Below are 113,434 nucleotides of genomic sequence, written 5' to 3' on the forward strand. Positions count from 1 at the left end.
AAGAACAAGCTAAATTGGCAGAACGCCGCGCCGCTGCTGCGAAAGCGATCATCGCATGAGGGTTATATACGCAGGAACGCCCGAATTTGCTGTACCCGCTTTACAAGCACTGCTAACAGCGGGGCATGAGGTGGTTGCCGTGTATTGCCAACCCGATCGTCCGGCGGGGCGGGGGCGCAAATTGACATTTGGCCCGGTGAAACAGCTTGCGGTAGCGGCTGGCATCCCTGTTGAACAGCCACTTTCCCTAAAAGCAGTCGAAGAGCAGGATAAACTGCGGGCCTATGCGCCTGACGTGATGATTGTAGCCGCGTATGGGCTGATTCTGCCGCAAGTAGTATTGGATATTCCCCGCTACGGTTGCCTCAATATTCACGGTTCACTGCTGCCACGTTGGCGGGGCGCTGCCCCGATTCAGCGGGCAATTCAGGCCGGGGATCAGGAAACGGGCGTCACCATCATGCAAATGGCAGCCGGGCTAGACACGGGTGATATGCTGTATAAAGTGGTTTGCCCGATTACCCCTCAGGATGGCGGGCAAAGCATTCACGATAATCTGGCAAAACAGGGCGCAACCGCATTGCTGCACACCTTGGATTTGCTGGAAGCAGGCAAACTGCAACCAGAAGTGCAAGACGATACTCTTGCCAATTACGCCCACAAACTCACCAAGGCAGAAGCCCAAATTGACTGGACACAACCCGCAACCGTGATTGATCGCACTATCCGTGCGTTTGATGCGTATCCGGTGGCATTTACGGTGTACGAAGGGCAGCCGTTGCGCTTGTTTGCGTCCCGTTCCCTGAGCGAAGCCGAAGGGAATGCTTCCCCCGGCACGGTCATTGCCGAAAGCAAATCCGGTATCGACATTGCCACTGGTGACGGTGTAGTACGTATCCTCAGCCTGCAACTCCCCGGCGGTAAACGCCTCACCGCCGAGCAATTCCTCAATGGACGCTCTTTGTTAGGAGTGCAACTGTGAGCGCTCGTGCCACAGCAGCGCTGTGCTTGCAACGGGTGATTTACGAGGGTGAATCCCTCACCGAAGTGCTGCAAGACCGCACGATTGCTACCCTGAACCCACAAGATCAAGCTTTGCTGCGCGACATGTGTTTTGGCACATTGCGTTGGCACGAGCGTTTAAGCGCGATCCTCAAAAAGCTGGTGAAGAAAGCTTTAAAACCGGCAGATAAGGATGTGGAATGCTTATTGCGCATCGGTCTGTACCAGCTTATCTACCAGCGCAAACCCGATCATGCCGCCGTCAACGAAACCGTTAAAGCCACCAAAAAGCTCAAAAAAGAGTGGGCAGGCAAATTGGTGAATGGCGTATTGCGCACCTTCATCCGCCAGCAAGCCGAGCTATTGGTACAAGCGGATAGCACCGTCACGGCACGTTATGCCTTCCCCGACTGGTTGCTTGAACGCATTCAAACCGCATGGCCGGACGCTTGGGCGGACATTCTCAGCGCTAGCAATACCCACGCGCCCATGACATTGCGGGTGAATCAACGCGTGCAAACCACAGTGGCGTATCAAGCCATGCTGCAAGAAGCTGGGATTGCAGCGGAGCTTGTCCCCCTAGTGGATAGCGCCCTGAGTTTGCAAACCCCTGTTGGTGTTGAACAACTTCCCGGCTTTTTCAGTGGTGCGGTTTCGGTGCAAGATGCTGCTGCACAACTCGCGGCAGGATTGCTGACGTGTCAACCGGGGATGCGGGTATTGGATGCTTGTGCGGCTCCCGGTGGTAAAACCAGCCACTTGTTGGAATGCACCGAAGGTTTGCACTTGATTGCGCTGGATTCCAGCGAATCACGCCTCAAACGCGTCACCGAAAACCTGACTCGCCTGCACCTGCAAGCCCCACTGGTGGCTGCTGATGCGGGTGAGGTGGCAAGCTGGTGGGATGGTCAGCTATTTGACCGCATTTTGCTGGATGCGCCATGTTCGGCGACTGGTGTGATTCGACGGCATCCTGACATTAAGGTATTGCGGCGTTCGGGTGATATTACAGAGCTACAGCAAGAACAAGCACGTTTATTGCGTGCTTTATGGCATACTTTGCGCCCCGGTGGTCAGCTATTGTATGCAACGTGCTCGATTTTGCCGGACGAAAACAGCCATCAAGTTGAGGCTTTTTTGACAGAACATCCAGATGCTTACCGGTTGCCACTTGAGGCTGCTTGGGGTCATGCCCAAGTCGCTGGGCGGCAAATTTTGCCGGGTGAACAGGGCATGGATGGTTTTTATTACGCGCTACTGGGCAAAGCCGCCGTGCAGGAAATAATACTGTGATCACCAACCTATCCATCATGCAGCGCTGTTTACTAACAGGGTTACTGCTGTGCGCTTTGTGGGGGCAAGCGCTGGCGGCTGAAAGTCATCTCCAGTTTCGGGAGTTTTCTATCCGCATTCAGCCTCCCAAGCAGTTGCTGACCAATTTCAAACTCGATGTGGAGTTGAGCGATTACCTGCGGGAAGGCTTACTGAATGGCTTGACGCTGCAACAGGAAACCCGTTTCACCTTGGAATGGCACAATACTTGGTGGTGGAATACCCAAAAGCCCTTGGTGGTGGTGAAAACTGAACTAAAATACCACCCGTTAAGTAAGCAATATCAGGTGGTGCGCCCTGACACTAAGGAAAATTGGAACTTTCCCAATTTATCAGCAGCGATAGAACAGATGGGAACGCTGAGTGATTACCGTCTGCCTGCGTTACCTGAGGATGCATGGGGTGATAATGCCGCAATTTTTGTAACGGCTACCTTGACCCAACAGTCGTTGGAATTACCCCTGAAATTGAAATCGCTGTTTTCTGACCGCTATTCACTGGAAAGTGACGGAGTGTTGTGGCCGATCCCCTAAAAAGCCGCTGGTGGCAATGGTTGCCGTTAGCCTTGGTATTTCTCTTACTGCTGGTGTCGCTGATTTTGTTGAATTTGGCCACGCTCAGCCCCACCAACCTCGAACGCTACGGGGATTGGCATCTTTACCTCAGTATTTTTACCCTCGTGTTGCTGAGTGTGATTATCCTGGGAAATCTGGTTAGGGTCTTTAATCAATGGCGCACGCGGCAAGCCGGTTCGCGTTTTACTTTGCGCTTGATGACGGGTTTTTTGATTCTTACCTTGCTGCCGGTGCTGTTTGTTTCCTTGTTTGCGATTAATATGATTGGTACACGGATTGATCGCTGGTTTTCGGTATCCGTGGAGCGGGCGCTGGATGATTCACTGGATTTAAGCCAATTGGCTTTGGAAACCCGTCATCGCGAGTATTTGGGGGCATTGGAACGTTTCAAACGCACGCTGCAAGGCAAAGAATTGCATGAAATTCCTTTGTTACTGGAAACATTCCTTAATATTGGTGCGAGTGAGATTTTACTGCTGGATAATTCTCAGCAACTCTTAGCGTTGGCAGTGGAGGATACCGAAACCCTGATTCCGCAAATGCCAAGCCGCAGTTTGTTTAGTGCTATGCAAATGCGCAATTACTACTATGCACTGGAACCTGAGGGCACAGATAAGTTATTTTCACGGGTTGCGGTCAGTATCGTCTATGGGCACGATAATGAACGCCGCGCTATCCTAACCGCCCGCTTTCCTGTGGCAGATCGGGAACGCGATTTGGCAGAAAGTGTGTTATCTGCCCGTAATGAATACAAAAGTTTGGTTTATCAACGCGATATTATCAAAAATATGTTTCGCCTAATGATCGTGGTGATCATGGTGTTGACCACCCTGTTTTCACTCTGGGCAGCTTTTGTGTTTTCACGTCGCCTAACGCGCCCCGTGCGTACTTTGGTGGAAGGTACTTTGGCGGTTGCCGCCGGGGATTTGGAGAAGAAACTGCCGGTTTCTGAACGTGATGATTTCAGCATGTTGGCGCGTTCCTTCAATACCATGACCAAGCGTCTCTCCGATGCTCGTGGGGAACGTGAACAAGCTCGCCGCCAGTTGCAACAAGAACACGATTACCTGCATGTGGTGCTGGAACACTTATCGTCCGGTGTCATTACCTTGGATGAAACTGGCATCATTCGCCGGGTCAATTCTGCTGCCAGCAGTATTTTACGCCAATCCTTACTGGATCAAGTGGGTAAAACGCTGAGTGAATTGGGTGAGAATTTGCCGTTACTGCAACCCTTCATCGACATTGTGCAAACCCACCGGCAAGACATGGCTGCCGGTCAGGAATGGCAAGCCGAAATTACCCTGAATACGGAAGAAGGACATGTGATTTTGGTGTGTCGTGGCGCTTCATTGCCGCAAGGTGTATCGGGGCAGCAAGGTTCGGTGCTGGTATTTGATGACGTGACGGATCTGATTCAGTCTGAACACGATGCGGCATGGGGGGAGGTGGCGCGGCGTCTTGCCCATGAAATCAAAAATCCGCTAACCCCCATCCAGCTTTCTGCCGAGCGTTTGAGCCGTAAATTGTCAGGTGAACTCAGTGCGGAATCTGCCAGTTTCCTGCAACGCATGACCAATACCATTGTGCAGCAAGTCGACAACCTCAAGTCGATGGTGAATGCGTTTAGTGATTATGCCCGCGCCCCCAGTTTGCGCCTCCAAATGGTTGATTTGAATGCACTGGTACAAGAAGTTGCTGAGTTGTACCGTCTGAATGAAGGTCAGGTGCAAATTCATTTGCAATTGGCTCCCACCTTACCTTTGCTGTCACTGGATATTCACCGCATTCGTCAGCTTTTGGTCAACCTGACCAAAAATGCACTGGAAGCCTTGGAGGAGCATCACGTCAGCCCAGCCAGCGTGACTATCAGCACACAGTATCAAGCGGATACTAAGCAGGCTATTCTCAGTGTCCGCGATAATGGGGTTGGCATTCCGCCCGAATTACTGCCGCGCCTGTTCGAGCCTTATGTCACTAGCAAACACAAAGGGACGGGGTTAGGCTTGGCAATCGTTAAAAAAATCGTCGAAGAACACAGCGGATACCTCACCGCCCGCAATCATGACGGTGGAGGCGCTATAATCAGCGTGAAGTTTCCGGTGAACGAGGCATAGGGAGTAGGGATATGACAGCACAATACATTATGGTGGTAGACGATGAGCCGGATATTCGCCAGCTTGTCAGTGAAATTCTGGAAGATGAAGGCTATCGGGTCGTCACTGCCGAAAACGCGGCGAAAGCCAAAGAGCTACACCGCAGCCGCAAGCCCGATTTGGTGTTGCTCGATATTTGGATGCCGGGGCAAGATGGTATTTCTTTGCTCAAGGAATGGCGTGAAAACGAGACACTGTGTTGCCCCGTGATCATGATGTCAGGGCATGGCACGATTGAAACGGCGGTAGAAGCGACCAAACTGGGCGCACACGATTTCATCGAAAAACCCCTGTCGATGGCTAAAATGTTGCTGACGATCAGCAATGCCTTGCGTGCCAGTCAATTGGAAAAGGAAAACCGGGGCTTGCGCAAACAAATGGTGAGTTCTTTGGAACCTGTCGGCGGCAGTCAGACCATGCAACGCTTGCGTGAACAGGCAAAACGCATTGCCCAGCATGATAGCCGGGTGTTGTTGTATGGTGAGCCGGGTACGGGTAAGGAAACGTTTGCCCGCTATATTCATGCCTTGAGTAGCCGCAAAAACCGCCCGTTTGTACGGGCTGCACTGGCTGCCAGTAAAGAGGCGGGTAGCATGAGCCAGTTACTGTTTGGGCGTGAAGACCAGGACAAAATTCAATACGGTTTGTTAGATGAAGCCAATGGTGGCGTGCTGTTTCTCGCTGAAATTTATGAGTTGGATCAGGATACCCAAACCCGCTTGCTCCATGCCCTGAAGGAAAACCGTTTTATGCGTGTGGGGAGTAATGAGTGGGTGGATATGGATATTACCCTGATGGTGTCCTCCTCCCATGATTTGCTGGATGATGTTCGCGGGGGCAAGTTCAATGAAGAGCTGTACTATTTGCTCAATATTGTGCCGATCATGATCCCGCCGTTGCATGAGCATCCTGAAGATGTGCCGGAATTGCTCAACCATTATGTCGACATTCTCACCGCACAAGAGGGTTTGCCGTACCGGCATATTTCGCTGGCGGCACAGAATTTCCTGCGCAACCATACCTGGCCCGGCAATATCCGCGAATTACGCAATCTGGTGCAACGTTTGCTGATTCTTGGCACCGAAACGGAAGTCTCGCTGGATGAGGCGGAAGAGTCTGTTGGCACGCGTATTCCCGTGTTTTCACAGGAAATAGGACAAATTCCCGAAAGCTTGTTTGATATGCCTTTGCGGGAAGCCCGCGAACAGTTTGAGCACGATTATTTGATTTACCAGCTAAAACAAGCGGATGGCAATGTCAGCAAATTGGCGGATCAGGTGAAAATGGAGCGTACCCATTTGTATCGCAAAATGCGTTCCCTCAACGTTGACCCGAAAAAATACGGACGCTAAGCGTACTCTATGAAAATCCTGATTCTCGGTGCGGGGCAAGTGGGTCATTCCGTTGCTGCATCATTAGTGCACGAAGATAACGATGTCACCATTGTGGATACCAATGCGACGGCATTGCGTGATTTACGCGAAAAACTGGATGTGCGCGTCGAAGTCGGGCAAGCGTCTTACCCACGGGTGTTGGAACGGGCGGGGATCGAAGATGCCGATATGTTGGTTGCGGTGACTAATAGTGATGAAATCAATATGATGGCCTGCCAGATTGCCCATACGCTGTACCATACTCCAACCAAGATTGCGCGTATTCGCTCTTCCCATTATTTGGATAGACCGGAACTATTCAATGATACGGCGGTTCCCATTGATGTACTGATTAGCCCCGAACAATTGGTCACAGAACATATTTTTAACTTGATTTCCCACCCCGGTTCTTTGCAAGTCATTAGCTTTGCGAACGGTAAGGTGCAAATGGTTGGGGTCAAAGCTTTGCACGATGGCCCGCTGATTGGTTCCCCCTTGAAGGCGATGCGTGAACATATGCCAGGTGTTGAAGCGCGGGTAGCGGCTATTTTCCGGAAAGGTAAGCCCATTGTCCCCAAAGAAGAGACGGTGGTAGAGGTTAACGATGAGATTTTTTTCATCGCCAGTCCCAAGCATATTCGTGCCATTATTAGCGAATTACGTAAACTCGATAAGCCCTATAAGCGCATTATGCTGGCGGGCGGGGGTAATATTGGCAATCGCCTCGCCCGTTTGCTGGAAGAATCCCGCTATCACGTCAAAATCATTGAGAAGAATAATGACCGTGCTGCCAAACTCGCTGAACGCCTCGATAAGACCATTGTGTTGGAAGGAGATGCTGCTGATGAAAGCCTGCTTGCAGAGGAAAACATTGATAATACTGATGTGTTTGTGGCGATTACCAACGACGATGAGGCGAATATTCTTTCTTCCATGCTGGCAAAGCGCTTAGGTGCACGCCGAGTAATGTGCCTCATTAATCGCCCTAGTTATATCGATTTGGTGGAAAGCAGCATCGACTTGGCGATTTCTCCCCAGCAAGTCACGATAGGCGCATTACTCACGCATATCCGCCGGGGCGATATTGTGGCAGTACATGCCTTACGGCGTGGCTCAGCAGAGGCTATTGAAGTCGTGGTGCATGGCAATTACAAAACCTCACGGGTGGTGGGTAGACGTTTGGATGAAATCAAGTTACCGCCTAGTACCACGATCGGTGCATTGGTTCGGCAAGAGACTATTTTGATGGCTGCCGCTGATCTTCTTGTGCAAGAAAACGATCATATTATCATGCTCGTGACCGACAAACGTTACGTGCCAGCCGTAGAAAAACTGTTCCAAGTCGGTATCCATTTCTTCTAAGTCTATGCAATATAAAGTCATACAACGGGTATTGGGGTTGCTACTGATGGTGTTCAGTTTGACGATGTTGCCCCCTATTGTTATCGGTTGGACTATGGATGACCCTGACATTCTGCCATTTGGGAAAAGTTTTGCTTTGCTGCTGATCGGTGGGCTATTGCTTTGGTTGCCAGTGTATCGGGAACGTGCAGAACTGCGCTCGCGGGATGGTTTTTTGATTGTGGTGTTGTTTTGGGTGGTATTGGGGCTGTCGGGTTCGCTACCGTTGATCTTATCCGAAGCGGTGGACTTGTCCGTGACCGATGCGGTATTTGAATCCATGTCTGGGTTAACCACTACGGGGGCTACCGTCATTATCGGTTTGGATAGTTTGCCGCGTTCCATACTGTTTTACCGCCAAGAGCTGCAATGGTTGGGGGGGATGGGCATTATTGTGCTAGCGGTTGCTATTTTGCCTATTCTGGGTGTTGGGGGAATGCAACTTTACCGTGCCGAAACGCCAGGCCCAATGAAGGATGCTAAGCTTACGCCACGGATTACTGAAACCGCTAAGTTGTTGTGGTATATTTATTTGGTGTTGACTATTTTATGTGCAATGGCTTATCGCGTCGCGGGCATGGAATGGTTTGATGCGGTTTCCCATAGTTTTAGCACGGTGGCTATTGGCGGGTTTTCAACCCACGATTCCAGCCTTGGGCATTTCGATAATAGTGCGATTGAAGCCGTTGCGGTGGTTTTTATGCTGCTGTCAGGGGTGCATTTTGGTTTACACTTTATTGCTTGGCGTAGTGCTAGTGTGATGGGGTATGTGCGTGATTCGGAGTTCCGTGCGTATGTTGGCCTGATGGCTGGGTTAGCGGTGGTGAGTACCGTTTATTTGTATTACAACACCACGTATGACAGTTTTTTGCAGTCATTGCGGCATTCCTTGTTTCACGTGGTATCCATTGGTACGACAGCCGGTTTTACTACCACAGGTTACAGTGAGTGGCCGGGTTTTTTGCCGGTGTTGCTGCTATTTGCCAGTTTTATTGGGGGATGTGCGGCTTCTACTGCCGGGGGCATGAAGGTCATTCGTTTCTTGTTGCTGGTGAAACAGGGGATTCGTGAGGTCAATCGTTTGATTCACCCCAATGCACGCATCAGCATCAAAATCAACCGTAACCCCTTGCCTGAAAATGTGATGCAGGCGGTGTGGGGGTTTTTCTCGGTGTACATTGCGGTATTTGTGGTGTTCATGCTGCCATTAATGGCTCAGGGGCATGACCAGATCACCGCATTTTCTGCGGTAGCCGCTACCTTGAATAACTTGGGGCCGGGGCTTGGGGAAGTTGCCGGTACGTTCAAGAGCCTCGATGATTTCTCTAAATGGTGGCTGTGTCTGGCTATGTTGATGGGGCGCTTGGAATTATTCACCATGTTGGTCATTTTAACCCCCGCATTTTGGCGCAAGTAACGCGGTTAATCTGCTGCGGATAGCCGTTCATCCCACAGCCACCGCTGATGAATGGCTGATTTGGTATACTGCTTGCCACAAGGAAGTACGTGCATGGCATGGACGCCTTTTCTTCCCTGAATCCCAACAATAAAACACAGCTAAGGGAATGCCTCATGAACAAACACTCACAGCGCGGTTTGACGCTCATCGAACTCATCGTCACTGTCACCATCGTGGCAATATTGGCAGCCGTGGCTACGCCGTCATTGCGTGAAATGCTGGAAAATAACCGCCTGACTGCCCTGAACAACCAACTGGTTTCCACCCTAAACTACGTGCGTGCCGAAGCCGTCAAACGCAATTACGATGTCACCATGTGCGTGCGTGCTGATGATGGTGAGGATGCAGACTCAGAACCGGAGTGTGCTACTTCCGGCGGCTTTGAAAATGGCTGGCTGGTGTTTGTGGACTGTGACGGTGACGACACTGTTGACACAGCAGGCTGCAACTACGGCTCCGGCAATACCAATGTGGCGGAAGAAATCTTGCTAGATACCACGCCAGACTTTCACGGCATCAATATTACGGGTACATCATCCACCGCTCCCACTGTCCGCTACAAGCCGAATGGCGGCATTGCCGGTGTCAGTGGCAGCCTAACCCTAGCGACAGGTGCAACAGAACATGAGCAAACATTGAATGTCGGCTCCACTCCTCGTTACAAAATCAAAATACAATCAGCAACCGGGCGGATAGCCTCTTGTAGGATAGGCACAAGCGGGTGTTCATGAAAAACACCTAAGCATGGATAAAATTTCATTGCGTGTTCATCGGGTTTCGCGGAAAATCTTGTAAGATTTACAACAATAAACATGCGCCAGATCAATGCGGCGTAGCAGTTTTCCGGCATATAATTTGCGTAAATAAGATCTGCCGGTCACGCGAACAAGGAGAGATCATGCATAAACCGCCGCTTCACCACGCAGTGAGTGATGCCCTGCAAGCGCATTACCAAAGCCTCCGTCACGTCCACATGCGCGAATTATTCGCGGCTGACCCGGCACGTTTCGAGCAATTTTCCCTGCATGTCGGGGACATCCTGCTGGACTATTCCAAAAACCGTATCACCGCCGAAACCCTGTCATTACTGACGCAACTGGCAGACGTGGCAGATGTAGCAGGTTGGCGCGAACGGATGTTTCAAGGCGACAAGATCAATAACACCGAAGGGCGTGCCGTGCTGCACACAGCCTTGCGTAACCAGCGCAATACGCCAGTGATAGTGGATGGCGAAGACGTGATGCCTGCTGTCAATGCCGTCATTGACCAGATGAGCGCATTCGCCGAACGGGTACGTAGCGGTACCTGGACAGGTTACACCGGCAAGCCGATTGTGGATGTGGTGAATGTCGGTATCGGTGGTTCTGATCTCGGCCCCCACATGGTGTATCAAGCCCTGAAAGCCTATCGCCACCCGCGTTTGCAGATGCATTACGTGTCCAACGTTGACGGTGCGCACATTGTCGAAAAGCTCGAAAGCCTTGACCCTGAAACCACACTGTTCATCGTCGCCTCCAAAACCTTCACCACGCAAGAAACCATGACCAATGCGCATCACGCACGGCACTGGTTTTTGCAACACGCCGAAGATGACACGCACATTGCCAAGCATTTCGTGGCAGTTTCCACCAACCGGGAGGCGGTCATTGGATTTGGAATTGACCCTGACAATATGTTCGGCTTCTGGGATTGGGTCGGCGGGCGCTATTCCCTATGGTCAGCGATTGGGCTTTCCATCGTGTTGGCCGTGGGTGCGGATCATTTCAATGACTTGCTTGGTGGTGCACATGCGATGGATCAGCATTTCAGAGAAGCACCGTTTGAGCGCAATATGCCGGTGATTCTCGCGCTATTGGGCGTGTGGTACAGCAATTTCTTTGGGGCAGAATCACAAGCGGTATTGCCTTATGACCATTACTTGCGCAGCCTGCCGCTGTACTTGCAACAGGCTGATATGGAAAGCAATGGTAAGTCAGTTGACCGTAACGGGTGCAATGTTGATTATGCCACCGGCCCGATTATCTGGGGTACGAGCGGCATCAATGGGCAACATGCGTTCTACCAACTGATTCACCAAGGAACCCGCTTGATTCCGGCAGATTTTATTATCTCCGTGACCCCCCCCACCGGCTTGCATGAGCAGCATGACATTCTCATGGCAAACTTCTTGGCACAAACTGAAGCTTTGATGCGTGGGCGTACCTTGGAGGAAACCCGTGACAGCGGTGTTGCCCCACCTCACGCACCTAAAGTATTTGCTGGCAATCACCCTAGTAATGCTTTATTGCTGAAGGCGCTCACCCCGCATAGTTTAGGCATGTTGATTGCGTTATACGAACACAAGATCTTTGTGCAAGGCATCATCTGGAACTTGAATTCCTATGACCAGTGGGGTGTTGAGTTAGGCAAGCAATTGGCGAAATGCATTCAACCCGAATTGAATGCAGCGGAAACGGTTACTACCCATGATGCTTCCACCAATGGCTTGATTAACTATTACCGTCAGCAACGTGCTCAACAGGAGCAAACACAGGGATAAGCGCTAGTAAGCTTAACTATCTTGATATGCAGCAGAGTATCTACTATTCAGGGCTGCTAATATTAGGGCATAACAAGCCATAACCCAAAAACGGACACATAACCACAGGGTCATTGATGAATATAATTGCGGGTGATATTGGTGGTACTAAAAGTTGGTTGGCATGGGTACAAGTTGACGCGCAGGCTTTAAGCGTGTGTTTTGAGCATGTATATGTCAGCAGTGACTTTGCCAGTGCTGAGGCATTGTTAGCACAATTCCTCACGGATGCGCAGCAAAGCGTAGTGCCGGATAGTGTGTGCTTGGCTTTACCGGGGCCGGTGCAAGCTGATCAGCCGATTCGTCTTACCAATTTGGACTGGACGTTGGAACAATCAGCTCTGCAAACCTTGTTAAATACGCCGCAGCTTCTGTTTATCAATGATTTCCAAGCGGCTGCTGCGGGTGTTGCTAAGTTAACGGTTGATGACTATGTGGTACTGAATGCGGGAGCAGCAACTCGGCAAGCATCTGGGGTGCGTGTTATCACTGGTGCGGGTACAGGTTTAGGCTTGGCATGGATGCAAGCTGATGCGTGGGGTCATTACCAGAGTTTCGCGACTGAGGGTGGACATACGGATTTTGCCCCGGCGAATGCTCAGCAAGAACGTTTGCTGACCTTTATGCGGCAACGATTCAGTCATGTTTCGTGGGAACGGGTACTTTCCGGGCCTGGGGTGAATCAGGTGTACCAGTTCTGTTTACAAGACATGACAGGAACATTGCCGGATGCGTTGCGTGAACGTGGTGGTGCGGCAGTCAATAGTGCTGCACAGGCGGGTGACCCGATTGCCATCGCCGCAATGGAGTTGTTTACGGATATTTATGCTAACTGGGTAGGCAATGTGGCGCTGCTCTACCAACCACGTGGTGGTTTATACCTTGGTGGAGGCATTTCCGCCCGAATCCAACCGTGGTTAACCAGTCAACGTTTTTTGGATGCTTGTTTTGACAAAGGCAGAATGGCTGGCTTGGTTCAGCAAATGCCTATTTACTTGATTACTAATACGCGGCTCGGCTTGCAAGGGGCACTGGCGGTCGCACTGCACCATAGGAAAACATCATGACACTGGATAAAAATCAACAGGCGAAGTTGTACCGGTATTACACCGAGCCGAAGATGGTCACGGAACTGACCCGTAAAACCTTAGCGTTGGTGTTGGCGGGCGGCGAAGGGTCGCGCTTGAAAGACCTGACCATGTGGCGGGCGAAACCGGCTGTACCTTTTGGTGGTAAATACCGCATTATCGACTTTGCACTGTCTAACTGCGTGAATTCTGGGATTCGTCGGGTCGGGGTACTGACGCAATACAAATCGCATTCCATGATCCGCCACCTGCAACGCGCATGGGGTTTCATGCGGGCAGAAATTGGCGAATTCGTGGAAATTCTCCCGGCACAGCAACGTACCAGCAAAAAGGAATGGTATCAGGGGACGGCGGATGCGCTGTTCCAGAATATCGACATTGTGCAACGCCACGACCCTGATTACGTGTTGGTACTGGGTGGTGACCATATTTATACGATGGATTATTCCAAAATGCTGGTGCACCACGTCAATTCTGGGGCAGATTTCACGGTGGGTTGTATTGAAGTACCGGTGGAAGAAGCGAAAGGTTTTGGGGTGATGTCGGTCGATGAGGGCTTGCGGATCACTAAATTCACTGAGAAGCCTGCGCACCCTGAAGAAATTGCTGGCAAGCCGGGTATGGCGTTAGCATCGATGGGGATCTATATTTTTTCACGCGATTTCCTCTACAAGGTGCTGTATGAAGACGCCGCAAAAACGCAGTCTTCGCGTGATTTCGGTAAGGACATTATCCCATCCAACATTCATAAGTCAGTGGCAATGGCTTACCCGTTCCGCAAGGATAATGGCGAACCGGGCTACTGGCGTGATGTGGGGACGGTACATTCTTACTGGCAGGCCAATATGGAATTGTGCGCGGTGGAGCCAGAGTTAAACCTGTATGACCGCGATTGGGCGATTTGGACATATCAGCCACAATACCCACCCGCCAAATTCGTGTTCGATGATGACGGTCGTCGGGGTGAGGCGATTGATTCGCTGATTTCCGCAGGCTGCATTTTGTCAGGTGCACGGGTGAAGCGTTCAATGGTGTTCTTTGCTACTACCATTGAAAGTTACAGTTCAGTCAAAGACAGCGTGATCTTACCCAAGGTCAGCATCGGTAAAAATTGCCGGATCACCAAAGCCATTATCGACAAAGGTACGGTGATCCCCGACGGTACGATTATCGGAGAAGACCTTGAACTCGACCGCAAACGTTTCCACGTCACCCCCGAAGGTATTGTGCTGGTCACAGCCGAAATGATGGGGCAAAAATTACGTACAGGCGATAGGGATATGTTATGGCGAATGGCCAGTTAAATGTTGTTTTATGCTGGCACATGCACCAGCCGTGGTATCGCAATGGGCTGGATGGTGAGTACCGTCTGCCGTGGGTTTACTTGCATGGTATCAAAGATTACAGCGACATGGCGGCACATCTGGAAAAACAGAGCCGGATGCGTTGTGTGGTTAACTTTGCCCCAGTCTTGCTGGAGCAAATTGACGATTACGCCCAGCAATTAAGTGCTTTTCTGCAAGAGGGTACACCCATGCAGGATCGCTTGCTCAATTTGCTGGCAGGTGTCGACGATGTGCCGCTGGATAAAGTCGCGCGGGCTGAATTGATTGCGGAGTGCCAGCGTTGCCATGCACCGACTATGATTCATCCGCACCCAGCGTTCCAACGTCTGTTTAAGATGATTGGGGCAACCGATGAATCGGGTGTGGGCAGTAAACATTTTCGCTGTTCATTGGCCTATTTGAGCCGTCAGTATTTTCTGGATTTATTGACGTGGTATCACTTGGCATGGATGGGGCAGTCATTACAAGACTTGCCGATTATCCAGCGTTTGATGCAGCAAGGCAGTGAGTTCAGTGCGGCAGACCGGCACGATTTGTTAAGTGTTATGCGGGATTGCTTGAGTGGGCTGATTCCGCGTTACCGCAAATTGGCAGAACGTGGGCAGGTGGAACTTTCCATGACACCCTACATGCACCCGATTGTGCCGTTATTGAATGATTTCCAGAATTTGCGTTGTTCTTTGCCGGATGCGCCTGTGCCTGAAGCCAGTAGTTACCCTGATGGGGAGGCGCGTTCCCGCTGGCATTTACAACAGGGTATTGATGTATTCCAACGTTATTTTGGGCTTAAACCACAGGGTGTTTGGTTGTCGGAAGGCGGCATCAGTAGCGATGCCGTGCAATTGCTGGATGAGTTAGGGATTCGCTGGACTGCTTCCGGGGAAGGTGTATGGCGCAACAGTTGCCGCCTTTCGGGGTATGACGGCGAAGACGAACACAGTAAACGCAGCCTGTTCATGCCGTACCAGCAGCCGGATAGTAAGGTACGTTTGTTTTTCCGTGATGATGGTTTATCGGATTTGATCGGCTTTAAGTACAGTGATTGGCACGCCCGTGATGCGGTGGCGGATTTTGTGCAACACCTAGAAAATATTGCGATATTTCTCAATCACAATGTATCTAATCAGGTCGTGTCGATCATTTTGGATGGCGAAAATGCGTGGGAGTATTACCCGAAAAACGGTGTGTATTTCCTCGATGCGCTCTACGCTGCCCTCAGCCATTCTGATCAAATTAAGATGGTAACGTTTGCACAAGCCAGTCAGTTGCCGACGCGCCCGTTACCCGCGATTTGTGCGGGTAGTTGGGTCTATGGTTCATTCTCAACGTGGATAGGTTCAACCGACAAAAATCGGGGGTGGGATTATCTTGCCGCTGCGAAAGTTGCTTTTGATGAGGTCATGGCGGCAGGTACATTGGATAAGCAGCAACAAGAATTGACTAGTCGTCAGTTAGGGATTTGCGAAGGCTCAGACTGGTTCTGGTGGTTCGGCGATTACAATCCGGCGGATAGCGTGCGCGATTTCGAGCGCTTGTTCCGTCAGCAATTGCACAAGCTGTACGAAATGTTGGGTGTGGATGCGCCCGCGTATTTGGATAAACCAATGTCACAAGGTGGTGCAGCCGCTGAAAATGCAGGCACGATGCGTAGGAATACTTAATGGGTATACAAACGATTGGGCGTGCTGCGGGCGTGTTGTTGCACCCCACTTCTTTGCCAAGCGGCAAATTGGATGCAGATGCGTACCGCTGGGTGGATTGGCTGGCGGAAGCGGGCTTTAAGGTCTGGCAAATGTTGCCGCTGGGAGTGCCGCTGGCGGGGCTGTCGCCGTATCAGTGTGCATCAGCGTTTGCGGTGAATCCGGCGTTGTTTGGCGATGGGGAGGCAACGAGCATTGATGCAGATCAGTCTTTTGACGTTTGGTACGCTAACCAAAAGCACTGGGTGGAGGACTACGCACTGTTTATGGTGCTGAAGCAGCGGTTTCAGGGACAGGAATGGAGCGAATGGCCAGAACCCCTGCGCTTGCGTGACCCGAAGGCCATGTTTATTGTACGTGGTGAACAGGCCGAAGCTCTTGCCGCTATGATCCACGAGCAATACGCTTGCTGGTTGCAGTGGCAAGCCTTACGCACCTATGCGGCTGAACGTGGGGTGTACCTATTCGGGGATATGCCAATTTTTGTGGCCTACGACAGCGCGGATGTGTGGGCAAACCCGCAGCGCTTCCTGCTGGATGATACCGGCACGCCAACCTTAGTCACCGGTGTGCCGCCCGATTATTTCTCCGAAACAGGGCAGCGTTGGGGCAATCCGCACTATCATTGGGAAAATATGCAGGCGGAAAACTTCGTGTGGTGGCAACAACGCTTGCTGTATCACTTTGAATTTTTCGATTTAGTGCGGCTGGATCACTTCCGTGGTTTAGCAGCAAGCTGGATGATTCCGGCAACTGAGCCGACCGCCATCAATGGCTATTGGCAGGAGGTTCCCGGTGACGCCATGCTTGCCAGCTTGCAAGCGGCCTTGGGGAATATCCCGTTAGTCGCTGAAGATTTAGGTGTCATTACGCCCGATGTGACGGAATTGCGTGATAAATACGAGTTGCCGGGCATGAGCGTGCTGCAATTTGGCTTCGACCACTTTGAGGATAATCCACACAAACCCCACAATGTACGCGCTAACACGGTGTATTATACGGGGACACACGATAACGATACCTTGCAGGGTTGGTTTACCAGCTTAAGTGAGGAATCCCAACAATACGTCATGCAGGTGTTAGGTATTGAAGACACCTCACAGGTAACAGACACCATGCTGGACACGATTTTCGCCAGCAGCGCGTTGTTAGCCATGATTCCATTACAAGATTTGCTGCATTTAGGTAGCGCTGCCCGCATGAATACCCCCGGTACGGTGGAGGGGAATTGGGCATGGCGCTTCGACTGGTCAGACATACCGGATACTCTGGCATCGCAATTGCATGAAAAACTACAGGGACACCAGCGAGATGAACGAGAACTTGATTCGGATACAACAAGGCACACATCACGATCCGTTTGATTGGCTGGGATGGCATCCGCTACCGGATGGCAACCGGGTGCTGCGTACTTTCATGCCCGCCGCTGAAGCGGTTGAAGTCGTCGGGCATGGATTGATGACACGCCTGGAAGGTACTGATTGTTTTGAAGCGAAGCTACCCTCTCCGACTGACGCTGCTCCTTCGCATCCCGCCCTACGCTGGCAGGACAAACAAGCAGGCAACTGGCACGATGCCGTCTGTCCTTATACGTTTCCTCCACAGGTGGGCGACCTTGATTTGCATCTCCTTGGTCAAGGTCGCCATCACCACGCTTGGAAAGTCCTCGGTTCCCATGCGATCCGCATTGATGGTATCGCAGGCACACGGTTTGCGGTGTGGGCACCAGCAGTCAAGCGCGTCAGCGTCATCGGCGATTTCAATGCGTGGGACGGGCGGCGTCACCCGATGCGCGTGCGCGGTGATTCCGGCGTGTGGGAAATTTTCATCCCCGGCATTGCGGTTGGTACGTCATACAAATACGAAATTCTCAATCAGCATGATGCTATCGTGGTCAAAACCGACCCGTATGCGCAGCAGATGTTCATGCGCCCTGAAACCACCTCCCGTGTTCCCAATGATATGCCGCACCCTTGGCAAGATAATGCGTGGATTGCTGCCCGCGAACAATTTGATTGGCAACACCAGCCGATGAGCGTGTATGAATTGCACCCCGGTTCATGGCGCAAACACCCCGACGGGCGTTTTTATTCGTGGGCGGAACTCATCGAAACCCTGATTCCTTATGTCACCGACTTAAATTACACCCACATTGAATTAATGCCGGTCGCGGAACACCCGCTGGATGAATCGTGGGGTTATCAGGTATCGGGTTATTACGCCCCCACTGCGCGTTACGGCACGCCGGATGACTTCCGCGCCTTTGTGGATGCCTGCCACGTCGCAGGGATTGGCGTATTGCTCGACTGGGTTCCGGCACATTTCCCCAAAGACGATTTTGCGCTGGCAAAATTCACCGGCGAACCGCTTTACGAACACGCTGACCCGCGTCGTGGCGAACATCAGGATTGGGGTACACTGATTTTCGATTTCGGGCGCAATGAGGTGAAGAACTTTCTGATTTCCAATGCGCTGTACTGGATTGATGAATTCCACATTGACGGCTTACGGGTGGATGCGGTCGCCTCCATGCTGTATTTGGACTATTCGCGCAAAGCCGGTGAATGGTTGCCGAATCAATACGGCGGGCGTGAAAACATTGAAGCGATTGCATTTTTGCGCGAAATGAATACCGTGGTGCATGGCTATTTCCCCGGCGTGCTGACGATTGCGGAAGAATCCACTTCGTGGCCTGCGGTCTCGCGCCCCGTGGAAATCGGCGGCTTGGGTTTCAGCATGAAATGGAATATGGGTTGGATGAACGACAACCTCAAGTACATTGAGCAAAACCCCGTGCATCGTAAATACCACCATAACTTACTGACGTTTAGCCAGATTTATGCGTATTCGGAAAACTTTGTGCTGCCGCTGTCACACGACGAAGTGGTGCATTTGAAGCACAGCATGTTGGATAAAATGCCCGGCGATTACTGGCAAGCCTTTGCGAATTTACGGCTGTTTTATGCCTGGCATTACGCGCACCCCGGTAAAAAGCTGCTGTTTATGGGCAGTGAATTCGGGCAATGGGCAGAGTGGAACGTGAAAAAGGAACTGGATTGGGCGTTGGTGAGTTTTCCTGCTCATGACAGCCTGCGCCACGTTTTGCGGGACTTGAACCGCTTGTACCGCGATTTGCCAGCCCTGCACCACTACGATTTTGATGGGCGCGGCTTTCAGTGGATTGATTGCCATGATTCCGACCAGTCAGTACTTAGCTTGATTCGTCACGGCGAAAACCCCGACGATAAGTTGATTATATTGCTAAACTTTACTCCTGTACCCCGTTACGCTTACCGTATTGGGGTTCCCGCTGCTGCGAACTACCGCGAAGTGCTGAATACTGATTCGGAATACTACGGCGGGAGCAATTGCGGCAATGCGGGCATGATTCCGGTGCAACCTCATGCATGGATGGGGTTTGAGCATTCGGTCGAAGTAACCTTGCCGCCATTGGCGGCGTTATTTTTACAAGCGTGCTGATGAAATTATTGTTTGTTGCGAGTGAAGCCTACCCCTTGGTAAAAACAGGTGGGTTGGGGGATGTTGCGTACAGTTTGCCGGTGGCCTTGCACAAAGCCGAGGTGGATGTGCGGCTGTTGTTACCCGGCTACCGCGATTTATTGCGCAAATTGCCTAGTGTGCGGATTCTGGGCTGGCTGGAATTGCAAGGTGCGGGGCAAATGCATACGGCACGGATTCTGGAAAGTCAGCATCCCGATTACCCGTTTCCGCTGTGGATTGTGGATTGCCCCGCGCTATTTGATCGCCCCGGCAACCCGTATTTGCAACCGAATGGCTACGACTGGGCGGATAATGCCGAACGTTACACCGTGTTTGCACGCGCAGCGGCGGAACTGGCACGGGATGCGCTGCAACTCGACTGGACGCCGGATGTGGTGCACGCACACGACTGGCAAACGGGGCTAGTGCCTGCGTTTCTGGACATGTTGCCACAGCGCCCGCAGCGGGTGTTTACCATCCACAATCTGGCTTACGGCGGGCACTTTTCGCAAGCGGATTTCACCAGCTTACACTTGCCAAGCTATTGGTGGTCAGCGGAAGGGGTGGAATTCTACGGCGGTTTTTCGATGCTCAAAGCGGGAATTGTCTACTCCGACGCAGTAACGACGGTCAGCCCGACCTATGCGCGGGAAATCTGCACCCCAGCGTTTGGTTATGGCATGGATGGCTTGCTGTTATCACGGTATTATAAGTTGCACGGCATCCTCAATGGTATTGACCCGGATGTGTGGAACCCTGCAACTGACCCTTACTTGCCAGCACATTACAGTGTCGAGCAGATTCAGCCGGGTAAGAGCCTCAATAAGGCTGCACTGCTGCAACGTTTTGGGGCGCATAATCCCGCTGAACACTTGGCTTTCCCATTGTTTGGCATGGTGAGCCGCTTGGTGGAGCAGAAAGGGGTGGATCTGGTCATTAATGCCATTCCTAGTTTGTTAGCCAGCACGGAGGCGCGTTTTGTGCTGATCGGTGCAGGGCATGGCTATTTTGAGCAACGTCTGCTGGATTTGGCGGCACAGCACCCTGAACGTGTATTCGTGTTCATTGGTTATGATGAGCAATTGGCGCATTTGCTGGAAGCCGGTGCGGATATTTTCCTGATGCCGTCACGTTTTGAACCGTGTGGCTTAAATCAGATGTACAGTTTGCGTTATGGAACGCCACCGATTGTGTTGCATACCGGCGGTTTAGCCGATACGGTGGTGGACAGTTCGCCTAACCATATCGCGCAGGGTGTTGCGAATGGCTTTGTATTCCATGACCCGATTACCAGTGCGTTGAAAGGGACGATTTTGCGGGCAATGGATTATTTCTATCAGCCCGCCGTCTGGCATCAATTACAAATAACCGGCATGAAACATGCATTCGGATGGGATAACAGCGCGGCAGAGTATCTGACGCTATACAACAAAGGAGCAACAGCATGACAGAGCATTTTTCCGACCATATCCCTTACGTCGCGATACCACTAGACCCGTTAGCCAATGATGCAGAAACCCTCGGTGATGATTTTCAGCGTTACCTTTCTTACCACTTAGGGCGGTTTCAGGGGTGTAGACCCGTTTACTTGTATCAAGCCTTAGCTTACACCTTGCGTGACCGCTTGATGGTGGATTGGCGTGGGACATGGGGTGAATATTTGCAACCCGGTAAGCGGCGTGCTTACTACATGTCGCTGGAGTTCCTGATTGGGCGTTCTCTCGGCAATAATTTGCTGAACCTCGATATTTGCGAACCGACAAAAACAGCTTTGTTGAATTACTGCACTGATTTAGAAGAGGTTGCCTCACAAGAACCTGATGCGGGGTTGGGGAATGGTGGCTTGGGTCGACTCGCTGCGTGTTTCATGGACAGTTGTGCAACCTTGCGTTTGCCAGTGCTGGGCTACGGTATTCGTTACGAATACGGCATGTTCCGCCAACACATTGAAAACGGCTATCAAATCGAAAATCCTGATCATTGGTTACGCGATCCGAACCCGTGGGAGGTGGAACGCGCCGAGTACAGCCAACGGGTACAGTTTGGTGGACATACCGAACATTTCCTGGATCATAGAGGCAGGCAGCGCGTGCGGTGGGTTGGCACCAATGATGTGTTGGCAGTACCGTTTGATATGCCCATTTCCGGCTACAAGAATGATACCGTGAATACCTTACGCTTGTGGAAAGCGACTGCGACGGATGAGTTCAATCTTGACGAATTTAATGCAGGCAGTTACACCGAAGCGGTCGAAGCAAAAAACCACGCCGAACACATTTCGATGGTGCTGTACCCCAATGACAGCAGCGAAAACGGCAAGGAATTGCGCTTGCGCCAGCAATATTTCCTGGCTTCTGCCAGCTTGAAAGATGCGATCCGCTTGTGGGAGCGTCAAGGCAATCACGATTACAGCAAGTTTGCGGCGGAACATGTGTTCCAGATGAACGATACGCACCCGACCATTGCAGTGGCGGAATTGATGCGACTCTTGATGGATGAAAAGGGTCTAGGTTGGGAAGAGGCATGGGCGATCACCTCCAACTGCATGGCTTACACCAACCACACCCTGCTGCCGGAAGCGTTGGAACGTTGGGCAGTGCACCTGTTTGCCAAATTGTTGCCACGCTTGCTGGAAATTATTTACGAAATTAATGCGCGTTTCTTGCGTGAAGTGTCGATGAAGTGGCCGGGTGATACGGAGCGTTTGCGGCGTATGTCCATTATTGAGGAAGGCTCAAGACAGCAAGTGCGCATGGCTTGGTTAGCAATTGTCGGTAGCTTCTCGGTCAATGGGGTCGCAGCGTTGCATTCGCAGTTGCTGGTGGACGGTTTGTTCCACGATTTCTATGAACTCTGGCCAGAAAAATTCAACAATAAAACCAATGGGGTAACGCCGCGCCGCTGGGTAGCGCACGCTAACCCCGGCATGACGGCGCTGATCAGTGAGCATATTGGCGACAGTTGGGTGCGTGATTTGAGCCAGTTGGCGAAACTCAAGCCATTGGCTGAGCCTGAACATTCTGCCTTCCATGCGCGTTGGCGCGAGGTGAAATATGCGAATAAACAACGCTTAGCGGCGTTGGTGAAAAAGGAATGCGGCGTCGATTTCAACCCCCATGCCTTGTTCGATGTGCAGGTGAAACGCATCCACGAGTACAAGCGTCAATTGCTCAATCTGTTGCACGTTGTGCATCTCTACCGGCGCATCAAACTGGGTAAGCTGGCTCACTGGGCTGACCGTTGCGTACTGATCGGGGGCAAGGCAGCGCCCGGTTACGCGATGGCAAAGCGCATTATCAAGCTGATCAACAGCGTAGCCGAAGTGGTGAATACTGACCCGGATGTGGACGGCAGGCTGAAGGTGGCCTTCATCCCCAATTACCGAGTTTCCAGTATGGAAGTGATCGCCCCTGCTGCAAACTTATCGGAGCAGATTTCGACGGCGGGTAAGGAAGCCTCTGGTACTGGCAATATGAAGTTCATGATGAACGGTGCGTTGACCATTGGCACGTATGACGGGGCGAACATTGAAATCCTGGAAGCGGTGGGTGAGTCTAACTTCTTCTTATTTGGTTTACGTGCTGATGACGTTGATGAGTTACGCCATTGCTACCGCCCTTGGCATTACGTCGAACACGATGAGGATTTGCGCGGTGTGATTGAGCTGATTCGTTGCGGTCATTTCAATATGACGGAGCCGGGTATTTTCGACATGGTGCTGGATGCCATCCTCAGCCCGCACGACCCGTGGATGACCTTGGCGGATTTCCGCAGCTACGTGAATGCACAGGAACAAGTGTCAATCGCATGGCAGGATCAGGAACACTGGACGCGCATGAGTATCCTCAATACGGCGAGCAGCGGATTTTTCTCCACTGACCGCACGATGGAAGAGTATAACCGCGATATTTGGAAACTAACGCCGGAGAATCGCAACGGGGATTAGTGGCACTCCACTATCCGCGTATACGCTTTTGGGTGGTGGCGAAAGCTTCGTTACCACCCAAAGAGCTGCACCTGTACCACATCCCCCGGCTGCACGTTTCCCCTTTCTTCCGGCAAGATAATGAAGCCATTGCCCCGACTCATGGAACTCAGTGCGCCTGAGCCTTGATAACCTGTTTTATCCACCACGAGTCTGCCACCTTCCTGTCGCACAAAACCGTGTTGGAATTCGGTGCGCCCCGGCTGTTTTTTCAGACTGCTTAAACACACAGCATCGAGCAACAACGGTTCGTTCGCGGTTGCGCCTGCCATTTTCAGCAATGCGGGTTGGACAAATTGTAAAAATGTCACCATCACGGCGACGGGATTGCCCGGCAAGCCAAAAAATTGCGCCTTGCCCACAGTGCCAAATGCCAGTGGTCGCCCCGGTTTGATGGCAATTTTCCAGAAATGGATTTGCCCCAGTTTTGCCAATATGCCTTTGATATGATCCGCTTCCCCAACCGATACGCCACCGGAGGTTAGCACCACGTCAGCGATGTCAGAGGCTTGCAGCAAGGTCGCCTCCAGCGTGGCGGGGTCATCGCGTACTACGCCCATGTCGAAAATGTCGACGTTAAGTTGCTTCAACAGGCCGTACAGGGTGTAACGGTTGCTGTCGTAAACTTGCCCTGCTTCTAAGGTTTCGCCGAGCGAACGCAATTCATTGCCGGTGGAAAAGAAGGCGACGCGTAACGGGCGTGTCACGCTGACTTCGTTGATGCCTAGTGATGCCAATACGCCCAAATCGGCAGGCGTTATGCGTCGGCCTGCGGGCAACACGCTGCTGCCGTGGGCAATGTCTTCACCGGCAAGGCGCACGTTTTGCCTCGCCTGCTGCCCGGTGGCAATTCGCACGTAACCGTCTGCACCCGCTGTGACTTGCTCTTGCATCACCACCGTATCTGTGCCAGCAGGCATTGCCGCACCCGTCATAATGCGCACGCATTCGCCAGCGCCACATTCCCCCGCAAACGCGCCCCCTGCAAAGGCTTTGCCGATGACGCGGTATTCACGGGGGGACTCGGTGGGTAAATCCACGCCGCGCAAGGCATAGCCATCCATGGCGGAATTGGTGTAATTCGGGACGTTGTGCGGGGAAATGACGGCTTCGGCTAACACTTGCCCTAGCGCATCGCGTAAGGGGCGTTTGAGGGCGGCAGTCAATGGTTGCACACGGTTGAGAATGCGGGTGCGGGCTTCGGTCATGGATAGGTGTTTGGGGAGGTGGGTTGCTGCTGGCGTTTTTTTCTGTTGCAACCACCCTACAATAAACGCCGCCAATGCTTGCGGTTGGTTCAGGTCAAACTTGGCAATGTGTGCGGGTACAGCCAACGACGGCTCGTCGGTTGCCAGCGCAATCACCGTTGGGTCGTCAGGGAACAGTAAGGGCTTGCCAAGGCTGGGGCGATGCACTTCAATTTTGGGGATAGCCGTATGCTTAAAACCTTCCACCAGCACCAAATCAGCGCAATCGGGGTTGATGAAACGTAGCACATCCGCCAGTTCCGGTTCACGCTGGGTTTTGCATTCCTGCATCATTGCCATGCGCTTGCGTGAAGCCAGCAATACCTGATCCGCACCGGCTTCACGGAAGCGGTAGGTGTCTTTGCCGGGGGTATCTAACTCAATGTGATGATGCCCGTGCTTAATCACCGTCAGGCGTAGCCCCGCCTGTTTCAAGAGTGGAATCAGGGCAGCAAGCAAGGTGGTTTTGCCCGAACCGCTCCAAGCACTCACGCCGAGTACCCGCAATGGCAGGGGTGGTAAGGTTTGAGCTAACGCTTGTTGTTGTTCCGGTGTATTGATATTGCGGAACATCTCGCGGCAATCACTAAAGTCGGCCTGTGCGACACGGTGCTGGCTGTACCACAAATCCGTTTTGCGGTCGCCGCCTGCTAAGAAAGCTTGCAGGCTCGGCAATAAGGTCACTGGGATCAGGGCGTGGATGGGTTGCAAGCGTTCGCCATCGTGTGCCACAGCGAGTTCTGCACCATCACGTTGCAGGGCTTGCCACAAGCGTGCCGCCATGTCGGGTGCAATGTGTGGTGCATCACACGGTACGGTGAGAATATACGGTGTGGTGGCGGCTTGCAGGGCGGCGGCAATGCCTGCTAAGGGGCCTAAGTATGCATTGCCAGTGGTATTTTGCGCATCGCTGATTACGGGGTAGCCATAGGTTTGATAACGGGCGTGGTTGCGATTGGCGTTGATCAGCAATGCATCCGTTTGTGGTTGCAAAGCCTCTAGCAAGTGTTCGATCAGTGGGCGACCGTTAAAGACTAATAAGCCTTTGTCTTGCCCGCCCATGCGGCTGCCTTGTCCACCCGCGAGTACCACTCCGGTGGTACTCCTTTGGTCTGGTATCCTTTGCCCCGTCATGCTTATTGCGACTCCCACGCCGAATTGGTAAAACAGTCACATGATAGCAAGCAACCCCAACTCAAACCTATTGATTGACCGCTTCGGGCGGCAAATTACTTATGTGCGCCTTTCCGTGACTGACCGTTGTGACCTGCGTTGTGTGTATTGCATGGCGGAAGACATGACCTTCGTACCGCGAGCGCAATTGCTGACATTGGAGGAAATGTTCCGACTGGGCAAAACCTTCGTCGCAATGGGCGTGGATAAACTGCGTATTACGGGTGGTGAACCGCTGGTGCGGCGCAATATCCTCAAACTGTTCCAGGATTTGGGGCAATTGGAGGGGTTGCGAGATTTGACCCTGACCACCAATGGCACGCAATTGGTGCGCTACGCCAAAGAACTGAAAGCCGCAGGCGTGACCCGCATCAATATCAGCCTTGATACCCTCGACCCTGCCCGTTTCCACGCACTCACCCGGTTGGGAGACATCAATAAAGTGCTGGAGGGGATTGATGCGGCCTTAGCGGCAGGTTTCCAACGTATCAAACTCAATGCGGTGGTGCTGAAAAACCGTAATCACGACGAAGTGGCGGATTTGGTGAATTTTGCTCACGAGCGCGGCATGGATATGACCTTCATCGAGGAAATGCCGCTGGGGGTGATTGGTGAGCATGACCGTGCTGAAGCCTTTTATTCCAGCGACGAAATCTTGCGCGATTTGCGCACCACCATGCAGTTGGAGGAAATGGCGGAGAAGACTGGTGGGCCTGCACGTTATTTTCGACGTGATGGCGGTACGGCGCGGGTGGGTTTTATTTCACCGCACAGCCACAACTTCTGCGATACCTGCAATCGGGTGCGGGTCACGGCGGAAGGGCGCTTGTTGCTGTGTTTGGGGCAAGAGCATTCATTGGATTTACGCCGTGTGTTACGTGCTAATCCTACCGATGATTCACGGGTACGGGAGGCATTGCTTCAGGCAATGGAGATTAAACCGCAAGGGCATGAATTCAATTTGCAAGCAGCACAGCCGATGATTTTTCGCCACATGAGTGCTACAGGCGGTTAATGCTGCGTTTCCTGTTCCAACTGTTGTAACCATTGTTGGGCGGAATCACGCACGTCGCTGTCGTCGCTGTGAGCTGCTTGACGATAATGCTTGGCTGCTTCCTGAAGGTTTTTTGCCACACCCCAGCCATGGTGATGCGCTTGCCCTAGCCATACTTCCGCACCTTTATCACCCGCTAGGCTTTCAGCTTGCAGAAATGCCAGACAGCTTGCCTGGCGAGGGGCATCACTGCTGCTTAAACTGTCCCGAATCGTGTCGCTGGATAACGTCACACCCGCAGACGTACAGGTCGCCGCTGGTTCAGTTGGCTTGGTAGGAGCAACTGTCGGAGCAGTCGTTGGGGTTGCCTCTGGCGTCGTTGCGATTACAACAGGTGCTGATGCTACCGTAGCGGTGTTAGTGGCAGGCTTATCGGCAAACAGGCCGAATGAAAACAGGTAACTGCCAATTAACAGCGTAAACAAGATCAGGATGATGACAATTTGTACCATCCAGAAACGGTCAAGTTTCATGGCGTCTCCTTCGCCTTGGTGTCAGGCATAATTAATACATCACCCGTTTCCAATAAGTTAGGGTTAGGAATACGATTCTTATTGAGTTCCCACAGGGTTTTCCATGCCGTCGTCGTACCCAGTTTGGCGGCGGCAATTTTACCGAGCGAATCACCCGGTTGGATGGTGTAAGTATTACTGCCATCCGGTACTTCCTTGGAAATTTTGAAGGGCAAATAGCGTTTGATCAACTCAGCATACTCACTGGATTCCTTGATCTTCGCGAGAGCCGTATTGACAGCAGTACGCATTTCATCATTGCCCTGTTTGATGCCAATGGCGTAGGTGCTTTCATTTAAGTTAAAGGCTGCAATCTGCAAGCTGCTGCTAAACGGCTTGATTTCTTCAACCGTAAAGGGGTAATCGTAAATGATCGCATCAACATCGCGTTTTTCCAGATGACGAAACCAGCCGACACCTTCGTAAGTCACTAGCGCTTTTTTGTCGGGGATGTTGTCGTTGATCCACTTGATAACAGCGGGATCCTCGTAAGCCCCAATGGTTTTACCGCGTAGCTGCTTGATGTTTTTGATGGTGCTGCCACGCGGCACAATCAGGCATTGACCGAAATCCAGATAACTATCCGTCCAATCGACACCCTCAATGGAATGATCAGGGATGTAGCCGCCCATCACCATGTCAGCCTTGCCTTCAACCGCCAGGCCAGGCAGCTTGGAATAATCATCTTCAACCGCTTTCACGGCTGGAATGCCCAGCTCTTTGGCAACCAGTAGCGCAAGGTGGTAATCGAAACCGTCTTCCTTGCCTTCTTCATTGAGCCAGTACATGGGTGGAAAATCCGGTTCCATCGCCACCCGTAACACCCCTGCTTGTTTAGCGGCAGCCAGTACATTCACCGGCTCGGCGGATTGTGTGGCTGCGGCAGACGCAGTTGGGGGTGAAGGTGGTGGCACCGCTGCTGCTAAATTGGTTGCCAGACAAAACAGGGCAACACCACAAGACCAAATAAGTTTTCGCATACCACAATTCCATGCTGTTATTGTTGATTAACACGTTGGCACAGTATAGACGCAATCAGGCGGTGCTTGGTCGTGACAAGATAAATGGTAGGTTACACAGATTAGCGGATTTGTTTGCATCGACATCATTCACGGGATGAAAATGCAAGGCTTGTCATCACGGAACACCTTTTTCATGCTCACTGATACAGAACTTCGCGCCCGCCTGCACTTCTGGCGTGCTAAAGGCATCGGCCCCGGTAGCCTGCGCCGCATCGTGGAATACTTTGGTGGTGCAGCAGAAGCGTTACAGGTGTCTGATACGGCTTTGCTAGAGGCTGGCTTGAAAAAAGAAGGGATTGCTGCCTACCGCGCCCAGCCGCGTGACGCTGCTGTTCCTGATTGGCGTTGGGTGGAAGCTTCTGATCAGCATCATATTTTAGTGCCGGAAGACAGCCGTTACCCGGCTCTGCTCAAGCGCATCCGCACGGCTCCGCCGGTATTGTTCGCATTGGGTAATGCTGGGTTACTGAATGACCCGCAGATTGGCATGGTAGGCAGCCGCAACCCAACCCAGGGCGGCAAAGAAAACGCCCGCGCGTTTGCGGCACATTTCGCTACCAATGGCCTTACCGTCACCAGCGGTCTGGCCGTTGGCATTGATGCACACAGCCACGAAGCCGCTTTGGAGGCTGGGGGCAATACCATTGCCGTGGTGGGGAATGGCCTCGATATTATCTACCCCTTACGCAACCGTAAACTAGCGGAGCGTATTGTCGCACAAGGTTGTATCGTGTCTGAATTTCCGATTGGTATTCCTGCACACCCCCAACATTTTCCGCGTCGTAACCGCATTATCAGCGGCATGAGTTTCGGGGTATTAATTGTGGAAGCCGCCTTGCAAAGTGGCACGCTCGTCACCGCCCGTCATGCGATGGAACAAGGGCGTGAAGTATTTGCCATTCCCGGCTCGATTCACAATCCCTTGGCGCGTGGTTGCCACCATTTGATCCGTCAAGGTGCAAAATTAGTCGAAACCGCCAACGATATTCTGGAGGAAATTGCGCCACAATTAAACGTTTGGTTACAACAAGATAAGGCGAATTCCACACCCCTAGGACAAGCGGCTCTAAACTTGTCTGCGCAATTACCTGACACCACTACCTTTGATCCCGAATACCTGCAAGTACTTGATGCGTTGGGCTACGAACCACTACCGATAGACCAGATTATCCTGAATACAGGCTTGACCGCTGACGCAGTTTCATCCATTCTCCTTATGCTCGAACTGCATAACCTTGTAGCAGCGTGTGGTGGTGGTCACTACATGCGATTGGGGTCAGGAACTGGAATCTGATGAAAGAAAATACGCTGGATGTTCTCTTCTACCTATTTGACAACTATCCCGACATGGGTGACAACCTGCCGGAAGACCGTGCGTCTATGCATGGCTACTTGCAGGATGCGGGTTTCCTCAACAGTGAAATTACCCGCGCTTTCGATTGGCTGGAAAGCCTCGGTGATACCGCCGAACGGGTGGAAGTGACCTATCGCTCTTGTACCACCCGCATTTTTGCCCCACAAGAACGTTACTGGCTGGATGGCGAATGCCAAGGCTATTTGATGTTCTTAGAGCACGCAGGCGTGATCAGTGCCGAAGCCCGTGAACAAATTCTCGACCGCGTGTTGGAATTACAGGACGAAGATTTTAACCTCGACCGCCTCAAATGGGTGGTGTTAATGGTGTTATTGAATCGCCCAGAAGAAGGCAACAGCTTTTTTTGGGCTGAAGGCTTAAGTGTTTCCGGCGAAGCCCCTGTGTTTCATTGAAGAGTCATTCACCCGCCTGAACGCTTGTGGCATGATAGCGCCTTTGTGTGAACAACCAACAGGCGCTGCCATGACAACCCAACCTAACTGGTTTACTGAATTATCTGATTCCGGCACGATTTTCGGCTTGGAATTGACCGAAGCGGGCAAACTCCACGAAGAACAAACCCCGTTCCAAAAGCTGGCAATCTACGACACCACAACCTTCGGCAAGCTGATGACGCTGGACGGTTGCACGATGGTCACGACCCGTGACAACTTCGTTTACCACGAAATGATGGCACATCCGGTATTATTCAGCCACCCTGCGCCTAAGCGCGTGTGCATTATCGGCGGCGGCGACTGTGGTACGTTACGTGAAGTGTTACGCCACCCGGAAGTCGAATCCGCGATTCAAATCGACATTGATGAGCGCGTGACCCGTGTGAGTGAAATGTTTTTCCCGGAACTGTGCGAGTCCAACAATGACCCGCGTGCGACCTTGGCGTTTGAAGATGGCATTGCGTGGATTAATAATGCTGAACCCGGCTCACTGGATGTGCTGATTGTGGATAGCACCGATCCAGTAGGCCCCGGCGCGGTATTGTACAGTGAAGAGTTTTTCCGGGGCTGCTGGCGGGCGCTGGGTGAGAATGGTTTGTTGGTGCAGCAAAGCGAATCACCCTTGGTTCACGCCGAAAAAATCATTAAACCGATGCACGACACCATGCGTCAAGCAGGTTTCAGCGATACCAAACTGCACCAGTTTCAACTGGTGAGCTACCCGACCGGCTGGTGGAGTTGCACAATTGCGGCGAAAGCGGGCAAGGTAGAATTTGCACGGCAAGCCGCAGCAGAGGTACTGACCTTCCCGACCCGCTATTACAATGCAGGGATTCATCAGGGAAGTGCTGCGCTACCGCAGTTTTTGAAAGAGCTGCTGGGCTAATGTTTGAGGGGGTGAGTTATCACCCCCCTTCTTTGGGTAATCACCCTTTGTCTTTTTCTGTGGTGAGTGCGTACCAATCGAAATGCCGTGTTGCCATCATCAGCAAGGCAAGTACCGCAAAGATCAATACACTGCCCATGAGTAGCGCATTTTCTTCAGCCTGTAAAATGATGTAGAGCAAGGTGTATAGCCCTGCTAACCCTGCCCCTAGCAGTAAACCCAGCTTGCGGCTATGCAAAATGGCAGCAAAATACAGCGTTAACAGACTCGTGCTGGCTAAGGCCGCTATGCCATAAGCTTGCAGAAAATCAATGTGTTCTGACAGGGAAATCAGTAGCAGGTAGAACACCAGTAAGGCAAACCCCACTAGCGTGTATTGCACCGGATGAACCCGCAGCTTTTTCAATAATTCAAACAGCATCAGCACCACAAAGGTGAGGATGATGAACAGTGCGGCGTATTTGATGCTACGTTCGGATTGCTGATACACATCCACCGGCTGGATGAGGTCAAACCCGACGGCGCGATCTAACAAGCTGCTGCATTCACCCTGACGGCATTGTTCCAAGGCTCCGCTAACATTGTAAGAAAACGATGAGGCTTGCCACACTGCATGGAAGCCGCTGTCATTAACGTCACGTGTTTCGGGGAGTAATTCACCGCTAAAGCTGGGGTGAGGCCAGTTAGCCGCCAGTTTTACCGTGCTGTTTTCAGCTAATAGGGCGAAATTCATCGAGCGCATTCCGCGCAATGCCACATCGAATTGGAAGGGAATACGCTGGCTTTGGGTCAAATCGAGGTCGGGGAGTTTGGCGTGCATCCCGGCACTGGCACTGCCGGGAAGATTGTTCCCCGGTTTGAAGGCGAGGGTTGTGCCGTTCCATTGCAAGCTGGGCGGGGTGGCAATGCCGCGTTGATCACGTACCATGACGGCAAGCTGGGGTTTTTCCCAGCGGATTTGTTTGTTTTTGGTGTCAGCAATGCGATCCAGCAAGGCTTGCGTATTGAACTCACCCGTAACGTGTAAATCACTGGTATACACCGGCACATCGTAAATGCCGCGATAGCGTAATGCGCTGTTGAGTTGGCTGGTAATGTCAAGGCGTGTCGGCATCAGGTACAGCGTGTCTTTGTCCGTGACTTCGCGCCGGATTTCACGTTCCTTGCCGTCTTTGTCTTTGACCATTTCCTTGATGTTGTAGGTCAGTTGGTAGGGAATGGTGAGCACCGGGCCTGCCAGCGTTTGCGTACCCGGCCAGCTTTGTTCGATGCTTTGATACGCTTGAGAGCGCCAACTTTCGCGTTCACCCACTAACCCTAACATAAAGGCTTGCGGGATCAGCAATAAAATAATCAGAAAAGCGATGAGTGCGAGTTTGAGGTAGTAACGCTGATTCGACATGAAAGACTCCTTATGATGACAGGGCGAGTGCTATCATAAAGAACAATAATGCAGGATTGATGGGGGCAATGTGGAAAAGCAGCGGAGTTTGGTGCAGCTTTCGTGCAGTGGCAGGCTCGCCGGATTAATCGCGCCGCAATGCCTTTGGTAACACAAACGATACGTTTTCGGTGATGCCTGAATCTTGTACGCGTACCTGTGCCCCGTGCGCTTGTAGGTGGGCAATCACGCCTTCCACCAACACTTCGGGGGCAGATGCGCCAGCGGTTACACCGACGCACTGCTTGCCTTCCAGCCATTCGACACGAATGTCTTCCGCGCCATCAATCAAGTAAGCGGGTGTGCCACGCTTTTCGGCAATTTCACGTAAGCGGTTGGAGTTAGAACTGTTGGGCGAACCGACCACCAAGATCATATCGCTTTCATCTGCGAGTTTTTTCAGCGCATCTTGACGGTTTTGGGTGGCGTAGCAAATGTCGTCTTTTTTGGGGCCAATGATGGCGGGGAAGCGGGTGCGTAAGGCATCAATCACGATGGAGGCATCATCCACTGACAAGGTGGTTTGGGTGACGAATGCCAGCTTTCCGGGGTTGTTCACCACCAGTTCCGCCACTTCTTGCGGAGAATCAACGCGGTAGACAGCACCACCAAAAGACGTATCGTATTGCCCCATTGTGCCTTCGACTTCGGGGTGATTTTTGTGACCGATGAGGATGGTTTCGCGCCCTTCGCGGCTGTAACGCATCACTTCAATATGCACTTTCGTGACCAGCGGGCAGGTGGCATCGAATACTTTCAAGCCCCGGCGTTTGGCTTCTTGCTGTACCGCGAGCGACACCCCGTGGGCGCTGAAAATGACGGTGGCATCGTCGGGCACTTCGTCGAGTTCTTGTACGAAAATCGCGCCTTTGTCACGCAAGTTGTTCACCACAAAACGGTTATGCACGACTTCGTGACGCACGTAGATGGGTGCGCCGAGGATTTCCAAGGCACGGTCAACGATTTCGATAGCGCGGTCAACACCGGCACAAAAGCCGCGTGGGTTGGCGAGAATGGCTTGCATGGAGGGATTCCGTCTTGTCTAAAAGTGGTTGTCAGGGCAACTGTAAACTAAAGGGTGGTTTCAAGGCTATTTTCCGTTATATTGCCTGTTTTTGATTACCTTTCCCCCAAGGGCTAACGAATGGCGAAGCAACCCGAACCCGCGCAAGAATCATCCCTTTACGAACACAAACAAGAGGCAATCCAACGCCCGGATGTTGGCGTACAGGAAGGTTTCCGCGACCACAAGCCGCCGCGTCAGTACCGTTATGACTCTTCACTGTCACCGGAATTGTGTTGGGATGAAACCGCCGGACGGGAATTTGCCGAATGGTTGCTGATGCGGATTACCGAAGCCGCTGAACAGGGGGAAGCGGCGGTGTTTGCCGAAGCCTTGGTTTGGCAAGGCACGGGGGAGAAATTCCGTAGTATCCGTGAGTGTGTGGCGCGGTTGCAGACCTTGACCCAACCGTTTTTGAATTGGACGGGCAAGGCGGAACGCCATCAAATCAGTGTGCCGACCATTCCGCTGTTTGTGCATGAACGCCATTCGACGCAGGGGATTTTGAACGGGCTGGATAGCTACCGTCAAGCGGGGACAAATCTGGATTTATTCGGCGATCCGCAACTGGATATTAGCGAAAAGCTCGAAGCGTATGAGCATAAAGGGCCGTGGGTGAACCGCATGGTGCTGGGGGATTCGCTGCATGTGATGAATTCGCTGCTGGAATACGAGGGCATGGGTGGTCAGGTGCAGATGATCTACATCGACCCGCCGTATGGGGTGAAATTTGGCTCGAATTTCCAGCCGTTTGTACGCAAGCGCGATGTGAAACACGGGGCGGATGATGAAATGATCCGCGAGCCGGAAATGGTGAAGGCGTACCGCGATACGTGGGAACTCGGCTTGCATTCGTACCTGACCTATTTGCGTGATCGGCTGTTGCTTGCCCGCGAACTGCTCACCGAATCCGGCTCCGTCTTCGTCCAAATCTCCGACGAAAACCTCCATCACGTCCGCGAAGTCCTCGACGAAGTTTTCGGTGCAAATAACTTTTTGAGGGTAATTTCTTTCCGAAAGAAGTCTATGCCTTTGGGTGGTGCTGTTTTAGAAGAAATGAACGACTATCTTATTTGGTATGCTAAATCTAAATCATCTGTCAAATATAACCAGTTATTTCAAGAGGTTGACCTGCAAGGACTATACTATTGGAACAAAGCCGTTCTTCCAGATGGCTCACTTATTTCTTTAAATCGTGATCAGATAGCTAACCACAGCTTAATACCAGATCAAGGAGCTGTCGCTCGTTTAGTTTCAATCAGACCTCCTTCATTTAGTGCCAATGCAGTCTTTCCAGTGAAAGTTGATGGAAAAACCTATTTCCCTACGAAGGGAGGATGTTGGATAACTAATCCTGAAGGAATGAGTCGGCTTGTTAGTCAAAGAAGGTTAACCCCATCAGGGAGTAGTTTGGCTTATATCTACAAAAAGAATGACTTTCCTTTTAGTAAAGTTACAACGCCGTGGATGGACACCGGCACTGGAAACTTTTCAGAAGAAAAAATGTATGTTGTTCAAACATCATACAAAGTGATTCAGCGGTGTATGTTGATGACGACTGATCCGGGGGATTTGGTGCTTGACCCGACGTGTGGGAGCGGTACGACGGCGTATGTGGCGGAACAATGGGGCAGACGCTGGATTACCTGCGACACCTCCCGCGTCCCGCTGGCATTGGCACGGCAACGCCTGCTAACCGCTACTTTTCCGTGGTACGAACTCGACCAACCCAGCCGTGGCCCCATTGGTGGCTTCGTTTACACCCGCAAACAAAACCGCAAAGGCGAAGAAATCGGCGGCAAAGTCCCGCGTATTACCCTCAAATCCATCGCCAACAACGAAGACCCCGAAATGGTCACGCTGGTGGATAAACCTGAAATCAACAACAAAATCACCCGCGTGTGTGGTGCATTCACCGTAGAAGCCACCATCCAAGCCGCCAATTCCCTGCTGCACGAACAACACGCCGTCGATAAAAGCGTCGCCGTGCAAGGCAATGCCGGGGCATACCTTGACCGGATGCTGGAAGTCCTACGCAAATCCGAACGCTTGCAACTCCCCGGCAATAAACAACTGTTACTCGACCATGTGCGGGCATTATCCGCCGAAGACTACGAACACCTGCACGCCGAAGCCACCGAAAAGAGCGATGCAGACAAACGCATTGCGATTGTGTTTGGCGCGGAAAGTGGCGCAATCAGCAGCGAACTGGTATTCAACGCCGCCAGTGAAGCCGTGTTCATGCGCTTTGACGCGCTGTATTTCTTCGGTTTCGCCATCCAAGCCAAAGCCCGCGAACTGCTAGAAGACCGTAAGAAAATGCGTATTCCCTGCACTTACGTGGCCGTGACCCCCGATGTGGTCATGTCGGATTTGCTCAAAACCAGCAAATCATCCGAAATCTTTTCCATCACCGGCTTACCCGACATCGCGTTCTACAAAACCAGTGAAAAAACCCCCGCCAAAGAACCGCTGTATCAGGTCAAATTGTTAGGGCTGGACATTTTCACCCCGCACAATTGCGCCACCGAATCCATCGAAGCCAATAACCTGCCGTGCTGGATGCTCGACACCGACTACAACGGCATGAGTTTTATTGCACGGCAAGTGTTTTTCCCCAAAACCGCCGCGTGGGACAACCTGCAAAAATCCCTCAAAGGGCGCTTTGCTGATAGCGTGTGGGATCATCTGGCAGGCACAGAAAGCGAAGCCTTCCGCTTAGGCACACGCAACCGCATTGCCGTCAAAGTGATTGATGAGCGCGGCAATGAATTGATGGTGGTCAGGGATGCAGCCGATGCACGGTAGTTTTGTACGACAAATAGCCGTGTTAAAGTTTACAAAATATACTAAAAGTATGAGAATTGTAAACCGTGTTGCTGGAGGCTGCCATGTACCCTGAACGTCTAAAACGCGCCCGCGAAGCAGCGGGTTTATCGCTACGTGCGCTCGCGGAACAAGTGGGCGTTTCCCAAACTGCGATCAAAAAATACGAAGACGGTGTTAATACCCCTGACTCTAGCCAATTGATTAAATTGGCAAAAGCCCTGAACGTGCGTGGGGAATATTTCTTCCGCCCGTTTACTATCCAGCTTGATAAAACTGTCGAATACCGCAAACGTGCTAACACGCCAGAAAAGTTGCTCAAGCAAATTCGTGCCGATGTGGAGGAACAAGCCGAACGCTGGCACGAATTAGCCAATCTTTACCCACAGTTCCCCGTTAAGCCTTTTGCTGTACCCGCAGATTTGCCTGCTACGGTGCAAACACTCGATGAGGTGGAACAGGTAGCCGCTAAGGTACGTGAATGCTGGAAACTCGGCGAAGACCCCATTACGGATTTGGTAGATGTACTGGAAGAACACGGTATTCTGGTAATTTTTACTGGACTGAATGCTGAGAGTAAATTCGATGGTTTAGCCGCAACAATTGAAACGCAACCTGTCATCGTAGTGGCGAAACATTGGGCAGGAGATCGGCAGCGTTTCACCTTGGCACATGAGTTAGGACATTTAATGCTGCACGGGCGGTTAGCTGAAGAAATTGGTGAGGAAAAAGCTTGTAACCGCTTTGCTGGGGCATTCCTATTGCCTGCAACCGCTATCCAGCGGCAATTAGGGCAACAACGCCGCACGTTGGAATGGCAGGAACTTTACATGCTCAAACATGAGTTTGGTTTGAGTATGGCGGCTTGCCTGTACCGTTCTTCAGATACCGCTATCACGTCCCCTGACGTGACGAAAAGCCTGTACCAACAATTTGCAATACGTGGGTGGCGCAAACAAGAACCTAAAGCCCCTTACCCACAAGAACAAACCTTGTTGTTTAAACAACTGGTTTATCGTGCCTTGGCAGAAGGCTGGATAGGCGAATCCAAAGCGGCTGAATTATTGGGTATCCCGCTCTCCCGTTTCCATCACGAACGCAAACTGGAAGGTGCGGATGCAGTTACTGATCAGTGATGCCAACATCCTCATCGACATGGAGGAAGGGCAGTTATTGAAACTGATGTTCAAACTTCCTTTTGATTTTCGTGTGCCGGATTTGCTGTTTTTTGATGAACTGGAAGAGCAACATGCCCACTGGCTGGATCATGGTTTGCAATTAGGCACACTGAGTGGCGAAAGCGTCAGGCGTGTCTCACAACTCACCCTAAAATACCCAAAACCCAGCCGCAACGATTGCATGGCATTGGTGTTAGCACAGCAGGAAAAATGCCCTCTGCTCACAGGTGACAGAGATTTACGACAAGCCGCTGAACGTGAGGGCATCATGGTTCAAGGCAGTATCTGGCTAGTAGAGCAACTGGTGACGCACGGTATTATCAGCCTTGATGCCTCCCGACAGAGCTACCAACACATGGAACGTAACGGACGGCGATTACCTTGGAAGTTAGCCTACCAACGTTTGGATGCTTTACAGGATGAACTAATATGACCACCGATACCGCCGTCGAAAATCCTATCATCAACTCCCCCTTTGTTGAGCCGCAATGCTATTGGGACATCAAAAAAGGCGAACAACCCAAAACGCTAACGGGCAGACGTGAAGCCTATTACTACTACCGTGTGCCGGACAGTGCCAAACGCGGACGTAAAAGCAATCAATTGAGCTTTGACGGTGACTTGGGCGTAGGTCAAAAAGAAGAACTGCACATCGCCAATTGGCTGCGTAAACGGGTCAAAGAATGGCGTAGCGGGTCACTGACAGGCATTCCGTATGATGGCGCATCCGACATTACCAAAGAACTCCTGCGCTTGTGGAAAGCCGAAGAAGGGCGTTTCCAGCGTTTATTCTTCGCCCAAGTGGAAGCCGCTGAAACCATCATTTTCCTGACCGAAGCCAACCCGCTTTACCATAAAAGTATGCCGCTGATTCCGGTGGATCAACCGGGAGAAAAAACCAAAGCGGCTGGCTTCAAGTCATTCACGCGCTACGCCTGCAAAATGGCAACGGGTACAGGTAAAACCACCGTCATGGGGATGCTGTCGGCATGGACAATCCTTAATCGTGTGGCTTTCCCGACGGACAACCGCTTTACCGATACCATCCTGATTGTTTGCCCCAACGTGACTATCCGCGAACGCCTCAAAGAGCTTGACCCAGCATTAGGCGACCAAAGCATTTACCGCACCCGCCAACTCGTACCACCGCACCGCATGGAAGAACTGCGCCGGGGTGAAGTCATGGTAACGAACTGGCACAAACTGGCGAAGAAAGAAACCAACACTGTCAATGGTGATTCTGCCAAGGTGGTAAAAACAGGCGAAGCGGTCGAAATCACCAAAAACGCGGGCAAAAAGAACGAATCGGTCGAGGTAAAATACCAAGAATCCGATCAGGCTTGGTTCAAACGTATCAAACAAGAATTAGGGTCTGGCAAAGGTCGTTGCCCATATTGGCTGGTATTCAATGATGAAGCCCACCATGCCTACCGCCGTGGTGATACCAGTGATGATGAGGATGAAGCCATTACACTGGATGAAACCGCCAGTGAAGACCGTTCAACTTTGGCGAAAAAGAATGACAAAGAAGCCACCATCTGGATTGAGGGCTTAGACCGCATCAATCGCATGGCAGGCAAAAATAAACAGGCAGGCGCAAGAGGTGACAGGGGAATTAACCTCTGTGTGGATTTATCAGCTACGCCGTTTTACATCCAAGGTTCAGGCAACGAAGTCGGCAAGCCGTTCCCGTGGGTAGTGTCAGATTTCGGCTTGTTGGATGCGATTGAATCCGGTTTGGTGAAAATCCCGCAATTACCCAGCCGTGACATTTCCGGCAATGAAGAAGCCAACTATTTCAATATCTGGCGTTGGATGGAAGAACAGGCTTTTAAAGACGGCATAGCCAAATCCGCCAAAGATTTAACGCCTGAAGTGGTGTTGCGCTATGCATCCACTCCGATTCTGATACAAGCCAGCGATTGGCATCAGCGTTTCCAACAATGGATGGAAACCGAAAAAACCGAACTGCACCCCGTTCCGCCCGTCTTCATTATCGTCTGCCGGGATACCAAATTAGCAGCAGAAGTGTACGAATGGCTTGCCAACGACAAAGGCAACTATGGCACATCCCCCGACTATTTCCGCAACCATCCGGGTGAAGAAAAAACCGTGCGCATAGATTCCAAAGTCATGGAAGATATGGAAGAAGGCACGGGTACAGATGAAGTTAAACGCCTGCGCTTCATCCTCGATACCGTTGGCAAAAAGACATGGGCAGGCGGCAAAGTACCCGAAGAATACGCCGACATCGTGCGCAAGAATAACGAAAAAGCCGCCAGTGATGACAATGACGGTTCGACTGTATTCATGGACGACAAAGTACCGCCGGGGCGTGATATTCGCTGCATCATTTCCGTGGCGATGCTGGCAGAAGGTTGGGATGCCAATACCGTTACCCATATCGTCGGCTTGCGCCCCTTCGGTTCACAATTATTGTGTGAACAGGTGGTCGGTCGTGCCTTGCGCCGCCGTTATTACACACTGGAAGAAGGCACAGACCGCTTCGGGGAAGAATCCGCCCGTGTGTTTGGCGTACCGTTTGAATTGATTCCGCTGAAAGTCTCCAAACCGGGGACAAGCCCGCCGAAACCTGACCCTACCCATATATTCAGCGTACCGGAAAAGCAACGCTATCAAATCACTTTCCCGATGGTGTCCGGTTACTTCATGCAGGAAGAATCAGCGGTTAGTGTGGATTACACCCGTATCCAACAAGTTACCCTTGACCCGACAGAAATCAATGACAGTGTGGAACTCACTTCCATGACTGTGCCAGAAGGTCATTTAGCGGTGTATGGGCCAGGTGAAAAACCGGTACTGACCTTGGCGGATTGGCGCAAACAGTTTGGGCGTGACCAGATGGTAGCGTTCAAAATTGCCAGCAAGGTTTGCCAACACTGGCAAAAGGAGCGGGTACAATCGGTCAATGATGCTGCCGCGCAAGCCACGCTCCAAGATTTATTCCCACAAGTGCTACTAGCCACCAAACGCTTGCTGCAAGACCGGGAAAAGCTCATTTGCAAAGGCACAACCCAACCTTGTGATGTGTTACTGGCAGGCAAATATCAAATGTCAGTAGTGGATGCTTTGTATCAAGCCATTGCCTTTGGCGATGCCAGCAACCACGAACTGCCACGCATTCCCAAAGGTGAAGCGGGCAGAGGTTCTACCGAACACGTTGATTTTCACACCTACAAGCCGACCTATGCCGCCAACAAATGCCATATCAATTTGCTGGTAGCCGATACCAAAAAATGGGAACAAAGCACCGGGTTTGCGCTCGATACCCATGCAGGTGTGGTGAAATGGGTCAAGAATGAACACCTGAATTTTGTCATTCCCTACCGCAAAGAAGGCATACCAGCGCGTTACATTCCCGATTTCATCGCGGTACTGGATAACGGTCTGAACCTGATTCTCGAAACCAAAGGGCGTTATCTGGATGATGCCGACCGCAAAGCCAAAGCAGCACAAAGGTGGGTGGATGCGGTGAACCGAACACAACAATACGGGCAATGGGCTTATATCGTGGTGCGTGATCCGACTGAGCTGCCGAAGTTGTTGGATCGTTTGGCAGATACATCCACCAACCTGCCTTTCATGACATCCGCGTGAAAAATATGAAAGGTGACGGTTCGCTTTACCCACGCAACCTTGTAAGATACCCGCACCTTTAGTGTTCAAAATAAAAGCGAGTGCATCCATGCTCCACGCTCACCTTTCCCCAGGGCCGCTACCGTCGCGTATGCAATTGACCAAAGACGGCAAGTTGAAACACTTTCTGACTATCGAAGGTTTGCCGCCGCTATTGTTGGAAGAGATCCTTGATCGCGCCGAACAATTCGTCACGTTGCCGAATAAACAGCAGAAAAAAGCCCCCCTGCTGCGCGGCAAAACAGTCATGAACTTGTTTTTCGAGAACTCCACCCGTACCCGTGTGACGTTTGAAATCGCCGCGCAACGCCTCGGCGCAGATGTCACCAACCTCGACATCCGCACCTCATCCGCCTCCAAGGGCGAAACCTTGCTGGATACGGTGCGCAATCTGGAAGCGATGAACGCCGATATGTTTGTGGTGCGCCATGAACACGCGGGCGCGGCGCATTTCATTGCCCGCTACTGCGCCCCGCACATCAGCGTGTTGAACGCGGGGGATGGGCGGCATTCGCACCCCACCCAAGCGATGTTGGATATGTTCACCATCCGCCAAAAGAAGGGCAGTTTCCAGCCGTTGAAAGTGGCGATTGTCGGCGATGTGTTGCATTCGCGGGTGGCACGTTCGCAAATCCACGCCCTGACCACGCTGGCAGCCGGGGAAGTGCGCGTGGTTGCGCCGAAAACGCTCGTACCTGCGGGTATCGAGCGTATGGGGGTGAACGTGTTCCACCACATGGAACAGGGCATTGAAGACGTGGATGTGGTGATTATGCTGCGCCTGCAACGCGAACGGATGCAGACCGCTTTGCTGCCTTCCGAACGCGAATTTTTTAAGCTCTACGGCTTGACCGAAGAACGCCTGCAACTGGCTAAACCCGATGCGATCGTGATGCATCCCGGCCCGATCAATCGCGGGGTGGAAATTGATTCCCGCGTTGCCGATGGTTTGCAATCGGTCATTCTTGAGCAAGTTACCAACGGCATTGCGGTGCGCATGGCGGTCATGTCGATGATCATGGGTTCACAAGGAGGTGCAGCATGAGCCTATTGATACGCAATGCACGGGTTATTGATCCCGCCAGTGGGCTGGATGGGCAACGCACTGTCCTGATCGACGGTGGGCGGATTACCGCGTTGGCAGAAACCTCCGCCGCATTTGCCGCCGATGAAACCATCGACGCGCAAGGCTTGTGGGTATTCCCCGGTGCAGTGGATTTGGCCGCGTGTTTGCGCGAGCCGGGGTTAGACCATAAAGCCACCCTCGCCAGCGAAACCTTTGCTGCTGCCAGTAGTGGCATTACCACGTTGTGCTACCAGCCTGAACCGGGTGCCAATTTCGACAATGCAGCGCAGGTCAAACTGATATACGACCTCAACCGGCGGGCGCACTACGCCAATGTTGAAGTGTTGGGTAATTTGACTCAAGGCTTAAAAGGTCAGCAACTCAGCAATATGGCAAGCCTGAAACGCGCCGGTTGCGTGGGCATGAGCAATGGGCGGCAGCCATTCCATAGCCTGCAAACCTTGCGCCGTGCAATGGAATACGCTGCCACTCATGACTTGACCGTGTTCATTTACCCCGTGGAACACGCATTGGCTGCGGGTGGCTTTATGCACGAAGGTGAGGTATCGGCTCGCTTGGGCTTGCCTGCGATTCCATCTGCTGCGGAAACGGTGGCGGTGGCGCAAACCTTGGCACTGGCAAGCCATACCGGGGCAAAAGTGCATTTCTGTCGGTTGTCTGCGAAACTGAGTGTGCGCCTGATCCGGCAGGGCAAGGATAGTGGTCTCGACATTACGGCGGATGTGGCTGCTCACCAACTGTTCCTGACGGATATGGATGTGAGTGATTTCAACCCGCTGTGCCACGTGATGCCGCCGTTGCGCTCAGCACGTGATTTGGATGCATTACGTGAAGGGTTGGCGGATGGCACGATTGATGCGATTTGTTCCGACCATCAGCCGCACGAAGTCGATGCTAAACTGGCACCTTTCCAGCAAACTGAACCGGGCATTTCGGCACTGGAAACCTTGTTACCGCTGACCTTACGCTTGGTGGAAGACGGGGTGTTGAGCTTGCCAGAAGCTTTGCGTAAGATCACCGCAGGTCCCGCGACTATCATTGACAGCGAGGCAGGGCAGATCAATGTAGGTGCTCCGGCTGATTTGGTGCTGTTTGATCCAGCGGCCTTGTGGGAGCTGGATCTGAATACGATGCACAGCAACGGGCGCAATTCGCCGTTTGGTGGCTGGAATTTTAACGGTGCGGTGAAACGTACTTTATTGGCAGGGAAGACTGTGTTTAGCCGTTAACTGCCCCACAAACTTGACAATGGCACTGCCATGAGCTTTTCGCCCAATGGCAGTGCCTCCGTCCCATCGTACAGAATCACCCCTAGTTTCATGGCATCGCCTGCCAAACCCGCCAGCCGTTTCAGCCCGCGCAGGTCTTTTTCGGTGAGCGTGGCGGAGGCTTTAACTTCCACGCCGATCAGTTCGCCCGCCCTGTTTTCCACCACAAAATCGACCTCATACTGGTCAGTATCACGGTAATAGAGGATTTGGTAATCTGCTTGTGCCCAGGTACTGTGCTTGAGCAATTCGGCATACACAAAAGTTTCCAGCAATGCGCCGAACAAAGTGCGATCACGTTTGAGGCTATCCACCGTCAACCCCCGCACAGAAGCCAGCAAACCGGAATCTATAAATTGCAGTTTGGGGGATTTGAGGACGCGCTTGAGACGGTTATTCGCCCACACCGGAATACGTTTCAGCACATACATCTGCTCGAAAATACCCATGTATTTGTTGGCTGTTTTGGCATCCATCCCCATTTGCGCCCCTAACTGGCTGTAATTGCAGAGTTGCCCTGCCATTTCTGCCAATGCGTGTAGGAAAAGGGGGAGTTGCCCCAACTTGTCGATAGTGGCAATGTCCTGCACGTCGCGTTGGATGAGTGCATCAAGATACTGGCGATGCCATGCCTGACGGCGACGTGGATTCGGGCGGGTTAAGGCTTCAGGGTAGCCACCGCGCAAAACGGCTTCTATCAGGTCATCACCCAGCAGGGGTTGAGTGGTCACAGGGATGTTTCCTGCAAAGATGGCATCTAGCCAACAGCTTGTTTGGTAATGGGTTTCTACCTGAGCAAACGGGTACAAGGGAAGGGTTTCCATGCGTCCTGCCAATGAATCCGCTACTAAGGGCAACGTCATTAAGTTGGCAGAACCCGTTAGCAGGAAACGCCCCGGTCGGCGGTCTTCATCCACGGTCTTTTTGATCGCCAGCAACAGTTGCGGCGCACGCTGGATTTCGTCAATCACTGCCCGATCAAGAGTACGGATAAAACCGACCGGATCTTGTTGCGCCGCCAACAGGGTAAGGTTATCGTCCAGTGTCAGGTAGCGCATCCCAGTGCCTGCTAATTGGCGTACCAACGTGGTTTTTCCTGCTTGACGTGGGCCAGTAATCAATACTACGGGTGTATCAGCTAATGCTTCTTGTACGTGTGTTAGCAGTAGTCTGGGGTATAATGAGGCGTTATTCATGCGGTACCTACGTCGTAATATTAGGATTAGTATAGCGTGAAATCAGGATTATGTTGCCCTACGATCAGGAATGAAATGGATGTTTTTTGATGTTTGATATTGCGCTTTACCAACCCGAAATTCCGCCGAATACTGGCAATATCATGCGCTTGTGCGCCAACACTGGCTGCCGTTTGCACCTAATCCACCCGCTAGGCTTTTCGCTGGATGAGAAGCAAGTCAAGCGGGCGGGAATGGATTACCGCGATCTAGCGGTGGTACAGGAACACGACAACTTTGCCGTGTTTAACCTAGCGATGCAGGGCAAGCGCGTGTTTGCACTGAGTACCAAGGTGAGTACGCGCTACAGCGATGCGGATTTTCAGCCGGGGGATGTGTTGTTGTTTGGCCCTGAAACGCGGGGTTTGCCAGAAGCCTTGTTGTTGAGCCTGCCGGATGAGCTGAAGTTGCGTGTACCGATGCTGCCGGATAGTCGCAGTTTGAATTTGTCGAATACTGTAGCGGTCGTGGTGTATGAGGCATTACGTCAACAACATTTTGTGGGATTAGGCTAGACTCGACACATGAAACTAATTCGCCGCATTTTCCCCGCTCCTGCTCATGACCCCGGTTGTGTTGCTACCATTGGCAATTTCGATGGGTTGCACAAAGGGCATCAAGCGGTTATCCAACACGTTGAATGGAAGGCACAAGCCTTAGGCTTGCCTGCAACGGTGATCAGTTTTGAACCGCTGCCGATTGAGTTCTTCCGCTCGCCGCCACCACCGCGCATTTATGCGTTGCGTGACAAATTACGCTTGCTGGAAGCGATGCAGGTTGAGCGCTTCGCTTGCCTACGTTTCAACAAGCAGCTTGCTAATATGGAAGCAGAAGACTTTGTGCAACATATCTTGCTGGATGGCTTGAAGGTGCGCTATCTGGTGGTGGGCGATGATTTCCGCTTTGGCAAAGGGCGGCGCGGCGATTACCACTTGTTGCAAGCCATGGGGGCAATAGCCGGGATGCAGGTGGTGGATACCCCGACATTTCTGCACGCCGATGAGCGGGTCAGCAGTACCCGTATCCGGCTGGCATTGAGTACGGCGGAATTGGGTTTGGCAGCGGAATTGTTGGGCAAACCTTACCGGATTTCAGGGCGCGTCCGCCACGGTGACAAACGTGGGCGCACCATTGGTTTTCCCACGTTGAACATGCGTGTGCCACAACATATTGCGTTACGACGTGGGGTGTATGCGGTGCAGGTGTATGGGTTAGGTGAGGAAGTCATCAACGGCGTGGCAAATTTAGGTACACGTCCATCGGTGCATGGGGTGGAAAACCGGCTGGAAGTCCACCTGTTCGACTTTGCCCAACAGGTGTACGGTAAGCATATTTGCGTGGAACCCGTGGCATTCATCCGTGACGAAATGAAATTTGCGTCATTGGATGAATTGCAAGCACAGATTGCGCGGGACGCGGTGCAGGCACGCCATGCCTTAGCATGACGCACACCCTGAACCCCGTTGTTTATTACTCGGCGCGAGTGGTGGTTTCGTAGATACCATCACCGTTGGCATCTAAGTCTAACCATACAATGCCGCTAACGGGGTAAATGCGTAATTTGCTGTTGCTGGCACCACTCAATAGCATTTGTCCAGTCGTTCCCGCAGCATTGATAGGTGTTGGGGTGCTGATGTTCACACACCCATCTACCCCTTCACACAATTGACCGGAGACCGTGATATTGCCTTGGTTAACCATGAGGACGAGATTATTTTCTAACAACTGTAGCCCGCCTGCTTTGCGGGTTATGTTAGAAACAGCGGTGAGTCGCCCTTTGTAATGGTCAATGGCAAATTGTTGTGTACCGGTTTCGGTGTAAGTAATGCCGTTGTATAGCGTATTGCCTGTAGCACTGACACTAAAGTCAGTAATTTTCAGTAAATTCGTGTCAAATTTGTTGATCGTTAATGTGCCAACACTGTTGATAACGACATCACCTTCTGCACACTGGTTGTGGGAAACGTTTAAAGTTCCGGTGTTGGTTTGGTCATTCAGTGTGCCGCTAATGGTGATTGAGCCACCATTGGTGCAGGGTACACTGTTATTAATCGTCCGTGCTTGATAGTTCTGGTTTGCGATGTATTCATCAATCGTCCCTGCCAAGCGTGCATAACGTTGGGATAAAAGAGCGAAACTGGTGACGCTTGGGTCGCTGGATTTTGCCGCTAACTCACTGGTTTCACTTAAATTCAGCAGGGATAATTCAAGCGCACTGTAGAAAAGTTGCTGATTGTTGCTATTTAAGGCGGCGAGGGTGCGTGCGCCGGTGTAGGCGTTATTGGCAGTTGCTGCACTGCCGGTATCACTACCGCCACCGCAGGCTACGAGGGCGCTGGTTAAGGTTAACAGTGTGACTGTGTAAATGTGTTTAATCTTCAGATTCATTGTTATGTTCTGCCCTTAAAATGGATTAAATAATGGCGAGCACTTCTTGATGTGCTGCTTTGCTGAGGCGTGCCCCGAACACGGTTACGATTTGTGCTGCGGATAAACTCGCTAGTTTCCCTGCTTGGGCATTATCCATGCCTTGGGTGATGCCGTACAAGAACGCACCTGCAAACATATCCCCTGCGCCGTTGGTATCGACCGCTTTTACCGGGTGTGCCGCAATTTCAGTGCGCCCAGTTGCATCGACGACCAGTGCACCTTGGCTACCTAAGGTTATCACCAGTTTGCCAGCGTAAGGCTTAATCGCTCGAATGGCGTCTTCCAGATCATCCTTGCCGGTAAAAACGCTGGCTTCTTCGCGATTGCAGAATAAAATATCTGCACCATCGCCCAGCATCTCATCCACACCACTACGGAAGAAACGCACCATTGCCGGGTCAGAGAATGTCATCGCCGTTTTTACACCGTGTTCCTTAGCGACTTGTCTGGCTTTTAAAGCGGCTGCTCGTGATATGTCTGAGGTCACCAAATAGCCTTCGATATACAAATAGTTGGATTGCTTGAGTTCATCCAAGTGCAATTCGGCTTCGGAAAAGTCAGCGGTAATCCCTAAAAACGTATTCATGGTGCGTTCCGCATCGGGTGTCACCATCACCATACACTTGCCCGTTACGCCTTCGCTGGCTCCGCGCACCTGATCAAGGCGGGTATTTACCCCAGCGGCGTGTAAATCATGCATGTAAAACTCGCCGCTTTCGTCATTCGCTACTTTACAAGCGTAAAACGTTTTACCCCCAAACTGACTAATCGCTACGATGCTGTTAGCGGCTGAACCACCACTGGCACGCTTTTTCAACCCAAAAGTGTCGGTCAAACCAGCGATTAAGTGTTGCTGTTTCGCCTCATCAATCAGGGTCATCATGCCTTTTTGGATGCCATGCGCTGCCAAAAAGTCTTCTGTCACCTCAAATTCTTTGTCCACTAGTGCATTGCCAATACCGAATACGTCGTATTTCATCGTGTCCCCGTCAGATTATTGCTTGAAAATGCCTTGTACCTTATCTAGGTTTTCTTTTCCAGCATTTACCCTGCAATCTGCTACACTGTGCCACCGTGAGCCAGCTTAACGTTACACACTTACCCACAAACTTTTCCCCAGAGTTATCCACGAAGTTATCCACAGGAAAGAAGCTTATCAACACAGTGTTATTTACCATAGAAAAAGCTGTTGATTGTCAGTGCAAGAGGAAGGCAGTCAGCATCTGCGTATCGTTAGTCTGGTTATTTACACCATTTGTCTAAAAAATCTGTTTTTTAATATTAGGTTCAGCGAAGCGTCTGAAAAAAACCAACAAGGTGTAACGGTGTCAAACCTCCTATCTTTTTATCAGGCTGGCAGACTTATCCACAATCGCTGTCAGCAGAATGTTTACCTAGAGGCGATGTTTCACGTGGAGCTTGTCTGATGTCAGTACGTAACATTCTGATCATTAAAACATCATCTTTGGGTGATGTGGTACACATGCTACCCGCGATTACTGATGCCAGTCGCCAGCATCCAGGGCTGAACATTGATTGGGTTGTAGAAGAAAATTTTGCTGAAGTTCCCGCTTGGCATCCATCTGTCGGGAATATTCTGCCAGTTGCCATTCGTCGCTGGCGTAAACACGTGTTCAATCGAACAACTTGGCAGGAAATAAGCGCCTTTCACCGACGCTTACACCAGGTGCAGTATGATGCAATTATTGATACACAAGGTTTGTTGAAAAGTGCCCTGATTGCAGCCTTCGCCCAAGGAAAACGTTACGGTTATGACCGCCATAGCATCCGTGAACCGCTGGCTAGCGTGCTGTACCAACAAGGGTTTAGTGTCGATAAGCAACGCCATGCGATCACCCGTAACCGCCTGTTGATGGCACATGCCTTGGGGTACAGTATTGAAACCTTGCCGCTGGAGCACGGTATTGCAGGTGGCACTTACCCTTTGCCTAATTTACCGCTTCCCAGCCGCTACGTGGTTGGCTTACACGGGACTAGCCGGGTTGACAAAGAATGGCCGGAAACACACTGGCAAACCCTGCTGACTGCGCTGGCAGAACAAGGGATTAGCACCTTATTGCCTTGGGGAAATGCACGTGAACACGCACGGGCGCAACGGCTTGCTCAAGTCACTGAGGGTGTACAGGTACTGCCGCGTAGTGGTTTAGGGGAACTCGCCGCCATCATGCAGCAGGCAGTCGGGGTTATCGGCATGGATACGGGTTTGATGCATATTGCAGCCGCTTTGGATAAGCCGGGTTTGGCTCTGTACCCCGTTACTCAGCCTGCTTTGACTGGCATACAGGGTAACAGCCGCAGCACTAACACCTTGGAAAATCTCAGTGGTGCAGACACGCAGGATGCGGAAGCGGTTACCCAGCGTTTGCTGAATCTGTTGCTTAAATAAACTGACCTGTGTGCAGGAAATGTTGGATATAAGTATATGTTAACGGGGAAAACAGCATCCCTGTGTGGGATACTCGTTGCTGGATACGCACTGTTTGTGCCGGATGGTATGCTTCTACAACACTGACCGCACCATCATTAGGTTCACCCAATAAAAAGGGTGAGCCTAAACCTAATGGCAAGGTTCCGATAATCGCTCCCCATTCACGTCCAATGTTAGTAGGTATATTAACACCGGCTAAACCTGCATCCATGCTGTTACCAAATGCCAAGCCCAATAGTGGTAAGGGTTTGATCATTCGCGCAATTTTGCTGCCTTGAATCGGTGTACCTAAGGTGACGAGACGGCCTGGTGGTAGTTCGGGGTGTTGACTCAACAAATGCAATGCAACAATTCCACCCAAACTGTGTGCGACGAGGTGTAGATAATCTGTGGATAAGCTTTGGATAAACAGGTGTAAGCGCTCAGCATTTTGAGCAGGCGTCAGACTAACAGAGGCATAAGCAGGTACTTTGACAAGATAACCTGCTTGCCGTAAGCGCCTTGCTAGTGTTTGTAATACCAGCGGGCGCATCCAAATACCGTGCAAGAGCACGATGGTTGAAGTGGTAATGGTGCTAACCCTCCAGTTCTGCCCGCAGGCGTTCTTCCTCACGATTTAAGGCACGTCGTTGCGACAGTGAGCGCCATAGCAATGCTAAAATAAACATCAAAGAAATCAACGCAACCACTAACGAGACGCGAGCTGGGGCTGGTAATTTACCGTCCTCACTGCCTGACACCTGTTGTTCTAAGATGTTTTGCAAGGAAGTGCCGGGTTTCTCTGCTTTCCCTGTTTCAGTCGTTGCCGTTGGTGGCGTGAGCTGATCAGTAAAGACCGGTGCTTGTTCAGGGGGAGCTGTTGGGGTTTGGTCGGCTTCTGGGTTGGCTGCTAACGTCAGGTTGGGGGGAGTTGTGCTGCCCGGTTCCGCTGGCGGTTGTGGCGCTGTAACCGTATTACCAGGTTCGAGTTCCTTCAGACGCCCATAGAGTTCCTGGCTTTCTGCATACTGGCGCTTAATAGAAATGCTAGCTTCTCGTAAAGATGCCTGCAAGTTCTGAATATGGGTATCGCGTTGTTCCAGCAATTGTTTGAGTTCAGTCAGCTCTGCTTGCATAGCCGCATCGTCTTGTTGCGCTTGTGCCGGGGTGACGCTGGTAGTAGGGTCGTTGGTGGCATTCGGTAGGGTAGCCACTTGTACCGACGCCGCCTCTAACTCCTTGATGCGTGCATCTTTAACTTGTACCTGCTGCTTTAACTCGGTTAATTCGGTTTGCAATTTAATCATTAAGTCGTTTTGCAGTTGTGCGACCTGTGCTTGTTCGGGAAGAGGTGTCGTGGAAGGTGTTGCTGCTTGTGTGGCCTGCAACGCTTTGAGTTGTTTAGCTAAGGTGGCGCTGTGTTGTTGTTCTGTTTTAAGCTGACCACGTAAGCGGCGGATTTCAGCACGTAAGCTGGCAAGAGAGGCTTGTTTGCCTGCGCTTTGCTTAACTTCTGGCATAACCGGAATTTTTAGGTAAGTGCCTCTTTTTAGAAGATTAATATCGCCATCAATAAAGGCTTGTGGGTTTTGAGCACGGATGGCTGCCATCATTTGTGGCACGCTAATGTCATAGGAAGGGCGGCGGCGACTCGCAATATCCCACAACGTTTCATTATTTTTCACCGGGCCGTAACTGGCTGCGGCATAAGCAGGTGGTAAGCTGGTGAGTGATGCCGCCAGCAGCAGCCCCGTGGCAACGGCAAGTATTTTATATTTCATGATAGTTCCGCGCAGACAGTCTAAGTTAATCTTTTATATAGACGATCCGCACTGTAAATGCAGTCGGATCGTCAACAGCCCAGTTAATCATAACCTGATGTCAGCCGCTCTGCACGGTTTACCGGATGGCTTGCCCCGGCATCGGTATTTCCGGTACAGACTGGTTTGCCCAACGGCTTGCCAGCAGGTATTTAGGTTTTCCGACACCTTGTTGGGGATTCAGTTCCAGTATCGCTTCACGTTCCAGCTTTTCAAGGATTTTTTCCGCGATTTTCTGGCGTTCGGGCTTGCCAATTAAGGACGGTTGTAAGCCTAATGCCTTGGTGTGGTGGCGGATGACGTCAGTCACGGCATCGGTTACAGGGCGTACTGTGGGTTTTATCCCGCCATTGAGGATGCGTGAACGCACTTCCATGTAAATCAGTTTGAAAAAGCGTTCGCGGGTCAGGTCACGCACCTTGGATTCTGGCGGATCAGGGCGTGAATCATCCAGCGTTGCAGTGTTGGTTTCAGCCATTACCGGGGGCATATCGGCTTGTACCGGTACGGTTTCATCTTTGATGCGGATATTGCTGGTATCGGCTGATTCGGTACGTTCTGGTGTAATCTGATTGAGGTACTGATTACGCTCTGTATTGCCGAAGTCTCTGGGGATGCCGTTAACATTGCTGCCCACGCTTGCGTCCGTATCAGGGTGGATTAATTCGCCACGGGTATCCCGCCCCATCAGGAGTAAGGCGCGTTTATGGTCGGCTACGTAGCTGCCTACAAAGTGGAAAGCGTATTCAAATGTACCAATAATGATGACCGAAAACAGGAAGGATGCCCAAATGCCGCCTACATTAAGCAAGTCCTTAAGTAAGCGGATCATGGCATAGTGCTTGTCTTCGTCATATTCCAGCGTTTTCGCTTGGGTAATGGCTGCACTTAGCGCGGAACCCACGACTGCTGCTGAGCCACTGGCAGCGGCTTCGGCGGCGGCAACTTCGCCACGGGCTTCGGCAATTTTGGCATGTTCGTAGCGTTCGCATTGTTGGATGCGGGCATCAGCACGGTATTTGGCACGGCAAGCCGCGAGTTCTGCCTCGTGTCTTGCCAGTGTGCCTCGTGCTGTCGCCAGTTGTGCGGTTGCGCCCGACGGTGTGGCGGCTTGCACGCTCAAATTCTGGATGCTGCCCAACGCGGCCTGAAACACGGGCGACCCTTCAGAACGTTGCCGCACCGTGGCATCCTCACGTTCCATGGACTGAGAGACTTCGGAAAATAAGCCGAAAAACACCACAATGACGGTCGCTACTACAGCAGCCGGGCCTTTGTAACCACTGGCATACAAAAATGCCTGTGCGGCGGTGATCACGGCGGTAATGCCTAGCCCTAGTATCGCATTTGCCCATTGCTCGCCACTCCAATTGGGCGGATCCATTTCCCCGCCCACAAAATATTTGACGACAAAAAATGCGGAGGCGAGGAATGCAGCAAAAGCAGCCATCAATAGCCATGCTTCGGCTTTGCGTAGGTCGCCGAGGATGTCGCGCAATGATTTTGTGGTGATCAGGTGCGCTGGTCGATCCAAGTTGGTATTTGTGTTGGAATCCGTCATAATAAAACCTTCCTGTCTTTAACTATTAACCCAGTGATAGCGGGAATCTCCGGCGTGTTGAAAGCGGCAACTTTCATCACGCCATTTTTATGCTGCATGTTTTTGTCTCATGATTTACATCCAGCCAGCCAACATCAGTAATACACCCAGAAACCATAACAAGTGCCGATCCGCACGCAAGCTATGGGCTGCCACCACTGCCCCGACCAAAGCCAAGCCAATCAGCATGTAAGGTAAATGCAGCATCGCTGTTTCGACATCAATAATTTGTTCTAAACCGGGCAGCAGGATCAGCAAAGCCCATACTGCCGATGCCCAAACGACCAATAAGGCGCGGGTGACTTTCCAGACTTGTCCCCACTCTGGTTTATCGGGTATTTCCTGTATCCCTGTTGCAGGTGTTTGCATCTCAATATTCATAAGGTTACTCCTGGATTTTCTGTTTAATAACTACGGAACAAACCGACCATTTTGCCCTGTACCTGTACACTTTCCGCCGGATAGACCATCGGTTGCATCTGGCTGTTTTCAGGGCGTAATTCGATTTGTCCATCGGGTTGGCGGTACAGGCGTTTGAGGGTGGCTTCTTCACGCTCGACCAAAGCGACAACAATGTCGCCATCACGGGCATTTTCCTGTTGTTGAATGACGACGAAATCACCGTCCATAATGCCGATGTCTATCATTGATTCGCCACGTACTTCCAGCACGTAGCGCCCGTTGCCACTGAAAAGGTCGCTGGGGTTGATTTCATCTTTGCCAGCGATAGCTTCAATCGGCTTACCGGCAGCGATACGCCCTGCCAGTGGTAAACCGAGGCTGAGCGGCATTTGCGGGTGACGCGCCACTGCCGTTTCAGGCATCCGGTAGGCACGCTTGCCCGCTGTGGCTTGCAGGCGGCCTTCCCGGATCAGTGCCTGCACATGTTGGTGAACGGTGCTGCGGGTGGATATTCCACCTGCCTGCGCAATTTCATCCAAGGTTGGGGCGTAGCCGTTACGGGCGTACAGGGACTGGATGATGTCCATCATCTGCTGTTGTCTGCGTGTGAGCATAATGCTGTTTCCTCATCAACAAACCGAACAAAACACGAACTAAATATACGGTTTAGTTCGTGTCTACGCCAATCAAAAATACTTGCCATATATTCGTTTTTTGTTCGGTTTTACCGATGAGCGGTAGCTGGGTGGTGTATGAAATGCACTATGTTGGTGTTGTCGAGCATGGACTACCCAAGATTAGAGCATTGATTTCGCTAATTAAAATAATCGCTTTAATCGTTTAGCCAAGGGCAAGCCTGAATGCTATGTTTGAATAGTGCGAAGGAGGTGATTTATGAATACACCAACGGTTCAGCATACTGATAAATCGGTATTCCAGATTCCTCAACAGCGTATGGGACGCAATGAGCGTAGTGTGCGGATGTTGCTGGCAAGCGCAGGTGTGGGGGTGGAAGGTAAACAGGTGTTTGATCTGGAGGTACATGACCCGCGTTTTTATCGTCGCATCTTGCAACAAGGCTCCCTTGGGATGGGGGAGAGCTATATGGATGGCTGGTGGGATTGTAGCAGTGTTGATGCTCTTACGACCCGGCTGTTGCAGGCAAACCTTGATGAAACCCTGCGCCATAATCCGCCGTTCTGGTTACAGGTACTACGGGCACGTTTATTCAATCTGCAATCCAGTCGTCGCGCCTATCAGGTGGCAGACACGCATTACAATCTTGGCAATGACCTGTTCGTCGCAATGTTGGATAGCCGTATGTGTTATTCCTGCGGTTACTGGAAAGATGCCAGCGATTTAGAGCAAGCACAGGTGAACAAGCTGGATTTGTTGTGTCGTAAGCTGGCGTTGCAGCCTGACGAGCATGTGTTGGATATTGGCTGCGGCTGGGGTGGTTTTGCGCAGTATGCTGCCAGTCATTACGGGGTGAAGGTGACGGGGGTTTGAAACAGTTACCATAAAATCTATATAAATCTATTCAAACTTTATCATTTTGGTTAGGTTTATAAAAGCGTAGTGCCGTTTATCCGTAAAAGATAGCAGCAAAAGCACGGATGACTAGACAACTATCACACCGTGCTGCATTCTGTTTGCCATGATCATCAGCCACAAAATCCGCCTTGACCCCAACCATAAGCAAGCGACGTACTTGGCGAAAGCCGCTGGTACAGCACGGTTCGCCTACAACTGGGCGTTGGCAGAATGGCAAACCCAATACACGGCATGGAAGGAAGACAACACTCAGCCAAAACCCAACCAAATGCGCTTGCGCCGCCAATTGAACGCCATCAAACGCGCACAATTCCCCTGGATGCTGGAAGTCACCAAAAACGCCCCACAAATGGCAATTATCCAACTCGGCGCAGCTTTCAAGAACTTCTTTGCGGGGCGAGCCAAGTACCCGCAATTCAAAAAGAAAGGCAAAAGCCGCGACAGTTTCACCCTCACCAACGACCAGTTCAGCCTTGACGGTTGCCGCATCCGCATTCCCAACCTTGGGGTAGTACGGATGCGGGAAACGTTACGCTTTTCCGGTAAAATTCTCTCTGCCACGATTTCCCGCACCGCTGACCAGTGGTTCGCCAGCATCACCGTGGACACCACCTCAAACCATCTCCCGCCTGCCAAAAACCAAGGCACGGTAGGGGTGGATTTGGGCGTATCTGCACTGGCAACCCTATCAACGGGGGAAAAAGTGGTTGGGGCAAAGCCGCATAAAGCCTTGCTTTCCCGCCTAAAACGGCTCTCGCGCAGCCTGTCCCGCAAGGTCAAAGGCAGTGCCAACCGTCACAAGGCGAAGCAGAAGCTGGCAACACTTCACGCACGTATTGCCAATATCCGCCAAGACAGTTTGCACCAGTTCACCACGGATTTAACCCGCCGTTTTCACACCATCGGCATTGAAGATTTGAACGTGTCGGGTATGGTGAAAAATCGCCATTTATCCCGTGCCATCAGTGATATGGGGTTTTTCGAGTTTCGCCGTCAACTGGAATACAAGGCGGGAATGCGCGGTGCGGTGGTCGTGGTGGCTGATCGGTTTTTTGCCTCCAGCAAAACCTGTTCTGCTGCTGGCTGTGGGCATAAAGTGGACAAGCTGCCACTGTCGGTACGTGAATGGACTTGCCCCGTTTGCGGTGCAGTCCATGACCGTGACGTAAATGCCGCCAAGAATTTAGAAGAATACGCCGTGAGTTACACGGTGTCTGCCTGTGGAGGGGAAGGCTCTGGTCTTGGGCGCAAGCCGAAGACGAAACCAGCCCCCGTGAAGCAGGAATTCAACACCATGACTACTTTTAGTTAGCTATAGGTAGATTTGGGTAGGTTTGAAATAACGGTTACGGTGTCACGGGAACAGCAAGTACTGGCAGAAGAGCGTTGCCGAGGTTTGCCAGTTGACATCCGTTTGCAGGATTATCGTGATATAACCGGGCAATTCGACAAGGTGGTGTCTATCGGTATGTTTGAGCACGTGGGGTTAAAAAATTACGCTGCTTATTTTGCGATGGTGCAACGGGTATTAAAACCGGATGGTGTCTTTGCCCTGCATACGATTGGGACTGATCGGCAGGTACAGGCAACGGATCCTTGGATTGAACGTTACATTTTCCCTAATGGTCAACTGCCCACTCTCGCACAAATTGCAGGGGCGTGCGAACCGCATTTCGTGGTTGAAGATGTGCAGAATTTAGGCGCAGATTATGACACGACGCTCATGGTTTGGCAGCAGCGTTTTAGTGCGGCGTGGTCTGGACTACAGCAGCGCTATACGGCACGTTTCCGACGCATGTGGGAGTATTACTTGCTAACGTGTGCTGGCGCTTTCCGTAGCGGGCAGTTGCAGTTGTTTCAGTTAGTACTGAGGCAGCGCAATCGGCAGCGCAACCGTTACGATGCCCCACGTTGAGCCGCAGATGAACCAGCCGCGCAATCCGGGCATTGCCCTTGGAGATTCAGTTCGACTTCTTCAAGCTGGTAGCCGGGGGGAAGGCTAAATAGCCAAGCGGGTTGAAGATTTTCTAAGCAAAACACATGTTCACAGTGTTTGCAATAAAAATGGGCGTGTTGCTGTGGAACCCCCGTTTGGGCATTGTAACGCCAAGTACGGTCTACACCGGCAATTTTATGCGCCACATGGTGTTCCACCAACCAATCCAAGGCACGGTAGAGGGTTACGCGGTCAAAGGTGTCGCCTTGTTGTTGGGCGAGCTGTTCGATTTCCTGATGGGTGAGAGCAGTTTTGGCTTCCAGCAATATGCTGAGTACGCCAATTCTAGCAGGTGTTACCCGACCATTGGATTGCTGAAGTAGTGTACGGGCAGTTTGTTCATAGGGGGGTGCAGTCATTCGCTCACTTTAGCACTCTTGAAGTAATCAAGGAAGTGCCGGATCCGGGCTAAAGATCCGGCACGTTACAAGCGAAACATTATGGGGGCTGATCATTTCGCCCGTCCCTGAACAACCACGTTAAGAGGAAGAGATAAGTATAACTTCCGTGTTATTTTTTCATTCCGTTGGTCGTATCCTTAATGTAGCCTGAATAGAAAAAAATACAAGGGTTATGGTTAAATTTTAATCGTAAATATTTTGCAAGGATGGAAGTTAAGCCCACTTTGCCGTAAAGTGCTACGCTATCATTGGATTAGACACGCGCAGGAATCATGTCCGAAATTATTCGTATCGCCACTCGTACCAGTCCGCTTGCCATGTGGCAGGCCGAACATGTCGCACGCCGTTTACAGGAACTTCACCCCAACCTTCAGATTGAAATGGTGGGTATGGTGACGCGTGGTGATAAAATTCTGGATAGCCCGTTGTCCAAAATCGGCGGCAAAGGCTTGTTCGTGAAAGAGCTGGAATTAGGGATGTTGGAAGGGACTGCGGATATTGCGGTGCATTCGATGAAAGATGTGCCGATGGAATTCCCTGAAGGTTTGCACTTACCCATTATTTTGGAGCGTGAAGACCCTCGCGATGCGTTTGTGTCCAACCGTTACCAAACCTTGGATGAGCTGCCGCATGGGGCTGTGGTTGGCACATCCAGTTTGCGCCGCCAGACACAAATCCGCGCCCGTTACCCGCATTTGCACATTAAGGATTTACGCGGCAACGTCAATACCCGCCTAGCGAAGTTGGATAACGGTGAATACGATGCCATTATTCTGGCGGCTGCTGGGTTGATTCGCCTTGAATTCCAGTCACGCATTACCGCCTATTTGTCCACCGAACAGAGTTTGCCTGCGATTGGGCAAGGTGCGGTCGGCATTGAGTGTCGTCGGCATGATCCACGGGTGGAAAATTTGCTGGCACCGTTGCGTCATGCGGAAACTACGGTGTGTGTGCGTGCCGAACGCGCGATGAATCACCGCCTTAACGGTGGTTGCCAAGTACCTGTCGCGGGGTTTGCTGAGTTGCAAGAGGGTGTGCTGCGAATGCGTGGGTTGATTGGTTTTCCGGATGGTTCGGCGCTGTACCATTGTGAGCAACACGGTTGTGCGGTCGATCCAGAGGCATTAGGCGTGGCGATTGCCGAGGATTTGTTGGCACAAGGTGGGGATAAAGTGCTGGCTTTGTTGGGGATTCATGCCTAAAGTGCTGCATGACTTGCATGTGATGGTGACACGTCCTGCTCATCAGGCAGAAGGTTTGCGTCAACGTTTGGAACAGGCGGGCGCTATCGTGCAATTATTGCCAGTGGTTGAGGTTTGCCCGCTGGAGAATCCGCAAGCCGCGTTAACCACATTGGCGCAGCTATCACGCTATGACACTGCCGTGTTTATCAGTGCGAATGCGGTAAGTTATGGCTTGAGCTTATTAGACGCGCAACAAGGCGAAGTGTTGCAAACTTTGGTGTTGGGGGCGATTGGTAAACAGACGGCGAGCGTGTTGCAACAGCAGGGTTTTACCGCGCATTGGGTTCCACAACAGGGTTTTACCAGTGAAGATTTCCTTGCTTTGCCGCAAACACAGCAATTAGCGAATCGGCATATCCTGATTTTTCGGGGGCAAGGGGGGCGGGAATTACTCGCGGATACCTTGCGTGAACGCGGTGCACAAGTGACTTATGTTGATGTGTACCGACGGGTTTGCCCACAAATCGATGCCAGTCACCTGAAATCCCTTCATGAACAGCAGCAGCTTGATATAATCACTATTACCAGTAGCGAGGGGCTATTGAATTTGCTCGTCATGCTGAATAATCCCGACTGGATAAAAACGGTTCCCCTGCTGGTTGGTAGCCAGCGTATGTTAGCAACGGCACGCCAAGCCGGATTTACCGGAATCATCCGCATTGCAGACAACCCCGGTGATGAGGCCATGTTGCAGGCACTCCTCCATTGGGTACAGGAATTCCAACCATGATTGATAAAGCAGCGACACACGAAGCTGATAACGAGACTTTGCACACAGCAGTTGATGCTGTTGATCACCTCGGTAACGATGTTGGGTATGCCGCCCCCAAAAAATCAACGGGTGCTCGTTTTGCTGTGTTTGTGTCTATTTTGGCACTGTCTTTCACGGCTATCGGTATTGCTGCGGGCTATAAGCATTGGCAGCGTATGAATGACAAAGCACGTGGCAATGAGGCTGAGATTGCAGCGTTACGTGAACAGTTACAAAGTGTACCTACCAGCGATGCGCTGAATACCTTACGGCAAGATTTGGATGCTAAGGCCACGCAGGCATTAAGCAATAATGATCGGGCACTTCAGGAAATGGCGCGGCTACAAAATCAAACCCGCCAATTCGCGGATACGGTGGCCTCACAAGTTGAGCAGGTCACTTTCCTGCAAGCTAAAATGCAGCAAAGTGCCACACCCGCCAGTGCTAATGAGTGGCAAATCACGGAGGTCGAATTTTTGCTGCAATTAGCAGGGCGGCAATTGCATTTGGCGCAAGATGTTCGCACTGCGATTTCTGCGTTGAAGGAAGCGGATACTTTGTTGGCAAAAGCGGGTTCAGTGAATTACCTGACGGTACGCCAACAGATTGCACGGGATATTTCTGCTTTAGAAGCTGTGCCTGTCCCTGATATTGTGGGCGTTTCCCAACGTATTAATGCGCTGATGCTGGGTTTAAAACCCTTACCAGCCTTGAGTTCGACACCGGTTGCAGGGGAGTCGGTGGCCTTGACTGGCGCGACTGAGGCGGATGTGACCGGCAATTCATTGTGGGCAGACTACAAGCGTAAAGCCTTGGAAACTCTCAACGAGGCAATTGTGATCCGTGAGCACGATAAGCCTTTGCAAATGCAATTGGATGCGGATGCACGCTTACATTTGTTCCAGCTTCTGCAACTGCGGCTCGAAAATCTGCGCTTATTGGTGCTTCAGCGTGATCATGTGGGGTTTCGTGCTCAACTGGGGTTGATTCAGGAAACGCTGAGTGAGTATTACCCGCCTGATCAGGCTAAACCGGTATTAGCGGAGTTGGATGACATCGGTAAGCTGGAATTACAGCCGGTTCTCCCGGATATTTCTGCCAGCCTCAAACAATTGGAAAGTGCACGCCATGCGGAAGCCTCCAGAGTGATACAGGAAGCTGAAAGCAACAATGCCGAGACTAAAAAGGTTGAGACGGGGGATGCAGAGGCTGGTAAAGCAGCAAAACCTGCCAAAACCACGGATAAAGCTAAATCAGAGGGAGGCAAACGCGAATGATGTTTTACCTGATCGTGTTGCTGATCCTGATCGCTCTGATTGTGTGGATGGGGCAAGTGGTATTATCACACCCTGGCATTGCCACCATTACGTGGGGGGTGTGGAGTTTTGAGATGAAGACTGCCACCTTGGCAGCTTTAGTTCTGTTGGCGTGTGTGGGTTTTTACCTGTTGGTGAGTTTGCTGCGTCACGGTTTTGGAATGCGTCGCAGCTTCAGCCGGTTTCGTGCCGCACGGTTGGGGAGCAAGGCTAACCGGGCGCTAACTCAAGGGCTGATTCAGTTAACAGAAGGTCACTGGGATAAAGCAGAAAAATTGTTGGTGGATCATGCACCCTACAGCGATACACCGTTGCTGAATTACTTGGCGGCAGCAAGGGCGGCGCACATGCGTGAAGCTTATGAACGCCGGGATGAGTTGCTCAAACAAGCGATTGAAAGTGATAGTAAAGCCAATGTTGCGGTGGGTGTTTCGCAAGCTGAAATGCAATTCGGTAGTGGGCAGCTAGAACAAGCACACGCTACCTTAGTGCGTTTGCGCGATCTCTCCCCTAAGCATCCTTATGTGCTGAAGTTGCTGGCTAAGGTATTGTATCGGCAAGAAAACTGGGATGCTTTATTGGGTTTGTTGCCCGATTTAGCTAAACAAAACTTGTTGAAAAATGACGACATGAGCAAAGTGCAAGGTGCAACCCTGAAAGCCATGTTTCAGCATTATGCGAAGGCAGGGCAGACCGATAAACTACAGGCTATGTGGAAAAAACTACCCGCTCCGATCCGCGAAAACCACGAAGCTATTCTGCTCTATGCCAAAGCGTTGCACTCCGCCGGGGATGATTTGGCCTGTAATAGCTTTATCAGTAGCATTCTGAACAAACGTTGGGATGATGGGCTGGCTGATTTGTTCGGGCGCACTCAGCACCACAGCCTTGGCAATACTATCCAGCAAGCAGAAAAGTGGCAACTCAGCCAACCTGAGAACAACCCGGCATTGCTGTTGCTATTAGCACGTTTATATAACCAGCAAAAATTGTGGGGAATGGCGAAAAGCTATTACGAAGCCAGCCTTAATCAAGCCCCAAACACGGAGGGCTACCTGGAGTTGGCTGAATTGTTGGAAACGATGAAAGAGCCGGAAAATGCGCAACGCTGTTACCGCATGGGCTTGCGTTATTGCATCCGCAGTGACGGTGAAAAGCTAAATTTAACCCCAACGCAGCGTCCGCAGGTTAACCCGCAGACACCGCCAGCACTAACGCCTTATAACGGCTTATAACGGAAGACGTGCAACACCACTGTCAATCGCTGCCTGGGCGACGGCAGTGGGTACACGTTCGCGTAAGCGCAGATCAAAAGGTTTAGGAATGATGTAATCTTTTCCAAACGTTAACGATGCTAAGCCGTAAGCATCTAGTACATCTTGGGGGACAGGTTCACGTGCTAATGCAGCTAAGGTGTATACGGCTGCTTTGAGCATGTCGATATTGATGCAGCGAGCACGCACATCTAACGCACCCCGGAACAGGAATGGGAAACCGAGTACATTGTTGATTTGGTTAGGGTGATCGCTGCGTCCGGTTGCCATAATCAAGTCACTGCGTAGTGCCAAGGCTACGTTTGGATTAATTTCTGGGTCAGGATTAGACAACGCGAACACAATCGGGTTAGCTGCCATGCTATTGAGCATCTCAATACTCATGATGTCGGGGCCAGACAAACCGATGAACACATCCGCACCTTGACACGCATCCGCCAGCGTATGCTTGTCGGTATCCACCGCATAATCCCGTTTGAAAGTGTTCAAATCCGTGCGCCCGGTATGCAATACACCTTTGCTATCCACCATCAACAGCTTTTGCTTGTTCGCCCCTAATGCTGCCAGCAAATTCATCGAGGCTATCCCCGCCGCGCCTGCACCGACGCACACGATGTTGACTTCTGCCAAGGTTTTGCCCTGAAGTTCCAGCGCATTCATCAAACCCGCCGCAATAATGACTGCCGTGCCATGCTGATCGTCGTGAAATACGGGAATATCGAGCATCGCTTGTAAGCGCTTTTCGATCTCAAAACAGCGTGGCGCGGAAATATCTTCCAGATTAATCCCACCGAAAGTACCCGCAATGTTCCTCACCACGGTGATGAACTCTTCCACATCTTGGGTGGCAACCTCAATATCAAAGACATCGATGTCGGCAAAACGCTTGAATAACAGCCCCTTGCCTTCCATGACGGGTTTGCCAGCGAGTGCGCCGACATTGCCTAAGCCCAGCACTGCTGAGCCATCGGAAATGACGGCAACCAGATTACCTTTGCCAGTGTAACGGTAGGCTGCTTCTGGATCTTTGTGGATTTCGCGTACCGGTTCGGCAACACCGGGAGAATAGGCTAAGGCCAAATCCCGCTGCGTTGCGGTTGGCTTGGTGATGTGGGTGGCAATTTTGCCGGGACGTGGTTCAGCGTGATATTTCAGCGCATCTTCTTTTAACGTAGACATGGCTCCTCCGCCTGCTGGGTTTAATGTGTTGGGGCTAACTGAGTGTGCTGCAATCTTATTGTATGGTCTTGAGTAACTGACCGGGGCGGGGTTCGCCATTCGGAAACAGGCCGTTCAGCACGCGCAAATGCATGGCTGGATTGTTGCTTAAGCGGCTGGAGCGTGCGAGGTTATCGAATGTGTCGCCGGGGCGTGCTGTGAGCAAGCGTACCTGTACAGTTTGTCCATTACCCAGAGGTAGGCGTAAACCTTCGATTTGCTGTAAGTAGGTTTCATGACCTGCATCGCGTGTGCCAGTACCATAGCGCCTCGCCTGTCCGATCAGTTGCTGTAAACGCAGGTCATTGTTGGGATGAGTGGAAAACAGGTCACGATAAGGGTCGGAACTGCCGCCTTTGAATTGATCATAAGCTTGCAGCGTGGCAATCACATTGGCCATGTTGGCTGGATCGTAACCAGCACGGGCGAGGTATTCAGCACCTAAGCCATCTGCGTCCAGTTCTTGGTTACGGCTGTAGTTGCTTAAGCCCAGTTCACCTAGGGTTCCGATAAGTTCTTTATTGCCCAGTTTTTCACTGAGAACGTTGGTGACAATGCCGCCTACCACGCCCCAAGAGGCTTGACTAACGTTATGGCGGGCAGCAACGTGACCGGTTTCATGTCCGAGCACACCCGCGAGTTCTGCTTCGGAATTCAGATAAGCCATCAGGCCAGTGGTGATATAGATGTAGCCACCGGGTAAGGCAAATGCATTGACGGCTGGGTCATCCAGTACCGTAAAGGTAAACCGCAGATTGTTGCGGTGGCTTTGTGCTGCCATTAACTGCCCAATACGATTGACATACGCTTGTAGGGCTGCATTTTGGTAAGCGGGTGTTTTAGCGAGAATTTCTCGGTGTGCTTGTTGCCCTGTCTGAATTTCTTCAGCCTCTGACATCAGGGCGAGTTGATTTTCACCTGAAACCGGGTTGGCAGAACAACCAGCCAGCAGTGTAGCACTGCTAAGGAGGATGCTGGTTACTAAGGTAGTTAGCCGCATATTATCGTTCTCCGTCAAAAACAAAAAAGGCGCTCGTTAGAGCGCCTTTTAATGATGCATGATTCTGGAACAGTCTGCTAGGACTTACTTGCCACCACGTGCATAACGGCTCTTGAACTTGTCTACACGACCAGCCGTGGTGCTAATCGCTTGCTTGCCAGTGTAAAAAGGGTGAGATTGGCTGGAAACCTCCACTTTGACCAATGGGTATTCTTTACCATCTTCCCAGGTGATATTTTCACGGGTGTTGACCGTGGAGCGGGTCAGGAACGCGAAGCCGCTAGTCAGGTCTTGAAAGACGACTTCTCTGTAGTTAGGGTGAATGCCGGGCTTCATGTTGAAATCCTCAAGTTATTCGGGTATATGCGAAAAGCGCAACATCTTAGCGTTATTGAATCGAAAGTTCAATCTCGGCTTGCACATTCACTTGCAGGTTTTGTTTACCGCCTTCCAATGAGGGTGGTGCGGGGGCAGCATCGAGTGCCATTGCTGCCATCCGATACATCGGTGCTTGTGGTGATTCGCTTCCCAGTGCTTGCACCTCTAGGCGCACGATGCGGTATTCTGCTCGCTCCATACCGTCTTTGATCTGGTCAGCCCTTTCCTTGAAATTTTTCAGGGCTTGGTCGATCAGGGTTTTTTCAGTTTCGGTTTTGACTTCAGGGGAAACACTGTAGTGAATACCCTCGATACGCAATTTTTCCTGCAATTTACCCAGCAGGCCACTGAGAATTTTACTGTCCTTGCTTTTTAACTGGATGTTTTGACGTACTTGCCAGCCCGTGACCCGCCCATCAGTGTACACGGGGTTGGTGGTGTAGTTTAGGGTACTGCTTGCTACCGCCGTTTCCTGTTTGGCGAGGTCTAGCGCCCAAGTGATCGTTTGATTAATACTATCAGCCATCGCTGCGGTGTCTTGCCCTTGCTGCTCGGCGTAAAGTATCGCGGTCAGCATATCATTAGGCACTTCTTTTTCCGCCATGACAGCAAAAACCATGCGGTCGTAAACCGGGGGGGGGTCAGCAATAACGTTATTGCTGAGTGCAGAGAGTGAAAGTAAAACCGCAGCAACTAGCTGTTTCATTAGAAATTATCCGTTGACGTGAATAGACCAACACGTAAGTCCTTGGCGGTGTAAATTTCACGCCCATCCACTTCCATGCTGCCATTACCAATGCCCATCACCAGTTTGCGGGTGATGACGCGGGTTAATTCAATTTTATAGGTTACTTTCTTGGCTTTTGGGAGTACTTGACCGAAGAATTTTACCTCACCTACACCCAGTGCCCGCCCATGACCGGGGTTGCCAAGCCAAGCCAGGTAAAAACCGATGATTTGCCACATGGCATCCAGACCTAAGCAACCGGGCATAACCGGGTCGCCGGGGAAATGGCAATCAAAAAACCACAATTCAGGGGTAATATCCAGTTCTGCCAGAATGTGACCTTTGCCGTGTGCGCCACCGTTATCGCTGATTTCGACGATACGATCCATCATTAGCATATTGGGGATGGGTAATTGCGCATTACCAGGGCCGAACATTTCGCCACGACCACATTGCAGGAGTTCTTCACGGGTAAAACTGGATTGTCTGGACATAGTGCAAGCTCAAGAGTGTCATAAAACAACCGATTGTAACGGAATCTGTCTCAGAAAGCATAATCAGCAACCAAGCCCATGAAAATCGCCATACCCAGCCAATGGTTGTTGAGGAAGGCTTGTAAACTGGGTTGTGGTTCTCGGTGACGAATCAACCACTGTTGGTAAACTGAGAGTCCGCAAGCGACTAACCAGCCTAGCCAATACCACAGGCCGAGTTCCGCTAGAATACCCACTACCATGAGCAATAACAGGGTCAATAGTTGCAAGATGCCGATGATCAAACGGTCATGCTCGCCAAACAGAATGGCGCTGGACTTAACCCCGATTTTCACATCATCTTCACGGTCACACATGGCGTACATGGTGTCATAGGCAGTTGTCCATAGTACCGCAGCCAAAAATAACAGCCAGGCAACCAAGGGCGGCATTGCGCCGGTGATGGCAGTAAAGGCCATGGGAATTGCCCAAGCAAACGCAGCGCCCAAATGCACTTGCGGTAAATGGTGAAAGCGTTTCATAAAGGGGTAAGTCGCGGCCAGCAACACAGCAACCACTGACAGTGCGATAGTCAACCCATTAAGCAATAAAGCCAGTGCGAAAGCCAGTAAGCTTAATACGGTAAAAACGCCTAATGCTTCATTGGGTGAAAGATGTCCGGCAGCAAGCGGGCGGGTTTTGGTACGGGCAACGTGGGGATCAACGTCGCGGTCTGCATAGTCATTAATCGCACAACCGGCTGAACGCATTAAGACGACTCCGGCAATGAATACTAAAAGTATGACCAGATTGGGTACACCTTCTGCTGCTATCCACAATGCCCACAGGGTTGGCCATAGTAAGAGGTAGATGCCAATAGGCCGATCCAGCCTCACCAAATGTGCGTAATGGCGCAGTTTCGTCATCATTGTGGATCAAGCATCAGGCGTTTGACGGGCTTGCCGTGTTGCAAGTGACTTTCGATAATTTCGTCAATGTCTTCTTGATCGACATAGGTGTACCAGATAGCTTCAGGGTACACGACGATAACCGGGCCTTCGGCGCAACGGTTTAGGCAGCCAGCAGTGTTAATTCGCGACTTGCCGTCTTTGTGCAAACCTAACGCTTTAGAGCGTTGCTTGGCATAATCGCGCATGGCTTGGGCATCAAACTGAGCGCAACAGGACTCGCCATCCGCGCGTTGATTGGTGCAAAAAAAGACATGATATTGATAGTAACTCATGGGTCATTGCTTGCCTAAAGAACAGAGGTTCATTATGCCAGAGGCGCTCATACCCACAAAATAAAACAGGGTGGAAAAATCCACCCTGTTTCGTATTCATTCGCCTAACGGCTAGTGATCACTTTGGTGCAGCAGGTGCAGCTTGGTCAACAGCAGGCGCTGCTGGAGCAGCTTGTGCAGGTGCAGCTTGATCAACAGCAGGTGCATCAGCTTTAGGTGCATCCGCAGCTTTTTCACCACAAGCAGTCAGAGCGAAAGCAGCCAGCAAAGCAGCGATCAGTACACGGTATTGAGTCATTGTTTTATCTCCACAAAAGTTGACTTGAAAAAACTGAGTGGCGACCTTCATGATTCCTTGAATGTCACCTTTCTATATGTGCAATTCTTGCTTACCCTTGATGGGTATTCCTACGTTGCTAAGCGTAGCACTGTTTTAAACTTTGTGTATAAGTTTTTAATAAAATAGCGATATTGCTTATTGGGTATCAGAAGTATTGCTCAGGCTGGTAAGCACACCGTTAACTTCAGCACCTTCGTCCATTTGTATCTCAACATAATGAATATTGCCATTAATTTTAGCAGTAGACTTAAGTGAAATACGGCGAGAGACGAATATATCGCCACAAATAGTGCCTGAAACAACCACTAACGGGGCGCGTATTTCGCCGCTTACTTCACTGTCGCCTTGAATATACAATGCTGCTCGCGAGTCCATGGGGGCAGTAATATTGCCATTAACTTTTCCATGAACGTATAAATTATTCTGAAAGGCAATGTTGCCAATAATTTCCAGGTCTTTTTCCAGCAGCGAAGCTGAAGAGGTATTTCTGGTTGTCATGTATTTGTCGTATTTATTGAAGTCGGAAAATCAAGATAATTAAGTCAAGAATAGTAGCAGGTGTTAAACAAAACATCATGCATTATTGCTTCTGATCGCGTAGTTGTTCTAACTCCTGTTCCAGTACTGCAATAGTATCATCACGCATTTGCAAGTCTTCCATCAGGGCTTCTAGACGAATTTCATAGGTTTCTAGGCGTTCCAGCACGTCATCATCGTGTTGTGTACTGTTGTCTAAACGTGCATTTAATTTCTCAGCACGTTCTTCGGTTTCTTTCAAGTCACGTCTTAGCGTTGCATTTTCACGGTGGCATTGTTCCAAGCGAAACCGTGCATCGAAAGGATTATCAGATGTTTCTTGGGGTAATGCAGGTGATTGTTTTAGTTTATTAGCAATCCACCAACCGATAGCCACGCCAATAAAAATAGCTAGGGTTAACAGAAAAGCAATTTGTATGGTTAGGTAAAACATCGGCTCCCTCTCGCCTTAAATCACCGGACTATCCCAGACTATCCTATTGTAGCAGTCTCATGTTAATAGAAAGCTTCGCCGTTCATCAGAAAAATATATTTTTCTGGGGCGCTTATAGACTATGATTAAAAAGTCTTCTAGTATCCTGAAAGAATATACTATAAACCATTGTTGAGTGTTTGGTGTGGCCCTAAAATTATGCTAGAAAAATTATTGCGCAGCGGAAAAGTTCAGCCCCCGCCGGAATTACCTTTGGTTTTTAGTCTTGCGTCTGAACGCCAGCTTCGTTTGCATCAGCACCCCGAACCGTTGAGGGCATGGCGATTCTTGTCGCATCATATTCGTCGCTACCCTCAAGATTTACGTGCTCACACCCAAAGGATTTTGTTGGCGCAGCATGAGTCTCTTCGTGACCGTTTATCCGGTAGTCTTCAGGATGTATTTCTTGCCTTAGGGCAATCAGGGCATCTGTTGCGTGAACACTTGTTGAATTTGGTTAAGGATGATTTGAGTCGGCAGGATGAGCTGTTTTTCCAGCAATGGTTAGAAGCTGCGAGTGAGAGCGAGACGCATCAGCAATGGCGTGAAGGCTCTGTGTTGTCTACGGGGCAAGAAGCCGCAGCAGTGAAGTTATTGACACTTGAGCGCAGTCAAGAAACAGCTCAATATTCGAATGTGATGGAAGAAGTTTTTGCATGTTTAGAGTATGGTCAGATTGATACCGCGAGGGATCTGTTGGAAGCAGAGGTTCTGGCTGGCAACACTGACGAGTCGATAGAGCAGGAGCTTGTGAACATTTATCAGTACACGCGCAGCAAGGATGGGCTGAGTAATATGATTAAGCAGATGCAAGAGGCAGGGCGAGAGATTTCTGCTCTGTGGCTGGAAAAACAGCAGGAATCCGAACAATGGTAAAAAAATAACGACAAGCAGGCTGGATTTATGCTGACACATTCTAAAACAGGCCCTTTGAAAGTTGCACTACTGGCGATTAGCCCGCATAACCGGGCTATCCTTGAGTTTTTTTTCTCAGGAGCGGGGCGTAATTTGTTCAAGGTTGTCCCGGAGGCAGAGGCAGATGCCTTCATCCTTGACCATGATCACCCGGATGCTAAAGCTGACTGGCAACAACGCGCTGCTTTACACAAGCCAGGGATTATTTTGTCGGTACACCCGGTGGAGTTGCCTAATTGTATTTGGATTCCTAAGCCGCTAACGTCACGTGCCTTAACGGATGCGGTTGATCGGGTTTATGAGTTGGCGGTCAGCTTGGAGCCAGCATTGAATGCGGTACATCGCCCGGCGATGACACCTGCCTCTGTTGTGGCTGCTGAACAGCCGTTAGTGCAGCACGCTGAAGCACATTTTCGCGATTTGCCTCAGCCCTTTGGCGTATCTGCCCGTACAGATCGTGTAGACAGAAAGTTACGCTCATTGGTGATTAGTCTCCCGGACGAAGACGAAGCGGAAGAGACGATGGCTGTTACGTCGCCTGTGATGCAGCCAGAAGTCGATGTGCCGATGGTAGTGTTTGACCCCGCTGAAGCTGATATTTCTTTAGAAGAGGTCGATCGCCCTGTTGGTGATTCCTTATCGCAAGAAGACGCTGAGCGCCGCTGGAAGGCTTTGTGTGGTGAACAAGACGATGTGCAGGCGGTACCCGACGTTGCCCTGTTTACCCCGGAAAATTACTTGTTGAGCACTATTTTGGAGGCACTGCGGTTAGCTAGGGAATCACAGCAGACGGTGCACCTTAAGTTATCAGCACAGGATTACGCATTGTTGATGCCACAACAGGGACTGGCTTACTGCACTCTTGACACCCGGTCAGAAGAATTCCGCGTCTTGTGCAATAATCCCATACAAGCTGGGCAAATTGCGCTACATATACCCAACAGTGTGGAACTCGAACAACTGGAACAGCAAGCAACGCATGATGCAGATGCTTTGCTGGATATCGAAGCGTTTGTGTGGGTGAGTAGTTTGCTGACCGCCAGAGGCCGGTTGGGGCGTGGTGTTGAGATTGAGCAGAAAATTTCCCTGAAATATTGGCCCAACCTGACGCGCCTTGAACAGTTCCCCCATATCATGCGCATCGCTGCATTGTGGAACCAGCGCCCGGCAAGTTCATTGGACATTGCCAGTGCCTTGAGTATCCCACAACGCTATGTGTTTGCGTTCCACACGGCAGCCAATGCACTTAACCTGTTTGAAATGGATCAGAACAAACTCAAGAGTCGGGAAAAAGAGAAGCCTAAGCAGGAAAATCGTGGCTTCTTCTCGCGCTTGTTGAAGCGTTTGTTGGGAGGGGGAACGAAATAGCTTTATGAGCAGCATGATCAACCGCAAAATTATTTTTACCGGGCCTGTTGGTGCAGGTAAAACCACGGCTATCGCCGCCATTAGTGATATAAAACCGATTACAACGGATGAGTACGCTTCTGATATGACCAAAAGTCGCAAGCCACAGACCACGGTGGCGATGGATTATGGTTTAATTCGTCTGAGCGAAAATGAACGGGTGCATTTGTATGGCACACCGGGGCAGGAACGCTTCGATTTTATGTGGGATATCCTCACTAAAGGTGGAATCGGTTTGATCTTGCTGCTGGATAATACCCGCAAGGATCCGTTTCAGGATATCCGTTTTTACACCAATGCATTCCGTGACTTTATCGAAAAACAGCAAATGGTGGTCGGTGTGACACGCATGGATTTGCACCGTAAACCGGGGCTGCCGGAGTACCGTCGTTATCTGGAATCCTTGTCGCTGCAAGCACCTGTCTTTGAAGTGGATGCACGTAGTCACAAAGATGTCACCATGCTGATTCAGGCGCTGTTGTTCTCACTGGATCCGGGAGTAACGAACGGATGAGCGAATACATACTCACAGAAAACTTGCATCTAGGTGTGACCCCTGCGGGTACTTACTACGCTGTACAAGACAGTGCTGAAGAACCCGGCAGGGTGTTTTTACACCGCCTGTTTCAAGAAGCCGCTACCCCTTTATTCACGGTTGATGTTGCCTGTGAACTGAGTGGCTACAAGAAAAAACGGGCGTTAGAATTTGTGCATTGGATGCAAGAAGCCGGTTTGATTTTGGGGCAGGAGCAAGGCGAAACGGCTCCTGAGGAAACCTTAGAGCGCTTACTGCCTAAACTATTACGTACCCTCTCTGACGAAGGCAAGGCAATTCTGGCGGAAAGTCGAGGGTTGTATTTAGGCAGCGCTGGTTTTACCCATGAAGCAGCGGAAGAACTCGCTGCCCTCAGTGCCAATCTGACGGCAGTGTATGCCCGTCATAAGGAGCTGCTGCACGGTAATCTAGGCTACCGCCAGCGTGCGTGGGGCTTGGTGGATGCGAGTGGTAACAGTGAAGTCGGTTTTTGGCCGCTTTATATTGGTCAAAATCGCTTTACACTTATTATTGGAGGCATTCCCCAGTTCAACCAGCCAGATTTTAAACGGTTGGTGTGGGCGCTGGAAATGCGTTACGGTAATACCGAAATACCTGTTTAATTGAACGAATACTGATAACCAAGGAGAGAAAACAAGATGCGCTCTGAAATGCTGAACTCCATCCTCAGTGACCTGAATGGTTCATCTGCGGACATTGAAGCCTCTGCTATCTTATCGACGGATGGCTTAATGATGGCTTCTATGTTGCCTGGCGGGATGGATGAAGACCGAGTGGGAGCGATGAGTGCTGCCATGTTGTCCCTGGGTGACCGGACTGCCGAAGAATTAGCACGCGGTGCATTGGAGCAAGTACTAATCAAAGGAGCGAGAGGTTATATTCTGATGACACATGCAGGTAATGAAGCCGTTGTTACTGTCTTGGCTAAACCTAATGCACGCCTTGGCCTCATTTTCTTGGATGTAAAACGTGCGGCTGAAAATATTGGTAAAATTATCTGATAGCTATAGCTAATCTCGATTTAATAAAAATAAAAAGTGGCTCGGTCAATACAGCGCTGAGGATGTGGTGGTTTATAGCTGCACCCTCTCAAACTGCCGGGATCAACACGGAGAGATGCGATGGAAGACATGACAACCAAGGATGTGCTTGAGCCTTATACAGAACATGTGTTGGACTATTATGATGGTACTTCGCGGCGTGTTTTGGTTAAAGACGAGGAGATTCCCTTTCCTGAGGGGAAGTTGATCGTTTCCCGCACGGATTTGCGGGGTATTATTACCCATTGTAATCACGCTTTTGTGGAGATGTCCGGTTATACGGAGGCTGAGTTGATTGGACAGCCACACTATATCCTTAGGCATCCTGATATGCCTAAAGCGATCTTCAAGGAAGCATGGGAAACTGTCGCGCAAGGCAATAAATGGCATGGCTATGTTAAAAATTTATGTAAGGATGGGTGTTATTACTGGGTATATGCCACGATTATTCTCAATGTGCGGGAGGGGAAAGCGGTGAGCTGTACCTCAGTACGGCGTAAACCTTCGCGTACCCAAGTCGATGCCTGTATCGCACATTATGCCCAGTTAAAGCAAGCGGAGGCGCGACACAATGCCTTATGTCATGACGGTTAGCCCTGATTTCCCCCCTGCGCAAATTGCAGGTTGGTATATTTTTAATACGTGGTTACAACGCCAATTGGGCGTGCCTATTCATGTGGAATTATTTTCAGACTTTGCCAGCCAGCGAGCCGTTATTCAGGATAATGGTATCGACCTGATTTACGCCAACCCCTTTGATGCTGCTATGCTGGTGCGGGAAAAGGGCTTTACAGCGATTGCGACTCCCTTGCATAAATCGGACGAGGCGATTATTGCGGTAGCGATAGATTCACCAATAAAACACATTGAGGATTTGCAGCCCGGCATACGCATTGTGGCAACAGACGACCCCGATGTGAATCTGATTGCGATGATCATGTTAGAGCCTGCGGATTTGTCAGCTCATAATGTCCAAACACAAACGGTTGATACTTATGTATTGGTGGCTAAAAAGCTTTTGCAAGGCCAAGCGGATGTTGGTTTTTTTCTTAGGGATGCATTTGATACGCTTTCTGGCATGATTCAACGTCAGTTACGTGAGTTGATTCGCAGTGAAATACACGTTATTCGTCATGTTTTGCTGGCAAGCCCTCGATTGCGGGAACAGCATGAAGCTTTACGACGCATCTTACCCGCGATGAATGCTGACGTTAAAGGCAAAGGTGTATTGGAGAGTCTGGGGTTGCTAGGCTGGGAAATACAAGAACAGGAAGATACCGAATTTATGATTGACCTGATGGATACACTGGTTAACTAACCATGAAAAAACTGACCCCCCTTCACCAACAGTTACGCCTCCATGTGTTGCAGGTGCTGGTTCCTGTTTCTTTGGTAGGCATGTGTTTGTCTGGCGCAGTCTTGGCGGCAGATAAAGTATGGGAAATTCAGCTCGGTAATAGCTTAGGCAAAATTATTGCAGAGCAATACCCCGATTACGGGAGCCGTCAGGCCATTGCCCAGGAAATTCTCAAGCGCAATCCAGAGGCTTTCCGTAACCAGAATGTGAATAGCCTGATTGTTGGAAAAACACTCCAGTTACCTGATCCTGCTGATATTCCCAATCTGAAGCCGTTAGTACCTAAGGCAGAAGTAGCGGGTGGTGATCCTGCTGCTCAGAAAAAAATACAGGCATTAGAAACGCAAGTTGCCGAACTCGAAGAAACAATCACTATTATTGAGGAAGAAAATGCAGCGGTGCAGGAGATGCTGCAAGAGCAAGTATCAGGAGGTGCAAAACCTGAGCCTGCTGCCGCTCCTGTCGACAACACGTTGCCGCAACAGTTGGATGCAGCCAAACAAGCATTAGAAGAGAGCAAGGCTGCTAATGTAACCTTGGAAACGCAAGTCGCCACCCTAACCCGTGAGAACGAAGCCTTACAAAACGATTTGCAGCAGATTCGTGCGGCGGCGGCAGTTGCTGAAACCAAAGCAGCCAGTGTGAGCAATTTGCCTTGGATATTACTGGGGTTATTAGCACTGTTGACGTTGCCGCTGATTTGGTTAATGTGGCGCAAGCACGAATCCTCCTCATTGGATGCAGGTGCTATTTCAGCTTCTACACTGGTCGCTCCCGCTGAGACACTGGCAGATGTGCCTGTTCAATCTCACCCTGAAGTACCCGTTGTTGCTACGCTAGCGATGGATGAAAATCCTGATGCTGCTTTAAAGCTAGATATTGCGCGGGCATACTTGGATTTGCGTGATTCAGAAGCTGCTGCTGATATTTTACAGGATGTCTTGGTAGAAGGGGGCAATCAGCAACGCCAAGAAGCCCGCGAGATTCTTTCCTTTATCACCTAAGCTTGCCGTTAATACTTAGAAATTAACAGCTTATCCTGCTAGTCTGCTGGTTCTTTCCCTCTATCCTGCTGTGTCTAGCATAGACATCACAACACTTCTAATCTCAATGCTCAACCATTGGTCTATATTCTATGGTTCGAGCAATGACTTGGGAGTGTCAAATGGCTTTTTCCGCGTTTACTGTAGGCAAACAGCAAGTAATTTCATTCGCTGTGCTATTGGCTGCAATAGCTGTCACCGTATTGACCCTGTTAAGCTTACTAATACAACAACCCGCTATTGAAACAGATTTGTTACAACGAACCCGCCAAGCCTTGGCTGAATCGGGTTTGCCAACCGAGTTGGTTCAATTTGATGGGCGTGATGGCGTTTTGACAGGCACGGTGGCTGGTGAAGCGGAAGCTGAACTGTTGCAACGGATTGTTAGCAGTGTCTATGGGGTACGTTACGTTGAAAATCGCTTGATTCCCGTTAGCGCATCCGCAGCACAGCCTGCGAGTTTAGAGTCCCCTCCTCTTCCTATCCTGGGTTTACACACCCCTTCTAAGCAGTATCAGATTGAGCAAATCGATCTGAGTGCCATTCAGTTTGAATATTCTAGAGCAGAATTGGATAGCAGTGCCGTAGCAGCGTTGGAACAAGTGTTGGCTGAGCTACGTAAGCACCCTGCGATGGCGATTGAAGTATCCGCGCATACCGACCATGAGGGAACGGCGTTAGGGAATCTGACCGTGAGTCAGGCGCGTGCCGAGGTAGTACGCAATTACTTGCTGTCCCAAGGCATTGAAGCCAAGCAAGTGCAAGCGAAAGGTTATGGTTCAACACGTCCATTAGCTGAGCCTAATACTGATGCCGCTCAGCAAAATCGGCGCATTGAAATTACAGTATTAAAGGAGTAGCAGGGATGCTCTATCTTGCTTTCCAGATAGTGTTATTACTGAGTATTGCCCTATTAGTGGGCGTATGGCTTGGTGGCTGGGTTGCCAAATGGCGTTATGACAGGGAGGTAGCCGGATGCTTAACGGAGTTAGCAGGTTTACGGCGTAACTACCAGGATGTAACGGTAGACAATGCCAATCTGCGCAGCAAAACACGCCAACTGGAAAAAATCTTGCGTAAAATTAGCACGCCGCCGGTTGATAGTGAGTATGGTCAGTTTCTGGAACTGAGAAAAACACTGGAAAAGACACGGAGCGAATACCAAGGAACTGTCCCGAAATAACTTCCCGAAATCAGGGGGACTGAGGGGTAGCGGTGTAGTTCCATTTTGGCAGGAAATCATCGAACTGGATGGTCATGTTATCCTTAAACGCTTGGGTATACTTGCGCCCGGTTTCAAAAACTTTACTGATGATGCGGACAGCGACCTTCAAGCCAGTGGTGGTTTCCGTTTTTGCCATGTAGACAAGCTGGATACCGATCACAAGAAAGAACTGACCCAGTTGATGACAACAAATTTTCAAACCTTTAAAAATGTTCAGGTCTTGACGCTGTAAGGTATAGCAGAAAAGAGGGAAGTTATTTCGGGACAGTTCCCAAGTGTTGCTGACACAATGTCATCAGCAAGAAAAAACCTTGGCAGATTTGCGTATTGAATTGCAACGTAACCAACAGGTATCGGCTACTTTGCAAACTACATCAGCAACCCCAAGAGCGTTACCTATCACGCCAATCACCAATACTCAACGCCCGGAAGTGGGTAAGCATGATGATCTGACCCGTATTCAAGGTATTAGTCAGCAGTTAGCCAGTCAGTTAAAAGCACTGGGTATTGTCACCTATCGCCAAGTTGCTGAGTTCACATCAGATGATATGCTGCGAATTCAACGTATTATTGGTAGCGACCTCTATCAACCGCCAGACGGATGGGCGCAGAGTGCCCGCGCACTACTCTGTTGATTCAAAATTTCGTCGGTTTTTGATAGGTTCGTACAATCAAAAAACCTGTTTGTGATTCAGCATGGTAAATCAAACCAATTTCACGGCCTTCGTCTGTGCCAATAAAACAGGTTTCGCGTGCCAACTTGGTGGGTTGCCACCATGATGCGGGAGGTTGTTGTACCATAAACGTTGTTTGCAAGATTTCGGGAGTTAAATCTTGCTGTTTCAGGCCGTTTTGACGGATGAAATATTCAACCGCTTGGCGTTCTATACCAAACATAAACCATGAGGTATTGCCTTGTGCAGAGGCTTGGTTGCTGGCCTGCACACCAGTAACGTTGGTCGGGGCTGTGCCAAACCAGTTGGCAAGTGCTTGTTTGGAGCGTTCTGGATCAGCCGTGCGTAAGGTGGTTTTTGACGCTGGAAAAAACTGTTCCGCAATATAGGGTGTTGCGACCAGACTGATGCCAGCGAGGATGAGCAATGTCATCAGGGCAGGAAAAAAGTATTTCATAAAGACTCGTGTTGCAATTTGAATAAGTGTATCGCATTTGCGGTGGTCGCTTCAGCAATACGGTTAAGGCTTTCACCCCGCAGTTCTGCCAAGCTAGCGGCAATCACGGGTAAGCGGGTGGGGTCATTACGCTTACCACGCCATTCGCTGTCCGGTTGATCGGGGGCGTCTGTTTCCAGTAATAGCCTTTCCAACGGCACGTTAGCGAGAACATTACGCAGGCGTTGGGCGCGTGGATAGGTGACAGTGCCACCGACGCCTAAATAAAACCCCAGATTGATTAGCGTATCGGCTTGCTGCTGGCTGCCAGCAAAACTATGAATCACACCGTTTAAATTATTTTTCCCAGAAAAAAAGCGCCGAATGTGTTTGAGAACACAGTCAAGCGAACGTCTGGCGTGAATAATTAGCGGAAGCTCAAATTCACGGGCTAACCTGAGGTGTGTGACAAATAGGGATTCCTGTTGAGCCACATCCAGTTCAGGTAGATAGAAATCTAAGCCACATTCGCCGATGGCAACGGGTTGTTCCTTCTCTACCCAGTGACGTAACGATACACAATCGTCTGGGGTATGTTCGGCAAGATAAACGGGGTGTAAACCGTAAGTGGCATGAAAATGGGGAGATGTGGTGCAAATATCGCGCAATCGAGGCCAATGTTTAGCACTGACTGCTGGGAGAATTAGATCGGCTACGCCTAGCTTTTGCATTTTGTCAATTAATAATAACCGATCATCGGCAAAATCGGGTTCGTCAAAGTGGCAGTGTGTATCGATCAGTTTCATTGTGCAGTAAAGTACAATATTATGAGTGTAATGAATAGGATGTCAGCAGATGTTGTTACCTGAAAAAGTAACTAGTCAAAACGCGTGAAATACACTATAAAATGCAATTATATGGTTAATTTATCGGAAAGACAGGCTCGCGAGGGGCTATTCACATGGAAACAACACCGAGTGCGGTACGTTTGTTCCAAATAACCGATAGTCACTGTTATGCCAGTGATGATAGTCGTTTAACTTGGACAGACATGCCTATTTACCCCAATCTTTCGTTAAAAGCGATCTTGGCACATTTGGGGGGAATGGCAGAAGGTTACAATGCCTTATTGTTAACCGGCGATTTGGCACAGGAAGAAATCCCCGCGACTTACCAGCGTGTCAATGCGCTACTCAATAGGTTCCCTTTACCGGTTTATACGATTCCGGGAAACCATGATATTCCCCAGATGATGCAGGAAAATCTTAGTGGGAATGTACAGATGGCAGAGCATGTTGAGCTAGGTGCTTGGCATTTATTGTTGCTGGATACCCATGCTGACGGTAAACCGGATGGACGCTTGAGTGAAGCACAATTTGAGCGTTTAGAGCAACACTTGAGCAGCATCCCGGAAGATCATTTCGTTGCCATTTTTATGCACCATCACCCTGTGCCGATTGAGAGTGAGTGGATGGATGTGATGGGTTTGCAGCAGAAAACCTATTTCTGGCAATTGGTCGAACATTTCCCGCAAGTCAAAGTCGTGTTCAACGGGCATATCCATCAAGAATTCAATGGGCAGTATACCTACACCGATGGGCGGGTGGTTGCAGTGCACGGTACGCCCGCGACTTGTGTACAGATGAAACCCGTGCGTAAAAATATCGAATTCGACCATACCCAACCCGCATGGCGCGATATTGTATTGTTAGCGGATGGTCGGGTAGAAACCCGCGTTTACTATCTGCCCTTTGTGGTGGAAGAAGAAATGGTGAATTCAAGTAATAAGTGCATAACCCACCAACTTTTCGGCCTCTATGCCGGATAGTTCTCGGAACACCTCGTAAGGTGTCTTGAATCCCAGACACTTCCTTGGTCTGTTGTTGAGTTTATGTACAGCCTCCAGTACCTGTCGGGTGGTCACGTCCAATAGCCCCATTGCCTTGGGGAAGTATTGGCGTAACAGCCCATTGGCGTTCTCATTTTGCCCACGCTCCCACGAATGGTAGGGCTTGGCGAAATACGTTTCGCACCCAAGGGCTTGGGCAACTTGCTCATGTTTGGCAAACTCTTTGCCGTTGTCGAAGGTGAGCGTGTGCACCCAATCCTTGAAGCTGTCCAGCAAGGTGATAATGCTGCTGGTTACGGCTTCTGCGGTCTTGTTTGCCACTGGAAAAGCTAGGCGTAGCTTGGATTTGCGTTCATCCAGTGTCACCAGTGCGCCTTGGTGTCCCTTGCCGATCATGGTGTCGGCTTCCCAGTCACCGAGCCGTTCACGCTGGTTGGCTACCGCTGGGCGTTCGTCAATGTCCACTCGGTTGGGGATGCCTTTGACGCTGCCCGTTTTACTGCCGTAACGCTGGCGGTATTTCTTCGTATGGCGGCGCAGGTTCAGGTACAGCTTGCCGCCCGCACGCTTGTCCCTGAGTACATGCTGGTAGATGGCTTCATGGCAAATAGTGGCTTTGCCTTCCGCTTTCAGTCGACCGCTGATCTGCTCAGGACTCCATTGTTGTTCCAGCAGCGTATCAATGCTGACCGCCAGTTCCGGGGTCAACTTGACCGCTTTGGGCTTGTCCGCATGGCGTTGTTGCGCTTTGGCGTGCGCTTGCTTGTGCCGATAGCCGCGTTGCCCTCGGTTGCGGGTCAGTTCACGACTGATCGTCGATTGACTGCGCCCCAAGGTTAACGCGATTGTTGCCGTCGATTCCTTCATCTTGTGCCGGGTTTCGATATAATGCCTCTCCTCAGAGGTAAGGTGTGTGTAAGCCATGAAGCTCTCCTGTCAGTGGTTTTTCGGGATGCTTTTTACCACATTTTGCCTCTGACCTGATGAGGAAAGCCGCATCCCGCCTCGATTAACGGGCTATGCACTTATGATACGAATTCGCCAATCATCAAATTGTCGATTTGACAGTATGGGGTGAATCCCGTAACGTGCGTCGCTGTTCAGGTGCGCTCATCTTGGTGAGCGTTAAACGGGAAGTTGGTGCAATACCAACGCTGCCCTCGCAACGGTAAGCAGGTTAAATCAATCTGATAAGTCCGATACCGGCCTAACAAGGCGCGACTCTGCCGAGTCGTCTTCATACACGTGCGCGATGGGCGCATCGTTACGGAAATCCATACCCCATGAAATTATCCCCTCTTGCCGCGCAGTTCGGCACTGTTACCTTTTGCCTGTTGGCATCCCCACTGGTATTGGCAGAAGATGCCACAACCCTCGATGAAATCATTGTCACGGCTGACCGCAAGGCTCGTACCGTTGATGCAACCTTAGCCCCTGTCAGCATCATTACCCGTGCGGACATTGAAAAATACCAAGCCAGCAGCATCCCCGATGTCTTGCGTCATGTGCCCGGTATCAACCTCAGCAACAGCGGTGGCGTGGGCAAAGCTACTTCGGTATTCATTCGCGGCACGAATTCCAGCCACGTGTTGGTGCTGATTGATGGTGTCAAAGTCGGTTCTGCCACGACGGGCAGCGTCGCGTTTGAAGATTTACCGCTGGATCAAGTGGAGCGCATTGAAGTCGTGCGTGGTCCCCGCTCCAGCTTGTACGGTTCGGAAGCCATCGGCGGTGTGATCCAGATTTTTACCCGTAAAGGTGGCAAAGGTTTCCAGCCCGAAGCCAGCCTCAGTGCAGGCAGTCACAACACCCAAAAAGCCAATGTGAACCTTGCAGGAGGTGACGCGACTACTTGGTACAACCTGAATGCGGGTACGGAAAAAACGGATGGCATTGATGTTACTGCCAACCACCAAGAGCCGGATGCCGATGGTTATGACCGCGATAGCCTGTCGCTGCGTGCTGGACATCGCTTTGCCGACGATACCACGCTGGAAGTATCAGCCTTACGCGCTGCTGGTGAAAACCACTTCGACAGCAGTTTCAATAACGAAACCCACTTTACCCAACAAACCCTGTCTGGCAAGCTGCAACACCGTGTCAATGACAACACATTGCTGACCTAGGGCAATCGCTTGAATAATCGCCTTACTTACATGACTTGCTCCAGCAGTTGTGCCAGATAGTCAGTTGACCACCCTGCCTGTTTACGACGGACTTTGAGGCTATGTTTGTTGGTTTTGTCATTGCGCAGCAGGTTAGTACCCATGTGGCGCAGGATGGCGAGATTATGTGCGCCATGGTTGCTACGGTTTCTCGCCAAATCTTCCCGCATCAGGACATCCAGCACCCAATGCAACTTGTTTTCGATTGCCCAGTGGGAGCGGACGGCATATTGTGCGGCCTTGGCGATCATCGCCAGTGAACAGATGTAGTGGCGGATGGAATAGGTGGATTTTCCTGCTTTTTCGACCCAGGACTCGATACAGATGATGCTGGCAAGTCCTGCCCATTCCTGCCGTTGTTCCAACCAAGCAACATCGGTGCAAATGCGGCAACGGCGGGTTTCGAGCCGCCCGTGGTCTTTTTCCACCTGGGTGTCTTCATCCAGCACATAACCGGCAGGCGGCTTTTCGAAAAACAGGGCGATGTCTTCTGCTAACGTTTTCTGATTGTCTTTGACTGCCAGTAGGTAATCACCGCCTGCTTCCACGATTTGCTTGGCGATGGCCTTTTGTGTCCCCATCGCATCAATGGTGATCAAGCAGCCTTCAATGTCGAGCTTGCGTAGCAAGGCGGGGATGGCAGTGATTTCATTGGATTTCTGGTCGGTGGCTTCCTGCCCCAGCACTAGATTTTGCTGGTTTGCCCACGCTGACACCAGGTGCAGAGGGTTCTGCCCGTTGCCACCACTGCGCCGTGAGGTTTTGCCGTCAATGTTCAATAGGTCAGCCTCCCCTGCGGACAGGCTGTTTGTCCAACGGATAAACAGTTCCGAAAACAGCTTAGCATTCAGCGCGTTGAACACGTCACTCACCGTGTCATGGCTGGGAAAGCCCCGTGCATAGGGATAATAGCGGCGCAGGAAATCCGCGTTTAGCTTTGCCCAGCGCACCATTTCCACCACATCGTCTGCCCCTGCTAAGCTGCCTGCCAAACCCAGCAATAGGATTTCAGGTAGGGGGTAGAGAACTTTGGCTTGCTGGCGTGGGTCTTCTAAAACTGACAACTGTTCCAGTAGGCGGCTGATAGCGCTGGACGGCAAGTTCGGCATCGGTTTTGTCCTTTCGGGAAAAACCTTATTTATGGATGTTTTGCAACCAAACTTTCAAGCGATTGCCCTGATTGCTGACCGCACAAATCGGACAGGCACGCGATGATGCTGACAACTACCTCAATGGCACGCCATTGGCGGCATTTCGTACCTACAACACCCAGCGCGATACGGCTTCCCTCCAGGCGGATGTTGATGCAGGCAGCCGTGGTGCAATAACGCTAGGGCTGGATCAGCAACGCGATACAGTGGAAAGTGATAGTGCTTACGACCGTACCTCCCGCGACAATACCGGGCTGTTTGCCAGCTACCAAACCGACATGGGTGCAAATCGGCTGGAAGTGTCGGCACGGCATGACGATAATGAGCAATTTGGTACACATAACAGCGGTAGCATTGCTGTCGGGCGTGACCTTCGCAATGGAATGCGCGTGACGGCGGCGTATGGCACGGCTTTCAAAGCGCCAACATTCAATGACTTGTACTACCCATTCAGTGGTGATGCGAGCTTGCAGCCGGAAGAATCGCAAAACGCCGAACTCGGTGTCGCCGGTAAACTCGCGGGTGGCAAAACCACCTGGTCAGCGAATGCTTTCAGCAACAGCATCGACAATCTGATCAGTTACCGACCACCGACTTACCAGGTCAGCCAAACGGACAAGGCACGGATTCAAGGCTTGGAATTGAGCACGGGTACGCAATTGGCTGGTTGGGATATTGCTGCTAATGTCACGCTGCAAAATCCCGAAAACCGCAGTGGCACGGATGCGGGTAAAACCCTGATCTACCGCCCGAAACAGCTTGCCAGTGTCGATATTGATCGTGCTTTGGGTAAATTTCGTGTGGGTGCAACCGTGCGTGGGGAAAGTCAACGTTATACCGATGACGCCAACACCGAGAGCGCGAAGCTGTCAGGTTACGGCACTTTGGATTTACGCGCTGATTACCGCTTGGCAAAAGACTGGACGATTGGCGCGAAACTCGGCAACGTATTGGACAAAGATTACCAAACCAACTCCGGGTATAATCAGGATGGTGTTAATGGTTTGGTGACAGTTAAATACGCACCAAAGTAACGTAGGGTGGGTGAAGCGAATGCGATACCCACCCTCTTTAGCGGTTTGGAATAATGGTGGGTATCGCTACGCTCCACCCACCCTACAGGAGATGTTTATGTTTACACTTTCAACTAAGAATCAATGGCTGGTCGGTGGCATTCTACTGGCGGTCATGCTGCTTACCCGCGTTCATGTGATTGACCATTTACTGGATGCGTCGTGGGCGGTGTTTTTCCTTGCCGGATTTTATCTGCGCAATCTGTTGGCGTTTGGGGTATTTATGGCAACCGCAGTAGCGATTGATTACGTCGCCACTAGCCAGCTTGGCGTTAGTAATTTCTGTGTATCGCAGGCGTATATTGCGCTGGTTCCCGCTTATGGTGTGATGTTTGCTGCCGGGCGTTGGTTTGCGGGGCAGTATCAAGGCGAAACCTTGGAGCCACTTGCAAAATTACATTTTCAGCGTGAACCTTCCTTCATCTGAAGGAAAAAAGAAGTGTGGGCTGCCGTTTTCGGCGATAATAGAAGCATCAAAACAACCATTAAGCCCACGCTATGAATTCTACCGAACGCGCCCTGATTGCACAACGCTGGAGTTTGCTGCAAATTGAAATACTGCCTTGCTTCAATGATGCCTTTGGCACATTGACCCCCAAGCTTGAAAAGCTCATTCACGTACTGGAGCTGACGCGCATTGAAGATTTTGTGCGCTCTTTTCGTGATGGGTCTGGACGGCCAGCGACGGAGCGATCTTGGTTTGCCAATGCTTTTGTCGCCAAAAGCGTGCTCAATATTGTCAATACGCGAGCACTCATTGACCGGCTGCAAAACGATCGCTCCCTGCGACGCATCTGCGGGTTTCCCCTGACCAAGAAACTGCCTTCCGAATCCACCTTTTCACGTGCCTTCGCTGAATTTGCTGAACAGCGTTTAGCGGAACGTGTGCATGAAACGTTGGTGAAAACGTATTTGGGCGATGCGCTGATCGGCCACCTGTGTCGGGATTCAACAGCCATTGAGGCACGTGAACGGCCTGTTGCCGAGGAAAAGCCAAAGAAAAAACAAGGGCAAACACGGATTCAGCGCCAACGGGAACAGTCACTTCAGCAAGCACTCGATGAGATACCGGTTCAGTGTAACCGGGGGACGAAGAAGAATGCCCAAGGCTACAAGCACAGTTGGAACGGCTACAAACTGCATATCGATACCGCCGATTGTGGTGTCCCGATAGCAGCCATTCTGTCTTCCGCCTCCTTTCACGACAGCGGGGCAGCCATCCCACTCTCTCAAATCAGTGCCCAACGTGTCACCAGTCTCTACGACCTGATGGATGCGGCCTATTGCAGTGCTGATTTGCACGAATACAGCCGTCATCTGGGGCATGTCCCTCTGATTGATCACAATCCTCGCGGCGGACAGAAAGAAGCGTTTGAACCTGCTGATGCCGAGCGTTACAAAATTCGCAGCACCGTAGAACGAACCAATGCCCGCCTGAAGGATGAATTTGGTGGTCGGAATGTGTGGGTGCAAGGTGCGCAAAAAGTTTACAGCCACTTGATGTTTGGGATTTTGGTGTTGAGTGCTGATCAACTGATGCGTGTCTTGTTATAAAGCGACTGGGTTTGAAAAAACACGGGAAGACTGACTGAAAAACAGGAGCAGTCGCATCGGTATGGGTGAAATTTAGCAAAAGTTACGGTAAAACTGAAAAAGCTCAGGTTTCGTTGGTCAAATTGAGTAAAAAATCGGCTGAATATGCGGCGTTCGGTCAATGCTGAAAATTGAGCAACTCAGTTTGTCGGATTTTGCAAGTCGCTCCTTGGCATCACTGGGCAAGTTAGTGCTGGCGGTATTGATCGGGTTTACACTGACTGAAGTGATTTCCAGTGGTAGTTTCTATGCCTTTTCGGGTACATCCGTCGACATCAGTGTGGCAGGGTTTGTGGCGCAATTGCTGAAGTATGCACCGCATGGTTTGTATATTACAGGCATGTACCTGACCGTTGCGGCTTTGCTGCATGTTGCTGTCAAGCAAGTAAGTGGTTTGAAGACTACGGTGTAGTCTGGAATACCCGTTGTCAGGTTTACTGCCTTGCGCCTAATCCTCGCTCCGATGGAAGGCGTGATGGATCACACCATGCGCGATCTGCTGACCCGTGTTGGCGGTTACGCGCGTTGCGTGACCGAATTCGTGCGCGTGGTCGACCGGCAATTACCCAACCGTGTATTCCACCGCGCTTGCCCTGAATTGAGCCAAGGTGGCAAAACCCCTGCCGGAACCCCTGTCTACGTGCAATTACTCGGCGGCGCTCCCGACGTGATGGCACTGAATGCCCAAGCGCTGGAACGCTTGGGTGCACCCGGCATCGACATCAATTTCGGCTGCCCTTCCAAAACGGTTAACAACAGCGATGGCGGTTCGGTATTATTGCGTGAACCGGAGCGCGTCCACGGCATTATTCGGGCAGTACGCGCCGCCGTTAGCCCACAGATTCCCGTGACGGCGAAAATCCGCCTCGGTTTCAAAGACAGCAGCTTGTTTGAAGACATTGCCCTCGGTGTGGAAGCGGCGGGCGCAACCGAACTCTGTATTCACGCCCGCACCAAACAACACGGTTACTTACCCCCGGCGTATTGGGCAGAAATCGGCAAGGTGAAACCCAGGCTCAGCATTCCCGTGATTGCTAACGGCGAAATCTGGTCAGGTACTGATGCGCAGCAAGCCCAAGCAGAAAGCGGTTGTGTGGATTTAATGTTGGGTCGGGGCGCGTTGAGTTTCCCCGATTTGGCACGGGTAATTCACGCCCAATACGCAGGCGAAGCTTACACTCCCATGCCTTGGGCAACGGTGTTACCGTTGGTGCAGCATTACGCTGCACAGTTGGAAGCACGCGCCCCGAAATACGCCGTGAGTTTCGTCAAACAATGGTTTACCTATTTACGCCGCCAATACCCTGAGGCTGAAAGCCTATTCCAGCAAATCAAGCGGATGAAGGACATGGCGGAGATTAACAAGCAATTCAAGCACGGGAGTTACCCATGACCGACCAGCCTAACGTCACCACTTCTTGCGACACGCTGCCCAGTGGCACACTTGCTGTCGAACAGGCGCAAGCCCGCGTGCTCGATAGCATCCAAGCCCTGCGTGATACCGAAACCTTACCACTGATGCAAGCTGCCGGGCGCATCCTTGCTGAACCTGCCCGTGCACAAATGCAAGTACCGCCACACACCAATTCTGCGATGGATGGCTACGCTTTGCGCCATGCGGATAGCGGGGCGTCATTGCACGTCATCGGCACGGCCTTTGCGGGGCATCCGTTTACTGGCACAGTGCAGGCAGGTGAATGCGTGCGCATTATGACGGGCGCAGTTCTGCCTGCGGGAGCCGATAGTGTGGTCATGCAGGAAAACGTGCAACGCGACGGTGACACCATCCGGCTTTCCGGCACGCTCAAGCGGGGTGAAAACGTGCGTTATGCCGGTGAGGACAGTCAACCCGGTGATATTTTGCTCGAAGCAGGGCGCAAGCTCAACGCCGCTGACCTTGGTATGCTTGCCTCGCAAGGCATTAGCACGGTGACGGTCTGGCGGCGGGTACGGGTAGCGTTTTGCTCCACGGGCGATGAACTCACCCCCTTGGGTATGCCGCTACAGCCCGGTCAGATTTACGATAGCAACCGCTATACCCTACACGCGATGCTGCAAACGCTGGATGTGGACATGATCGACATGGGCATTATCCGTGACACCCCACAAGCGGTGGAGCAGGCATTCCAGCAAGCCACATTAACGGCTGATGTGTTGATCACCAGTGGCGGGGTATCGGTTGGTGAAGCCGATTACGTGTCTGATACGCTGCAACGTTTGGGGCAAGTCAATTTCTGGAAAATCGCTTTCAAACCGGGCAAACCGTTAGCTTTTGGGACGTTGGGCGATTGCCTGTTTTTCGGCTTGCCGGGTAATCCGGTATCGGTGATGGTGACTTTTCTGCTGTTCGTGCGCCCTGCCATCCTTACATTACGGGGTGAAAGCGTGCCACTCATACCGGAATACCCGGCTATTTGCGACACGCCACTGAAAAAAGCACCAGGGCGCAAGGATTACCAGCGCGGTATTGCGGAGCGTGACAGCACTGGGCAGTGGCATGTGCGCACTACTGGCAACCAAGGTTCGCATGTGTTGCGTTCCATGAGCCAAGCCAATTGCTTTATTGTCTTACCGTTGGAGTGGGGCAATGTGGCGGCTGGTACGTCTGTGACGATTATCCCTTTTGAGGGGTTGATGTGATGTCTATCACCGTTAATCTGGTTTGCTCTGGCGCAATTCCACCATTGCCTTTTCCGCTTTTGCACCCAGGAATACATACATCCCCAGTGCAACCAGCAAGCCTGCCGCCGAGAACATCATTTCCACTGCGCCTGCCAACATCTCGCCGTCGCCCAGCACCGATTTGAACATCAGCAGCAACGCCTCGATCGACACCGCAATCAGGATTGCCGACATAAAGCGGGTGATGGTGCGGCGGGTGGAGCTGTGGCGGAAAATGTCCTTGTGCATCAACACTTCCTCTTCCAGCGTGGTTTTGGCGAGGTCGAAAATCGCCAGTGCCAGCGTCAGGTAAACGATAATCCCGAACGGTTTGGTGTAATGCAGCTCGTGTTCGCCCGTCCCCGGTATGAACACTGACCACAATTCTTCCAACGAAAAATAGAACAACAGCCCGACCACACTGAACAAGCCCAGCGCAATCGCGGCGTAAATGCTCTTAAACAGCACACTGAACTTGCGCCGCTGCGAATCGCCCATCAAAAACTCGATGGTGCGTGACAAATCAATGTCCAGCACGATGTAACCCAGCAAGACATCGGTGGCGGAACGCACCTCCACCGCCGCCGAAATGCACAAACTGCGGCTGGCAACCGATAAATACGGTGCAGTGACGATGGTGGCGCGGCTGTCTTTGGCTTGCAGAAAATACGGGCGGTGGCTGCGGTCTTTGCCCACGCCGCCTTGCTGATCAGCCAAGGTATTGCCGGGGGCGACATTGTGGCTGAGTTGCTGCCCGCTGGGGTCAAGGGTGTAGAGCAAGTCCACAAACGGGTAACTTTCCATAAGGCAATCAATGGCTTTCTGTTGGCGAGCTTCATCTTGAAACAAGGTTTCATCGTTGATGCCGCTGAGGATCGACCGTTATTTCAAACCTACCCAAATCTACCTATAGCTAACTAAAAGTAGTCATGGTGTTGAATTCCTGCTTCACGGGGGCTGGTTTCGTCTTCGGCTTGCGCCCAAGACCAGAGCCTTCCCCTCCACAGGCAGACACCGTGTAACTCACGGCATATTTTTTCAAATTTTTGGCGGCATTGATGTCACGGTCATGGACTGCACCGCAAACGGGGCAAGTCCATTCACGTACCGACAGTGGCAGCTTCTCCACTTTATGCCCACAGCCAGCAGCAGAACAGGTTTTGCTGGAGGCAAAAAACCGATCAGCCACCACGACCACCGCACCCCGCATTCCCGCCTTGTATTCCAGTTGACGGCGAAACTCGAAAAACCCCATATCACTGATGGCACGGGATAAATGACGGTTTTTCACCATACCCGACACGTTCAAATCTTCAATGCCGATGGTGTGAAAACGGCGGGTTAAATCCGTAGTGAGTTGGTGCAAACTGTCTTGGCGAATGTTGGCAATACGTGCGTGAAGTGTTGCCAGTTTTTGTTTTGCCTTGTGGCGGTTGGCACTGCTTTTGACCTTGCGGGACAGGCTGCGCGAGAGCCGTTTTAGGCGGGAAAGCAAGGCTTTATGCGGCTTCGCCCCGACCACTTTTTCCCCCGTTGATAGGGTTGCCAGTGCAGATACGCCCAAATCCACCCCTACCGTGCCTTGGTTTTTGGCAGGCGGGAGATGATGTTGGTCGGTATCCACGGTGATGCTGGCGAACCACTGGTCAGCGGTGCGGGAAATCGTGGCAGAGAGAATTTTACCGGAAAAGCGTAACGTTTCCCGCATCCGTACTACCCCAAGGTTGGGAATGCGGATGCGGCAAGCGTCGATGGCAAACTGGTCGTTAGTGAGGGTGAAACTGTCGCGGCTTTTGCCTTTCTTTTTGAATTGCGGGTACTTGGCTCGCCCCGCAAAGAAGTTCTTGAAAGCTGCACCGAGTTGGATAATCGCCATTTGCGGGGCGTTTTTGGTGACTTCCAGCATCCAGGGGAATTGTTCGCGTTTGATGGCGTTCAATTGGCGGCGCAAGCCCATTTGGTTGGGTTTTGGCTGGGTGTTATCGTCTTTCCATGCGGCGTATTGGGTTTGCCATTCTGCCAACGCCCAGTTGTAGGCGAACCGTGCTGTACCAGCGGCTTTCGCCAAGTACGTCGCTTGCTTATGGTTGGGGTCAAGGCGGATTTTGTGGCTGATGATCATGGCAAACAGAATGCAGCGCGGTGTGATAGTTGTCTAGTCATCCGTGCTTTTGCTGCTATCTTTTACGGATAAACGGCACTACGCTTTTATAAACCTAACCAAAATGATAAAGTTTGAATAGATTTAGATAGACTTTATGGTAACTGTTTCAAACCCCATCAGTTCGTTGATCGAGGCGGTGTGTTGGTGATAGTGCTCAATGATCTGGATGTAGCTCATTTCAGACATGGCTTAGCTCCCTTTCTCAGGTTGTTTTGTGCAGTTGCAGCAATATCCATGCCATTGCATAGCCGCTATGTTTTATGATACATAACGAAATCATGAATATTGCACCCAACACTTACCACCTACGCGGACGCTTTTGGATCGAAAGCCCTCAAGGAACCTTCCTCGGTCAAGGCCGTGTTGCCTTGCTGGAACGCATCCACGAACACGGCTCCATCAGCGCGGCGGCACGTTCCATCGAAATGTCCTACCGCCAAGCGTGGGCGTTAGTTAATTCCATGAATACCCACAGCCACACGCCGCTGGTCAGCAGTGCCACGGGCGGGAAGGGCGGCGGCGGCGCAAGCCTTACCGAGACGGGCGAAAAAGCCATTGCGCTTTACCATGCTGTCCGCACGGATTTTGACGCTTTTCTGGCAAAGCGTTCCGAATCCCTGACCCTGTAAAATTTTTTGCCACTCGTTATGTTTTTTTGGGAATAGCGAAATGAATGCACCACTGATTAACATTGCCATTAACCCGGTTAACGCCGCGCCAATGGATGTAACGCCAACCACGACGATGGAAATGTGTGGTTTGGGGCTGGCTTGCCTGATCGACATTCGGCAGTCGTTTGAGCTGGAGATCAAGGGCGAAATTCCACGCGCCACCCATATCCCGTTTTTCAACGTCAAGCAATTCTTTGGCTTCCAACTCAGCGAAGATGAACAGGAAATCCTCGATGCCGATGAACCCAACGATCTGGACATCCGCTCGTTCATCAAAGCCATCAACACCCTCAAACAAAGCCGGGATTGTACCTTCCTGATCGTGTGCAACAGCGGCAAACGCAGTGTTTGTGCCACCAAATTGCTGCGCGAACTTGGCTATCCCAAAACGTTTTCGGTGCAAGGCGGCTTCATTGCCCTGAAACCCTTACTACCCATGCCCGGAGTCAGTGCATGAGTAACACCCTGAAATCAGCCATTTCCTGTGACACCATGCTGCAAGGCACACTCAGTGTTGAACAAGCGCAAGCGCGGATACTGGAAAGTATTACGCCACTGCATGACATGGAATATGTCGAATTGTTGCAAGCGGGTGGGCGTATTCTTGCTAAGCCTGTCTATGCGCAGATGAATGTCCCGCCCCATACCAATTCCGCGATGGATGGTTATGCCCTGCGCCATGCCGATCTGGCGGAAGGCGCGTGGTTGAAGATTGTCGGTAGCGCTTTCGCGGGTCGTCCCTTTGCTGGTGTGGTGCAGGCGGGCGAATGTGTGCGCATCATGACAGGCGCGGTTTTGCCCGCTGGCGCAGATACTGTGGTCATGCAGGAAAATGTGCAGTGCGAAGATCATGCCATCCACGTTTCTGGCAAGCTCTCTGTCGGTGAAAACGTTCGCCATGCCGGGGAAGACAGCAAGGTTGGTGATCTGCTGCTGGTTGCCGGGCATAAACTGAATGCCGCTGACATTGGCTTGCTGGCTTCCCAAGGGATTGCCAAGGTTGCGGTGATCCGCCGCCTGCGCGTGGCGTTCTGCTCCACGGGCGACGAACTCAAAATCCTCGGTGATACCCTGCAACCCGGCGATATTTACGACAGTAACCGCTATACCCTCCACACCTTGCTGCAAAAGCTGGATGTGGAAATGTTCAATCTGGGTGTGGTGCGCGACACACGGGAATCCGTGGAAATGGTTTTCCGCCATGCACGCGATATGGCAGATGTCTTTATCACCAGCGGTGGCGTATCCGTTGGCGAAGCGGATTATGTCACCGACACGCTGAAAAGCATGGGGCAAGTCAATTTCTGGAAAATCGCCTTCAAACCGGGCAAACCGCTGGCGTTTGGCACATTGGGCAATTGCCTGTTCTTCGGCTTGCCGGGGAATCCTGTTTCGGTGATGGCAACATTTCTGCTGTTCGTGCGCCCTGCCATTCTCGCTTTGCGCGGGGAAACCGTGCCACTCGTGCCGGAATACACCGCTATTTGCGATACGCCACTGAAAAAAGAACCGGGGCGCAAAGATTACCAACGCGGCATTTGTGAGCGTGACAGCAGCGGGCAATGGCACGTCCGCACCACGGGCAACCAAGGTTCGCATGTGTTGCGTTCCATGAGCCAAGCCAACTGTTTTATTGTCTTGCCGCTTGAGTGGGGCAATGTGGAAGCGGGAACAGCGGTCACGATTATCCCGTTCGAGGGGCTGATGTGATGGGTTATGTACTCCTACAACATAATGTAGCAAAACCGACAAGATAGATGGAATTGTAGTAAAGGAACACGCCCGCATCCTCTCGCAACTGGGGCAGGTGGCGGACAATTTTGAGCAATATTTTCAACTGATCAGGAGATTCGACATGCAAACTAGCAGCCGCAACCAATTCTTAGGCACTGTCACCAAAGTGACCACCGGGTCGATTAATTCCGAAGTCATTCTCGACATCGGCGGCGGTGATGAACTCGTTGCCGTCATCACGCACAACAGCGTTGACCACCTTGGTCTTGCCCTTGGTTCACAAACCTATGCACTGGTAAAAGCCCCGTGGGTCATTCTCGCCAAAGACGATGGCAAGATCAAAACCAGCGCCCGTAACCATTTGCACGGCACAATCGTCAGCATACAAGAAGGTGCGGTCAATGCCGAAGTCATCATTGAATTACCCGGTGGCAAAACCGTCACTGCGATCATTACCAACGACAGCGTGCAGAATATGGAGCTGAACGTCGGGGACAAAGCCTGCGCTTTGATCAAGGCATCGCACATTATCCTTGCCGTATCCAACTAATAACCAACTGATTTTTCCTCACTAGCTATTTTAAGGAACTCACCATGAAACTGTTTAAACAAACCCTGCTTACCGCCGCCATCGCTTTCAGCACCGCCAGTGCGTGGGCGGAAGATGTAACCATTGCGGCGGCTTCTGATCTCAAGTTCGCACTCGAAGATATTAAAACCGCTTACGTGACTGCGCACCCAGATGACAATGTGAAAATTACCTTCGGCTCCTCTGGTAAACTCAGCACCCAGATTGAACAGGGCGCACCGTTTGACCTGTTTTTTTCTGCCGACATCAAATACCCCAAGCAATTGGCGGCGGCGAAACAAGCTGCGTCTGAGGTGAAGCCTTACGCACTGGGGCGGATTGTGTTGTGGAGTAATACCCACGATGCCAGCCAATTGACGCTGGAAAGCCTCAAAGAGGAACAATTTAAGCATATCGCCATCGCTGACCCTTCTCACGCGCCGTATGGTAAACGTGCTGAAGAAGCCCTCACTGCCAGCAAGCTCTGGGACACGCTCAAGCCCAAACTGGTTTACGGTGAAAACATTGCACAAACCGCGCAATTCATCGAATCTGGTAATGCTGATATTGGTATTATCGCGTTGGCATTGGCACTTAACCCTGAATTGTCTAAGCAAGGTGGTCATTACCTGATCGACGATGCGCTACATGAGCCGTTGGAGCAAGCGTTCATCCTCACGACGCACGGCAAGGACAACACCGCAGCACAACGTTTTGCTGAGTACATGCAGCATCCTGCCGCTCGCAAGATCATGGTGAAATATGGATTTGTATTGCCGGGCGAAGCTGCTGATACGATTGCTACAGCGGACAAAACTGCCACGACAGGGGCACAGTAATGGAGTGGCTGCCCTTTACTACTGAAGACTGGGCAGCCATCCGCCTGACGCTGGAGCTTTCCGCTGGTGCAACGCTGATCCTGTTGGTATTGGGGACACCTCTGGCGTGGTGGCTGGCGCAAACCCGTTCCCGCCTTAAACCTATCATTGCGGCACTGGTAGCTATGCCGTTAGTCTTGCCGCCGACGGTATTGGGGTTTTACCTGTTGATGCTGATGGGGCCACATGGCTGGGTAGGGCAAGCAACTCAAGCCTTGGGGCTGGGGCGGTTGCCGTTCAGTTTTGGCGGTATGCTGGTGGCTTCGGTACTGTTTTCGATGCCGTTTGTGGTGCAGCCACTGCATAATGCCTTTGAGGGATTGGATAAACGGATGCTGGAAGCGGCGGCGACTTTGCGTGCCAGTACGCTGGATGTTTTTTTCAGTGTAGTGCTCCCGCTGTCACGGCGAGGTTTCCTCGCTGCTACTATTTTGGGCTTTGCGCATACCGTTGGTGAGTTCGGAGTGGTGCTGATGGTCGGTGGCAATATTCCCGGTCAGACACGGGTGGTTTCCATGCAGATTTATAACCATGTCGAATCCATGCAGTACAGCCATGCGCACTGGCTGGCGGGATTGATGGTGGCGTTTGCATTCATTGTGCTGCTTTCCATGCACCTGATGAACCAGAAACTGGATGTGGAAAAGGCGGTTAAAACATGATCGAAGTACGTTTTAATTTGCGGTTTCCTGACTTCACACTTGCAACTGATCTGCAATTGCCGGGGAGCGGCGTAACCGCATTGTTCGGGCATTCCGGCTCTGGCAAAACCACCTTGTTGCGCTGCATTGCTGGGTTGCAACGCCCGGACAGCGGTTTCCTGCAAGTGCGCGGGCAGGTGTGGCAAGACAGCGCGAACGGGGTGTTTTTGCCAACGCACCAACGCCCCTTGGGGTATGTGTTTCAGGAAGCCAGCCTGTTCCCGCATCTGACTGCTCGCAAGAATATGGATTACGGGCGCAAACGTGCCCCGCAATCCGCGAATGATGACGAACTGGCAGCGATAGTGGAGATGCTGGGGATTGGACATTTACTGGACAAAATTCCCGCGCAACTCTCCGGTGGAGAACGCCAGCGGGTTGGCATTGCTCGTGCTCTTGCCCTCAAGCCGCAAGTGTTGTTGATGGATGAACCGCTTGCTGCGCTCGATCTCAAGCGTAAACAGGAGATTTTGCCGTTTTTGGAACACTTGCACCGTGAACTCGATATTCCCATTTTGTACGTGACGCATTCACCGCAGGAAGTGACCCAGCTTGCGGATCATCTGGTGGTGCTGGAAGCGGGCAAGGTAGTGGCTTCGGGCGCATTGGCGGAGGTGCTGACGCGGCTGGATTCGCCAATGGCGCAAGGAAAAGAAGCCTCCAGCGTGTTGCAGGTGAAAGTGTGGGATCATGAGCCGGAGTTTCACCTCAGCCACGTCGGTTTTGCCGGGGGCGTGATCAGTTTGCCCTACCAGCAGGCAACCGCCGTGGGTACGCCGTTACGTTTACGCATTGATGCCCGCGATGTCAGTCTGACGCTGCAACAACCAGCGCAAACCAGCATTCTCAACGTGTTGCCTGCCAGCATTACCGGCATGGCGCAACCGGTGGCGGGGCAGGTGATGGTGCGTTTGAACCTAGGCGGCGTGCCATTGCTGGCACACATTACCCAGAAATCGGCGAGTGTGATGGGCTTGCGGGTGGGGATGGCAGTGTTTGCGCAGATCAAGGCGACCGCGATTGTGTGAAAATCGTTGTTACTAAGCTGTTACTCCGCCGTTACTGCTATCATTTGACGCTCTTTATCTATCAGTGTAATGTCGATCAATCAGATTAATGATTAATCATGTTGCAAGAACATGAAGGGGCTACTAGATGGAAAAGAAAGCGTTTTTTCTCAAACGTTTGAATGATCACGTACAATATTTGCGCCAAATGAAAGGGCGTTTAGACGGATCTAATCACTTTGAGCCAACGACTTGCCGTATGTGTTCCTTGGGTGGGTGGTTATATGGCGAAGGGCAACGCGAGGCGAATGCATACGGTGAGTCAATGGTGGAACTTTTCAATGCGTTATTTGTGCCACACGAACGTTTCCATCTAGCCAGTGATGAAGCCTTGCGCTGTCAGCTCGACGGCAATGAAATCGGAATGCGCCGCGCCTTCACGGAGATGCATCAGCTTTCCAATACCTTGGTGAATCTCTTATTGCAGATGGATGGTGTCTCAGGCAAAGTCAAATCCCAACCCATTAGCGCAGAACAAGCATGACTGATTCGGATAAAAACACCCGCCACCAAGCCCGCATGGCACGCAAAAAAGCCATGATTGACGCCAGTATTGCCCGCGCCGATCAGGAAAAAGGCTTGCTGTTAGTGCTAACGGGTAACGGCAAAGGCAAATCCAGCTCGGCGTTTGGCATGGTGGGGCGCTCGTTAGGGCATGGCATGACAGTCGGGGTCTGCCAGTTTCTCAAAAGCCGTACCGATACCGGTGAAGAAGCGTTTTTCGGCAAGCAAGCAGGTTGCGACTGGCATGTGTTAGGCGACGGTTTTACCTGGGAAACGCAAAACCGTGAGCAAGACATTGCCACCTCACAACGTGGCTGGGCGGTGGCGCAGCGCATGTTGGCTGACCCCCGTTATGACTTGGTAGTATTGGATGAATTAACCTATTTACTGAACTACGGTTATTTGGATGCGGATCAGGTGTTGGATGACATCAGCGCCCGCCCGCCCATGCAACACGTGGTGGTAACAGGGCGGGCAGCCAGCGAAACCTTACGCGATTTCGCTGACACCGTGTCTGAGATTGCGGATGTGAAACATGCTTACCGCGATGGCATCAAGGCACAAAAAGGCATTGATTTATAAGCAACGTCGTTACTTCACCCACTGATCCACTAACACTTTGGCACGCCGTGCGTATTCGTCATACGCATACTGCCAAGCCTCACCCGTCAGTTCAGGGAAGTGCAGAAGCTGGCAATCTTGCGCCATGATTTCAGTATCCGCTAAATAATAGCCGGTGTTGCGGTAGCGCCAAGTGAATTCTGCGCCGCCGCATTGCAGCTCATCGTTAGGAAACGCACGGTTTAACAGCAAACGGGTGCGGATTTCTTTGTAGCCTTGCTCCTTGTAGTGATTGACCACGTGCAGGCTGCCATCGCCTTCTGCCAGTACCCGGTATTGACCGTTCGCCCGTTTTTGCAAGACCCAGTAATGCGCTTCGGTATCGCCCTGCCGTAGTTTGACGCTTTCATCATCACTCAGGCACTGGATGGCGGAAAAGGCGACGACCCATTCTTGCGTGGTGGGTTTATCATCCAGCTCAAAGGGAACGCCTAACACCGGGCAATCCAAACGCTTGCGATTACTCACCTCCGTGTAGAAATCGGGGTAGCGCTTGCGGAATGGGTTGAGTGTGGTCTCGGCTGACAACGCCACGTTTAGCGCTGGTGTTATCGGGCGGAATACATTGTCGTGTTGTTCCCCCATTAAGTCCGCCTTGTTTTTGTAGAGCACCACCCAACCATTCGCATCGGGTAGCGAGGGAATCGCAGGCGGAAAGCGGGTTTCAAAGGCGGCTCTGTACCAACTGCTACCCAGTTTGATGGCTTGTTCCTGAGGTTCTGCGAAGCTGTTAACGCTGAAGCAGGTGCTCAGGGTAATCATGAATGCAATGAGCGTTTTTAGGTTACACACCATCCGTTTTATTATCCTCCGTGATAATTCGATAATTTAAGTGGCGACTTGGGCAAAACCCCGTTGTACCAGGGTATCCATCATAGCCTGCCATTGCGTGGGCGTCTGCGGATTTTGACGTTTTAACAGGGTATGCAGTTCCACCATATCGACGTCGCGGTAACAGCGCCCACTGGCTTGAATTTGACGGCGGAAATCGCGAGCAGGCGGCACACCGAGAATCGTGTCGTACTGATAATAGCGGGTATCTGTTGGGTTGATGGCGGTTTTATTCTTGAAACCAATGATATAAATATTAGCGCCTCCCCCCAGTCGCAACGGATACAGGGCAATCTTATCATCCGCTAAGGGGCGGTTGTGGATGTCTGTATTCCCCAGGATAGAGCCGTTTAACATCCCGCTGATAGAAATGGTGTGTTGCCCGCCAATTTGCAGATGGTTATTGCGAATATGCAGGTTGCGGAATGCCCCATCCGACGCGAATATGCCTTGCAACGCGCCGTCAGAGTACAGCAAGTTGCCCGTAATGCTCACATTACTCATGACGGCTCCGCCATAACGGTCGATACCGTCCGGGGTACGGTCGGGGATTAACTGAAAAGCATCGCGGTGCGCCATGCGCAGGAACGGGAATACGCGGTAGGTGCGTCCGCGTTGCTGCTGGTATTGGTTGATGCTATTGACCAATTTGTCAAAGTCTTGGGCAAAGAGGGAATACACCGTGTCATCCACGGCGATTAAGTCCCCCACCGTTAAATTGCCTTGGCTGTTGACTTGCATAAAGTCGCGGATGAAAAAGGTTTGCCCCATGCGTCGCCCGCTCAGATTCAGGCTGGGGAAGCGGCGTTTCTCCTGATCATTGACGACGGGTAAGCGTTTATACAGATCTTGGGCTTGGGTTTGGTTGCGAATCCAGTGCAAGGGGGCGCTATTGTTGGTTCTGACGACCGTGTAAGCCGCTGTTTTGGGATCATTGGCGGGAATCTTGGAAGCACTGTATTTGCCTTCCAATAATTCTTTGAGGATGGCATTGTGAGCGTAATCCTGATTGCCGTTGGTGTTGAAGGTGTCCGCTAAGTTGCTGATAAAGTCGTTGCTGTTCGTGGCAGGTGGCGGAGTGGCAGGTGCAGGCGTCACGGGCGTAGGCTGTGCCGGGGTTGGTGTGACAGGTGCAGGCCGGACGGGTGTTGGTGGTGGGGTAACGGGGGAAGGCGTTGTGGTATTTATGGCTTTCAGTCGAGCTTGCTCGGCTTCGAGATTTTGCAGTTCACGTGCCCATTCGTTGATTTTTGCCGCATTATTAACGCGTTGGTATTCTGTTAACATTTTGTTGGCGTACTGTATTTTATACGGCAGTTCATTCAGGCGTTTGCGGATTTCTTCAGGGGTCATGCTGGGGGCGGGCGGCGCATTCAGCCATTCGGTTAAGCGTTTGGATTCGGCGTTGTAATAATCACGGCGTTCACGCCATAACGTTGCGGAGGCTTGGTTGCTGGCTTTTAGCGCTTCTCGCATCTTGGTGTCAGCGTCTTTTGCTAAGCCATTGAGTTCCAGAATTTTGTTTTTAACAACGGTGCGATTATCGGTGTTACTGGTGGTGGTTTGTGGCATGGTTGAACTCCCCAAGTGTTATTTTGACCTATCCGGTGAATGAGGTGCGACAGGCTGTGTTATTTAATTCTAGTGTAAAATAGACCTCTCGTTAGGAAAAATGTGCCGTTTATTTTTGTGTTCTGTGCTAAGTCAGTATTAAGGCCGCACCTGTCAGCCATAACATTTCCCCGCTTTCGACGCTTGCCCCGGCGGTATCGCCCGTACAGCCTTGTAAACGTTGCAACATTAGGCGGCGTAATAACCAAAATCCTAATAGCATCAGGAGGATGCCAGCAGTGGAGATTGCTAATCCGAGCAGCAAGCCAGCCGCCGTGATCCACCCGGCTGTCTGACGCGGTAAATGTTGTGTCACCTCACTTGCCAAGCCACCAGCCCGTACATACGGCGTGGTTAAAAAGAGCAGCAAAATTAAGATACGCCCTAATAGCGGGGCAAATACGATCACCAGCCACTGTTGGTGTGCAATCAATACGCTTAACGCGGCGAATTTCAACAGCAATACCCCGACCAAAGCAATCACCCCGGCTGCCCCGACCAGCGGGTCTTTGAGAATACGGTGGGTTTTTTCCTCATCGCCAAAGCCGCCGAGCCATGCATCGGCACTGTCTGCCAGCCCATCCAGATGCAGTCCGCCGGTAATGGCTGCCCACAGCACAGTGAGAATTGCCGCCAGCAACAACGGCGATGCATGGGGAAAGACCAGCCATGGCACGCACAGCAAACCACCGATTACTAAACCCACCAAGGGGTAGAACAGCGCTGCCCGACCAAAATCAGGTGCTTCCAGTTTGCCCAGATCGGGGACGGGGAGACGGGTGAGGAAGGATAGGGCGAGTAGGAGGTGTTGAAACTTCATCCTGTTAGCTGTTTAACCATATCGTGAATAATGAGATAAACAATAGTCCGCAAACAGCGACTTTCCCCAACAAAAAAGTGTGCTAAAGCGGGGTGTTGCTGTAATAACACGCGGTTTTCCTGTTCAATGTCTAGCAGCAATTGTTTAGCTGCTGGTTTGATACGCTTTAGTTGAAAATCCAACAAACGTTCACAAGTAGCCATTTGAATACCCAATACGGCTCCGGCTTCTAATAATGTCGCTCGCTTGATTTCTGCGAAGGTGTGTTTGTCGAATAACGGCCATGCCAGTGAGGTGTGCGGCCAGACATCGCGCCCCAGCGCTTTAGTGTCGTATACCGCGATTGCCAACAGGTCGTAGTGTGGAGCAAGGCTGATACCGTGTTTTCCCATCAAAAAGGATAGGTTTTTCAGGTGTGCATCACTATTGCCCACCAAAACATTGAACACCAGCCAAGAATACAACCGTAAACGGGCAGCAGCAGGAGCATGACAACGCTCAGCCAATGTGTGTAAGCGTTCTATACTGGCATGGGTGTATTTGAATTGGCGATTAACATCCAATAGTTGGCACGCATCCAGTACGTGTAAGCGTTCTACATGGTTGGTGGTGATTTGTCGGTCAAAACGTTCAATCAGGTACACTGGCTCCGGCACATAATGCCTAGTGACATTGGGTACAGGAATATTGAGTGCTTTTGCCAAGCGCATGGTGAAAAACTCATTAATGACGCTGTGTGCATACGTTTTATCAGGGTGATCCGGTTTCAAAATATGTGTAGAGGGTGTGTTGCCGATTGGCTCGAACAATTGCCCTGCACGTAATACAACGGGTAATTTGTGTTGTGCACCCGCTAGTGACATGCGCTTGGCTGCGCCTGTGGATAATGAAACGGTAGGTAAGCGTTGGATGCGCTCATGCAAACTAGCATCACTGAGTGGTCGCTCTCCAGATTCCGTTATTGGGTCTTGTTCTGAGCGTAAGATTAGTGAACCGGCTGACTCTGCCCCGTAATACGCCAGCAACCCGAAGTTATCCGCAAGGTCGAGTCTAGCATCACGTGCCAGTAAGGTGCGTGCGCCTTCTTCAGGCAGTAAATTATCGAAAAACCATTGCACACTGCGCTGTGAGCTGCCATCCAGATGTGGTAAAAGTTGAAGCGGTAGTGCCGGGCTAATGGCGTATCCATCCGCTGCCGTCACCCAGTCGTCAGCGTAAGTAAACGACCAGATACCGTTTTCATCGCGTAATTCACCAATTCGACGGGTATTGATGTAAACCTGCAACGTTCTCATGATTTCGCTGTTGTAGTGCGTTGCAAAGTGGCGTATCGCTTAGCAACATCGTCTGTTACATTCACTTGCAGAACCAAACCTAAGCCGTGCAAGACTTTCAAAAGTTTGTCTAAACGAACGCCGGGTGCACCGTTTTCCAGTCCGCTTAGAAACATATCGGAAACGCCAATGGCTCCTGCAGCGTCATCTTGCCGCAAGCCTTGTGCTTTACGTGCAGCGCGTACTAAGCGCCCAATCTCTTGGGGAGTGGATACAGTAATGGGCATGGGTATTCCTATAATCCTAACAGTTATTCGGATTATAGAAGCGCCAACCTATTTCCCCAATAAAATCCTAACAATTATTAGGATTTTTTTATTCCAGTATCGTGGTTCAATCGTCAAAAAACCGCAATCCAGTTTCTCACTTGCCACGTAATACCCCAAGACAGGTTTGTAAAAAGCCGCGTAACCACGATGACAACGAGAAACTGGAGAGCCACCCATGAATAGCCAAAGCCTAAAATTATCCCCTTACCCGCTGGTCAGTGGGGTCAGTGTGTTGCTGGCTGCCTTGCTTACCGGTTGTAATAACAGTAGCAGCACTTCGGTTGCTGCCAGCGACGGTACAACTGCCACACCAGAAACCCCGGCGGTTTCCCCCGTCGCCTTGGGCAAAACCGTCTTCAGCTACGAAACCTTCGGCAATGAACGTTTCTGGACGGATGCGATGCGCTTGCCGCAAGGCTTGGCGGGCGCAGGCGTCACCCCGCTGGATGCCCTGAATCTGGGGCTGAACGTAAATGTCGAAGCCCTATCGCCGGGGACAGCCACCGCCTTAGTCGGCGCATTGGATCAAATCAAGGCAGGCACATCCCCCAACGATACCGTGCTGGCCAAGCCGGAAGTGACCCTTGCCTTGATCAATGAAGGCGCAGTCATCGGGGTTGTACCCTTCGATGCGGCAGGCCAGCGCAAACCCTTGGGCAGTGATCCCGCGTTCAAAAATGACAGTGTTTTCAACCCGCTGGTCGGCGACCGCATCGGGGTATCGTGCTCTTTGTGCCATGCCGCCACCGATAATTCCGTCGTGCCCGCAGGCTTTGCAGGTCCCGGTTCGGTTGGCAAACAAGTCGATGGCGTGATTGCAGAAAAGCTGGATGTTGGGGCAATTTTTGCCGCAGCCGAAAACCCGCTGGCGTATTTGCCGTTCCTGCAACTCGCGTATGACGCGCTGGGCGATGCAACCTTGGGGCGTGGCAGTTTCGCCGGTATTAAAAGCAGCGATTCGATTGCGGATCAAACCGCCGCTGCCCGCGCATACCTGACAGGCATGACCGCTGAAGGCTTGCGCCATTACCCAATCAGTTCGTTTGACGCGACCCCGGATGGTATCGGTAACGCCACCTACATCCCGCCGTTTTTCCGTACCGACCTTGCCGCGCCGTGGGGTAGCAGTGGCGCATTTGAGAAGCTGGATGATTTCAACAATCTGGTATACACCGTGGCACTCGACCCGACCAGTTTGCTGACCAAAGACGGGCGAGCTTTCCTGAATTTCCTCGCAGGGCCGGTGGGGGATGAAATTGCTGAACGTTATGAAACGGTATTGCGGGCAACGAATGTGATTCCCGATGCCACGACTTCCGACACCATCAAGCCGTTTGTGACCGCAAATGCCACCGGCATGGCGGCAGGTTCGCCGACCGGCCCCGTGGGTTTGCGGGTGGATGAGAGCAAATTGCAGGCATTGCGGGCGTACACCGATCAATTGCAATCGCCTGCTGCTCCGGCGGGTTTGAATCCTGAAAAAGTGGCGTTGGGCGAACAGATTTTCATGATGCCACGCGCTGCGGGTGGGGCAAATTGCATTGCCTGCCATACTGCACCGGATAAGGCGGTGGAAAGTTTTGTGCGCCCCTTGGAACAAATGTACCGCCCTTACAGCAACAATCTGCTGACCTTGCTGGATCGTTCGGAAAAAGGCATTACCAATATCCAGAAAACGCTGGCAGGGGCTGACCCGAATTACGACCTGTCACTGGTGGTGTTGGATGCGAGTATTCGCGGCGAGCCAGAGAGTGCGCCGGGGTCAAAACCGGGTTACGCCAAGCCGTTGTTGCTGGACTTGAATGCCAAGGATGATTTCCTGCATGACGGCTCGGTTGGCGGGGCAACTGCGGCGGCAGGTTTGAACAAACTGCTTGACCCGGCACGTGGCACCGAATCACCGCATCCGTTCTACTTTCCGGGCTTGAGTGCCACGGGTGAGCTGCAATTGGGGCCGTATCTGGGCGATGGTGATGGCAGTGCCGGGCGTGAAGCGTTGACCGAATACTTGCGTAGCCGTACCACTCAACAATAAGCGTTCCGCAACACACTCCCCTGGCTGTCATGGCTGGGGTTTTAAAGCCTGACAGGATTCCCCCTCATCCGTCAGGCTTATTTTTTTAAAATTCGGGATAGAATGCCCCTGTGCTAGACTCACGGAATCGTTTTGCGGGAGAGCATGAATGGCACACGATCAGGCCGAACTTTACCCTTTGCTGGCACAAGTGCAGCGGGGTGATCAACAGGCATTGGGCAGTTTTTACGATGCAACCGTGGGCAGGGTGTATGCCATTGCGCTCAAAGTCACCGCGAATCCGGCGTTGGCGGAAGAGATTGTCAGCGATGTGTATTGGCAAGTGTGGCGTGCAGCGGGCAGTTACAGCGCCGAACGTGCTACCCCGCTGGCATGGTTGTTGATGATGGCACACAGCCGTGCGATTGACGCGCTGCGCAAAGAGTCTGCCACCACCAAACAGCAAGTGGAATTGAGCGATGATTTCGAGGCAGCCGACCCCGATACGCCCAACCCGCTCGATTTAACCTTGACGGTGGAAGCGGACAGTGCCTTGCAAACCGCCTTGCAATTGTTGGATGCACCGCAACGCCAATTGATTGCCTTGGCGTTTTATCGCGGCATGAGCCATCAGGAAATCGCCGCGCATACCGGCGAACCGTTAGGGACAATCAAAACACAGTTACGGCGGGCGCAAGCGATTTTACGCGCCGCCTTAGCGGATTCTTTTCCAGACAGAGGTGTGTCATGAACAGCAATGACGACAACAAGGTAATGACAGACGCATTGGACGCGGACGTAGCAGCATTATTGGCAGAACACCACGCCAGTGCGACCGTGCCTGCCGCGCTGAAGCTGCGGATGCGCACCGCTATGCTGGAAAAAGTGGCGGCAGAAAGCGCGTGCCTGACACCCGGTTTCCAAACCATTCGGGCGGCTGAAGGGGAATGGATACATGCTGTCCCCGGTGCAGCAATCAAAATCTTGCACCAAAGTGCGCATTCCCCCGTGGTCACGTATTTGGCGCGGTTAGAACCGGGCTTTGAAATGCCGGGGCATCCGCACCCCTATGATGAAGAGTGCATTATGCTCGAAGGCGAAATGTGGTTGGGGGACTTGCACCTCAAAGCCGGTGATTACCACTTTGCCGCCAAGGGTGTGTTACATGGCAAGTTGCGGACAGAAACCGGCGCGTTGGTGTTTCAGAAAGGGGCATTGCCGGTTTAAAGTGGCATTGTGTTTGCCTATTGGCTAAGGTTTTTCACTTTTTTGGCTATGTACACGCGGAAAGGTTAGGAAGTTTTTGACCCGTGCCCTGAGCGTAGTCGAAGGGCAGACCCGATACCTCAATCAGCTTTTCCGCCTTTCTTGTTCGCACCCAGCAGTTTAGCGTCCTGCAATTTGCGCCCAAATTCATCATCCTGCGCTACGTTGGCAAGGTCTTCCGCCAGATTCAGTGCTGCCAACATAGTCAGGTAGTGACCGATGGAAACACCAGCATCCCCCTTTTCAATTTTACGCAGGGTGATTGGGCTGATACCGGTGCGTTCGCTGATCAGTTTCTGGGTAAGCTGGCGGCGTTTGCGTGCCAACTCGCGGCGGCGGATATTGCGGCGAAAATTTACCAACTGCTTGGCTTGGTAATGGATGTTCCGGGTATCTTATGAGGCAATTGTGCTTGTGCCATATCGTCCAACTTAAGCACTTTCACCCAATGGGATAAGGCTTTCAGTTCCTTGCAGATATGCCGATGATCAGAGCTGGCAATCGGCGTGACCAAACCCACTCGCACAGCGGGGCAATGCTGGCGAATTGCCTTCAATGCTCCTTCTATGTCGCTGTCATTGCTGCATAACACCACTTGTTCACATTGCCCAAGAAATACTGCTGTCAGCATATCACTGGCAATGTTCACGTCGGTTTTTTTCTCAGTCAGCGTAATAACCCTTGCCATCGTCAACTCTGGTGCTGCCGGAATCGGTTCTGCAAGGCGCAGAATCGGAGTGCTTTTAACCAGTTTCCCTTCAAAGATAGCAATCTTTTCTGGGTGTAATTTGCGTAATGCTTGCAGGTATTGCCGTTGGCGTTGAGGGGATGCGGGATCATCGCACAACAAACCCAATACCGGGCGGTGTAATAACGCACTTCCAGTAATTCTGTTTCTGGCAACAAGAGGCGTTCTTGGAATAGCTTGAAAATATCCAGCCACTTGTAAGGTGTGTGCCGCACTATGCCGTAATACAAGTTGTAGCCGTCAATGAAAACGATGGTTCGCAAAATATTCATTCTCCAGAAATGACAAAGCCGCCCGAAGGCGGCTTGCCGCCCCAAGAGCATTTGACCTAGCCAAACGGTCAAGGGGAGAGTCGTGTTTCTATGATAGGATATTGTAACCGTAACTACAATGCCCAGTTTTCCTCAGCTTAAAACGCCATGTGGCTTCACTGGTTTGCACTCACGGCTGTGGAAAGGCGGTGTATTGGAAATAACGGTCAAATAGGAGAACGGAATTAGCGAGCCGCATACATCAGCACGGCGCGAATATCGGCTGCTTCCAAATAGGGGGAGTCTTCCAGAATCTCTTTGGTTTCCATGCCTTCCGCCAGCATCCCAGCACATCTTGTACACGGATACGCAAGCCGCGAATGCAAGGGCGACCGCCACATTTGCCTGTTTCAACCGTGATGCGGCTTAACAAATTTTCTGATGTCATGTTACAACCCACTTGAGTATTGGTGTTTCCGACTTTGCTGAAACAGTAACATAAGGAGTAATCACATGACCACTGCATCATTTTGCCCGTTCTGCCAACTCGCGGCGGCGGATATTGTGGCGGAAAATGCGTTTCATGTGGTCATTCGGGATCGTTTTCCGGTGTCGTTGGGGCATTCGCTGCTTATTCCGAAGCGTCATGTGGCTTCACTGTTTGAACTTACGGCTGAAGAATTCAACGCTTTGCATGAATTGCTGCATCTCACTAAGCAGCAATTGGATACCCAACACCAGCCCGCAGGCTATAACATCGGGGTAAATGTCGGGGAAGCGGCAGGGCAAACGGTGTTTCACCTGCATGTGCATGTGATGCCGCGTTATGTGGGCGATCAGGAAGATCCTCGTGGTGGGGTAAGGTGGATTTTTCCTGAAAAGGCGGTGTATTGGAAATGACGGTCAACTAATAACATCAAAATTTTTGAGGTGATGACCTGCCTCAATTCGATAGACAAAAAAATCATTACGGTCGGTAGTGAATACTCGGTTTGTTTTTAAGCATTGAGCGGCAACAACTAGCGAGGCATCCGCTAAATCCATTGGGCGGTCGATGTATTTTTCCATCAGGTTTAGAGCTGTTTCAACACCAGCATCATCCATCAGCCATACTGCCAAGCCATTCCGCGCAATGAATTGTCGTAAAGCCTTACTTCCTTGGCTGTCAGGGCAGAGCAGGTGAAATACTTCAGTCAAGACAGGCAGTGTTGTTACCATCGGCTCGTGCAATGTTTGCATGATTTTAGTGCAGTGCTTGTGGTACGGATCTTGTGGATCAAACAGGGCGACTAAGGGGCCAGTATCGACCAAAATCATTGTTTGTGTTTCCGCAACAAGAGTTCACGTATGCCTTGTTTGGCGCGGTTGGAAGGAAATTGTGCGTATCCACCGACTCCCAAATCTAGCGTTTGGTAGATAGCAAATGGGGTTGAACTCGCGGGCTTTGCGGCGGTAACAGGTGCTTGGTATTTGGCAAGCATGAATTCTACGAAATCCAGTATTTCTTGCTGGATATTTTCCGGCAAGGTACGTGTCTGGCGGATAATTTGGTCAAACGTTTGCATGGCACTTACCTCTCTGTGTTGTATGGTATGAGTATACGCCAAGGGTTGCGCTTAAGTCGAAGTCACGTCCTAAAAATAAGCGGCAGGGCAAACGGTGTTTCACCTGCATGTGCATGTGATGCCGCGTTATACGGGCGATCAGGAAGATCCGCGTGGTGGCGTGCGGTGGGTTTTTCCTGAAAAGGCGGTGTATTGGGATTAGCGATACTTGCCTTGGAACACCTCGCGAATATGCCAATCCGTAAATTCGGTCTGCGGTGCATATAGCGAATTGCGCGGTTTCAGCAGTGCTTTGCCGTCGAAATTGAGCACCCATTCTTGAAAGCCACCATGTCCGTTTGCTTTTTCTGACACTACGATTTTCTGCTCATTGGAAATGGCTAACGCGCCACGGTCGAGCAATTTATGGTGCAAAGAGCAGAGTGCCAAACCGTTGCTTTCAATATCGGGGCCACCTGCTTGAAACCATTTGATGTGGGCGGCTTCGAGCGCAATTGGGGTGTTTTCCATGCGTACACTGAAATTACAAATAGCGCAGCGGTAGTCGTAAGCCTCCAGTATACGGCGGCGAAATGTTGGGTCACGCTTGGCACGTTTTTGCGTGGTGAGTTGCGGAATTGCTTCAAAATCCAAGCCGACTTCATCCAAAATATCTTGATGGACAGACGACGGGAAATTGTCCTCCAACAATTGTATCGCTACTTGTTGCAGCAGTTCTGCATTGGTTTTTAGCAGGTCGTATACCTCTTGAGTGAAGCCTGCTTCAACGTGGTTATCGCGCAAATACTTTTTGCTGATGCTGCCGGATGCGGTCAAAACGCCGGTAGAACGCGGCATTTCCCAAATCAGATCAGACTGCAAATGCCAGAACGGTAATTCGGGGTAATAGCTGGCGCGGCTGGGGCCGAAGTCTTGCAATAACTGTGTGAGCTTTGCATCGATCTGATCAAACGGAATTAAACGCGGTAACTCGGCATGAATACGCCCTAATGCCAATAGCAGCAATAGTGGTTTGTGCGGAGCGCGTTGGTCGCCTTTTTTCCAGACGTTTAACGCGGTGATGCGGGTGATGAGTTCTTGCGCATTCATTAACATAGCCCAGTATCGTTTAGTTGCGCAGATTATACGCCATCTTGCGACTCATTTTGCAGTGCAAATGCTTTCATGAGAACAGCACGGCGTGTTTCCGTATGATCGCTAAACCCACGCGCTGCCAAGTCACGTTCAAGTCCTTTTTTGTCATATTCACTCAGATACCCGATATGAGCCATTAATACACCAATTATTTTATCGGCTTTCTCCAACTCGAATAAAACGTTATCGGCTAAGTCGATATTGTTTTCTAAGAATTTTTCAGCCGCTTGTTTTCTCATTAGTCCTTTCCTTGTTAGCGTGTCGGCGACTTCTATCAGATTGCGTATGTGAGTGTTAGCACTTGCCATTTTATAGTCCTTGATCGTTTTAGTGTTCGTAAAAACTGGAGTTTCAGAGCCACTGGTATAGCACAAGTTGTTCTCCCAAAGCCGAACGCGCCGCCCGCCTCACCAAAGCCGACAAAGAACGCGCCTTCTACGAACAACACGCAGCCTTATTGGATGCACTCTGGCTACGCTGGCTAGAACTGGGCAGACCACCCCAAGACGACGAATTCCCCGACCTTGCCGCCAGCAAAGACCTGTTCGGCACAACACAACGCGCCCTGAAATTCCTGCAACGCTTCCAGGGTGATGAACTGCTGAAACTCGCTTTCGACAGCCGCCGCGATGACCTCACGGTGTACTTTGCGATGCGCCGTTTCGACCAACAACGCATTTACCGCCACTTGCCGGAAAGCCTCAAGCGCGATGTCAAAGCCTTCTTCCAAAACTACCAACACGCCCAAACCGACGGCGAACGCCTGTTATTCTCAGCGGGCAACCCCGCGTTGCTGCGCCAAATGTGCCAACAAGCCGCCGCGCAAGGCTATGGCTATCTCGATGAAGAAGGCGCATTCACCTTCCACACCGCACAAGTCGTGGCATTGCCGCCGATTTTGCGGGTCTACATCGGTTGCGCCACCTTCGTTTTCGGTGACGTGACTTCTGCCGATTTGCTGAAAATCCATGCCGAATCCGGCAAATTATCGCTGATGAAATACGATGACTTCGAGGAATCGCCCCTGCCACGCTTGCTGGAACGCATCAAAATCAGCCTAGTCAATCAACGTTTCGAGTATTACAAATACGGCGACACCTACACCCCGCCTTACTTGTACCGAAAAGCGCGTTTCCTCACCCCCGATTTCCCGCACTACGCCGAACAACTCGCCTTTGACCAAGTGCTGGCAACCCACCCTGAATTTGCCTTAGACGGTTACGGAATGCCTCTCGAACAATTCGATGCCACCTTGCAGCGTTTACGCTTGGCAGTCGTGGGCTTTGAACTGCAACCCGCGCAACATACCCCCGCGTTGGATGACCCCTGCGGTCAATACCACACCTTCCGCGATTTCATCGAATGCGGCGCAACCCAAGCCAACACCGGCTTACCCAACCTGCCCAAACAGCCTGACACCTATAACGCACTCGCCGCGCTTGCCCTGCACATTATCGACCCGGTAATGGATTACTTTGGCGGTATCGAACTCACCTACGGCTTCTGCTCCCCCGAACTCGCCAAACACATCAAAGGCAGCATCGACCCCAAACGCGACCAACACGCCGCCCATGAAGTGAATACCCGTGGCAACCTGATCTGCGAGCGCAAAGGTGCAGCCTGTGATTTCATCGTCCCCGACGAAAACATGCTGGAAGTCGCGCAATGGATCGTGCAAAACACCCCGTTTGACCGCCTGTATTTCTACGGCAACGGCAAACCGCTACACGTCAGCTACAGTGACGCACACAACCGTGCCATCGTGCTGATGTTACCGGGGAAAAGCGGGCGGCTCGTGCCGAAGGTGGTGACGGCGGAAAGATTCAGCGAAATAACCATTGATTGCCCTCGTTAAGTCTACATTGAGCTACACTAAGCGTAACTTCATGTAGACTTAAATTGCGATGCAACCGATTAAACACTTGGCAAATACGCTCAAAGCACTGGCTAACAGTGAACATTGTTTGTTCACCTTGAGTGATTTACGTGGCGCAATGCCGGAGCAAACCCCTGCTGCATTCAAGGCATTACTCAGTCGTGCAGAACAGACTGGCTTGCTTAAACGCATTTGCCGGGGTTTATACCTTTACCCAGAAACTTACGCTAACGATGGCTTGCTGTTGTATCGTGCGGCGGCGCGGTTGCGGGCGGGTGAATTTAATTACATCAGTCTGGAATCAGCCTTGAGTGATGCGGGGGTTATTTCTCAGCTTCCCATGAACTGGGTTACGCTGATGTCATCGGGACGCACGCATATTATGGATTGTGGCAACTTCGGCAAGATTGAATTCATCCACACCAAAAAGCAGGCGGCAGATTTGGCAAACCAACTGGTTTACGACACCCGTTGCCATTTATGGCGGGCAAATGTGGGATTGGCATTACGCGATATGAAGCGCACCTGTCGCGATACGGATTTAATTGACTGGAAGGTTGCCCATGAATTTGTTTAACCAGCTTGTTTCCCAAGCCATGCAAGAGCAAGGTGATCTAGCCCCGTTACGCACCGTGGTGGAAAAAGAGTTGCTGCACCATGACATTCTGCGGGAGATGGCGGAAGCGGGGTTGTTGAGTCAATTGACTTTCATCGGTGGCACTTGCTTGCGGGCGTGTTACGGTTCTAACCGTTTAAGCGAAGATTTGGATTTTACCGGCGGTGCTGATTTTCAGCGTGAAACCCTGAGTCACTTGGGTGCGGTATTGGTTGAACGCTTACGGGTAAAATACGGTCTTGCGGTTGAAGTCAGCGAGCCAAGCCGCGAATCGGGCAATGTGGATACGTGGAAATTACGGGTGATTACCCAGCCGAAACAACGGCATTTGCCTGCCCAGCGCATTAACATCGACATTTGCGCTATCCCCAGTTACGACAAACGCCCGCAGGTATTACGCAACCATTACGGGGTGGACATGGGAACATCCGGTCTGATCCTGCAAGCCGAAAGCCGTGAAGAAATTCTTGCTGACAAATTAGTGGCTTTCGCGTTACGCCCCAACCGCATCAAAAACCGTGACTTGTGGGACATCACTTGGTTGCGACAACAAAATATTCAGGCTCCATTAGACTTGGTAGCAAAGAAGGTGATTGATCATCGCTATGCGACCCAACAGTTTACGCAATTGATGGCACAACGTTCCCAGCAGTTGCGTGATGACTCTGATATTCATCGCTATTTTGTGCAGGAAATGCGTCGTTTTCTCCCCACTGCTGTAGTGGTGCGCACAGTAGAAAATACCGCCTTCTGGACTTATCTGGCAGACACCGTGCGGGGCGAATGTGCGCGGGTTATGCAATTTTTAGAGGCGGGTGATACAGCTCAGCAGTTTACGATGTAAGATTTTCCCTGAGTTATGCTTTCCTACTGCCTGTATTTCTACAGCAACGACAAACCGCTACACGTCAGCTACGGCGATGCACACAACCGCGCTATTGTGCTGATGTTACCGGGGAAAAGCGGGCGACTCGTGCCGAAAGTGGTAACAGCGGAAAGATTCGCCGCGATGACAGCAGAGGTTTAGTTTAAGCAATTAACACCGTAAGAGACTTGCCAGACCACTACGAATGGTTGTACATATGACACCATGAAAACACGAATTGCGAATAAACTGACATTGCGTTTACCCCAATCATTGCATGAGAAGATCAAAGAGCTGGCAAAGGCGGATGGTGTCTCGATCAATCAATTTTTGGTAACAGCGGCGGCTGAAAAAATGTCTGCCTTGCTGACCAAAAATTATTTGGCACAAGAAGCTGCTCAAGCCTCTCGTGCAGATTTTCTCAAGGTCATGCGTGCTGTACCGGATGTTGAGCCGGAGGCGTTCGACCGTTTGTGATCGACTGTTGCCGAGGAAGAATGAGCGGCTTAATCAACTAAAAATGATAAAAAATTGAGTTATGGCGAAGTTAATCCCCTCTTTACAAAGTTGTCTCAACCGCATGACTTCCGGCGAAAAGCGTTTTGCGCGGCGTTTGGAGCAGTTATTGGAAGATGATTACCTGTGTTGGTATGAGCCGCGTGTGGGTGAAGGTTTTCGCCAGCGTTACGCCGATTTCATTATTGTGCATCCCTGGCGGGGATTATTGCTGCTGGAAGTCAAAGATTGGAAGTTGGATAGCATTCAGTCTATCGACAAAGCCTCAGCGACCTTGCTAACCCCGCAAGGCGTGAAAACCGTCACCAACCCGCTGGAACAAGCGCGGCAATGTGCTTATAAGTTGGTGCAGCAACTCGAACAAGACCCGCAATTGATTCAATACGCGGGAAGGTATCAGGGCAAATTGGCATTCCCTTACGGTTATGGTGTGGTACTGACCAATATGAGCCGCCAGCAGTTTAGCAATACCGATTTGTCAGCCGTGTTGCCGTGGAATCGCACCCTGTGCAGTGATGAAATGCTGGAAAATACTGACCCGGAAGATTTCCAGCAGTGTTTGTGGAATATGTTCGATTACCAATTCAGCAAACCGCTGACCGTGCCGCAATTGGATCGCATCCGCTGGCATATTTTCCCAGAGATTCGCATTGCCTCCCAAGGCAGTTTGTTTGCTGACCCACCGGCGGACGTTGCGGACAAACCCCTCGAAACTGTGTTGCCCGATATTCTGAAAGTGATGGATCTGCAACAGGAACAACTGGCTCGCAGCATGGGGCGTGGGCATCGCGTCATTCACGGGGTTGCCGGTTCTGGCAAAACCTTGATATTGGCGTACCGTTGTTTGTATCTGGCAAAGGTGTTAGCCAAACCCATTTTGGTGCTGTGTTACAACATTGCATTAGCGGCGCGGTTACGGGCATTGATGCAAGAAAAAGCCATTGATGACAAGGTGAGCGTTTACCACTTTCACGATTGGTGCGGTGAACAATTGCGGGCGTATCACATCGACCGCCCAACGGAACACGGGCTTGAGTATCTGGATGCGCTGGTGAATACCGTCAGTGCTGCGGTGGAAAATGGGCGTATTCCCAAAGCGCAGTATGG

At 51.3% G+C, this 113,434-nt stretch carries 118 protein-coding genes, 1 pseudogene and 1 riboswitch (2 of these 120 cut by a window edge); of the genes and pseudogenes, 76 read left to right on the forward strand and 43 right to left on the reverse strand.

Annotated features, from left to right (window positions below; translation table 11 throughout):
- The 17 genes from def to QJT81_00640 form a co-directional block, all read left to right on the forward strand.
- Positions 1-59: the 3' end of a peptide deformylase gene (gene def, locus QJT81_00560; protein WGZ94510.1), read on the forward strand. 490 nt of this gene lie to the left of the window's left edge; the window shows 59 of its 549 coding nt (coding positions 491-549); the start codon falls outside the window, past its left edge; the stop codon is at positions 57-59.
- Positions 56-982, forward strand: coding sequence for a methionyl-tRNA formyltransferase (gene fmt, locus QJT81_00565; protein WGZ94511.1), 927 nt, complete (start codon positions 56-58; stop codon positions 980-982). The genes def and fmt overlap by 4 nt, the downstream gene beginning before the upstream one ends.
- Positions 979-2,295: a 16S rRNA (cytosine(967)-C(5))-methyltransferase RsmB gene (gene rsmB, locus QJT81_00570; GenBank protein WGZ94512.1), complete on the forward strand. Its 1,317-nt coding sequence runs from the start codon at positions 979-981 to the stop codon at positions 2,293-2,295. The genes fmt and rsmB overlap by 4 nt, the downstream gene beginning before the upstream one ends.
- Positions 2,292-2,867 carry a DUF4390 domain-containing protein gene (locus QJT81_00575; protein WGZ94513.1) on the forward strand — a complete coding sequence of 192 codons (576 nt, stop codon included), beginning with the start codon at positions 2,292-2,294 and terminating at the stop codon, positions 2,865-2,867. The genes rsmB and QJT81_00575 overlap by 4 nt, the downstream gene beginning before the upstream one ends.
- Positions 2,852-5,026 carry an ATP-binding protein gene (locus QJT81_00580; GenBank protein ID WGZ94514.1) on the forward strand — a complete coding sequence of 725 codons (2,175 nt, stop codon included), beginning with the start codon at positions 2,852-2,854 and terminating at the stop codon, positions 5,024-5,026. Before QJT81_00575 ends, QJT81_00580 begins: the two co-directional genes overlap by 16 nt.
- A gap of 11 nt (positions 5,027-5,037) precedes the next feature.
- Entirely contained in the window at positions 5,038-6,417 is a 1,380-nt protein-coding gene (locus QJT81_00585; GenBank protein WGZ94515.1) for a sigma-54 dependent transcriptional regulator, read from the forward strand.
- A 9-nt stretch (positions 6,418-6,426) separates the two neighbouring features.
- Positions 6,427-7,800, forward strand: a complete 1,374-nt coding sequence (gene trkA, locus QJT81_00590; protein WGZ94516.1) for a Trk system potassium transporter TrkA — start codon at positions 6,427-6,429, stop codon at positions 7,798-7,800.
- 4 nt (positions 7,801-7,804) lie between these two features.
- The gene (locus QJT81_00595) at positions 7,805-9,256 is read left to right on the forward strand and encodes a TrkH family potassium uptake protein (GenBank protein ID WGZ94517.1); all 1,452 of its coding nucleotides are present in this window, start codon (positions 7,805-7,807) and stop codon (positions 9,254-9,256) included.
- 155 nt (positions 9,257-9,411) lie between these two features.
- Complete coding sequence (locus QJT81_00600; GenBank protein ID WGZ94518.1) at positions 9,412-10,029, forward strand: GspH/FimT family pseudopilin; 618 nt, start codon at positions 9,412-9,414, stop codon at positions 10,027-10,029.
- A gap of 167 nt (positions 10,030-10,196) precedes the next feature.
- Complete coding sequence (pgi, locus tag QJT81_00605; protein ID WGZ94519.1) at positions 10,197-11,837, forward strand: glucose-6-phosphate isomerase; 1,641 nt, start codon at positions 10,197-10,199, stop codon at positions 11,835-11,837.
- A 116-nt stretch (positions 11,838-11,953) separates the two neighbouring features.
- Entirely contained in the window at positions 11,954-12,943 is a 990-nt protein-coding gene (gene glk, locus QJT81_00610) for a glucokinase (protein ID WGZ94520.1), read from the forward strand.
- A complete protein-coding gene (glgC, locus tag QJT81_00615) occupies positions 12,940-14,268 on the forward strand; it encodes a glucose-1-phosphate adenylyltransferase (GenBank protein ID WGZ94521.1) in 1,329 nt (442 codons plus the stop codon). Before glk ends, glgC begins: the two co-directional genes overlap by 4 nt.
- On the forward strand, positions 14,250-15,971 hold the full coding sequence (locus QJT81_00620) for a glycoside hydrolase family 57 protein (GenBank protein ID WGZ94522.1): 1,722 nt from the start codon (positions 14,250-14,252) through the stop codon (positions 15,969-15,971). Before glgC ends, QJT81_00620 begins: the two co-directional genes overlap by 19 nt.
- Positions 15,971-17,374, forward strand: coding sequence for a 4-alpha-glucanotransferase (gene malQ / locus QJT81_00625; protein ID WGZ94523.1), 1,404 nt, complete (start codon positions 15,971-15,973; stop codon positions 17,372-17,374). Before QJT81_00620 ends, malQ begins: the two co-directional genes overlap by 1 nt.
- The gene (glgB, locus tag QJT81_00630) at positions 17,295-19,490 is read left to right on the forward strand and encodes a 1,4-alpha-glucan branching protein GlgB (GenBank protein WGZ94524.1); all 2,196 of its coding nucleotides are present in this window, start codon (positions 17,295-17,297) and stop codon (positions 19,488-19,490) included. The genes malQ and glgB overlap by 80 nt, the downstream gene beginning before the upstream one ends.
- The gene (gene glgA / locus QJT81_00635) at positions 19,490-20,959 is read left to right on the forward strand and encodes a glycogen synthase GlgA (GenBank protein ID WGZ94525.1); all 1,470 of its coding nucleotides are present in this window, start codon (positions 19,490-19,492) and stop codon (positions 20,957-20,959) included. Before glgB ends, glgA begins: the two co-directional genes overlap by 1 nt.
- Positions 20,956-23,457 carry a glycogen/starch/alpha-glucan phosphorylase gene (locus QJT81_00640; protein WGZ94526.1) on the forward strand — a complete coding sequence of 834 codons (2,502 nt, stop codon included), beginning with the start codon at positions 20,956-20,958 and terminating at the stop codon, positions 23,455-23,457. The genes glgA and QJT81_00640 overlap by 4 nt, the downstream gene beginning before the upstream one ends.
- Positions 23,458-23,507: 50 nt before the next feature.
- On the opposite strand, the gene QJT81_00645 is transcribed toward QJT81_00640, so the two are convergent.
- Entirely contained in the window at positions 23,508-25,835 is a 2,328-nt protein-coding gene (locus tag QJT81_00645; protein ID WGZ94527.1) for a bifunctional molybdopterin-guanine dinucleotide biosynthesis adaptor protein MobB/molybdopterin molybdotransferase MoeA, read from the reverse strand.
- Positions 25,836-25,917: 82 nt separating this feature from the next.
- Here QJT81_00645 and moaA point away from each other — a divergent pair, with 82 nt between their 5' ends.
- Positions 25,918-26,931, forward strand: coding sequence for a GTP 3',8-cyclase MoaA (gene moaA, locus QJT81_00650; GenBank protein ID WGZ94528.1), 1,014 nt, complete (start codon positions 25,918-25,920; stop codon positions 26,929-26,931).
- Here the strand turns inward: moaA and QJT81_00655 are convergent.
- Both QJT81_00655 and QJT81_00660 read right to left on the reverse strand, forming a co-directional pair.
- Complete coding sequence (locus tag QJT81_00655) at positions 26,928-27,443, reverse strand: SEL1-like repeat protein (protein ID WGZ94529.1); 516 nt, start codon at positions 27,441-27,443, stop codon at positions 26,928-26,930. The genes moaA and QJT81_00655 overlap by 4 nt on opposite strands.
- Positions 27,440-28,462 (reverse strand): transporter substrate-binding domain-containing protein, encoded by a 1,023-nt coding sequence (locus QJT81_00660; GenBank protein WGZ94530.1) that lies wholly within the window; start codon positions 28,460-28,462, stop codon positions 27,440-27,442. The genes QJT81_00655 and QJT81_00660 overlap by 4 nt, the downstream gene beginning before the upstream one ends.
- Positions 28,463-28,637: 175 nt before the next feature.
- Here QJT81_00660 and dprA point away from each other — a divergent pair, with 175 nt between their 5' ends.
- From dprA to speE, 3 genes are all read left to right on the forward strand, one after another.
- Positions 28,638-29,798, forward strand: a complete 1,161-nt coding sequence (gene dprA, locus QJT81_00665) for a DNA-processing protein DprA (GenBank protein WGZ94531.1) — start codon at positions 28,638-28,640, stop codon at positions 29,796-29,798.
- Positions 29,798-30,271, forward strand: coding sequence for a DUF494 domain-containing protein (locus QJT81_00670; protein WGZ94532.1), 474 nt, complete (start codon positions 29,798-29,800; stop codon positions 30,269-30,271). The genes dprA and QJT81_00670 overlap by 1 nt, the downstream gene beginning before the upstream one ends.
- Positions 30,272-30,341: 70 nt before the next feature.
- On the forward strand, positions 30,342-31,199 hold the full coding sequence (gene speE, locus QJT81_00675) for a polyamine aminopropyltransferase (GenBank protein WGZ94533.1): 858 nt from the start codon (positions 30,342-30,344) through the stop codon (positions 31,197-31,199).
- Positions 31,200-31,239: 40 nt separating this feature from the next.
- On the opposite strand, the gene creD is transcribed toward speE, so the two are convergent.
- Together creD and ispH are read right to left on the reverse strand one after the other, a co-directional pair.
- A complete protein-coding gene (gene creD, locus QJT81_00680) occupies positions 31,240-32,601 on the reverse strand; it encodes a cell envelope integrity protein CreD (protein ID WGZ94534.1) in 1,362 nt (453 codons plus the stop codon).
- 124 nt (positions 32,602-32,725) lie between these two features.
- Positions 32,726-33,664: a 4-hydroxy-3-methylbut-2-enyl diphosphate reductase gene (ispH, locus tag QJT81_00685; GenBank protein ID WGZ94535.1), complete on the reverse strand. Its 939-nt coding sequence runs from the start codon at positions 33,662-33,664 to the stop codon at positions 32,726-32,728.
- Positions 33,665-33,784: 120 nt separating this feature from the next.
- Between ispH and QJT81_00690 the strand changes: the two genes are divergently transcribed.
- From QJT81_00690 to QJT81_00715, 6 genes are all read left to right on the forward strand, one after another.
- On the forward strand, positions 33,785-36,511 hold the full coding sequence (locus QJT81_00690) for a site-specific DNA-methyltransferase (GenBank protein ID WGZ94536.1): 2,727 nt from the start codon (positions 33,785-33,787) through the stop codon (positions 36,509-36,511).
- Positions 36,512-36,594: 83 nt separating this feature from the next.
- Positions 36,595-37,665: an XRE family transcriptional regulator gene (locus QJT81_00695; GenBank protein WGZ94537.1), complete on the forward strand. Its 1,071-nt coding sequence runs from the start codon at positions 36,595-36,597 to the stop codon at positions 37,663-37,665.
- Complete coding sequence (locus QJT81_00700; GenBank protein ID WGZ94538.1) at positions 37,646-38,140, forward strand: PIN domain-containing protein; 495 nt, start codon at positions 37,646-37,648, stop codon at positions 38,138-38,140. The genes QJT81_00695 and QJT81_00700 overlap by 20 nt, the downstream gene beginning before the upstream one ends.
- Positions 38,137-41,325, forward strand: coding sequence for a DEAD/DEAH box helicase family protein (locus tag QJT81_00705; GenBank protein WGZ94539.1), 3,189 nt, complete (start codon positions 38,137-38,139; stop codon positions 41,323-41,325). The genes QJT81_00700 and QJT81_00705 overlap by 4 nt, the downstream gene beginning before the upstream one ends.
- 88 nt (positions 41,326-41,413) lie before the next feature.
- Positions 41,414-42,409 (forward strand): aspartate carbamoyltransferase catalytic subunit, encoded by a 996-nt coding sequence (locus tag QJT81_00710; protein ID WGZ94540.1) that lies wholly within the window; start codon positions 41,414-41,416, stop codon positions 42,407-42,409.
- Entirely contained in the window at positions 42,406-43,680 is a 1,275-nt protein-coding gene (locus QJT81_00715; GenBank protein WGZ94541.1) for a dihydroorotase, read from the forward strand. Before QJT81_00710 ends, QJT81_00715 begins: the two co-directional genes overlap by 4 nt.
- Here QJT81_00715 and QJT81_00720 read toward each other — a convergent pair.
- Positions 43,677-44,915, reverse strand: coding sequence for an ATP-binding protein (locus QJT81_00720; GenBank protein WGZ94542.1), 1,239 nt, complete (start codon positions 44,913-44,915; stop codon positions 43,677-43,679). The genes QJT81_00715 and QJT81_00720 overlap by 4 nt on opposite strands.
- An 89-nt stretch (positions 44,916-45,004) precedes the next feature.
- Here QJT81_00720 and QJT81_00725 point away from each other — a divergent pair, with 89 nt between their 5' ends.
- Both QJT81_00725 and ribF read left to right on the forward strand, forming a co-directional pair.
- Positions 45,005-45,469 carry a tRNA (cytidine(34)-2'-O)-methyltransferase gene (locus tag QJT81_00725; protein WGZ94543.1) on the forward strand — a complete coding sequence of 155 codons (465 nt, stop codon included), beginning with the start codon at positions 45,005-45,007 and terminating at the stop codon, positions 45,467-45,469.
- Positions 45,470-45,478: 9 nt separating this feature from the next.
- The gene (gene ribF, locus QJT81_00730) at positions 45,479-46,399 is read left to right on the forward strand and encodes a bifunctional riboflavin kinase/FAD synthetase (protein ID WGZ94544.1); all 921 of its coding nucleotides are present in this window, start codon (positions 45,479-45,481) and stop codon (positions 46,397-46,399) included.
- Positions 46,400-46,424: 25 nt separating this feature from the next.
- Here the strand turns inward: ribF and QJT81_00735 are convergent, their stop codons facing one another.
- Together QJT81_00735 and QJT81_00740 are read right to left on the reverse strand one after the other, a co-directional pair.
- On the reverse strand, positions 46,425-47,342 hold the full coding sequence (locus QJT81_00735; protein WGZ94545.1) for a hypothetical protein: 918 nt from the start codon (positions 47,340-47,342) through the stop codon (positions 46,425-46,427).
- Between the two features lie 25 nt (positions 47,343-47,367).
- The gene (locus QJT81_00740) at positions 47,368-48,363 is read right to left on the reverse strand and encodes an adenosine kinase (GenBank protein WGZ94546.1); all 996 of its coding nucleotides are present in this window, start codon (positions 48,361-48,363) and stop codon (positions 47,368-47,370) included.
- A 447-nt stretch (positions 48,364-48,810) separates the two neighbouring features.
- On the opposite strand from QJT81_00740, the gene waaC reads away from it, so the two are divergent.
- On the forward strand, positions 48,811-49,791 hold the full coding sequence (gene waaC / locus QJT81_00745; protein WGZ94547.1) for a lipopolysaccharide heptosyltransferase I: 981 nt from the start codon (positions 48,811-48,813) through the stop codon (positions 49,789-49,791).
- Here the strand turns inward: waaC and QJT81_00750 are convergent.
- From QJT81_00750 to lexA, 5 genes are all read right to left on the reverse strand, one after another.
- Complete coding sequence (locus QJT81_00750; protein WGZ94548.1) at positions 49,784-50,446, reverse strand: alpha/beta hydrolase; 663 nt, start codon at positions 50,444-50,446, stop codon at positions 49,784-49,786. The genes waaC and QJT81_00750 overlap by 8 nt on opposite strands.
- Entirely contained in the window at positions 50,409-51,593 is a 1,185-nt protein-coding gene (locus tag QJT81_00755) for a FimV/HubP family polar landmark protein (protein WGZ94549.1), read from the reverse strand. The genes QJT81_00750 and QJT81_00755 overlap by 38 nt, the downstream gene beginning before the upstream one ends.
- Positions 51,594-51,711: 118 nt before the next feature.
- Complete coding sequence (locus tag QJT81_00760; GenBank protein ID WGZ94550.1) at positions 51,712-53,193, reverse strand: hypothetical protein; 1,482 nt, start codon at positions 53,191-53,193, stop codon at positions 51,712-51,714.
- 114 nt (positions 53,194-53,307) lie between these two features.
- The gene (locus tag QJT81_00765; GenBank protein ID WGZ94551.1) at positions 53,308-53,613 is read right to left on the reverse strand and encodes a hypothetical protein; all 306 of its coding nucleotides are present in this window, start codon (positions 53,611-53,613) and stop codon (positions 53,308-53,310) included.
- 23 nt (positions 53,614-53,636) lie between these two features.
- Entirely contained in the window at positions 53,637-54,248 is a 612-nt protein-coding gene (lexA, locus tag QJT81_00770) for a transcriptional repressor LexA (GenBank protein ID WGZ94552.1), read from the reverse strand.
- A 280-nt stretch (positions 54,249-54,528) separates the two neighbouring features.
- On the opposite strand from lexA, the gene QJT81_00775 reads away from it, so the two are divergent.
- The 3 genes from QJT81_00775 (at position 54,529) to QJT81_00785 (ending at position 57,103) form a co-directional block, all read left to right on the forward strand.
- Positions 54,529-55,143, forward strand: a complete 615-nt coding sequence (locus tag QJT81_00775) for a class I SAM-dependent methyltransferase (GenBank protein WGZ94553.1) — start codon at positions 54,529-54,531, stop codon at positions 55,141-55,143.
- Between the two features lie 148 nt (positions 55,144-55,291).
- Entirely contained in the window at positions 55,292-56,500 is a 1,209-nt protein-coding gene (locus QJT81_00780; GenBank protein ID WGZ94554.1) for an RNA-guided endonuclease TnpB family protein, read from the forward strand.
- 12 nt (positions 56,501-56,512) lie between these two features.
- Entirely contained in the window at positions 56,513-57,103 is a 591-nt protein-coding gene (locus QJT81_00785; GenBank protein ID WGZ94555.1) for a class I SAM-dependent methyltransferase, read from the forward strand.
- Here QJT81_00785 and QJT81_00790 read toward each other — a convergent pair.
- Complete coding sequence (locus tag QJT81_00790) at positions 57,085-57,543, reverse strand: Fur family transcriptional regulator (protein WGZ94556.1); 459 nt, start codon at positions 57,541-57,543, stop codon at positions 57,085-57,087. The genes QJT81_00785 and QJT81_00790 overlap by 19 nt on opposite strands.
- Positions 57,544-57,854: 311 nt before the next feature.
- Here QJT81_00790 and hemC point away from each other — a divergent pair, with 311 nt between their 5' ends.
- Genes hemC through QJT81_00810 form a run of 4 tightly spaced genes read left to right on the forward strand, consistent with a single transcriptional unit; the run spans position 57,855 to position 62,131 of the window.
- On the forward strand, positions 57,855-58,787 hold the full coding sequence (hemC, locus tag QJT81_00795; protein ID WGZ96529.1) for a hydroxymethylbilane synthase: 933 nt from the start codon (positions 57,855-57,857) through the stop codon (positions 58,785-58,787).
- Positions 58,780-59,559 (forward strand): uroporphyrinogen-III synthase, encoded by a 780-nt coding sequence (locus QJT81_00800; GenBank protein WGZ94557.1) that lies wholly within the window; start codon positions 58,780-58,782, stop codon positions 59,557-59,559. Before hemC ends, QJT81_00800 begins: the two co-directional genes overlap by 8 nt.
- Entirely contained in the window at positions 59,556-60,857 is a 1,302-nt protein-coding gene (locus QJT81_00805; protein ID WGZ94558.1) for a uroporphyrinogen-III C-methyltransferase, read from the forward strand. Before QJT81_00800 ends, QJT81_00805 begins: the two co-directional genes overlap by 4 nt.
- Positions 60,854-62,131 carry a heme biosynthesis HemY N-terminal domain-containing protein gene (locus tag QJT81_00810; protein WGZ94559.1) on the forward strand — a complete coding sequence of 426 codons (1,278 nt, stop codon included), beginning with the start codon at positions 60,854-60,856 and terminating at the stop codon, positions 62,129-62,131. Before QJT81_00805 ends, QJT81_00810 begins: the two co-directional genes overlap by 4 nt.
- Here the strand turns inward: QJT81_00810 and QJT81_00815 are convergent.
- The 10 genes from QJT81_00815 to QJT81_00860 all read right to left on the reverse strand — a co-directional run bounded on the left by QJT81_00815 (position 62,126) and on the right by QJT81_00860 (position 68,519).
- On the reverse strand, positions 62,126-63,349 hold the full coding sequence (locus QJT81_00815; protein ID WGZ94560.1) for a malic enzyme-like NAD(P)-binding protein: 1,224 nt from the start codon (positions 63,347-63,349) through the stop codon (positions 62,126-62,128). The genes QJT81_00810 and QJT81_00815 overlap by 6 nt on opposite strands.
- Before the next feature lie 55 nt (positions 63,350-63,404).
- Positions 63,405-64,388, reverse strand: coding sequence for a M48 family metalloprotease (locus QJT81_00820; protein ID WGZ94561.1), 984 nt, complete (start codon positions 64,386-64,388; stop codon positions 63,405-63,407).
- A gap of 84 nt (positions 64,389-64,472) precedes the next feature.
- The gene (locus tag QJT81_00825; GenBank protein ID WGZ94562.1) at positions 64,473-64,724 is read right to left on the reverse strand and encodes a type B 50S ribosomal protein L31; all 252 of its coding nucleotides are present in this window, start codon (positions 64,722-64,724) and stop codon (positions 64,473-64,475) included.
- Positions 64,725-64,776: 52 nt separating this feature from the next.
- On the reverse strand, positions 64,777-65,472 hold the full coding sequence (locus QJT81_00830) for an SIMPL domain-containing protein (GenBank protein WGZ94563.1): 696 nt from the start codon (positions 65,470-65,472) through the stop codon (positions 64,777-64,779).
- On the reverse strand, positions 65,472-65,987 hold the full coding sequence (gene fabA / locus QJT81_00835) for a 3-hydroxyacyl-[acyl-carrier-protein] dehydratase FabA (protein ID WGZ94564.1): 516 nt from the start codon (positions 65,985-65,987) through the stop codon (positions 65,472-65,474). The genes QJT81_00830 and fabA overlap by 1 nt, the downstream gene beginning before the upstream one ends.
- A gap of 50 nt (positions 65,988-66,037) precedes the next feature.
- Positions 66,038-66,895 carry a 4-hydroxybenzoate octaprenyltransferase gene (gene ubiA, locus QJT81_00840; protein ID WGZ94565.1) on the reverse strand — a complete coding sequence of 286 codons (858 nt, stop codon included), beginning with the start codon at positions 66,893-66,895 and terminating at the stop codon, positions 66,038-66,040.
- On the reverse strand, positions 66,892-67,209 hold the full coding sequence (locus QJT81_00845; protein WGZ94566.1) for an NAD(P)H-dependent oxidoreductase subunit E: 318 nt from the start codon (positions 67,207-67,209) through the stop codon (positions 66,892-66,894). The genes ubiA and QJT81_00845 overlap by 4 nt, the downstream gene beginning before the upstream one ends.
- 118 nt (positions 67,210-67,327) lie before the next feature.
- Positions 67,328-67,507: a hypothetical protein gene (locus QJT81_00850; GenBank protein WGZ94567.1), complete on the reverse strand. Its 180-nt coding sequence runs from the start codon at positions 67,505-67,507 to the stop codon at positions 67,328-67,330.
- 177 nt (positions 67,508-67,684) lie between these two features.
- The gene (locus QJT81_00855) at positions 67,685-68,047 is read right to left on the reverse strand and encodes a polymer-forming cytoskeletal protein (protein ID WGZ94568.1); all 363 of its coding nucleotides are present in this window, start codon (positions 68,045-68,047) and stop codon (positions 67,685-67,687) included.
- A gap of 82 nt (positions 68,048-68,129) precedes the next feature.
- A complete protein-coding gene (locus QJT81_00860; GenBank protein ID WGZ94569.1) occupies positions 68,130-68,519 on the reverse strand; it encodes a hypothetical protein in 390 nt (129 codons plus the stop codon).
- A 198-nt stretch (positions 68,520-68,717) separates the two neighbouring features.
- Here QJT81_00860 and QJT81_00865 point away from each other — a divergent pair, with 198 nt between their 5' ends.
- The 10 genes from QJT81_00865 (at position 68,718) to QJT81_00910 (ending at position 76,059) form a co-directional block, all read left to right on the forward strand.
- Positions 68,718-69,434, forward strand: a complete 717-nt coding sequence (locus QJT81_00865; protein WGZ94570.1) for a hypothetical protein — start codon at positions 68,718-68,720, stop codon at positions 69,432-69,434.
- A 27-nt stretch (positions 69,435-69,461) separates the two neighbouring features.
- Positions 69,462-70,841, forward strand: a complete 1,380-nt coding sequence (locus tag QJT81_00870; protein WGZ94571.1) for a hypothetical protein — start codon at positions 69,462-69,464, stop codon at positions 70,839-70,841.
- Positions 70,842-70,845: 4 nt separating this feature from the next.
- Complete coding sequence (locus QJT81_00875) at positions 70,846-71,394, forward strand: ATP/GTP-binding protein (GenBank protein WGZ94572.1); 549 nt, start codon at positions 70,846-70,848, stop codon at positions 71,392-71,394.
- Positions 71,391-72,038 (forward strand): hypothetical protein, encoded by a 648-nt coding sequence (locus QJT81_00880; GenBank protein WGZ94573.1) that lies wholly within the window; start codon positions 71,391-71,393, stop codon positions 72,036-72,038. The genes QJT81_00875 and QJT81_00880 overlap by 4 nt, the downstream gene beginning before the upstream one ends.
- A 36-nt stretch (positions 72,039-72,074) precedes the next feature.
- Positions 72,075-72,437, forward strand: a complete 363-nt coding sequence (locus tag QJT81_00885) for a roadblock/LC7 domain-containing protein (protein ID WGZ94574.1) — start codon at positions 72,075-72,077, stop codon at positions 72,435-72,437.
- 120 nt (positions 72,438-72,557) lie between these two features.
- Complete coding sequence (locus QJT81_00890; GenBank protein WGZ94575.1) at positions 72,558-73,070, forward strand: PAS domain-containing protein; 513 nt, start codon at positions 72,558-72,560, stop codon at positions 73,068-73,070.
- Positions 73,048-73,794: a phosphate/phosphite/phosphonate ABC transporter substrate-binding protein gene (locus QJT81_00895; GenBank protein WGZ94576.1), complete on the forward strand. Its 747-nt coding sequence runs from the start codon at positions 73,048-73,050 to the stop codon at positions 73,792-73,794. Before QJT81_00890 ends, QJT81_00895 begins: the two co-directional genes overlap by 23 nt.
- Positions 73,795-73,796: 2 nt before the next feature.
- A complete protein-coding gene (locus QJT81_00900; GenBank protein ID WGZ94577.1) occupies positions 73,797-74,837 on the forward strand; it encodes a FimV/HubP family polar landmark protein in 1,041 nt (346 codons plus the stop codon).
- Positions 74,838-74,998: 161 nt separating this feature from the next.
- A complete protein-coding gene (locus tag QJT81_00905) occupies positions 74,999-75,736 on the forward strand; it encodes an OmpA family protein (GenBank protein ID WGZ94578.1) in 738 nt (245 codons plus the stop codon).
- Between the two features lie 5 nt (positions 75,737-75,741).
- Positions 75,742-76,059: a hypothetical protein gene (locus QJT81_00910; protein WGZ94579.1), complete on the forward strand. Its 318-nt coding sequence runs from the start codon at positions 75,742-75,744 to the stop codon at positions 76,057-76,059.
- Positions 76,060-76,069: 10 nt separating this feature from the next.
- Here QJT81_00910 and QJT81_00915 read toward each other — a convergent pair whose 3' ends face one another.
- Positions 76,070-76,237 carry a hypothetical protein gene (locus QJT81_00915; GenBank protein WGZ94580.1) on the reverse strand — a complete coding sequence of 56 codons (168 nt, stop codon included), beginning with the start codon at positions 76,235-76,237 and terminating at the stop codon, positions 76,070-76,072.
- A 139-nt stretch (positions 76,238-76,376) separates the two neighbouring features.
- On the opposite strand from QJT81_00915, the gene QJT81_00920 reads away from it, so the two are divergent.
- A complete protein-coding gene (locus QJT81_00920; protein ID WGZ94581.1) occupies positions 76,377-76,736 on the forward strand; it encodes a hypothetical protein in 360 nt (119 codons plus the stop codon).
- 1 nt (position 76,737) lies between these two features.
- Here QJT81_00920 and QJT81_00925 read toward each other — a convergent pair whose 3' ends face one another.
- Positions 76,738-77,232, reverse strand: coding sequence for a hypothetical protein (locus QJT81_00925; protein ID WGZ94582.1), 495 nt, complete (start codon positions 77,230-77,232; stop codon positions 76,738-76,740).
- A complete protein-coding gene (locus tag QJT81_00930; protein WGZ94583.1) occupies positions 77,229-78,017 on the reverse strand; it encodes a TatD family hydrolase in 789 nt (262 codons plus the stop codon). Before QJT81_00930 ends, QJT81_00925 begins: the two co-directional genes overlap by 4 nt.
- Positions 78,018-78,172: 155 nt before the next feature.
- On the opposite strand from QJT81_00930, the gene QJT81_00935 reads away from it, so the two are divergent.
- Positions 78,173-79,039, forward strand: a complete 867-nt coding sequence (locus QJT81_00935; GenBank protein ID WGZ94584.1) for a metallophosphoesterase — start codon at positions 78,173-78,175, stop codon at positions 79,037-79,039.
- Here the strand turns inward: QJT81_00935 and QJT81_00940 are convergent.
- A complete protein-coding gene (locus tag QJT81_00940; GenBank protein ID WGZ94585.1) occupies positions 78,989-79,984 on the reverse strand; it encodes an IS30 family transposase in 996 nt (331 codons plus the stop codon). The two genes, QJT81_00935 and QJT81_00940, sit on opposite strands and share 51 nt — an antisense overlap.
- A gap of 161 nt (positions 79,985-80,145) precedes the next feature.
- Positions 80,146-80,286, forward strand: a riboswitch (cobalamin riboswitch).
- Between the two features lie 57 nt (positions 80,287-80,343).
- Between QJT81_00940 and QJT81_00945 the strand changes: the two genes are divergently transcribed.
- The gene (locus tag QJT81_00945) at positions 80,344-81,186 is read left to right on the forward strand and encodes a TonB-dependent receptor plug domain-containing protein (GenBank protein WGZ94586.1); all 843 of its coding nucleotides are present in this window, start codon (positions 80,344-80,346) and stop codon (positions 81,184-81,186) included.
- A 26-nt stretch (positions 81,187-81,212) separates the two neighbouring features.
- On the opposite strand, the gene QJT81_00950 is transcribed toward QJT81_00945, so the two are convergent.
- Positions 81,213-82,334, reverse strand: coding sequence for an ISAs1 family transposase (locus QJT81_00950; GenBank protein WGZ94587.1), 1,122 nt, complete (start codon positions 82,332-82,334; stop codon positions 81,213-81,215).
- Between the two features lie 71 nt (positions 82,335-82,405).
- Between QJT81_00950 and QJT81_00955 the strand changes: the two genes are divergently transcribed.
- The 6 genes from QJT81_00955 (at position 82,406) to QJT81_00980 (ending at position 87,682) form a co-directional block, all read left to right on the forward strand.
- Positions 82,406-83,410: a TonB-dependent receptor gene (locus tag QJT81_00955; protein ID WGZ94588.1), complete on the forward strand. Its 1,005-nt coding sequence runs from the start codon at positions 82,406-82,408 to the stop codon at positions 83,408-83,410.
- 97 nt (positions 83,411-83,507) lie between these two features.
- A complete protein-coding gene (locus tag QJT81_00960; protein WGZ94589.1) occupies positions 83,508-83,876 on the forward strand; it encodes a hypothetical protein in 369 nt (122 codons plus the stop codon).
- 71 nt (positions 83,877-83,947) lie between these two features.
- On the forward strand, positions 83,948-85,003 hold the full coding sequence (locus QJT81_00965; protein ID WGZ94590.1) for a transposase: 1,056 nt from the start codon (positions 83,948-83,950) through the stop codon (positions 85,001-85,003).
- Between the two features lie 160 nt (positions 85,004-85,163).
- Complete coding sequence (locus tag QJT81_00970; GenBank protein WGZ94591.1) at positions 85,164-85,454, forward strand: hypothetical protein; 291 nt, start codon at positions 85,164-85,166, stop codon at positions 85,452-85,454.
- 30 nt (positions 85,455-85,484) lie between these two features.
- Positions 85,485-86,435 carry a tRNA-dihydrouridine synthase gene (locus QJT81_00975; GenBank protein WGZ94592.1) on the forward strand — a complete coding sequence of 317 codons (951 nt, stop codon included), beginning with the start codon at positions 85,485-85,487 and terminating at the stop codon, positions 86,433-86,435.
- The gene (locus QJT81_00980) at positions 86,432-87,682 is read left to right on the forward strand and encodes a molybdopterin molybdotransferase MoeA (GenBank protein ID WGZ94593.1); all 1,251 of its coding nucleotides are present in this window, start codon (positions 86,432-86,434) and stop codon (positions 87,680-87,682) included. Before QJT81_00975 ends, QJT81_00980 begins: the two co-directional genes overlap by 4 nt.
- 12 nt (positions 87,683-87,694) lie before the next feature.
- Here QJT81_00980 and QJT81_00985 read toward each other — a convergent pair whose 3' ends face one another.
- Both QJT81_00985 and QJT81_00990 read right to left on the reverse strand, forming a co-directional pair.
- The gene (locus tag QJT81_00985) at positions 87,695-88,552 is read right to left on the reverse strand and encodes a PDC sensor domain-containing protein (GenBank protein WGZ94594.1); all 858 of its coding nucleotides are present in this window, start codon (positions 88,550-88,552) and stop codon (positions 87,695-87,697) included.
- Positions 88,553-88,616: 64 nt separating this feature from the next.
- Positions 88,617-89,825 (reverse strand): RNA-guided endonuclease TnpB family protein, encoded by a 1,209-nt coding sequence (locus QJT81_00990; protein WGZ94595.1) that lies wholly within the window; start codon positions 89,823-89,825, stop codon positions 88,617-88,619.
- A gap of 320 nt (positions 89,826-90,145) precedes the next feature.
- Here QJT81_00990 and QJT81_00995 point away from each other — a divergent pair, with 320 nt between their 5' ends.
- The 9 genes from QJT81_00995 (at position 90,146) to cobO (ending at position 96,572) form a co-directional block, all read left to right on the forward strand.
- Positions 90,146-90,496 (forward strand): LysR family transcriptional regulator, encoded by a 351-nt coding sequence (locus QJT81_00995; protein WGZ94596.1) that lies wholly within the window; start codon positions 90,146-90,148, stop codon positions 90,494-90,496.
- Positions 90,497-90,536: 40 nt separating this feature from the next.
- Positions 90,537-90,995, forward strand: a complete 459-nt coding sequence (locus QJT81_01000) for a rhodanese-like domain-containing protein (protein ID WGZ94597.1) — start codon at positions 90,537-90,539, stop codon at positions 90,993-90,995.
- Entirely contained in the window at positions 90,992-92,248 is a 1,257-nt protein-coding gene (locus tag QJT81_01005; protein ID WGZ94598.1) for a molybdopterin molybdotransferase MoeA, read from the forward strand. The genes QJT81_01000 and QJT81_01005 overlap by 4 nt, the downstream gene beginning before the upstream one ends.
- Before the next feature lie 145 nt (positions 92,249-92,393).
- The gene (locus QJT81_01010; protein ID WGZ94599.1) at positions 92,394-92,822 is read left to right on the forward strand and encodes a TOBE domain-containing protein; all 429 of its coding nucleotides are present in this window, start codon (positions 92,394-92,396) and stop codon (positions 92,820-92,822) included.
- Between the two features lie 44 nt (positions 92,823-92,866).
- Complete coding sequence (gene modA / locus QJT81_01015) at positions 92,867-93,679, forward strand: molybdate ABC transporter substrate-binding protein (GenBank protein WGZ94600.1); 813 nt, start codon at positions 92,867-92,869, stop codon at positions 93,677-93,679.
- Entirely contained in the window at positions 93,679-94,380 is a 702-nt protein-coding gene (gene modB, locus QJT81_01020; protein ID WGZ94601.1) for a molybdate ABC transporter permease subunit, read from the forward strand. Before modA ends, modB begins: the two co-directional genes overlap by 1 nt.
- Positions 94,377-95,447, forward strand: a complete 1,071-nt coding sequence (gene modC, locus QJT81_01025) for a molybdenum ABC transporter ATP-binding protein (protein WGZ94602.1) — start codon at positions 94,377-94,379, stop codon at positions 95,445-95,447. The genes modB and modC overlap by 4 nt, the downstream gene beginning before the upstream one ends.
- 127 nt (positions 95,448-95,574) lie before the next feature.
- Positions 95,575-95,970 (forward strand): CZB domain-containing protein, encoded by a 396-nt coding sequence (locus tag QJT81_01030; protein WGZ94603.1) that lies wholly within the window; start codon positions 95,575-95,577, stop codon positions 95,968-95,970.
- On the forward strand, positions 95,967-96,572 hold the full coding sequence (gene cobO, locus QJT81_01035) for a cob(I)yrinic acid a,c-diamide adenosyltransferase (protein ID WGZ94604.1): 606 nt from the start codon (positions 95,967-95,969) through the stop codon (positions 96,570-96,572). Before QJT81_01030 ends, cobO begins: the two co-directional genes overlap by 4 nt.
- A gap of 9 nt (positions 96,573-96,581) precedes the next feature.
- Here the strand turns inward: cobO and QJT81_01040 are convergent, their stop codons facing one another.
- The 5 genes from QJT81_01040 to QJT81_01060 form a co-directional block, all read right to left on the reverse strand.
- Entirely contained in the window at positions 96,582-97,373 is a 792-nt protein-coding gene (locus QJT81_01040; protein WGZ94605.1) for a hypothetical protein, read from the reverse strand.
- A gap of 66 nt (positions 97,374-97,439) precedes the next feature.
- Positions 97,440-99,014, reverse strand: a complete 1,575-nt coding sequence (locus QJT81_01045) for a hypothetical protein (protein WGZ94606.1) — start codon at positions 99,012-99,014, stop codon at positions 97,440-97,442.
- Between the two features lie 127 nt (positions 99,015-99,141).
- Positions 99,142-99,873 (reverse strand): adenosylcobinamide-GDP ribazoletransferase, encoded by a 732-nt coding sequence (locus QJT81_01050; protein WGZ94607.1) that lies wholly within the window; start codon positions 99,871-99,873, stop codon positions 99,142-99,144.
- Positions 99,870-101,168, reverse strand: a complete 1,299-nt coding sequence (locus QJT81_01055; protein WGZ94608.1) for a HipA domain-containing protein — start codon at positions 101,166-101,168, stop codon at positions 99,870-99,872. Before QJT81_01055 ends, QJT81_01050 begins: the two co-directional genes overlap by 4 nt.
- Positions 101,165-101,434, reverse strand: coding sequence for a helix-turn-helix domain-containing protein (locus tag QJT81_01060; protein WGZ94609.1), 270 nt, complete (start codon positions 101,432-101,434; stop codon positions 101,165-101,167). Before QJT81_01060 ends, QJT81_01055 begins: the two co-directional genes overlap by 4 nt.
- 217 nt (positions 101,435-101,651) lie before the next feature.
- Here QJT81_01060 and QJT81_01065 point away from each other — a divergent pair, with 217 nt between their 5' ends.
- From QJT81_01065 to QJT81_01075, 3 genes are all read left to right on the forward strand, one after another.
- Positions 101,652-103,511, forward strand: coding sequence for a hypothetical protein (locus QJT81_01065; protein ID WGZ94610.1), 1,860 nt, complete (start codon positions 101,652-101,654; stop codon positions 103,509-103,511).
- A gap of 148 nt (positions 103,512-103,659) precedes the next feature.
- On the forward strand, positions 103,660-104,241 hold the full coding sequence (locus QJT81_01070) for a sigma-70 family RNA polymerase sigma factor (protein ID WGZ94611.1): 582 nt from the start codon (positions 103,660-103,662) through the stop codon (positions 104,239-104,241).
- A complete protein-coding gene (locus QJT81_01075) occupies positions 104,238-104,717 on the forward strand; it encodes a cupin domain-containing protein (GenBank protein WGZ94612.1) in 480 nt (159 codons plus the stop codon). The genes QJT81_01070 and QJT81_01075 overlap by 4 nt, the downstream gene beginning before the upstream one ends.
- 119 nt (positions 104,718-104,836) lie before the next feature.
- Here QJT81_01075 and QJT81_01080 read toward each other — a convergent pair whose 3' ends face one another.
- The 3 genes from QJT81_01080 to QJT81_01090 form a co-directional block, all read right to left on the reverse strand.
- Entirely contained in the window at positions 104,837-105,118 is a 282-nt protein-coding gene (locus QJT81_01080; GenBank protein ID WGZ94613.1) for a helix-turn-helix transcriptional regulator, read from the reverse strand.
- Positions 105,112-105,606: an NYN domain-containing protein gene (locus QJT81_01085; GenBank protein ID WGZ94614.1), complete on the reverse strand. Its 495-nt coding sequence runs from the start codon at positions 105,604-105,606 to the stop codon at positions 105,112-105,114. Before QJT81_01085 ends, QJT81_01080 begins: the two co-directional genes overlap by 7 nt.
- Before the next feature lie 411 nt (positions 105,607-106,017).
- Positions 106,018-106,203: a DUF433 domain-containing protein gene (locus QJT81_01090; protein WGZ94615.1), complete on the reverse strand. Its 186-nt coding sequence runs from the start codon at positions 106,201-106,203 to the stop codon at positions 106,018-106,020.
- Positions 106,204-106,268: 65 nt separating this feature from the next.
- Here QJT81_01090 and QJT81_01095 point away from each other — a divergent pair, with 65 nt between their 5' ends.
- Complete coding sequence (locus QJT81_01095; protein WGZ94616.1) at positions 106,269-106,655, forward strand: HIT family protein; 387 nt, start codon at positions 106,269-106,271, stop codon at positions 106,653-106,655.
- A gap of 3 nt (positions 106,656-106,658) precedes the next feature.
- Here QJT81_01095 and QJT81_01100 read toward each other — a convergent pair whose 3' ends face one another.
- Entirely contained in the window at positions 106,659-107,072 is a 414-nt protein-coding gene (locus QJT81_01100) for a PIN domain-containing protein (GenBank protein ID WGZ94617.1), read from the reverse strand.
- The gene (locus QJT81_01105) at positions 107,069-107,320 is read right to left on the reverse strand and encodes a DUF2281 domain-containing protein (protein ID WGZ94618.1); all 252 of its coding nucleotides are present in this window, start codon (positions 107,318-107,320) and stop codon (positions 107,069-107,071) included. Before QJT81_01105 ends, QJT81_01100 begins: the two co-directional genes overlap by 4 nt.
- An 82-nt stretch (positions 107,321-107,402) precedes the next feature.
- Between QJT81_01105 and QJT81_01110 the strand changes: the two are divergent.
- Positions 107,403-107,522, forward strand: a pseudogene (locus tag QJT81_01110) (HIT domain-containing protein).
- Here the strand turns inward: QJT81_01110 and QJT81_01115 are convergent.
- Together QJT81_01115 and QJT81_01120 are read right to left on the reverse strand one after the other, a co-directional pair.
- Positions 107,519-108,415 carry an HNH endonuclease gene (locus QJT81_01115; protein WGZ94619.1) on the reverse strand — a complete coding sequence of 299 codons (897 nt, stop codon included), beginning with the start codon at positions 108,413-108,415 and terminating at the stop codon, positions 107,519-107,521. The pseudogene QJT81_01110 and the gene QJT81_01115 overlap by 4 nt on opposite strands.
- Positions 108,416-108,441: 26 nt before the next feature.
- On the reverse strand, positions 108,442-108,693 hold the full coding sequence (locus QJT81_01120) for a hypothetical protein (protein WGZ94620.1): 252 nt from the start codon (positions 108,691-108,693) through the stop codon (positions 108,442-108,444).
- 104 nt (positions 108,694-108,797) lie between these two features.
- On the opposite strand from QJT81_01120, the gene QJT81_01125 reads away from it, so the two are divergent.
- The 6 genes from QJT81_01125 to QJT81_01150 form a co-directional block, all read left to right on the forward strand.
- Entirely contained in the window at positions 108,798-110,309 is a 1,512-nt protein-coding gene (locus QJT81_01125) for a DNA phosphorothioation-associated putative methyltransferase (GenBank protein ID WGZ96440.1), read from the forward strand.
- Positions 110,310-110,358: 49 nt separating this feature from the next.
- Positions 110,359-110,907: a hypothetical protein gene (locus QJT81_01130; protein ID WGZ94621.1), complete on the forward strand. Its 549-nt coding sequence runs from the start codon at positions 110,359-110,361 to the stop codon at positions 110,905-110,907.
- The gene (locus QJT81_01135; GenBank protein WGZ94622.1) at positions 110,894-111,790 is read left to right on the forward strand and encodes a nucleotidyl transferase AbiEii/AbiGii toxin family protein; all 897 of its coding nucleotides are present in this window, start codon (positions 110,894-110,896) and stop codon (positions 111,788-111,790) included. The genes QJT81_01130 and QJT81_01135 overlap by 14 nt, the downstream gene beginning before the upstream one ends.
- Before the next feature lie 15 nt (positions 111,791-111,805).
- Complete coding sequence (locus tag QJT81_01140) at positions 111,806-111,973, forward strand: hypothetical protein (protein WGZ94623.1); 168 nt, start codon at positions 111,806-111,808, stop codon at positions 111,971-111,973.
- A gap of 63 nt (positions 111,974-112,036) precedes the next feature.
- Complete coding sequence (locus tag QJT81_01145) at positions 112,037-112,288, forward strand: YlcI/YnfO family protein (GenBank protein ID WGZ94624.1); 252 nt, start codon at positions 112,037-112,039, stop codon at positions 112,286-112,288.
- A 61-nt stretch (positions 112,289-112,349) separates the two neighbouring features.
- A protein-coding gene (locus QJT81_01150; protein WGZ94625.1) for an NERD domain-containing protein/DEAD/DEAH box helicase crosses the window boundary here: on the forward strand, positions 112,350-113,434 show its 5' portion. Its footprint extends 787 nt past the window's final position; the window shows 1,085 of its 1,872 coding nt (coding positions 1-1,085); its start codon is at positions 112,350-112,352; the stop codon falls past the right edge of the window.

Source organism: Candidatus Thiothrix putei (assembly GCA_029972225.1).
In the GTDB taxonomy this organism is placed as follows: Bacteria; Pseudomonadota; Gammaproteobacteria; order Thiotrichales; family Thiotrichaceae; genus Thiothrix; species Thiothrix putei.

What these genes read in the sequence shown, in the direction of transcription:
- QJT81_00940 (WGZ94585.1), bottom strand. Translation starts at nt 79,984, where the DNA reads ATGGCTTACACACACCTTACCTCTGAGGAGAGGCATTATATCGAAACC.
- QJT81_00880 (WGZ94573.1), top strand. Translation starts at nt 71,391, where the DNA reads ATGAGCGAATACATACTCACAGAAAACTTGCATCTAGGTGTGACCCCT.
- QJT81_01090 (WGZ94615.1), bottom strand. Translation starts at nt 106,203, where the DNA reads ATGACATCAGAAAATTTGTTAAGCCGCATCACGGTTGAAACAGGCAAA.
- QJT81_00775 (WGZ94553.1), top strand. Translation starts at nt 54,529, where the DNA reads ATGAATACACCAACGGTTCAGCATACTGATAAATCGGTATTCCAGATT.
- QJT81_00600 (WGZ94518.1), top strand. Translation starts at nt 9,412, where the DNA reads ATGAACAAACACTCACAGCGCGGTTTGACGCTCATCGAACTCATCGTC.
- QJT81_01030 (WGZ94603.1), top strand. Translation starts at nt 95,575, where the DNA reads ATGGAAAAGAAAGCGTTTTTTCTCAAACGTTTGAATGATCACGTACAA.
- QJT81_01100 (WGZ94617.1), bottom strand. Translation starts at nt 107,072, where the DNA reads ATGATTTTGGTCGATACTGGCCCCTTAGTCGCCCTGTTTGATCCACAA.
- QJT81_00710 (WGZ94540.1), top strand. Translation starts at nt 41,414, where the DNA reads ATGCTCCACGCTCACCTTTCCCCAGGGCCGCTACCGTCGCGTATGCAA.
- QJT81_00695 (WGZ94537.1), top strand. Translation starts at nt 36,595, where the DNA reads ATGTACCCTGAACGTCTAAAACGCGCCCGCGAAGCAGCGGGTTTATCG.
- QJT81_00910 (WGZ94579.1), top strand. Translation starts at nt 75,742, where the DNA reads ATGCTCTATCTTGCTTTCCAGATAGTGTTATTACTGAGTATTGCCCTA.
- creD (WGZ94534.1), bottom strand. Translation starts at nt 32,601, where the DNA reads ATGTCGAATCAGCGTTACTACCTCAAACTCGCACTCATCGCTTTTCTG.
- QJT81_00885 (WGZ94574.1), top strand. Translation starts at nt 72,075, where the DNA reads ATGCGCTCTGAAATGCTGAACTCCATCCTCAGTGACCTGAATGGTTCA.
- QJT81_00700 (WGZ94538.1), top strand. Translation starts at nt 37,646, where the DNA reads ATGCAGTTACTGATCAGTGATGCCAACATCCTCATCGACATGGAGGAA.
- trkA (WGZ94516.1), top strand. Translation starts at nt 6,427, where the DNA reads ATGAAAATCCTGATTCTCGGTGCGGGGCAAGTGGGTCATTCCGTTGCT.
- QJT81_00875 (WGZ94572.1), top strand. Translation starts at nt 70,846, where the DNA reads ATGAGCAGCATGATCAACCGCAAAATTATTTTTACCGGGCCTGTTGGT.
- waaC (WGZ94547.1), top strand. Translation starts at nt 48,811, where the DNA reads ATGTCAGTACGTAACATTCTGATCATTAAAACATCATCTTTGGGTGAT.
- QJT81_01060 (WGZ94609.1), bottom strand. Translation starts at nt 101,434, where the DNA reads ATGCCCATTACTGTATCCACTCCCCAAGAGATTGGGCGCTTAGTACGC.
- QJT81_00860 (WGZ94569.1), bottom strand. Translation starts at nt 68,519, where the DNA reads ATGTTTTACCTAACCATACAAATTGCTTTTCTGTTAACCCTAGCTATT.
- QJT81_00800 (WGZ94557.1), top strand. Translation starts at nt 58,780, where the DNA reads ATGCCTAAAGTGCTGCATGACTTGCATGTGATGGTGACACGTCCTGCT.
- QJT81_00705 (WGZ94539.1), top strand. Translation starts at nt 38,137, where the DNA reads ATGACCACCGATACCGCCGTCGAAAATCCTATCATCAACTCCCCCTTT.
- QJT81_01000 (WGZ94597.1), top strand. Translation starts at nt 90,537, where the DNA reads ATGAATGCACCACTGATTAACATTGCCATTAACCCGGTTAACGCCGCG.
- QJT81_01045 (WGZ94606.1), bottom strand. Translation starts at nt 99,014, where the DNA reads ATGCCACAAACCACCACCAGTAACACCGATAATCGCACCGTTGTTAAA.
- QJT81_00640 (WGZ94526.1), top strand. Translation starts at nt 20,956, where the DNA reads ATGACAGAGCATTTTTCCGACCATATCCCTTACGTCGCGATACCACTA.
- QJT81_00810 (WGZ94559.1), top strand. Translation starts at nt 60,854, where the DNA reads ATGATGTTTTACCTGATCGTGTTGCTGATCCTGATCGCTCTGATTGTG.
- QJT81_00820 (WGZ94561.1), bottom strand. Translation starts at nt 64,388, where the DNA reads ATGCGGCTAACTACCTTAGTAACCAGCATCCTCCTTAGCAGTGCTACA.
- QJT81_00900 (WGZ94577.1), top strand. Translation starts at nt 73,797, where the DNA reads ATGAAAAAACTGACCCCCCTTCACCAACAGTTACGCCTCCATGTGTTG.
- QJT81_01105 (WGZ94618.1), bottom strand. Translation starts at nt 107,320, where the DNA reads ATGCAAACGTTTGACCAAATTATCCGCCAGACACGTACCTTGCCGGAA.
- QJT81_00865 (WGZ94570.1), top strand. Translation starts at nt 68,718, where the DNA reads ATGCTAGAAAAATTATTGCGCAGCGGAAAAGTTCAGCCCCCGCCGGAA.
- QJT81_00655 (WGZ94529.1), bottom strand. Translation starts at nt 27,443, where the DNA reads ATGAAACTTGACCGTTTCTGGATGGTACAAATTGTCATCATCCTGATC.
- moaA (WGZ94528.1), top strand. Translation starts at nt 25,918, where the DNA reads ATGATAGCAAGCAACCCCAACTCAAACCTATTGATTGACCGCTTCGGG.
- glk (WGZ94520.1), top strand. Translation starts at nt 11,954, where the DNA reads ATGAATATAATTGCGGGTGATATTGGTGGTACTAAAAGTTGGTTGGCA.
- QJT81_00935 (WGZ94584.1), top strand. Translation starts at nt 78,173, where the DNA reads ATGGAAACAACACCGAGTGCGGTACGTTTGTTCCAAATAACCGATAGT.
- ribF (WGZ94544.1), top strand. Translation starts at nt 45,479, where the DNA reads ATGAAACTAATTCGCCGCATTTTCCCCGCTCCTGCTCATGACCCCGGT.
- dprA (WGZ94531.1), top strand. Translation starts at nt 28,638, where the DNA reads ATGCTCACTGATACAGAACTTCGCGCCCGCCTGCACTTCTGGCGTGCT.
- QJT81_01005 (WGZ94598.1), top strand. Translation starts at nt 90,992, where the DNA reads ATGAGTAACACCCTGAAATCAGCCATTTCCTGTGACACCATGCTGCAA.
- glgC (WGZ94521.1), top strand. Translation starts at nt 12,940, where the DNA reads ATGACACTGGATAAAAATCAACAGGCGAAGTTGTACCGGTATTACACC.
- QJT81_00755 (WGZ94549.1), bottom strand. Translation starts at nt 51,593, where the DNA reads ATGAAATATAAAATACTTGCCGTTGCCACGGGGCTGCTGCTGGCGGCA.
- QJT81_00850 (WGZ94567.1), bottom strand. Translation starts at nt 67,507, where the DNA reads ATGACTCAATACCGTGTACTGATCGCTGCTTTGCTGGCTGCTTTCGCT.
- QJT81_00960 (WGZ94589.1), top strand. Translation starts at nt 83,508, where the DNA reads ATGTTTACACTTTCAACTAAGAATCAATGGCTGGTCGGTGGCATTCTA.
- modC (WGZ94602.1), top strand. Translation starts at nt 94,377, where the DNA reads ATGATCGAAGTACGTTTTAATTTGCGGTTTCCTGACTTCACACTTGCA.
- QJT81_00895 (WGZ94576.1), top strand. Translation starts at nt 73,048, where the DNA reads ATGCCTTATGTCATGACGGTTAGCCCTGATTTCCCCCCTGCGCAAATT.
- QJT81_00780 (WGZ94554.1), top strand. Translation starts at nt 55,292, where the DNA reads ATGATCATCAGCCACAAAATCCGCCTTGACCCCAACCATAAGCAAGCG.
- QJT81_00990 (WGZ94595.1), bottom strand. Translation starts at nt 89,825, where the DNA reads ATGATCATCAGCCACAAAATCCGCCTTGACCCCAACCATAAGCAAGCG.
- QJT81_01070 (WGZ94611.1), top strand. Translation starts at nt 103,660, where the DNA reads ATGGCACACGATCAGGCCGAACTTTACCCTTTGCTGGCACAAGTGCAG.
- QJT81_00890 (WGZ94575.1), top strand. Translation starts at nt 72,558, where the DNA reads ATGGAAGACATGACAACCAAGGATGTGCTTGAGCCTTATACAGAACAT.
- QJT81_00690 (WGZ94536.1), top strand. Translation starts at nt 33,785, where the DNA reads ATGGCGAAGCAACCCGAACCCGCGCAAGAATCATCCCTTTACGAACAC.
- QJT81_01055 (WGZ94608.1), bottom strand. Translation starts at nt 101,168, where the DNA reads ATGAGAACGTTGCAGGTTTACATCAATACCCGTCGAATTGGTGAATTA.
- fabA (WGZ94564.1), bottom strand. Translation starts at nt 65,987, where the DNA reads ATGTCCAGACAATCCAGTTTTACCCGTGAAGAACTCCTGCAATGTGGT.
- QJT81_00980 (WGZ94593.1), top strand. Translation starts at nt 86,432, where the DNA reads ATGACCGACCAGCCTAACGTCACCACTTCTTGCGACACGCTGCCCAGT.
- ubiA (WGZ94565.1), bottom strand. Translation starts at nt 66,895, where the DNA reads ATGATGACGAAACTGCGCCATTACGCACATTTGGTGAGGCTGGATCGG.
- speE (WGZ94533.1), top strand. Translation starts at nt 30,342, where the DNA reads ATGACAACCCAACCTAACTGGTTTACTGAATTATCTGATTCCGGCACG.
- QJT81_00585 (WGZ94515.1), top strand. Translation starts at nt 5,038, where the DNA reads ATGACAGCACAATACATTATGGTGGTAGACGATGAGCCGGATATTCGC.
- QJT81_00735 (WGZ94545.1), bottom strand. Translation starts at nt 47,342, where the DNA reads ATGAATCTGAAGATTAAACACATTTACACAGTCACACTGTTAACCTTA.
- QJT81_00965 (WGZ94590.1), top strand. Translation starts at nt 83,948, where the DNA reads ATGAATTCTACCGAACGCGCCCTGATTGCACAACGCTGGAGTTTGCTG.
- fmt (WGZ94511.1), top strand. Translation starts at nt 56, where the DNA reads ATGAGGGTTATATACGCAGGAACGCCCGAATTTGCTGTACCCGCTTTA.
- lexA (WGZ94552.1), bottom strand. Translation starts at nt 54,248, where the DNA reads ATGCTCACACGCAGACAACAGCAGATGATGGACATCATCCAGTCCCTG.
- QJT81_00825 (WGZ94562.1), bottom strand. Translation starts at nt 64,724, where the DNA reads ATGAAGCCCGGCATTCACCCTAACTACAGAGAAGTCGTCTTTCAAGAC.
- QJT81_00765 (WGZ94551.1), bottom strand. Translation starts at nt 53,613, where the DNA reads ATGAATATTGAGATGCAAACACCTGCAACAGGGATACAGGAAATACCC.
- QJT81_01075 (WGZ94612.1), top strand. Translation starts at nt 104,238, where the DNA reads ATGAACAGCAATGACGACAACAAGGTAATGACAGACGCATTGGACGCG.
- QJT81_00805 (WGZ94558.1), top strand. Translation starts at nt 59,556, where the DNA reads ATGATTGATAAAGCAGCGACACACGAAGCTGATAACGAGACTTTGCAC.
- QJT81_00945 (WGZ94586.1), top strand. Translation starts at nt 80,344, where the DNA reads ATGAAATTATCCCCTCTTGCCGCGCAGTTCGGCACTGTTACCTTTTGC.
- QJT81_00845 (WGZ94566.1), bottom strand. Translation starts at nt 67,209, where the DNA reads ATGAGTTACTATCAATATCATGTCTTTTTTTGCACCAATCAACGCGCG.
- QJT81_01040 (WGZ94605.1), bottom strand. Translation starts at nt 97,373, where the DNA reads ATGATTACCCTGAGCACCTGCTTCAGCGTTAACAGCTTCGCAGAACCT.
- QJT81_00670 (WGZ94532.1), top strand. Translation starts at nt 29,798, where the DNA reads ATGAAAGAAAATACGCTGGATGTTCTCTTCTACCTATTTGACAACTAT.
- QJT81_00925 (WGZ94582.1), bottom strand. Translation starts at nt 77,232, where the DNA reads ATGAAATACTTTTTTCCTGCCCTGATGACATTGCTCATCCTCGCTGGC.
- QJT81_00790 (WGZ94556.1), bottom strand. Translation starts at nt 57,543, where the DNA reads ATGACTGCACCCCCCTATGAACAAACTGCCCGTACACTACTTCAGCAA.
- QJT81_00950 (WGZ94587.1), bottom strand. Translation starts at nt 82,334, where the DNA reads ATGCCGAACTTGCCGTCCAGCGCTATCAGCCGCCTACTGGAACAGTTG.
- QJT81_01140 (WGZ94623.1), top strand. Translation starts at nt 111,806, where the DNA reads ATGCTTTCCTACTGCCTGTATTTCTACAGCAACGACAAACCGCTACAC.
- QJT81_00855 (WGZ94568.1), bottom strand. Translation starts at nt 68,047, where the DNA reads ATGACAACCAGAAATACCTCTTCAGCTTCGCTGCTGGAAAAAGACCTG.
- QJT81_01095 (WGZ94616.1), top strand. Translation starts at nt 106,269, where the DNA reads ATGACCACTGCATCATTTTGCCCGTTCTGCCAACTCGCGGCGGCGGAT.
- QJT81_00915 (WGZ94580.1), bottom strand. Translation starts at nt 76,237, where the DNA reads ATGGCAAAAACGGAAACCACCACTGGCTTGAAGGTCGCTGTCCGCATC.
- pgi (WGZ94519.1), top strand. Translation starts at nt 10,197, where the DNA reads ATGCATAAACCGCCGCTTCACCACGCAGTGAGTGATGCCCTGCAAGCG.
- QJT81_00760 (WGZ94550.1), bottom strand. Translation starts at nt 53,193, where the DNA reads ATGACGGATTCCAACACAAATACCAACTTGGATCGACCAGCGCACCTG.
- QJT81_00905 (WGZ94578.1), top strand. Translation starts at nt 74,999, where the DNA reads ATGGCTTTTTCCGCGTTTACTGTAGGCAAACAGCAAGTAATTTCATTC.
- QJT81_01120 (WGZ94620.1), bottom strand. Translation starts at nt 108,693, where the DNA reads ATGAGAAAACAAGCGGCTGAAAAATTCTTAGAAAACAATATCGACTTA.
- modA (WGZ94600.1), top strand. Translation starts at nt 92,867, where the DNA reads ATGAAACTGTTTAAACAAACCCTGCTTACCGCCGCCATCGCTTTCAGC.
- QJT81_01010 (WGZ94599.1), top strand. Translation starts at nt 92,394, where the DNA reads ATGCAAACTAGCAGCCGCAACCAATTCTTAGGCACTGTCACCAAAGTG.
- QJT81_00815 (WGZ94560.1), bottom strand. Translation starts at nt 63,349, where the DNA reads ATGTCTACGTTAAAAGAAGATGCGCTGAAATATCACGCTGAACCACGT.
- QJT81_00870 (WGZ94571.1), top strand. Translation starts at nt 69,462, where the DNA reads ATGCTGACACATTCTAAAACAGGCCCTTTGAAAGTTGCACTACTGGCG.
- QJT81_01130 (WGZ94621.1), top strand. Translation starts at nt 110,359, where the DNA reads ATGCAACCGATTAAACACTTGGCAAATACGCTCAAAGCACTGGCTAAC.
- QJT81_00595 (WGZ94517.1), top strand. Translation starts at nt 7,805, where the DNA reads ATGCAATATAAAGTCATACAACGGGTATTGGGGTTGCTACTGATGGTG.
- QJT81_00740 (WGZ94546.1), bottom strand. Translation starts at nt 48,363, where the DNA reads ATGAAATACGACGTATTCGGTATTGGCAATGCACTAGTGGACAAAGAA.
- QJT81_00660 (WGZ94530.1), bottom strand. Translation starts at nt 28,462, where the DNA reads ATGCGAAAACTTATTTGGTCTTGTGGTGTTGCCCTGTTTTGTCTGGCA.
- QJT81_00970 (WGZ94591.1), top strand. Translation starts at nt 85,164, where the DNA reads ATGCTGAAAATTGAGCAACTCAGTTTGTCGGATTTTGCAAGTCGCTCC.
- QJT81_00620 (WGZ94522.1), top strand. Translation starts at nt 14,250, where the DNA reads ATGGCGAATGGCCAGTTAAATGTTGTTTTATGCTGGCACATGCACCAG.
- QJT81_01145 (WGZ94624.1), top strand. Translation starts at nt 112,037, where the DNA reads ATGAAAACACGAATTGCGAATAAACTGACATTGCGTTTACCCCAATCA.
- glgB (WGZ94524.1), top strand. Translation starts at nt 17,295, where the DNA reads ATGAAAAACTACAGGGACACCAGCGAGATGAACGAGAACTTGATTCGG.
- QJT81_00725 (WGZ94543.1), top strand. Translation starts at nt 45,005, where the DNA reads ATGTTTGATATTGCGCTTTACCAACCCGAAATTCCGCCGAATACTGGC.
- QJT81_00715 (WGZ94541.1), top strand. Translation starts at nt 42,406, where the DNA reads ATGAGCCTATTGATACGCAATGCACGGGTTATTGATCCCGCCAGTGGG.
- glgA (WGZ94525.1), top strand. Translation starts at nt 19,490, where the DNA reads ATGAAATTATTGTTTGTTGCGAGTGAAGCCTACCCCTTGGTAAAAACA.
- malQ (WGZ94523.1), top strand. Translation starts at nt 15,971, where the DNA reads ATGGGTATACAAACGATTGGGCGTGCTGCGGGCGTGTTGTTGCACCCC.
- QJT81_01050 (WGZ94607.1), bottom strand. Translation starts at nt 99,873, where the DNA reads ATGAAGTTTCAACACCTCCTACTCGCCCTATCCTTCCTCACCCGTCTC.
- modB (WGZ94601.1), top strand. Translation starts at nt 93,679, where the DNA reads ATGGAGTGGCTGCCCTTTACTACTGAAGACTGGGCAGCCATCCGCCTG.
- QJT81_00830 (WGZ94563.1), bottom strand. Translation starts at nt 65,472, where the DNA reads ATGAAACAGCTAGTTGCTGCGGTTTTACTTTCACTCTCTGCACTCAGC.
- ispH (WGZ94535.1), bottom strand. Translation starts at nt 33,664, where the DNA reads ATGCAAGCCATTCTCGCCAACCCACGCGGCTTTTGTGCCGGTGTTGAC.
- QJT81_01065 (WGZ94610.1), top strand. Translation starts at nt 101,652, where the DNA reads ATGAATAGCCAAAGCCTAAAATTATCCCCTTACCCGCTGGTCAGTGGG.
- QJT81_00930 (WGZ94583.1), bottom strand. Translation starts at nt 78,017, where the DNA reads ATGAAACTGATCGATACACACTGCCACTTTGACGAACCCGATTTTGCC.
- QJT81_00995 (WGZ94596.1), top strand. Translation starts at nt 90,146, where the DNA reads ATGAATATTGCACCCAACACTTACCACCTACGCGGACGCTTTTGGATC.
- QJT81_01115 (WGZ94619.1), bottom strand. Translation starts at nt 108,415, where the DNA reads ATGTTAATGAATGCGCAAGAACTCATCACCCGCATCACCGCGTTAAAC.
- cobO (WGZ94604.1), top strand. Translation starts at nt 95,967, where the DNA reads ATGACTGATTCGGATAAAAACACCCGCCACCAAGCCCGCATGGCACGC.
- QJT81_01135 (WGZ94622.1), top strand. Translation starts at nt 110,894, where the DNA reads ATGAATTTGTTTAACCAGCTTGTTTCCCAAGCCATGCAAGAGCAAGGT.
- QJT81_00720 (WGZ94542.1), bottom strand. Translation starts at nt 44,915, where the DNA reads ATGAATAACGCCTCATTATACCCCAGACTACTGCTAACACACGTACAA.